Raw genomic sequence first — 111,066 nt, 5'->3', positions numbered from 1 at the left:
ACGAGCGAGCCGGTCTTGTCCCCGATCACGCGCAGGTAGTGGGCGTAGGCGTCCTCATCCTCCCGCGGGCCCACGGTCTCGTGCAGCTGCCCCATGACCAGGCGCTCGAAGGTCTGGGCCTGGATCTCCGAGGCCTCCACGCCGAGCTCCGACATCAGCCGTGAGGCCCGAGCGAGGATCAGGTCTCCGGTGAGGATCGCGACGGAGTTGCCCCACACCTGGTGGGCGGCGGGCGCCCCGCGGCGCACCGGCGCGGAGTCCATCACATCGTCGTGATACAGCGTGGCCAGGTGGGTCATCTCCATGACCGCGGCAGCCCGGCGCACCCGGTCATCGATTCCGTTGCCGAGCATCGAGGTCAGCACCGTGAGCAGCGGGCGGACCCGCTTGCCGCCGGCCTGGGCGAGGTAGCGTGCGGAGGCGTTGACCAGCTCGTCGGCGCTGGCCAGGGAGCCGAGGAGCTCCTCCTCCACCTGGGTCAGGGCCTCGGCGACCTCGGTGGCGAGCGCCACGTCGTCGGCCAGCACGTCGAACCCGGCCGGAAGCTTCGTGGTCAGGGGATCAGCTGCGGATTCAGTCATCGGTGTCTAGCCTATCCAGGGTCAGGAGGCGGGGAGGGCGCTGGGCTTGGTGGCGTGATGAATCGCGACGATTCCACCGCTGAGGTTCCGGTACCGCACCGAGTCGTATCCGGCCGCGGAGATCTCCGCGGCCAGGTGGTCCTGGTCGGGCCAGGCGCGGATGGACTCGGCCAGATACACGTAGGCCTCGGGGTTAGAAGACACCGCCCGGGCGGCCGGCGGCAGCGCGCGCATCAGGTACTCGTTGTAGACGGTGTTGAAGACCTTGTTCACCGGGTCGGAGAACTCCATCACGGCGAGCCGTCCACCGGGCGCGGTGACCCGGAGCATCTCGCGCAGCCCGGCCAGCGGGTCCACGATGTTACGCAGTCCGAAGGAGATCGTGACGGCCTCGAAGGTGTCGTCGGCGAAGGGCAGGTTCATCGCGTCCCCGGCGATGAACGTCATGTCCGGGCGGCGCCGCTTGCCCACCTGAAGCATGCCTGAGGAGAAGTCGCAGGCCACTGCCTCAGCACCGGCGTCGTGGAAGGGCTCGGTGGAGCTTCCGGTGCCCGCGGCGAGGTCCAGGACCCGCTCACCTGGGGCGACGTCGAGCGCGGTGACGAGCTGCTTGCGCCAGCGCCTGGTCTGGCCCAGCGAGAGCACGTCGTTGGTGAGGTCATAACGGTCGGCGACCTCGTCGAACATCGAGGCGACGTCCTCGGGCTTCTTCGCGAGGCTGGCGCGGCTTCCGGTGCTGGGGCGATTCACCTTGGCATTCTCCCACATGCGCGGATCACCCCCGCCGCCATGTCCTAGACTTGTCCAGCCATGACAGCGCTCCCCGGTTCCCTCGACGCCACCACGCTGGTGGTGGATCTTCCGGAGTCAACCACGCTGGCTGACCTGCTGCCGGACCTGGATCCCAGCGGCGTCTGGCTGCTGCGCGGCGAGGGACTGATCGGTCTGGGCACCGCCGCGCACGTCCGCACCCGGGGCGCTGAGCGCTTCGCCGAGCTGGCCGAGTGGCATGAGCAGCATCTGGCGCCGCTGGCCCGGGCCTCCCGGCTTCCCCAGGAGCTGCGCAGGATCCCCGGCGCCGGCCCGGTGGCGCTGACCTCGATCACCTACTCCTCGGCCTCGGCCGCGGACTCGCACCTGATCCTGCCCGAGCTGACCCTGGGTGCCTTCGAGGGCACCGCGTGGATCACCGCGGTGTTCCGGGCCTCGGCGCTGGATGAGACCTTCGAGGCTGACGACGACGACGCGACGCTGCGTCGGGTCCAGGGTCTCTTAGCGAAACATTCGCTGCAGCTTCAGGGCCGCCGACTGAGCCTGGTCCCCTCGCAGCGCGGGGCGGCAGCGGGTCGGTCCAGCGGCAGCGCGGCCACCTCGCTGATCCAGGGCACCCATTCGGAGCAGCACTATCTGCGCGCGGTCCGTGCCGGGGTCCACGCGATCGGGCACCGCCGGCTGGAGAAGCTGGTGCTGGCCCGCGACGTCGTCGTCGCCGCCGACGCCCCGCTGGCCCCTGGTCCGGTGCTGGCCGCGCTGGCCGCGGACTATGCCGACTGTTGGACCTACCTCGCCGGGGACGTGCTGGGGGCGACCCCGGAGATGCTGGTGAAGATCCGCGGCCGCCAGCTCTCCGCACGGGTGCTGGCCGGCACCGTGGACGGTCGAGCCGGATTGGAGCAGGCGCGGGAGATGCTGCTGGAGGACCCCAAGCAGCGCGACGAGCACCGGCTGGCGGCGCAGTCGCTGTTGGATCAGCTCGCCCCGGTGGCGCAGCATCTGCAGGCTCAGGACCCCCCGTCGGTGCTGCAGCTGCCCAACGTCTTCCACCTCTCCACCGATGTGACCGGCCAGCTCACCGCGCAGACCCCGGCGCTGCTGGTGGCTGAGCGAGCCCACCCCACCGCCGCGATCTGCGGCACCCCCACGGCCACTGCCGCCGAGCTGATCTCCACCCTGGAGGAGCTGGACCGCGGGGCGTTCTCGGGGCCGGTGGGCTGGATCGACGCGAACGGCGACGCCGACTTCGGCATCGCATTGCGCGGCGGGATCTTGGAGGAGCAGGGCACCGCGATCCGGCTCTTCGCGGGCTGCGGGATCGTGGCCGGGTCCGTTCCCGAGGAGGAGCTCGCCGAGACCTGGGCAAAGATGCGCCCGATGCTCGGCGCCCTCGGCGTTCGCCAGCCCTGAGCCGGCGTCGAGGCTGAGGGCTAGAGCTCAGCGGCGGCGGCGCGGAGTCTGGCGTGGAAGTCACGCAGCACGCTCCGATCGGTGCGCACCTCGATGATCCGGATGCCGACCCGGTCCTCGAGTCCGGAGAGCCCCTCCCCGAGCGAGTCGAGGTCCTCGGCGAAGTGGTAGTCGTGGCCATAGGCATCGGCGAGCGCCTCGATGTCCACGGTCTGTGGTGTGCCGAAGAACCGCTCCACCGCCTCGGCCTGGCCCTCCCGGCGACCGACCGCGCCGTGCTCGAGCTGGTCGAAGATCGCCCCGCCGGAGTCGTTGACCACCACAATGTCCAGGTCGGGCTCGCGCTCGGTGGACGGGATCAGCAGCGCGTTGATGTCATGCAGGAAGGTCAGGTCCCCCACCAGCGCGGTGACCCGGGTGCTGCGAGCCAGCGCGACCCCCGAGGCGGCCGAGAGGTTGCCGTCGATGCCGGCCAGGCCGCGCATCGCGTAGACCCGACGCGCGTCGTCGCGGGTGCCCAGGACGGTGCGGTTGAGCACTGCGGCGAGGTCCACGTCGCGGATCACCGAGGAGGAGCCCAGCAGCAGCGGGGTCTTGACCGTCTCCGCCACGTACTGCGCGACCCGCACCGAGGAGAGCTCGCCCTGGGCCAGGGCCTCCTGCTCGGTGAGCGCGGCATCGATGAGTCGCTGAGCCGCGAGCCCGCGCTCGGTCCAGGAGTCCTGCCAGCCCGGAGGCGCCATCGCGGCGAACTGCGCCAGGGCGAGGACATCGTGGATCTGCCGGCGGTCGAGTCGGTGGTCGAACCAGGCCTCTCCCCCGGGGGCGTACTGCACAGCCTCCACGTCCTGCCGGTGGATCAGCTGCTGGACCGGCCGGGTCAGCGTGGGCCGGCCGGCGACGACGACGCGCTCGACGCTGCCCGCCAGGACGCTGGCGGGGGAACCCTCCGGTGCCTGCAGGATCAGCCGGTATCCCTGGATGGTGCCCAGATCGCTCCAGCGCGCATCGCTGCTGGGCTCGGCGAGCAGCGGGTGCCCGAGCCGTCGAGCCAGCTCGCGGGCCTCGGCGGGGGCATCGGCGCCCATGACGAAGACGGTGCGTGCGGTGCCCAGCTCGGCCTCGAACCGTGCCGCCGCCTCTGCCGGAGACTCCGCCGCAGACTCCGCAGGGGATTCCGCCGAGGACTCCCCCGCCATCTTCGCCGAGGACTCGGTCGCAGCGCCCGATTCGGAGCTCGCCTCGGAATCGGCGGGAGAACCGGTGGGAGAACCGGCTGGGGACTCAGCGGGCGTCCCGGCGGAGGACCCCTGCGCGACAGAGGGGCCCTGCGCGGCGGGGCCGCCCAGGATCTCGCTGCCGATGATCTCGGCGCGCAGCTGCTCGGCGGAGTCGGTGACTCGGCGGCGCGGGACGAAGGGGGGTGCGGGCCCAGCGCTGGGCGCCGGCTCGCTGCCCCTCCCCCGGGGCGGCGGGGACCAGGGGGTCGCGGAAGCCGATGTTCAGGTGCACCGGACCGGGGGCGGGCCCGGTCGCGACGCGCAGCAGCAGCCCCACCTGAGTCTCGGCGGCAAGCATGTCATCGCGCGACTCCGGCTCCAGCCGTGCCTCGCCCTGTTCCAGATGGATCTCATCGCGCACCCGACCGGCGAACATTCCCTGCTGCCAGGTGGTCTGGTTCGCCCCGGTGCCGTGCATCTCCTCGGGCCGGTCCGCGGTGATCGCCACCAACGGGATCCCGGAGAGGTCCGCCTCCATCATCGCCGGAAGCAGGTTCCCCGCCGCGGTGCCGGAGGTGGTCACGACCCCGGCCGGGGACTTCGTGGCCATCGCGATCCCGAGCGCGGTGAACGCCGCGGAGCGCTCATCGATGCGCACGTGCACGGTGATCGCGCCGAGCTCCTCGGCCTCACGCAGGGCATAGGCCATCGGTGCCGAGCGCGAGCCCGGGGCCAGCACGATATGCCGCATGGTCATGGTCAGCCCGCGGATCACTCGCCGGGCCAGCCGCAGGGACTCCACGTCATAGGCGTCGTCGAACTCGCGGAACGGGCGCCTGGGTGTGGTCATGCCCTCAATCCTAGAAGCTCTGCGGCGAGCACCTGGTGGGCGGCGCGCAGTCGGGCGATCCACCACTGCTCACGCTCGGGACTGACCCGGTGCCGCCGCAGCATCTCCGGCGAGGGCTCCACCGCACCGGGGACCGCCAACAGCCCGGCGGACGGGATCAACGGATCCTCCAGCACGTCGTGTTCGAATAATGCGGCGGTGCCGAGTCCGCAGGCGTAGGGCAGGTGCGGCAGCCGTGCGGCCAGCGCGAGCCCGGCGGCCAGGCCCACCGAGGTGTCCAGCGCCGAGGAGACCACCGCATCGAGGCCTGCCTGCTCCACGATCTGCAGCGCACGCTCCACCCCGCCGAGCGGGGGGACCTTGACCACGATCAGGTCTGCTGCGCCGAGCCTGGCCACCCGGAGCGGATCCTCGGCCTTACGCACCGCCTCATCTGCGGCGATCCGCAGCGGCGACCCCGAGGAGCTGACGCCGGCGTCGGCGAGCGCCTCCCGGAGCTGCGCCAGCGGCTCGACCCCGGCGACCGGCTGTTCGGCGTACTCGAAGTTCCCGCCGGCGACCTCGGCCAGGCGCTCCAGCGCAGGCACCGCTTCGGCGAGGCTCCAGCCGCCGTTGGCGTCGGCGCGCAGCCCGGCATGAGGAACCAGCCTGCGGACTTCGCGGAACCGGGCGACGTCGTCCTCAAGGGTCTGCCCGGGCTCGGCCACCTTGATCTTGACCGCGGGGATGGAGTCCACGGCGCCGAAACGGGTCAGCACGGATTCCACCTGCTCGGGGGGCACCGCCGGCATGGTGGCGTTGATCGGGATGTGCCGGCGCAGCGGCTCGCCCCAACCCTGCCAGCCGGCCTCGATCCCGGCGCGCAGCCACTGTGCGGACTCGCCCGCCTGGTACTCCGGGAACGGCGAGAACTCTCCCCAGCCGAGAGGCCCGCGGAACAGCATCGCCTCCCGCCGGGTCTGTCCGCGGAAGCGGGTCCGCAGCGGCAGCGAGACCACGTGCGCCTGAACCAGGATCTCCTCCACCTCGGGGAGCTGCCAGCTGAGGTTGCGGCCTGCGCGGCCCGCGGGGTGATCGTCCATGACGTTCAGTCTAGGCAGGGGTGAACCTGCGATACTGATGCACATGTCAGCTGCCCGCGCACTTCGTCCCCCGGCCCGGCGCACAGGCCTGTGGATCATCGGAATCCTGCTCTGCTGCGCGGTCTTCATCGCGGTCTATGAATACTTCGTCCGCTCCAACTCCGGGCAGTGGGTGGAGTACGCGATGCTCGACGCCGCGGCGGAGCGGGTGACCTCGCTCTCCGAACGGGGCTTCGACCTCTGGTGGCTGAGTCCGGTGATCATCGCGCTGCCCGCGGTGATCTTCCTGGTGATCGTGCTGGCCCGGCAGCGCTTCCTGGCCGCGCTGATCGCGGCAGGCACCGTGGTGGGAGCGAACCTCTCCACCCAGGTGCTCAAGACGCTCTGGCTCGAGCGCCCCGACCTCGACAACGGCGTCCCCTACTGGACCGGGAACTCGCTGCCCTCCGGACACACCACCCTGGCGGCCTCGATGGCCGTGGCGGTCTTCCTGGTCAGCTCCCCGCGGCAGCGTCCCTTCGTCGCCGTGCTGGCCGCCTTCTACGCCGGACTGGTCGGGGCCTATACCTTCACCGAGACCTGGCACCGCCCGGCCGACGTGATCGCGGCCTACCTGGTGGTGGCGGTCTGGGCCCTGATCGGCGGCTGGCTGGTCATGCGCACCGGCCCCGAGTGGAACACCGCGGTGGTGGACTACGAGCCTGAGACCGCGCCGCTGGCCGGCCTCGCCTGGTTCCTCGGGGTGACCCTGACCGTGGTGGCGGTCCTGTGCTTCCTCTTCTCCGGCGGCTGGAGCGGGATCGCGCTGGCCGGAGAGGAGCCCAGCCTCTGGCACTGGTTCGCCGGGCTGTTCTTCTCCATCGGCCCGGGCTTCCTGATGGCCGCCGCAGGGATCAACCTCTTCGGCGCCGAGACCGGCCGGCGCCAGCGCGGCGCACCGGTCCCCTCCCCCAAGGGTGAGACGGTGCGCTACCCGATCCCGCCGGAGTTCAGCGAGCTCTACCGGGTCTGAGTCGTCCCGACCCGCATCCGGGACGCCCACAGCTGCATCTGAGCCGCCCCCAGCTGCGGCGGCTCACCCGCGCAGCTCAGCGGCCGCGCAGCCGGGTGATCAGCTCGCGGGACTCCCCGGGGCCATAGGGCACGATCGGGATCGCCTTGGTGGCGTCATTGACCGACTCCCGGATGGCCTGGGAGGAGACGTTGTAGCCCTGCTGCATCCGCCGGCGCATCGAGGCGATGAAGTCGGCGTCGACCTCGTGGCCGTGGCCGGGGACGAAGCGGCTGTAGCTTCCGGCCATGGACCACAGCCGACCGAGCGCGCGGACCCATTCCTTGGGGTAGGAGTCGTGGAACTCCGGGTCATCACCCTCCCGGACCAGGTCACCGCAGAACACGACCCCGGTGGAGCCCTCGGCACGGACCCCGACCACCAGGTCGCCCTGGGTGTGGCCGCGACCGAGGTGCTCCAGGACCACCTCGACGCCGCCGCCCAGGGGCAGCGTCACCGGTTCGGCGGCGACCAGATCGGTCGCGGTCTCCACGCCGGCGTCTGCATGGGCGAGGATCCGATGCACGCCCTGACGGCGCAGAAAGTCATTGGCCCCGACGTGGTCGGGGTGGCCGTGGGTGTTGACCACGATCAGTTCCGCGGAGCTGAGCTCACGCACCGCGGCCAGCAGAGCCGTATGGTCGCCCCCGGCCGGTCCCGGGTCGATGAGGACGGCGGCGTCCTCCCCCAGGATCAGCCCGACGTTGAGCGGCGGGGGGCCGCCCCGTTCGGCGAGGAAGACGTGGTCCTCCAGGCGGCGGAAGTGCGCGGATTCGGGAGCGTGGTCCATCATGATCACCTTCTGTGAAACCGGAGTTTCCCCCATTCTGCCTCACCATCCGCACACAGCCTGGGAGGATCTTTGGGGCGTCGTGACCGGCAGCGTCAATCGCCGCGGATTCCGGAATCGCAATGGCGACTCTAGACTGTCACGATCTGACGCCATCTGCCGTCGACATCGCAGACAAATTCAGGTACCCCACGCGGTAGAGAATCGATGCGGGCCGTATTCAGATTGACAACTACCTGGAGACGTAGTCACGGAGGCTGATTCCTAATTCGGCCGGGCCAAAGTTGTCACTCTTTCAGTAGCTGAAGAGGTGACCCGAGGCGCAGGTCAGACCAGCCGCGATGCCAGCCTTGGGGCCGCCGAACACCGTGCCTATCCCTGTGGCGGAGTAGCACTGCAGCTGCTTCCGTGCCTGCTGCTCGTCGATTTCGCGCACTTCACAGTTCATCGGCGGATTCGAGATTGACTGGCAACCTACGGAAGATGCCGGCAGGGCCACGCTCGCCGATGCGGGCGCGGCGCCGAGGAGACCTCCCGCTGCTGCAACACCCATGACGCCGATAGAAGCAACTGTTCTCTTTAATATAGACTTTTTATTCATATCTAATTCGTAGCACGCTTCGTTCATAGGGATCAAGGTGTTCACCTCAGATTTCGCTGATTCTCGCTCACATAGCTAATTGGGCACGAAAGTAATCATTCACGACTGAATTCCGCGCGGGTTGAAATGATGCCGGCTAGGTCGTTGCTGTCGAAACACAACCGGAGTCCAAGCTCCCCGTCGCTGAAGCCGTGCGGCAGAATGGCCGCATGCCCCAACACCAGAGAAACCCGGCCTTCCACCTCGAGCGGTGGGTGGCCGGGTTTCTGCTGTGTGTGGTGCTCTTCGGGGTGCTCTACCTCGGCGCGGTCCGCACCGGGCCGGGCCAGCTGCTGGACCAGATGATGCAGCGCACCGCCGCAGGCACCTGGAACCCACTGCCTGAGCTGAATACGCACAGGACCTGGGCCACCGTGTGGATCCTGCTGCCCCCGGCGCTGGCATGCCTGGCGCTGGGTCATCAGCGCGGATCCCACCAGCGGTGGCTGGTCCTGCTCTGCGGGGCCGCGGTGGCGCTGGGGTCCAACATCACTACGCAGCTGATCAAGCTGGTCTGGTCCTCGCGTCCTGCGCTGGTGAGTCTGAGCCAGGAATGGCCGATGAACTCCCTGCCCAGCGGTCATACGACCATGGCCGCAGGTGCCGCAGCGGCGGTGTTCCTGATCTGCCGGCCCCGAGACCGCGCCTTCTGGGGCGTCCTGGCCGGAGTCTGGGCGGCCGGGTGGGGCGGCTATATCTACATCGAGGGCTGGCACCTGCCCAGCGACATGTTGGCGGCCTATCTGGTGGTGGCGGCCTGGACGCTGCTCGGCGGCGCCGTGGTGCACCACGTGGAGGCCAGCGACCCGCAGCTCGCGCCGCTGCCGGCCGAGCCTGGAATCCCGGGAGGCCGACAGGCGGGCCTTTGCCTGACGCTCGGAGTGATCGGCACGGCGATCGGGCTCGCCGCGCTGCTGGGACCGGTGGCGCGCCATGGCCTGGCAGAGGCCACAGCCTCACCCAGCCCGTGGCTGTTCATGGCGGGGGCCGCATTGTCCTCCGCCCCGGCGTTCCTGCTCAGCGCGGTCCTGATCCCGCTGTTCTCCAGCGAGACCCGACACCTGACCCGCACCTCCCGCGCGCGCTGACCTCCGCGCTGACCCGCACGTCCCGCGCGCAGAACCGCCCGGTCCACAAGAAGTGGACCGGGCGGGAGATCGCGGGGCGCAGCGCCCCGTGATCACGGGTTCGGCGTGACCCGGAGCGGGTCAGCGGGCGCGGTACTGGTTCATGATCGGGCAGTCCATCGGATCGGCGTAGCCCAGACCCACACGGTTCAGGTAGGTCACGACCATGCCGTAGGACGTGATCAGCCCGGTGGCGGTGTAGCTGATGCCCTTCTCGGCGCAGAACTCCTCGACGATCGGCTTCACCTTGTGCAGGTTGGGGCTGGGCATCCGCGGGAAGAGGTGGTGCTCGATCTGCAGGTTCAGTCCGCCCATGGCGACGTCCATGGCCCGGCCGCCCTTGATGTTGCGTGAGGTCAGCACCTGGCGGCGCAGGAAGTCCATGTCGGAGTCCTTGGGGATGATCGGCATGCCCTTGTGGTTCGGGGCGAAGCTGCCACCCATGTAGACGCCGAAGACCAGCAGCTGGATGGCCAGGAAGCCCAGCGCCAGGCCGGGGCTCATGGCCAGGAAGATCAGCACCGGGAAGCCGATCAGGCGCACGGCCAGCATGGCCAGCTCGGTCTTGCGGCGCTTGAGCTTCTTGGCGGTGAAGATGGTCTTGAGCGCGTTGTAGTGCAGTGCGATCGCGAAGAGGGTCAGCAGCGGGAAGAACATCCAGCCCTGCCGGCGGGCGAGCCAACCCATGAAGCCGGTGCGCTGCGCAGCGTCCTCGGCGACGAAGACCAGGCGCCGGGGGCGATGTCGCCGTCCTTGCCGATGGTGTTGGGGTTGGCGTGGTGCTTGCCGTGCTTCTTGGTCCACCAGCCGTAGGACAGACCCACGATGAGGTTGCCGGTGACCCGGCCGAACCACTCGTTGCGCTTGCCGGTGCGGAACACCTGCTGGTGGGCGCCGTCGTGGGAGAGGAAGGCGACCTGGGTGAACAGGATCCCGAAGAGCGCGGCGAGGCCGAGCTGCCAGAGGCTGTCACCGAGGGTGAACATCGCCACGAAGGCGCCGGCGAAGGCCAGGGTCAGCACGATCACCCGGAGCACGTAGCTGGAGGCGCCGCGGTCCATCAGGCCCTCGTCCTTGACCCGCTGGGCGAGCTCGAAGAATTCGTTGACCTGTTTGTTACCGGCTGGGCGCACTCGCTCGGCGCGGCCCTGGGCGGCCTCCGACCGTGTCTCAGTGATTGTCATGGTTCCACGTTATCGAGCTGAGATCTGCGCCGCGTCACCCGGCGGAGCCAACCTGACCCCCTACCCGGGTAGGGGGTGGGCGGGGTTCACAGCGGGAAGGAGGCCCGGATGAAGTACCCGCCGTCCGGGGTCTCTCCGGTCTCCACGGTCCCCCCGACCGCGCTGACCCGCTCCCGGATGCCCTCCAGTCCCAGCCCGGCGCCCGGGGCGGGCACTGAGACCGGGTGCGGCGGAGCGGTGTTGCGCACCTGGATCAGCAGGTGCTCGGTGTCTGCTGAGCTCGAAGCCTCGGACCGTTCCCCGAGCAGCTCGGCGCTGACCTCGATCGTGGAGGAGGGCGCATGACGCAGCGCGTTGCTCAGTCCCTCCTGGACCATCCGGTAGGCGGCGAGGCCGACCGCGGAGGACGCCTCGACGACGTCAAGCCCGGTGACCCGGATCGGGGTGCCCGAAGCGCGGGTGGCTTCGACCAGGGAGTAGATCTCGGCGAGGCCCGGGGTCGGTCCGGTGGGGGGCTCCTCCTCGCTGCGCAGCGTGCCCAGCAGCATCCGCATCTCGCCCAGTGCTTGGCGGGAGGATCGGGCGATCTCTTCGAACTCCTGCTGCGCCTCGGGCGTGATGGAGCTGAGCCGGTAGCGGGCGGTCGCGGCCTGCACGCTGATCACCGACATCGAGTGGGCGACCACGTCGTGGAGCTCGCGGGCGATCCGGTTGCGCTCCTCCAGCTCCCGACGTCGTCGGCTCTGCTGCGCGCTGGTGCGTTCGGAGACCTCGAGCCGGTCGGCGTCGCGGATCCACTGCCGGGTCAGGCTTCCGAGCACTGCGACGCCGACCCCGACCGAGGAGAACACGATGCCGGTGCTCACCGCGCCGTCGGGCAGCTGCGGAGCCGCCATGACGATGGCCGCGAAGGTGAGCAGCGCACTGGCGGCCCAGCCGCTGGCCGCGCAGTACCAGGGCTCGCGCAGCGCCGCGACCAGGATGACCCCGCACTGGATGAGCATGGCGGTGACCGGCCAGGGCCAGATCCCGACCCCGGCCTCCGCGGTGGCGCCCATCAGCCCGGCTGAGACCAGCACCGAGGCGCCGATGCCGGCCCAGGGGAACTTCAGCGTGAGCACAAGGCTCAGGCAGTGCGCGAGGGTCAGCACCAGGCCCAGGGCCGGGTGGATCCCATAGACCGTGGTGGTCAGCGGCCAGGCCACCGCGAAGAGCACCACCGCGGCGAAGCAGATCCCGATCCAGGACCAGGCGGCGGAGCTGAAGGTGGCCGAGGAGTCCTCGACCTGGCCCCCCGGTCGTCCGCCGGCGACCCGAGAGAGCGTGCGCTCCAGCGGATGCGCCTGCGGGTGCTCCAGCGGGATCAGCCGACCCCGGCCGCCGGCGCCGAGCAGGCTCGTGGCCAGCAGCGCGTCCAGCGCGGCCAGACCGCGCATCACGGCAGGCAGGGTGACCAGGAAGACCACGCCGAGGAGGAAGAACACCCCGGAGTCCAGCACGTACTGCCAGAATCCGCTGGCCGGCACCAGCGCCGGCGCGATGAGCTCCAGGAGGCGGATCAGGCCACGTTCACCGGGGATGAATCGAGACCAGAAGAAGTAGGTGAGACCGACCGGGCCCATCAGGATCCACAGGGCCGCCACCACGAAGGTCACCAGCCGCACCGGCAGCGCGAGGATCATCTCAAAGATCAGGTCCAGCCAGCGGCGCGGGTCCGCCACCGGTCGGAGCCGACCGGCCAGACCTGGGTCCCGGGGACGGTAGCCGACCGGATCGAGCAGCGCGCCCCAGATTCGCAGCCGACGCCGGGAGAGCTCCGCGAACTCCGAGGCGGTGACCAGGGTCAGCGGCAGCACCAGGGCCCCCACCCACAGCGGCGCGGTCGCGATGGAGACCGCCAGCAGGCTCAGCAGCAGGCTGGCCCCGAAGAGCGCGATCGGCAGCCCTGGGAGCACGTAGGCGCTGTCGCGCACGAGCCGTCGGGTCAGGGATTCAGGGGCAGGGCTGTGCACGTGGAGGATCCTGGGCTGAAGGGCATGGTGACCTCATCACACCATAGGCATCGGCGAGCGCGGTACCGGGGTAGCGTTGAACCATGCCCGCCGCCGACTCCGCCGACCCCTCGGCCCCGCTCCCCCCTGCCTCGATCCGGGTGCTCATCGTCGATGACCAGTCGATGATCCGCGCCGGCTTCGCCGCCCTGCTCGACGCCCAGGTGGACATCACGGTGACCGGCACCGCCGCCGATGGAGAGGGCATCGAGGAGGTGGTGCGCAGCACCACCCCCGACGTCGTGCTGATGGACATCCGGATGCCCAAGGTCAACGGTCTGGAGGCCACCCGGCAGATCCTCGGCATGGACGGGACTCCGCCGCGGATCCTGATGCTGACCACCTTCGACGCCGACGAGTACGTCTTCGACGCGCTGCGCGCCGGGGCCAGCGGCTTCCTGCTCAAGGACGCCACCCCCGAGGAGCTGGTCCAGGCGGTCCGGGTCGTGGCCGAGGGTGACGCGCTGCTCTCGCCGAAGATCACCCGCACCCTGATCGCCGACTACGCGGCCCGTCCGACGGCGACCCCGGTGCCGTCGCGGCTGCTGGGGGAACTCACCGAGCGGGAGCAGGAGGTGATGACCGCCGTCGCCCGAGGACGATCGAACGCGGAGATCGCTGCCGACCTGTTCCTGGCCGAGCAGACCGTGAAGACCCACGTGTCACGGATCCTGACCAAGCTGGCACTGCGGGACCGGACCCAGATGGTGGTCTACGCCTATGAATGCGGGCTGGTGCGCGCCGGGGAGTGAGCCCGGGGCCCGCTGCGCGGCGTGAGCCGGGCACCGGCAGTCTGGTTGAATGGCCGCATGTCTGAATCCACCGCCCCGCAGGCCAAGAAGGTCCCCACCGAACGCACCCACCACGGGGACACCTTCGTGGATCACTACGAATGGCTGCGGGAGAAGGACTCCCCCGAGGTCCTGGCGCATCTGCACGCCGAGAACGCCTACGCCGAGGCGGTGACCGCGGCGCAGAAGCCGCTGCGCGAGAGCATCTTCAACGAGATCAGACACCGTACCGTGGAGACCGACCTCTCGGTGCCCTCCCGCCGGGGCGACTGGTGGTACTTCACCCGCACCATCGAGGGTGAGCAGCACCCGGTGTACTGCCGGGTCCCCGCCGCCCCCGCAGCAGATTCAAGTGCGATCGCGACCGAAGCCGAGCGCCACGACGGCGAGCCCGGGTCCTGGACCCCGCCGCAGGTCGAGGCCGGCGTCGCCCTGGAGGGCGAGCAGACCTTCTTCGACACCAACGCCGAGGCCGCGAAGCATCCGTTCTACCAGCTCGGCGGGATGTCGCTGAACGCCGAGGGGACCCTGCTTGCCTACTCCGAGGACACCTCCGGGGACGAGCACTACACCGTGCGCTTCCGCGACCTGAGGACCGGGGAGAACCATCCCGAGGAGATCAGCAACGTCCACGGCGGGCCCGTGCTGGAGCCCACCGGAACCCGGGCCTACTACATGGTGGCCGATGCGGCCTGGCGGCCCTACCGGCTCTACATGCACACCCTGGGCACCGCGGCCGAGCAGGACCGGCTGATCCTGGAGATCAGCGACGAGCAGCTCTGGACCGGCGTCGGGCTCTCCGCGGACAAGCGCGAACTGGTGATCATCTCCGGGAACTCCGAGTACGACGAGTCCCGGCTGCTGGATGTCACCGACCCGCAGGCCGAGCCGGTGCTCCTGATCGGCGCCGAGCGGAGGCTGCTGCACAGCATCGACCCGATCGAGGTCGACGGCGAGCGGCTGCTGCTGATCACGCACAACCAGTCCGGGCCGAACAACGCCCTGGCGGTGACCACCGCCGCGGCGCTGACCGCTCAGGACCCGCGCGGTGACCAGCCGCTGGACCTGGGCAAGCCGGTGCTGCCGCACGAGGAGACGGTCAAGCTTGAAGGCGTGAGCGTCACAGCCGCGCAGATCATCGTCGCCGCCCGCCGGGACACCATCGAGTCCATCCAGCTGCTTTCCCTGGATGCGCTGCGCGCGGCACTCGCCGGGGCCGAACCGGTGCCCACCTCTACGCTGCCCGGCCCGGCCTTCGACGAGGAGCTCTACACCTGCGCGGTGATCGCCGCGGAGTATGAGGCGCCGCTGTTCCGGGTGGCGTATGAGTCCTGGCTGACCCCGACCCGGATCTATGACATCGAGCATCGCACCGCGGAGCCGGTGCTGCGCCGGGAGACCCCGGTCAACGACGTGGACCTCGACGCCTACCGCGCCACCCGGATCTGGGCTCCCAGCGGGGACACCCGCGCGGACGGCTCGGCCATCGAGATCCCGGTCACGGTGCTGCACCACCGGGACGTCTCCGCCGACGGCACGAACCCCGCACTGGTCTATGGCTACGGCTCCTATGAGATGAGCATGGATCCCAGCTTCGGGATCCCGCGGCTCTCGCTGCTGGATCGCGGGATCGTCTTCGCGATCGCGCATGTCCGCGGCGGCGGCGAGCTGGGCCGCGGCTGGTACGAGGACGGCAAGAAGCTGAAGAAGGCCAACACCTTCACCGACTTCATCGCCGCCACCGATCACCTGATCAGCACCGGATGGGCGGATCCGGCGCGGGTCGCGGCGCTCGGCGGCTCCGCGGGCGGGCTGCTGATGGGCGCGGTGGCCAACCTCGCCCCGGAGAAGTACGTCGCGATCCTGGCCCAGGTGCCCTTCGTGGACAACCTGACCACCATCCTGGACCCGGAGCTGCCGCTCTCGGCGCTGGAGTGGGAGGAGTGGGGCAACCCGATCACCGACCCCGAGGTCTACCGCTATATGAAGTCCTACGCGCCGTACGAGAATGTGCGAGAGGTGGCTTACCCGGCGATCGCGGCGGTGACCAGCCTCAACGACACCCGGGTGCTCTACGTGGAGCCCGCGAAATGGGTGCAGGTGCTGCGCGAGGCCCAGCGCGGCGAAGCCCGGTGGTGATGAAGATCGAGATGGACGGCGGCCACGGCGGCGCCTCGGGTCGGTACGAGACCTGGAAGGAACGGGCCTGGGACTACGCGTTCATCGCGCATCACCTCGGTGCCGGTCAGGATCTCAGCGCCAGTCAGGATCTCAGCGCCAGCGAGCCGCGCCGATGAGTGCTGCCGATGCGCCGATCTCCAGCGATTCGGACAGCCCGGACAGCCCGGTCGGTCCCGGCCAGCGCTCAGTCCCCGAGGTCGATCCGGCCTTCGCCTGGGTGAGCGACCCGGAGCTGGTGGCGATCTATGACGTGGAGAACTCCGGCGGCTGGGACCACGAGTTCTACCTCGAGCTGGCCGAGGAGCTCGGCGCCGAGCATGTGGCCGACATCGGCTGCGGCACCGGGGTCTTCGGGATCCTGCTGGCCGAGCACGGCATCGAGGTCACCGGGGTGGACCCTTCGGCGGCGATGATCGACGTCGCCCGCTCCCGGAGCGGCGCCGGTACCGCGGCGACGCTGAACCCGCAGCCGCGCTGGATCCACGGCTTCGCCGATCAGCTGACCTCGCAGGCGGCGGACCTGGCCGTGATGGAGGGCCATGTGGCGCAGTACTTCCTGGCTCGCGCCGACTGGGAGGCCGTGCTGGGCCATGCCTTCCGGGCGCTGAAGCCCGGCGGCCACCTGGCCTTCGAGGTGCGCAATCCGGCGGCGCTGGAGCTCGACGCCTGGGATCCGGAGTCCACTCGGGAGACCCAGCCGCACCCCGACGGTGGCGAGTTCACCTCCTGGATGGAGATCGTGCGGGTCACCGAGGACCCCGCCGAGGGTGCGCTGATCACCGCCCGAGCGCATAATCTCCTGCCGGATTCCCGCGAGATCCTCGCCGAGGAGACGCTGCGCTACCGGCCGCTTCCAGTGCTGCGCGAGACGCTGAGCGCCGCCGGGTTCCGCGAGGTGCAGATCTGGGGCGACTGGGACCGCGAGGAGCTCACCGAGGACTCCCCCGAGATGATCTTCTTGGTCCAGAAGCCCAGCTGAGGTCCACGGCGAGACTCGTTGATCGACAGGACCTGTTCATCGGTTAGATCAGCTCAGCGGCAGGAGCTGGTCAGCGTCGCAGCGCCCGGGCGGACTGCCCATGCGGGGCGGTGCGGGCGAGCGGCTCGCCGTCGAGGCTGAGCACGAAACCTGATTCGGTGTCGGTCTCGTCCGGGAGCTGCTCCGCGATCCCCTCCACCACCTGCAGGCCTTCGTTGCTGACCCATCGGGCGCCCGCGGCCTCCACCTGGCGGCGGAACCGCAGCCGGTCGGCCCGGCTCAGGTAGGCCAGCACCGCGGTGTGGAAGACCACCGGGGTCATCGAGGCCGGCACCTGGGCCAGGACCTCGGCGAGTCGCTCGTTGAGGTCACCGGTGTGCAGCGCCGGCGGGTCTGCGGCCACCAGAGCCGCGCCGGCGGCGAGCCTCGGGATCCGGTGTTCCATGCCGGGCCAGATCAGCACCTCCAGCCAGCGCAGATCTTCCTGCGCCGTGACGTCCAGGGGGTTCAGATCGATCCCCGCGCGATGACCCACCCGTGAAAGCACCTCCGGGGCTTTCAGCCCCCTGAGCTCACAGGTCAGCTCCACGGTGCTGCGCAGCTGGCCCTCCGCCGGGCTGAGCAGCACCTCGGTGGCGTCCTCGCTGCGGTAGCGCACGGGCCAGGCGTCGGGGTATAGGCAGAGCCCCGCGGAAGCGCCGACCTCGATCAGCGCCAGCGGGGCCTTCTCCTGCGCCTGGATCTGCGCGAAGGCCAGATTCAGCGTGGCGATCCGTCCGGGTTCATTGGTCTGTGTGGCGCGTTCACAGATGGTGGCCTCGATCTGTGACCAGCGCGCGCCGATGAGTGAGTTCGCCTCCGGCCACGCTGCGGCTTCGACGCCATGCAGCCGGGCCGCGGCGAAGAGCAGGTTGGCCTGCCGCTTGGCGGCTGGGAGCTGGGCCAGCCGCGAGAGCAGCTCCTCATCCTGCGCCACCCCGAGGGCCCAGTCGGCGTAACGGGGTGAGACCCCGGCCGCCTCCACCTGGGCGAAATGCCGGTAGTAGGTCGCAAGCTCCTCGATGGCCGCCTCGTCCTGGGCGTCGAGCCCGGGCAGTTCACGCATCTTCGGGCCCCTCGGTCAAGAACTCGGCACCTCGGCGACTCATCGGCTCGTCAATTCCCCGGCTCGGCCGCTCAGCCGACCGGCCAGCGTTCCTGCCGGTATGCCGAGTCCCAGAACATCCATTCGTACTGACTCGCCCGGCGGTAGGCGGCGTGCATCGCGGCTCGGGTCTGCTCGCTGGCCGTCGCGGCCAGCTCATCGACGACCCGTTTCGCCGTCTCGGTGAGCTCGTGGAACTCCGGGTCTCCGTAGGCGCTGATCCAGTCCGCGTAGGGGTGCTCCTCGAGGGATTCGACCCTGGCCTTGAGCCGGGTGCCGACGTCGTCGTAGATCCAGAAGCAGGGCAGCACCGAGGCCGCGAGCACCGGCAGCGAACCTGCCGAGATCAGGGCCAGCTCGTAGGAGGTGTAGGCCACGGTGGTCGGTGAGGGATCCACCGCGGAGAAGTCGACCACGTGGGTCGAGTGCAGCGCGCGCTCCTCCTCGATCGCTCCGGCCGCGGCCCGGGACCAGAACATGATGTGTTCCGGGTCGGTGGACTGCGTGGCACAGGCGGCGAGCGCCCGGGCGTACTCGGTGAGGTACAGCGCGTCCTGGCCCATGTAGTTATCGAAGATCTCCCGTGGCAGCGACCCGGCCTCGAGCTGTTCCAGGAACGGCAGGGTCTCGATCCGCGCACGGATCTCCTCCGTGCTCGCCCAGGCTTCCTCGGTGAATCGTCTCGCGCTCATGCTCTGCCTCTCCAGCACCGCCTGATCAGCGGCTTTGACGGTTATCCAGATCTGCTCTGTCCCAAAAACATCCTAGAGGGTCGTGAACCTGGTCGAACCGAAGCCCGACGACGACCCCGGCTCCTCGGTAGACTCGGGCCTGTGACCGGATCAGATACCCCCAGCAGCCCGACCGTCCCCAGCCTGCCCACGAAGGTCTCCGACATCTTCGACCCCTGGCAGTGGCGCACCGTGGAAGGGTTCGACTTCACCGACGTCACCTACCACCGGCGTGTGCAGCGCGACGAGGCCGGCACGATCACCGCTGATCTGCCGGCGGTGCGCATCGCCTTCGACCGCCCCGAGGTGCGCAACGCGTTCCGGCCCGGCACCGTGGATGAGCTCTACCGCGCGCTGGACCACGCCCGGATGACCCCCGATGTGGGCGCCGTGCTGCTCACCGGCAACGGCCCCTCCGCCAAGGACGGCGGGCACAGCTTCTGCTCCGGCGGGGATCAGCGGATCCGCGGCCGCGACGGATACCGCTACGCCGAGGGCGACACCGCCGAGACCATCGACCCGGCGCGCGCCGGCCGGCTGCACATCCTGGAGGTGCAGCGGCTGATCCGCACCATGCCCAAGGTGGTGATCGCCGTGGTCAACGGCTGGGCGGCCGGCGGCGGGCACTCGCTGCACGTGGTGGCCGATCTGAGCATCGCCTCGCTGCAGCACGGAAAGTTCAAGCAGACCGACGCCACCGTGGGCTCCTTCGACGCCGGCTACGGCTCGGCCCTGCTGGCCCGCCAGGTGGGCCAGAAGAAGGCCCGGGAGATCTTCTTCCTGGCTCGGGAGCATTCCGCCGAAGAGATGGTCGCCGTGGGCGCGGTCAACGAGGCCGTGGACCACGAGCGTCTCGAAGAGGTCGCACTGGGCTACGCCACCGACATCGCCCGGCAGTCCCCGCAGGCCATCCGGATGCTGAAGTTCGCCTTCAACGCCCCCGACGACGGCCTCGCCGGCCAGCAGGTGTTCGCCGGAGAGGCCACTCGGATGGGCTACATGACCGATGAGGCGGTGGAGGGCCGCGACGCCTTCCTGGCCAAGCGCGAGCCCGACTGGTCCGAGTTCCCGTACTACTACTGATTCAGGTCATTTCTGCATACCGGTGCCTCCTGACGCTGCTGGGAGCACGCCGGGCGTCGAGGACCGGAGACGATCGAACCGGCAACGAATAGACTCCAGATCAGGCCTATGGACGAGGGAGTCATGGCCTTCAATGCGCTGCTGCGCGGACAGGAGACCGGCCTGAGATGAGCTCCAATCCCAGCCTCAACCCCGACGGAACAGATTCGCACCCCGGCTCGGTGCGGGTCGGAGCGGACCCCTCAGAGATGGCCACCCGGACGAGCGGCAGCGGCCAGCGTCACGAGGTCACCCTGCGATTCCTTGCCGCGCCCACGGACCGCGGCAAGGCCGGGACCGTCGACGCCGGTCGGGTCCTGGAATGGGTGGACAAGGCGGCCTTCGCTGCGGCCACCGGCTGGTCCGGCAGCTACTGCGTGACCGCCTACGTCGGCAACATCCACTTCCACGATCCGGTCCAGGTCGGCGAGATGGTGGAGGTCACCGGCACCGTGCTCTACACCGGCCGGACCTCGATGCATATCCAAACGACGGTCCGCTCGGGCGACCCCAAGACGGGCCACCTCGAGGAGCGCGCCCGTTGCCTCGTCATCTTCGTGGCGGTGGACGCGGACGGCTACGCCACGCCGGTGCCGGAACTCGTCCCCCACACCCCGGAGCAGAAGCGCGACCACGACTACGCCATGTCCAGGATCCCCATCCGCGACGCCATCACGGCGGCGTTGAAGAGCCAGCGCTACACGGACGCAGGCACCGCCGAACGCGTCACGCTGCGTTTCCTGGCAGAACCCACGGACGTGAACTGGGGCGGCAAGGTCCACGGAGGCGTGGTCATGGAGTGGATCGACACCGCCGCCTACCTCTGCTCCTCCCGCTATTGCGGCCGAGACACTGTGGCGGTGTTCTCCGGCGGGATCCGCTTCACACGTCCGGTGCACATCGGGGACCTCGTCGAGGTGGAGGCCCGACTGATCTACACCGGCAACAAGGGCATGCATATCGCCGTGGAGGTCCGCTCAGGAGACCCCAAGGGCGGGGAACTCACCCAGACCACGAATTGCATCACCATCATGGTCGCCCGCGACGAGAACGGGACCTCTGTCCCCGTTCCTCCGTGGGAGCCAGTCACGGAGGAGGACCGTGAGCTCTGGACGCATACCCGCACCCTGCTGGAGATCCGGAGCCGCGCCCCCGGCAGTCGTCTCCCTGACCACCTCCTGAACGATGCTCAATCGGAGAAGCCCGCGGGGCATCCCGACGAAGCTCCGCGACCGTAGACGATGACCGGGCTGGAGACACCGGATAGGTCGATGGGGATGCACCACGCGGAAGGAGCCCCAGAAGTTCGACCCTCAGGCGAGGATGGAGCCGCCCAGAGTGGTTCACATGCCGGTCAGAGCTCGAGATCTCGCGCTGCCTGAGGTCTGCGCGTCCGGCGGGAGTGGACCCGGGTGCTAGCGTGTGATCTGCATTACCCGAGATCAAGGAGTCGATCAGCCATGACCACAGCAGCGCCCGCCCGCTCTCGTCCCGTACAGAGAGTCACGGCTCAACCCGGCTTCAGTCGCTGGCTCGTCCCGCCTGCGGCGCTGGCTATCCACATGTGCATCGGGCAGGTCTACGCCAGCAGCGTGTACCGCGACGCGATCCAGGTGCATTTCGACGCCAGCCACACCGCGATCGGCATCATCTTCTCGTTGGCGATCGTGATGCTCGGCCTTTCAGCGGCCTTGTTCGGCACGTGGGTGGACCGCAACGGCCCTCGCCGCGCCATCCTGGCCTCCACCGTCTTCTGGGTCTCCGGCTTCGTGATCGGCTCGGTGGGCATCTTCACATCTCAGCTGTGGGTGGTCTACCTCGGCTATGGCGTCATCGGCGGCATCGGGCTCGGCATCGGCTACATCGCTCCGGTCTCGACGTTGATCAAATGGTTCCCGGACCGCCCCGGCATGGGCACCGGTATGGCAATCATGGGATTCGGCGTCGGCGCGATGGTCGCCTCCCCGCTCTCGACGTTCTTCATGAACCTCTACAACGGCGGAGCTCCGGAGAGCGGCGAAGTGCACTCCGGACAGTCCGTGGGCTTTCTCTTCCTCACATTGGCTGGCCTGTATCTGGTGATGATGCTCTTCGCCGCCTGGATCGTCCGCGTTCCCGAAGCGGGCTGGGCTCCGAGTGGCTTCGAGCCCTCGAATTCCAAGAAGTCCTCGATGATCTCTCAACGCAACGTGACGGCAAATATGGCGATCAGGACCCCGCAGTTCTGGCTGCTGTGGATTGTCTTGTTCGTGAACGTCACCGCGGGAATCGGCATCCTTGAGCAGGCCAACGCCTTTGTCCGAGACTTCTTCCGCGGTGATGATGGCAGCACCGTGATCGCAGCGGCCGCTGCCGCCGGATTCGTCGCCTTCTTGTCCCTGACCAACACCTTGGGACGGTTCATCTGGGCGTCGACCTCGGACAAGATCGGGCGCAAACAGATCTACATGGTCTACCTGGGTCTCGGAGCCCTGCTGTACTTCTCCCTGGCCGCCTGGGGGAACGTCTCCATGGCGCTGTTCGTCGTCCTGGCAGGTGTGATCCTGTCCTTCTACGGAGGCGGCTTCGCCACGATTCCCGCCTACCTTCGTGACCTGTTCGGCACTCTGCAGGTCGGGGCCATCCACGGCCGCCTGCTCACCGCCTGGGCCTGCGCCGGTATCGCCGGACCGCTGATCGTCAACAGCTTCCTCGACGCCGCCGGCGGCGAGCCCGGCACGTTGACCGCCTCGGACTACCGCCCCGCGCTGTACACGATGGTCGGGCTGCTCGCGGTCGGCTTCATCGCCAACCTGCTGGTTCGCCCCGTCAAGGAAAAATTCTCCGTGGAGCACTCACCCTCATCCGACAGCGTCGACACCCGGAAGCCGCAGGAGGATCCCGGTCGCGACACGACTGTGACACCTGCCGGACCGCCCCCGGTCCCCGTTGCTGTCGCCTGGGTCATCGTCGGAACCCCGATCGCCTATGGGTTCATCTACACGATCATCAACGGAGCTCAGCTGTTCACCAATTGAGTCCACACGCTTCCCGTCGCCTGGATCGGGCACACAAAGGCCGGGCTGCTCCTGCTGGAGCAGCCCGGCCTTTGTGATCCACGCCTTGTGGGGGGACCTCTCACCCGAGTGGAGAGCCGACCTCAGGCTGCGAGGTCGGCTCTCCAGGGATCAGACGGTGGCAGGCATGTTCTCCTGCTTGTTCTCCTCGCTGCTGCCCCCGGCGGGGCCGTCCCCGGCCGGCTCGAGTCGAATGATGACGCCCTTCGAGACCGGAGTGTTGCTGCCGACCACGGTGTCATCGAGCGGCACCAGAACGTTGCCCTCCGGGTAGTACACAGCGGCGGAGCCCCGGGCCGTGGGATAGGCCACCGCCCGGAACTTGCGCAGCACGCGGTCCTTGCCGTCGGCGTATTCTCCATGCACATCCACCAGGTCACCATCGCTGAAGCCCAGCTGCACCAGATCCTCAGGGTTCACGAAGAGCACGTGTCGGCCCTTCTTGATCCCGCGGTACCGGTCGTTGTAGCCGTAGATGGTGGTGTTGAACTGGTCATGTGAACGCATGGTCTGCAGAATCAGACGATTCGGCGGGCAGTCGATGAGGTCCAGCTCGTTCACCGTCATCACGGCCTTGCCGCTCGGGGTGTCGAACCTGCGGAAGTCCCGCGGCCCGTTCGCCAACAGGAAGCCGTCCTTCTCTCGGATGCGCTGATTGTAGTTCTCACACCCCGGCACGACATGGGAGATGTGGTCGCGGATGAGATCGTAGTTGTCCTCGAATCCTTCCCAGTCGGCTGCAATCCGGCTGCCCAGGGTCGCGTGGGCGATACGGCTGACGATGGCGACCTCGGAGAGCAGGTTCGGCGCTACCGGTTCGACCCGGCCTTCGGAGGAGTGCACGGCGCTGACGGTGTCCTCGACCGAGACGAACTGCGGCCCGGAGGCCTGAACATCGATCTCGGTGCGGCCCATAGTCGGCAGGATGAGCGCTTCCTGACCCACCACGGTGTGGGATCGATTCAGCTTGGTGGAGATCTGGACGTTCATCTCCAGATTCTGCATCGCCGCCTCGGTGGCTGCCGTGTCAGACATCGCGGCCGCGAAGTTGCCTCCCAGGCTGAGGAAGAACTTGATGTCTCCATCGCGCATGCCACGCACGGCGTCGACCGAATCGACACCGTGCTCGCGCGGAGGCTCGAAGGAGAACTCTTTGCCGAGCGCGTCCAGGAACGAGTCGGGCATCTGCTCCCAGATGCCCATCGTGCGGTCACCTTGGACGTTGGAGTGCCCGCGAATCGGCGAGGCGCCCGCTCCCGGTCGGCCGAAGTTTCCCCTCAGCAGGAGCAGGTTGATGATCTCCTTGATCGTGCCGACACCATTCTTCTGCTGCGTGACCCCCATCGCCCAGGTGATGATGACCGATTCAGCATTGATATACCGATCGGTGAGTTCGTCGATCTCCGCCGCACGCAGCCCGGTCGCCTCCAGCACGGTCTCTTCTTCCAGGTGCGAGAGGTGTTCGCGCAGCGCGTCCAGCCCCTCGCAGTGCTCGGCGATGAATTCATGGTCGAGCACGCTGCCGGGGCTCGCGTCCTCGGCTTCAAGCACCCGCTTGGACACAGCTTGAAGCAGGGCCATGTCGCCTCCGGCGCGGATCTGCAGGAACTGATCGGCGAGTTCGGTGCCTCGGCCGACGACCCCGTTGGGCTTCTGCGGGTTCTTGAACCGGCGCAGACCCGCCTCGGGCAGGGGATTGACCGCGACGATCTGGCCGCCGTTCTTCTTCTGCTGCTCCATGGCGCTGAGCATGCGCGGGTGGTTGGTTCCCGGATTCTGCCCGATGAGGATCATCAGGTCCGTGGTGAGGAAGTCGTCGTAGGCGACCGTGGCTTTGCCGACTCCGATGGTCTCGCTCATCGCCACACCGGAGGACTCATGGCACATGTTTGAACAGTCGGGCATGTTGTTGGTTCCGAAGCCACGGATGAACAACTGATAGGCGAACGCCGCCTCGTTGGAGGCGCGGCCGCTGGTGTAGAACGCAGCTTCATCGGGAGAGGAAAGACCCTTGAGCTTGTCAGAAACGATCTTGATCGCCGTGTCCCAGTCGACCGGCCGATAGTGGTCGTCACCGGCTGCCTTGTAGACGGGTTCTGTGAGTCGGCCCTGCATCCCCAGCCAGTACTCGGAGCGCTCACGCAGCTCGCTGATCGAATGTTCGGCCCAGAACTCGGAGGCCACCGTCACCGGGGTGGCCTCCCAGGTGACTGCCTTGGCCCCGTTCTCGCAGTACTCGAACTTGCTCCGGTGCCCGGATGGGTCCGGCCAGGCGCAGCTCATGCAGTCGAACCCTTGTTTCTGGTTCATCGCGAGCAGCGTGCGAGCGGTCCGCTCGGCACCCATGTGCTTGAGCGCCGGCTGCATCGAGTGGTAGACGCCCGGCATTCCGGCCGCCCAGTCTTTGGGCTTGTCAACTTCGAGATCGTTCTCGTCAGCTTCCTCCACGGGTGGATTGGAGCGAGTCATGAGCATCCCTTCTGAGCCTTGACTTGTCGTGCAGTGGTCCTACTTCCGCCATTGTGACTCACGATACAGATATGGGATACGTCATGCACTGCCCCCGGTGTGATTGCGTCTCTGGTCAGGCCGAGGTTTCAGGGAGTTCGGAGGTGCAACGTTACGGGTGGGGCCGCGGACTGCGCGTTGAACCACGAACCGTCACCACTGCGGAACGGGCATCCGACCCAGACGACGAATCGCATCACCGTCGTGGTCGCCCGGGACGAGAATGGGACCTCTGTCCCCGTTCGGAACCCCTCATGCCAGGCGAGGACCGCGGCCTCGCTCAGACTTCCGCCGCGCAGTGCGGGCACTGCCGAACAGCCTCATCGCCGACCACAGCGGAGGAGCCGTCCGCAGCGATGGCTGAGCCGGCCGCGTCCCTGATCTGATTCCGTCGATTCAACGTCAGGCGCAGGCTCAGGGCTGCGTAGTAGAGCATGTAGCCGCCGGACAAGACGATCAGCCACAGGCTCGGTGCGGGGTACTGCACAAGAATCAGCGCGTACAGGCCCAACCACAGCGTGGTCAGCGTCATGGTCAACCACCACGCGGTCTCGGTGCGGGAGGGGTAGACGTACTTGATCGGAACGAAGATGAGCACTGTCAGGGCAAGCAGCGTGGTGGTGGTCGCGGCAGTGCTCGCCCCGAGCACGATGAGGTAGAACGCCGCGATGTTCCAGTAGCTGGGGAATCCGACGAAGAAGTGGTCGTCGGTCTTCGCGTCGCTGCGGCAGAACTGATAGCAGGAGGCAAGCAGCGGGATGGAGGCCACCACGCCGCCGAGCCAGCCGCCCGGCAGATAGCCTGCGCTCCACAGGAGCACCATCGGCGCAAAGGCGTAGGTGATGTAGTCGATGATGTTGTCCAGCAGCGCACCGTCGAAGCCCGGCACCACCTCCTTGACGCGGAAGCGGCGTGCCAGAAAGCCGTCAGAGCCGTCGATGATCATTGCGGCGAGGAAGAGCCACAGCACGATCTCGACTTCACCGGCATAGGACATGTGCACCATCAGCAGCGCAAGGACCACACCCAGTGCGGTATAGGCATGGACCGACATCGCTCCCAGGCGATGCCAAGGACCGGATTGAGGCGGAGACATGGCCTCACCCTAGTCTGCTCGATGTGCCTGCGGCCAGATCGATCTGGCACACCATGTCACCCGAGGCTGCCCCCATCGCGAGCGTCGAGATGGATCTGCTGGGCCCACAGGACTCTGGGTTCTACTCCTCTATGTGGATGGACGCCGAGGGGCAGAAGTCCGCAGCTTCTCGGACGAGGTCGTGTTCTGCTTCGGGAGGACTCTCCCTGAGCAGCTCCACTTTGCCGTCGTCGGCACGCTGTGCGAACACGTTCGGTGCTGAGCGCACACATTGCCCGGCCGCAACACAGGTATCTTCGGTGGTCGCAATCTTCACGGCGACGGTCCCTTCTTCTCGGGGCGACAGAGTTCGTGACGGGCTTCAGGCAATGCGCCCACAGTGGGTGGTCTCAAGCTGCCTGCAACGGAACTGGTCCGTGGATTGAATGCTACGCGAGGTGCCTGCCAGCATCTAGACCAAGGGTCACAGCACACCGATGGAACCACGATTCATGCCCCTGCCCCAGACCGGACGGGGGCACGCCGAGGCGACGGTCCAGTTCGACTCCGCCCTCAGAGCGAACATCTGGGACGCGGCGTCAGGCCTCGGAAGGTGTCCACGGCACCGGACTCGATGCCATCGAGACCCTGTGTGAGGTGATGACTCAGACTTCAGGTGCGCAGGTTCAACAGCTCCGCCAGGTGCATCGCGGGGACATCGGCGAGGTCGTCAAGCTGGATCCGGCAGGACATACCGTCCGCCAGCACCACGGTGTCCCCGCCACGCTTCCGCTGGTCCCGCACGGCTGGCATGAGATAGGTCTCGGCCACCGCGACGGAGGTCTCATAGTGGCCCTTCTCCACGCCGAAGTTCCCGGCGAGCCCGCAGCATCCGGCGACCTTGGTGACCTCGGCGCCGGCCTTCTTCAGCAGCGCCTGGTCGGCCTCCCACCCGATGATGGCTGATTGGTGGCAGTGCGGCTGGGCCACGACGTCGACCCCGGTGAGGTCGGGCAGTCGCACCCGGTCCTCCTCCTCCAGACGGGTGAGCAGCTCAGCAAAGGTGAGCACTCCCGCGGCCACGATCCTGGCCTCTTCGCTGTCGGAGAGCTCAAGCGCGTCGCTGCGCAGCGTGGCCAGACAGCTGGGCTCCAGACCGATCACCGGCACGCCCGAGCTGATATAGGGCGCGAGCACCTCCACGGCCTGGGTGATCCTCCGCCGAGCCTGGTCAAGCTGACCCGTCGAGATCCACGGCAGCCCGCAGCAGCCCTCCTTCTGGATCAACCGAACCTCGAGCCCCTGGGCCTGCAGGTATTCGATCGCGGCCAGACCGGACTGGGGGAAGAAGTGGTTGGTGAAGGAATCCGCCCAGACCCACACATCGGGCTGCCCGCTGTTCCCAGTGGCCGCTTCGACCGCGCTGGAGGAGCTGGCGGTGTTCAGCCTCCCCGCAGCTCGGCGCAGCGTCCGGGATGCGAACTTCGGCACCGACCGGCGCTGATCGATCCCGGCCACCCATTTCGCCGCCGCAGCGAGCGGGGTCAGGGTCATCATCAGGTTTGCCAGCGGCGCCACCGGGGCGGCGAGCTTCGCCCAGACCGGGAGCCGTCCCAGGACGTAGTGGCTGCGCGGACGGAGCCGGCGCCGTGGACGACCCTCGGAGTCCCGGTCGTACTTCTGGTGCAGCGCCTCCGCCTTATAGGCGGCCATGTCCACCCCGACCGGGCAGTCGGAGGCGCAGCCCTTGCAGGACAGGCACAGGTCCAGGGCCTCGTGCACCGCGGGGTCGCTGAGGCCGTGCACCAACGTCCCGTCCATGGCTTCCTGAAGCACCCGAGCCCTCCCCCGTGTGGAGTCCTTCTCCTGGGTGGTCGCCAGATAGGAGGGACACATGACCCCGGTGGTCTTGGGCGCCACACAACGCCCGACGCCGGAGCAACGGTGCACCGCGGCACCGTAGTCGCCGTCGTCGTGCGGCATCAGCAGCCCGGGCCAGGGCAGCGTCTGCTTCGGTCGGGTGGGGCGGATGTCCTCGGTGTTGACCTGCGCTCCGGTGCCTCCAGGGTGACCGGCTCGGGCGCCCTGGAGCTCCGGGCCGGTGATGATCCCAGGGTTCAGCAGGTTCTCGGGGTCACAGATCCGCTTGGCCTGGGCGAAGAGATCCAGGGAAGTCTCGTCGTACATGAACGGCAGCAGCTCTGAGCGCACTCGGCCGTCGCCGTGCTCGCCGGAGAGCGATCCGCCGTAGACCGCGAGTCGTTCGGCGCCGGCCAGCATGAACTCCCGGAACACCCCGGTGCTGGAAGGATCTCCATGGTGAAACGGGAAGTCGATGCGGCAATGGATACACCCGTCGCCGAAATGGCCATAGGGGTAGCCCTGCAGTCCGAATTCCTTCAGCAGCGCCTCGAAGTCGCGCATCCAGGCCCCTAGGTGCTTCGGCGGCACGGCAGAGTCCTCCCACCCCGAATGCGCCGGGGTGGACAGACTGATCCCGGCCAGTCCGGCGCCGTCCTCCCGGATCTTCCACAGCGCGGCCGCCTCGGCGGGACTTTCGATGAAACGGGTATCGAGCGCGGCGGAGGCGGACTTGACCGTCTCGATGACCGCATTCGCCGCATCTCCTGCGGCTTCGACAAAGAGCCAGCTCTGGCCTCGGGGAAGCTGCGGCACCGGCTTGCCTGCCGAGCGGACCAGCGCCACCAGCCGGGAGTCCATCCCTTCGCAGGCGATCAGGCTGTTCGGGCCGAACTCGCCGTGGACCGCGTCGAGGATGTGCGGGACCGCGTCGGCGGCCTCGCTGACCGTGCCATATCCGAGCACCAGCAGGAGCCGGTGCGGGTCGTCACGGACCAGCCGCACCTCAGCCTCGAGCACCGAGGCCAGGGTGCCCTCGCTGCCGACCAGGAACCGTTCGATCCGCCCGCGGTTCTCCGGCAGCAGATGCTCGAGGCTGTAGCCGGAGACCTGGCGGCTGAACTGCCCGAATCGCGTGCGGACATGTCCGAGATTGCGCCCAGCGAGCCCGAGCAGGTGCTCCGCCGTCGCCCCCCGGGCCGATCCGCTGCGCGAATCGAAGCTGCCCAGCTCGCCGTTGCCGAAGAGCACGGTGGCCGCCTCGACGTTGTCCGCGGTGCGCCCGTACCCCAGCGCGCGTGACCCGCAGGCATTATTGCCGATCATTCCGCCGATGGTGCACCGGGAATGAGTCGAAGGGTCGGGGCCGAAGCGCAGACCATGCCTCGCCGCCGCTCGCTGCAGATCCGCGTGCACCACCCCCGGCTGGACCCTGGCGGTCCGGGCGTCCGGGTCGATGGAGATGATCCGTTTCAGGTCCCGGGTGTCGACGACGATCCCCTCGCCCACGGCGTTGCCGGCGATCGAGGTGCCGGCTCCGCGCATGGTGACCGGCACTCCCGCTGAGCGTGAGACCTCGTGGATGGCGTGGAGCTCCTCGACGTGCTGAGGCCGGACGACCACCTCCGGCACCACCCGGTACAGGCTCGCGTCGGAGGAGTACATGCTCCGGGCCAGCACGGAGGCGTCCACCTGCGAGACTCCCGCACGGGTCAGCTCATGGACCAGCTCGTGGGCGATGTCGGGCCTGCTCGTCAGCGTCACTGGGCCACTTCCTTGCCTCGCACCATCCGGCGCGTCCTAGAGCGTCTGGCGTCTCGATCGGGTACCTGCATTGTGTCCGACCAGCAGGCCCCCGTCACCCCCTGAGGAGTACTTCCTCTGAAATCTGCCGCACCCCGCGCGTCATGATCCGCAGCTGGCCCCCTCCGTACCTGATCCCCTCCGCACCTGACCCCTCCGTACCTGATCCCCTCCGCACGGATCCGTCGCATGCACATGCCATGTCCCATCGCTATTTCCGTCCAAAGCCGTGGGACCTGGCATCGGCATGCGACAAATCGCTGCGCGACAAACAGCTGCGCGAGACGCGCCTACGCGGTGACGGGCATCCCGTTGACCCTCACCGGAATGATCGGTGGCTTCGTGGTATTCCTCAAACCGTGGCGGTCGTGCCCGGAGATTGACGACAGCTCGGCAGGCTGCCCGGGGACATCGGGGGAGGCGACTCTGCTCGCACTCGCATTCTCTATCTTTGCCGCTGGAATAGTATTTCTGGTGACTTCACTGCTCACACAGACTACGCAATCCGGCGTCGCCCATGGACCCAATCGACCCAATAGAATCACTATGGGTAGCGGCAGTCTTTTGCAATCAATAGACTCCCCCGATGGGAGAGACCAGCAAGAAGTTCTGGACAGCCATCGTGCTCCTGCTCGGAATGAGCGGATTCACCCTGAGCGTGCTGGGCGCGGAGGACCAGACGGTGGGCGGCTTCGCCACGGTCGCCACCGTCCTCGGCGTGGTGGTCGCCCTGCGCAGTAAGTTCAACAAGCCCGCAGGTCAACCAGGAGGCGAGGAAGACCCGGCCCAGCCCCAGGGGCACCGGAGCGAGGTCGCCGCCGGGGACCCGTACGGCCGCTGGTGGCGGCAGGCTCGAGGCTAGCTCCCGAGCCCCGTGCACGCCTGAGAGCTCCCAGCTCTGCCAAGCTGAGGAGCACAGTTGCTAATCTTGGCCCATGTTGCCTTGGTTCGCGTGGATCGCCATAATCGCCATCGTCGTCTTCGGCGTCACCCAGATCGTGAGCATGGCCACCGGACGACCCCTGCCCTGGGGCTCGGACGCGGAGGAAGAGATCGAGGCGCTGCGCAAAAGGCTGAAGAAGCTGGAGAAGGAGAACAAGGGCGAACTCGAGGCACCGAAGATCCCCACCAAGTCCGAGGACAATATGTCTGCAGAGGACCGCTGGCGCCTGGACATGCTCGAGGCTCGCCTGGAAGAGCTGGAGCAGCGCAGACGAGATGACCGAGACAAGCAGGACGACGGCGGCAGCGCAGGTGCCTGAGACCGCCCCGCCGAACGACTCATGGGTCACTGCAGCACTGAGCGCGCTGGACGCCGCCCTGGGTTCGCCCGCGAACATCGGAACCAACCTGCACAAAGACGCACAGCCCGCCGACCTTTCCACCGGCGCTGAGCCCGCCGCTCCCCCGCTGGAGTTTCAACCCGCCGCCGCGACCGGCATTCCCAGCTGGACCTCACGTCACGATGTCCCGCCCGAGCTCGCGGCGGTGATTGTGCGCACCTCCGGATCCACCGGCACCCCGAAGCAGACGCTGCTTCCCGCTGCCGCCCTTCACTCCTCGGTCGCAGCCACCGCGGAGGCGCTCGGCGGGCAAGGGCAGTGGCTGCTCACGCTGCAGCCCAGCTATGTGGCCGGGCTCGCCGTGCTCGCCCGCAGCCTCGCCGCCGGCACCGCCCCGGAGCCGCTGCTGCAGCACACCACCGACCCGACGGCCTTCACCGATGCCGCGAGTCGACTCACGGCAGAGCGCCGGTACGTCTCCCTGGTCCCCACCCAGCTGCAGCGCCTGCTGGACCACGTCCCTCAGGATGCGGCGCTCACCACGGCGTTGGTTCGCTTCGACGCCATCCTGCTGGGCGGCGGCGCCGCCGCCCCGGAGCTGCTCGAACGCGCAGCCACACACGGGTTGACCGTGGTGCGCACCTACGGGATGAGCGAGACCTGTGGCGGCTGCGTCTATGACGGCCGGCCGTTGCCCGGTGTGCGGCTTGAGACGCAAGGCTCGGAGCACCCAGGCCCAGGACGGGTTCAGATCTCCGGGCCCATGGTCGCCGCAGGCTACCTCGAGGACGCGGACCTGACCGCGGCGCACTTCGACATCAGCCCCGAGTCCGGGCAGCCTCGCTTCCTCACCGATGATCTCGGCGAGGTCCGCACCGACGCCTCGGGTCAGATGCTGCGCATCGCGGGCCGCGCCGACGACGTGATCAACACCGGTGGGATCAAGGTCTCCGCCGAACGCGTCCGCTCGGTCCTGCTGGAGCATCCGCAGGTCCGTGAGGCCTTCGTCGGCCCCGTCCCGGACCCCGACTGGGGACAGACGATCAGCGCCGCCGTCGTGCTCACGGGAAGGCCCGGTGCCGAGGTGATCCAGCAAGAGCTGCAGCAGCTGGTCCGGGGCTCCCTGGGCCGGGCGGCGACGCCCAAGCGAGTGCTGATCCTCCCTGAGCTGCCGCTGCTGGTCAGCGGCAAACCGGACCGCAGACGCTGCTGCGGCTGCTCGGTGCGCCGCCGTCCTGAGTCGATCTGCCGCGGCGTCCGCCGAAGACCGGGATGGCGCTCGAAGACCCGGGGGACGCCGTCGGGAGCCCGTGCAGCGGCCCGACACGGGACTATCGAGGAATCAAATACCGACAGAACCGCGCTTCAACGCGTAAGAAGACAGCAACGAGAGGACACGATGTGGCAACTGTGAAGGAATGGGTCGCGGGAGCGCGGCCGCGGACCCTGCCGCTGGCGGTGGCTCCGGTGATCATCGGCTCCGCCGCCGCGCACGCCATCGAGAGCTTCGATCTGCTGATCGCCGCGCTCGCTCTGGTGGTGGCGCTGGCGCTGCAGGTCGGCGTCAACTACGCCAATGACTACTCCGACGGCATCCGCGGCACCGATGATGTGCGCGTGGGCCCGATGCGCCTGACCGGATCCAAGGCGGCCGAGCCCCGGCAGGTCAAGGACGCCGCCTTCCTCAGCTTCGGGCTGGCCACGCTCGCCGGGCTGATCATCGTGATCCTGAGCGCACAGTGGTGGATGCTCGCCGTGGGAGCCGCCTGCGTGCTGGCCGCCTGGTGGTACACCGGCGGATCTCGGCCCTACGGCTACCGCGGACTCGGCGAGATCATGGTCTTCGTCTTCTTCGGACTGGTGGCCACCCTGGGCACCACCTGGGCGATGGCGAGCGAGCTGAGCGTGGGCGCCGGGATCGGCGCCGTCGGATCGGGACTGGTCGCCGCGGCGCTGCTCATGGCCAACAACGTTCGGGACATCCCCACGGATCGGGAGGCCGGGAAGGTGACGCTGGCCGTCCGGCTCGGGGAACGCCGTGCCCGGTTCGGCTATGTCGCCATGGTGGGCGTCGCCCTGCTGCTGCCGCTGGCACTCCTGGTGCACAGCTGGTGGTTCCTGCTGGTGCTGCTGGCCTGGCCGCTGGCGCTGGGGCCGGCGCGGATCATACTCTCACCCGAGAAGAAGGGGCCCGCGCTGATCAAGGTGCTGCAACTGACCAGCCTGATCGGCATGGCCTTCGCGCTGACCTACTCGGCGGCGCTCATCCTCAGCTGAGGTCGCCCCCACTGGCTTCCGGCCGGATGACCTTCCGGCGCAGCACTCCGGCGCAAGACCTCAGCCCTGAACTGCGGCTCTGAAGCTCGGCTCTGAACCTCAGCCCTGAACCTCGGCGCAGCAGCTCAACGCAGCAGCTCGACTCTGGGCTTCAGCTCCGCGATGCCGGCCGAGGGCCGGCGTCGTCGCCGTCGTCATCTGAGGACTTCTTCCGGCTCTCACCAGTCTCCCCAGTCGTGGGGCGACCATTGCTGGGGCGACCGTTGCTCGCGTCGCCGTCCTGGGAGCCGGGCTTCGGCGTGGTCCCGGAGGAGCCCTCGCCGGCCGCGGCCGCATCGGCTGCGTCGCCGAGCTCCTTCTCCCGCTCATCCTTGCTGCGGTCGTTGAGCTCTCGCTCCTTGCGGCGGGCCTCCGCCTCGCGCTGGCGCTGTTCCTCCGCGCGCTGACGCTGGCGCCGCTGGATCTCCACCTGGCGCAGGAAATCGGGGTCGTCATCGGGTGAACGGGGCCGGCGCGGGGCCTGCCCGCCCCGCTTCGGGGAGCGCACACGTCCGAAGCCCAGCCAGAGGCTGGCGCCGATGATCGGCAGCAGCACGATCACCGCGATCCATGCCACCTTCGGCATGACCCGGATCCGATGCCGTGGGGTCTGCAGGCATTCGACCAGGCTGTAGATCAACAGCCCCAGCCCCACGATTCCCAAGCCGATAATTAACCTGATCATCTCTCCAGCGTAGTTGATCCGTGAGCTCGGATTCACCAGCGAGCAGACCTAGACTGGGGTCATGTCTGTGCTGAAATATTCCCTGCTCCGCCTCGGTGCCTTCTTCATCGTCTTCGCCGCCTGCCTGCTGCTGGATCTGGGCCAATATACGATCTTCTTCGCCCTGGTCATCGGGCTGGTCGTGTCCTGGGCGCTGGGCTATCTGTTCTTCAACCGGCTTCGTCTTGAGGCAGGCCAGGAGCTGGCGCGGCGCTTCGGCGGAGACCGGAAACTGGGCAGCACGGAGCTCGACGACAACCAGGCGGAAGACGCCCTGGCGGAGGACTTCCACCTCACCCAGGAGCAGCTCCGCGCGCAGCAGCGCAGCGCCGAGGACCCCGGCCCGGCCACCGAGTCTCCCCGGTAGTCAGACCGGGCGGGCTACTCCGGCAGACCGGCGTAGGAGTGCAGCCCGGGGAAGTAGATGTTGACCACGGCGTAGTTGAAGATGATGCAGCCGTAGCCGATGATCGAGAGCCAGGCGGCGCGGTTGCCGGTCCAGCCGCGGGTGGCGCGAGCGTGGAGGTAGCCGGCGTAGACCACCCAGATCACGAAGGTCCAGACCTCTTTGACGTCCCAGCCCCAGTACCGGCCCCAGGCCTCTTCGGCCCAGATCGCGCCGGTGATCAGCGGGCCCAGGGTCCAGAACACGAAGCCCACGGCGTTCATCCGGTAGGCCCAGTTCTCCAGCGAGGTCGCGGAGGGCACCAGCCGCAGGAACTGCCAGCCGCTGCCCCGGGTGGTCTCCCCGGCGGCCTGGGCCAGTTCGCGGCGGTGCTGGATGAGCTGCAGCACGTTCATCGCGAAGGTCAGGGTGAACAACGAGATCGCCAGCACCGCGAGCGAGACATGGATCGCGATCCAGGGGCTCTGCAGTGCGGGCTGGACGTGGGCCACCGGGGTGGGGAACCCGATCGTGGCCGCGGCCATCATGGTGACCACCAGACCCAGCGCGAAGGTCCCCAGGAAGCGGACGTCCTTGCGGGTGAGCACCAGCAGGTACACCGCGGCGACCACCAGGCCGCCGGTGGCCAGGAACTCGTACATGTTCGCCCAGGGAACCCGGTTCGCGGCGATGCCGCGGGCGGCCACGGCGAAGGCGTGGGCGGCGACGCCCAACACGGTCAGGGCGACCGCGACATTGGCGAACGGACGGGAGGTGCCCAGGTAGGCCATCTCCTCGTCGACCAGCTCATCGGCGGGGGCTGCCATCGGCTGGTCCGGGCCGGGCCCGGCTGCCGCGTCGGCGCCCTCGGCGGCGACCGCGCCGGAGGCAGACCCTGCCCCCACCAGCTCACGCTCGGCGGCGTTCTCCGCGGCGAGCTCGGCCTCCACCCGGCGGATGGTCGCGGAGCTGCGGATCATGTCGACGGCGAAGAGCATGAACGCGCCGGTGTAGATGAACGCGGCGATCAGCATGAACAGCTCGCTGTACTGAGCCAGTTCCATATTGATGGATTGCATCAGGATTCCTTCTCTGGGGCGCGCACCGGCCACTTCTTCTCGAACTGGGCACGTAGGGCAATGTTCTCATCTCGCAGCCGGAAGTCCTCACCGCGGGAGAGCAGGCCGTAGCGCACCAGGGTGCGTCCGGCCGGCGTGGTCTCCACGGTCACCCAGGCGCGACGACGGCGCAGGAACAGCGAGAGCACCAGACCGCCCAGGGCGGTCAGCGCGAAGATCAGCACTCCCTGCTGCGCTGGGTTGTAGTGGATGTCGATGGCGATGTAGTCCTGGACCCCGTCGAAGCTGATCGAGCCCATGTCTTCGGGGAGATCGTAGGTCTCGCCTGGGGAGAGCACGATGCCGCCGGCGTCGAGCTCTCGGGAGTTCAACGTCTCGAGGGACTCGGTGTCCAGCACGTAGACGTTCTGGGCGAGCCCGTCATCGAGACCGAGGTCGCCGTAGTAGGAGTTCAGCTGCAGCTCGGGGTTGCCCAGCTCGGGGTCCACCGAGACGGCCAGCCCGTCCCCGGCGTCCTGGGAGGTGGGCAGGAACAGCCCGACGAAGCCGAGCTGCTCGGGTGCGGCGTCGGGGGCCTTGATCACGGCCATGGAGGTGTAGACCTCGTCCTCCGGACGGGTGACCACGGGTCCGGAGAAGGCCACCTCGCCGTCGCCGTCGCGCACCGTGACCTCCGGGGCGTAGCCGTTGCCGACCAGGAAGACCCGGGCACCGTCCATGGTCAGCGGCTGGTTGACCTTGAGCTCCTCGGTCTGCGGCTCACCGTCGGCGCCGAGCCGGGTGGTGACGTCGGCGGTGAAGTCCAGCGCCTGACCGAAGTGCGTGGTCGACTCCCGATCGAAGACCCGCTCGAAGGCGTCGAGCCGAACCGAGAAGGGCTGCATCTGGTCTTCGCTGAAGTATGCCCCGGGGTAGAAGTTGTCATAGGCGACCAGGGCGTTGACGAAGCTCTCGTCCTCCACCAGGACCTTCTGCCCCCGGTAGCTGAACATCGAGCCCAGTGCCACGCAGATCAGCACGCCGACCAGCGCCACGTGGAAGAGCAGGTTGCCGGTCTCCTTGAGGTAGCCCTTCTCGGCGCCCACCGAGGTCTCGCGGACCTCGACCCGGTAGCGGCGGGATTTGAGGATCGCCGCGGCGTCCTGCAGGGCCGCCTCCGCGGCAGGACCGTCCTGGGCGTCCCCGGCGGCTTCAGACTGCAGCTCCAGCGCTCCGGATTCGGGGAGCCGCTCGAGCCGGCGTGGAGTCCGCGGCGGGGCGGAGGTGGCCTGTTGCCAGTGCTTCTTCGCGCGCGGCAGGATGCAGCCGATGAGCGAGATGAACAGCAGCAGGTAGATCGCGGAGAACCAGATGGAGGAGTAGACGTCGAAGAACTGCAGGAAGTCCAGCACCTCACCGACCCCGGGGTTGTCCTCGATCCAGGTGGCCACCGCGAAGGAGTCCTGTACCCGCTGCGGGAAGATCGAGCCGGGCACGGCGGCCACGGCGAGCAGCAGAAGCAGCATCAGGGCGGTGCGCATCGAGGTCAGCTGGGTCCATGCCCAACGGATCATGCCCTTGACCCCCAGCGCCGGGGGGCTCACCTGAGCCTTGTCGCCGCCAGGGCTGCGCGGGTCGTTCTCGGCGGCCTCGGGCGCGTCACGGTGCCCAGCCGGCATGTAGGTGTTCTCACGTTTTTCGGCCATCAGATGGGCAGCCTCACTTCATTGGCGAACCAGTCCTGCAGAGCAAAGACCCAGGTGTTCCAGATCCCGGAGAGCATCAGCAGCCCGACCAGGATCAGCACGGCGCCGCCGAAGCGCATCACGGCGACCTTATGCCTGGTGAAGAACGCCAGAGTGGTCATCCCGCGCTTGAGCCCCAGGCTGATCAGGATGAACGGGATGCCCAGTCCCAGACAGTAGATGAACATCAAGAAGACGCCGCGGCCGGGGTCTCCGCCCATCGGGGTGGCCAGGGCGAGCACGGCGGCCAGGGTCGGGCCGATGCACGGCGCCCAGCCGATGCCGAAGGTGGCACCGAGCAGCGGCGCTCCGAGCAGGCCGTCGGGCGGGCGACGTTCGATCTTGCGCTCGCGCTGGAAGAAGGTGAAGGCCCCCATGAAGACCAGCCCCATGATGACGACGACGCCGCCCAGCACCTGGGTCAGCCAGCCTCCCTCCACCCGGAGCCAGACCATGGCCTGGGTGAAGACCACGCCGATGAGCACGAAGACCACGGAGAAGCCCAGCACGAAGAGCGAGGCGCCGAGCACCATCCGGGAGCGACGCCGCTCATGCAGCTCCACTCCGGAGAGTCCGGTGACATAGCCCAGGTAGCCGGGCACCAGCGGCAGCACGCAGGGTGAGAGGAAGGAGACCAGCCCGGCGAGCAGCGCCACCGGGGCAGAGATCAGCAGCGAGCCGTCGAAGACGATCTCGGCGAAGCGGTTGTCGGCGGTGCCGGCCAGCGGCGCCGCGAGGGCCAGTGTGTCCGTCACCGTCGCGCTGGCTCCATGGTGGGAGCGTCGAGGCTGGCGGCCGCTGCGGAGGCCCGGGCAGCGTCGCCGGAGGCCGAGGCGTTGGAGTCCTCGGCGTTGGAGGCGGAGTCGGACTCCTCGTCCAGGGCGGTGTCGATCAGGGCGCGCAGCGTGCCGGGCTCGGCGATCCCCAGGATCCGTGCGGAGACACGACCCTGCTTATCCAGGACCAGTGTGGTGGGCACGGCGGAGGGCGGGACGTAGTCGGTCATGGCGAGCATGACCTCGCCGGTGCGGTCCTCCATAGAGGGGTACTCGATGCCGAAGGTGCGCTCGAAGGCCTCAGCCGTGGGCTGCGTGTCTCGAGTGTTGACCCCGTAGAACTGCACACCTTCCTCCCTGAACTCCTCGTGCAGGTCGGCCAGATCGGGCGCTTCCACGCGGCAGGGGGCGCAGGCGGCATACCAGAAGTTGATCACGGTGACCTCCCCCTCCCAGCGCTCTGGACCCACGGCTGTGCCGTCGAAGAGCGTGGATTCGAACTGCACCGGCTCGCCGCGGTCTTGCGGGGCCAGCTCCTGGACCGATCCGTCACCGGCGACGTAGTTGGTCCCGTCATTCTGCGCTCGCTGACTCAGCTCGTCATTGGCGGAGCTGCATCCGGCCAGCGCCAGGGCAGAGGCCAGTCCCACCGCGGCGAGCGCGCGTCGGAGGGATGTACGGGAGATTGGCTTGTCGTGGAGGGTCATGCGCTGCGGTGTCCAGATCTGAAGAGGGAGTCAGGGTCAGCCGAGCACCAATTCTACAGTCCGTAGAAGTACCCCCGGGCCAGAAGTCACACAACGGGATCGATGGACCGATCCGACGCCACGTCGGACTCCGGGACGACGCCGAGGTCCGGCGCTGAGCTCAGTCGCTGAGGTCGGCGGGCGTCATGCGCCGGGGAGGTTGGCGGCGTCTTTGAGGAGCTCATGGTTGGGCTCGGCATAGCTCACCGATTCCACACCGTCGGCTCCGATGTGCAGGGAGGTCACCGAGGTCAGCGAGCATTCCCGGTCACGCGGGTCGTGGAAGAGCGGGCGGCCTTCGGCCCAGAGCCGGGTCACCCAGATCGGCAGCTGGTGGGACACGACGACGACCTCGGCGCCCTCACCGTGGGTGGCGACGGCCTCCTCGGAGAGGTCCTTCACGGCGGCGAGCACCCGGGCGACCTGGGCCTTATACGGCTCACCCCAGGAGGGACGCAGCGGATTGACCAGCAGCGGCCACCAGCGCGGGTTCTTCAGCTGCTGCTTGACCTGGGCCAGGCCCTCGAAGGCATTCTCGGCCTCCAGCACCCGATCTTCCACTGTGACGCTCAGTCCCAGTCGTGCGGAGATCGGTGCCACCGTCTCCTGGGCCCGCTGCAGCGGTGAGGCGGCCAGCATATGGACCTCCCGGCCCGCCTCGGCACGCTCCTGGAAGTAGTCGGCGATCCCGTCCGCCATCTGCCGCCCCAGCTCAGAGAGTCCGAATCCGGGCAGCCGTCCATAGAGCACCTTGTCTGGATTGTGAACCTCACCGTGTCGGACCAGGTGCACCGTGGAGCCGATACGAGGTGCTGTGGACGAATCCGTCATATCCCGAGGTGTCATGGGGCACAGTCTTGCAGAGATCTGCGCGGAGGCCGCACTTCTGAGAGCTCCCAGGGTGGGGCGCGAACCCGGCCGCCGATACAGTAGTGCTGAGATCGGACCGTGGCAGCGTCGCGCGTCCTGCGGGCGCCGTGAGCGCGCTGCCCAGGACCGGACGCAGAGGAGGCACAGCATGAGCAGCACACCCGAAGAGAGTCGCCCGCCGGAGCAGCCCCGTTGGGGTCAGCGCCGACCCGAGGGCTCGGTCCCGAACCCGCAGCCAGACCCGGGGTCTTCTCCCGACCTGGGATCTCCCCCAGGCCAGGCGCCACATCAGGGCCAGGTTCCGTCCTCGGGCTACGGCCGGTCTGCCGGGTATGGCGAGTCTGCCGGGTATGGCCAGCCCCCGAGCTACGGCCAATCGGGCTCCGGCCAGCCTGGCGCGGGACCGTACGGCTATGGACAGCCGCAGAGCCAGCCTCAGCCCGGCTACGGCCAACCCGGCCCCGGGCGCCAGAGCGACCTCGGCCCGGCAGCCGCTCCCACCAGGAAGCCGAAGCGACCGCTGACGCTGATCCTGGCCATGGTGCTGATGCTTTTGGCCGGCGCCGCGGCACTCACCCTGAGCGTTCTGAGCTTCCTCGACTTCACCTCCATGGATCCCCAGGACGTGGATCCCTTCTGGTCCCAGGTGGTGGAAGAGTCTCAGACCCAGCAGGGGCCCGGCGCCGAAGAGCTCAGCGTCGAGGACCTGATGCTCGGGTTCGGGGTCATGGCGATCCTGGGCGGGATCATCCTGGCTGCGCTCTACACGGTCTTCGCCTTCGTGGGCACCATGACCGGCAACGTCGGACGGATCCTCGCGACGATCTTCCTGGCCGGCAGCGTGTTCCTGATCCTCTTCGGCGGCGGGTTCCTGATCGTGACCGGACTGAGCCTCGCCGCGCTGGTAGCACTCTGGCTGCCCCCCAGCAACACCTATGTGCGCGATCGCAAGGCCTTCAAGGACCACTCCCGACCGGGAAGCCCCTATGGAGGGCCCGGTCAGCCTGGGCCACCGAGTACTCAGGGCTGGGCGCAGCAGCAGTCGGGCCCCTATCAGGCCAACCCCTACCAGCAGGCTCCGCCTCAGCAGGGCCCGCCCCCGCAGAGCCCGCAGGACAACCCCTATGGCGGATCTACCCCACGGTGATCCTGCCGGAGGCGATCGCTCGCAGCGTGTCCACCAGCAGCCGTCGCTCCTCGGCCTTGATCCGTTCATGCAGCGAGTCCTGGTCATCGTCCTCCCGGACCCGCACGGCCTCCTGCGCCAGGATCGGCCCGGTGTCGACGCCGGCGTCGACCTGATGCACGGTGCAGCCGGTGATCCTGACCCCGTGGGCCAGGGCATCGCGCACCGCGTGTGCGCCGGGGAAGCTGGGCAGCAGCGCCGGATGGGTGTTGATGATCGCGGCCCCCACGCCGTCGAGGAACTCCCCACCCAGGATCCGCATGAAACCGCTGGAGACCACCAGATCTGGAGTGTGGGACCGGACGGCTTCGGCCAGGTCGATGTTCCACGCGGAGCGGTCTCCGCCCTTGACCAGCGGCACCGCGAAGGTCGGGATCTGCGCGGCCTGGGCGCGGACCAGCCCGCCGCAGTCTGGGACGTCGGAGCCCACGGCGGCGATCTCGAGGTCCAGCTCACCGCCCTGCACCGCATCGATGACAGCTTGGAGATTCGTCCCCGAACCGGAGACCAGGACCACTATTCGCATGACCGCCAGCCTACTGCGGGTTCTGCGGCTCAGCAGTCCCGCCCCGGGCGGGGACCCGGATAGGGTGGTGGACCATGAGCACCCCATCACCAGGCCGGAGCCGCGCCACTGACCTTGATGAGTCGACGTTCCGCTTCTACGGCCGGTTCACCGGATGGCTCGTGCTGGCGCTGCTGCTGAGTTATCTGGGTCTGCAGCTGCCGCTGCCGTGGAGACTGCTCGCCGTGGTCGCCGGCCTGGTCGGCTTCGCCGGCGGGATCATCCTGCTCGTCCAATGCTTCCGCAAGCGGCTGCCGCTGATGATGCACATCAGTGCGATCGCGGCGCTGCTGTGCTGTGGAGTCTTCACCTTCACCGCCGGCTCGCAGGCCATCTTCTGGCAGGCCACGGCGGAGTTCGACGACTGCCAGGCCAGCGCACTGACCGAACGCTCGATGGAGCGCTGCCTGCTCGAGTACGAGGATGGAATGATGAGCTCGATCCCGGGCTTCGGACGCTGAGATCCGCTCGACGCGAGTCCCGCTCAGCCGGTGAAGCGGCGGCGGAGCCGCTGCCCCAGCAGCGAGACGCTGTAGCCCAGGATCACCCCGAGCGCGACCCAGACTCCGAGCATCCCGGCGCTGAGCAGCGCATTGGGGCCGATATCGGTCATTCGTCCCACTCCCAGGGAGATGTGTGAGAGCCACAGCGGCCCCACGGCGAGCAGCGCGGTGACCAGCCCAGTGAGGATCCCGAGCGCGAGGGTGGAGAGGACCCCGGCCAGCGGGCGCCAGGAGATCCGCAGCGTGAACCAGTCGTCCAGGTGGTTCTCCCCCTCGCGCAGCAGCCACCAGCCGGCGACCACACCCGCGAGCACCGGCAGACCCAGCACGAAGATCCCGTAGGCGTGGGCCTCCACCGGCAGCGCGGCCAGCACCGGCACTGCTGGCACCGCGCCCAGATCGGTGCCCAGCGGGGAGACCACCGAGCCAGAGCCGAGCGCGAAGCCGGACCCGGTGGAGTAGGCCAGGGCCCACAGGATCAGGTTCGGCGCCAGGCCCAGGTGCAGAATGGTCAGCCCCAGCACCCCGACGATCCCCGGGTTCAGCTGTTCATAGACATTGGCGATCTGCATCCACTGCACGCCCAGCTGCCCGGCCAGCAGCAGCGCCGCCAGCCCGCAGGCGGCGACGAAGCCGACCAGTCCAGCCCGGGTCACAGCCCAGGCGTAGGAGCCGGCCCAGCGCAGCCGCTGCGAGAGCTCGTCGATCCGGGCCTCGAGGTCTGTGCCGATCATCCGTGCGGCGCTGCGCGCCTCGGCGTAGCATCCGGCGAGCGCCGCCAGACTCATCAGCACTGCCGCGCAGAGCGCTGCCAGCCAGGGCATCACCTGGAAGGCCTCCGCCTGCGCCACCCAGGCGATGCCGGCCGCCCCGGCCGCATAGCCCAGGACCAGCGGAAGCAGACCCTGCCAGAGCTGATCGGAGTAGGAGCCGCGGGCGATCCGTCCGCCGGCCCGCCATCCCAGCCAGAGCGGGATCAGGGTCAAGCCCAGCGGCACCAGGTGGAACCAGCCTCCGCCCGGGACGTCGAGGGCCCCGCCCAGGGCGCCGGGGTCGAGGGTGACCACCAGCTCGACCGGTGTCCCGTGCAGCACCAGCCAGAGCTGCGCCGCCAGGGAGACCACGAAGTCCAGGTTGAAACCGGAGAATCCGCCCGCGAGGCTCATCACCAGCACCGGCAGGCCCACCAGCAGGACCGTGATCAGTAGGATCTGCGCAGCTTCGACCAGCCCGATGAGCCACAGCGGAGGGGTGGGCAGGCTGAATCGGCGCCGGGCGCGCAACGGGGACTTCGCAGCGGGATTCGCGGCGGTGCTGGATTCGGTGTCGGTGGTGGCCATCGGTCCTATCGTGCCAGCAGGTCCTGGTCTTCGGCTGGAGCAACAGGCCTCAGCCGATCATCAGTCGCAGACCTGTGATCAGTGCCATGATCGAGCCGATGAACGCCAGGATCAGCACAAGCCGACGGACCAGCGCCTCGTCGATGCGGCGCTGCAGCCACTCCCCGATCACGATCCCCAGCACGATCGCCACCACCGATCCGGCCCAGGCCCACCAGGGCAGACCGGGCAGCGCGCCGTCGTCGAAGGACCACTTGATCCCGAAGGAGCCCAGCGAGAGCATGATCCAGATCGGCTGCAGCGTGGCGATCATCGACATGATCGGCCAGCGCGAGAGGACCGCGTAGATCGTCACCGCGGGGCCGCCGACCCCGGCGATGACGGTGCCGGCTCCGGATCCGATCCCCGCGATCACCCTGGTGGCGGCGCCGTCGGCCTCGAAGGTGATCCGGCTCAGCAGCATCGAGGTGATCAGACCGATGATCACCAGGGCCGCGACCACCACGTAGAGCGGACCGGCCGAGGAGTTCACCGAGATCCAGGCGGCGGCGGGCATCACCGCGAGCGCGGGCAGGCCCAGCCAGAGCACCTTGCGCCATTCGATGTCGCTCCAGATCCGCGGCAGCACCAGCATCGGCGCGAAGATGCTCAGGAAGTTCACCAGCATCACGCCCTCGTGGGCTCCGATGAGCACGACGAGGAAGGGGGCCATGACCATCCCGAAGCCGAGCCCCACCAGACGCTGGATGACGGCGGCGAGCAGGACCAGGCCGACGACGGCGAGCGGTATCAGGACTTCCACCTGGTCACCTTATCCGCTGGGCAGGAAAACGTTTGAGCAGCGTTCACGGTGCGGTCACGAGGACGACGACCCACGCTGGCCCGGCCTGCCTAGCCTGAGGGCGTGAGAGTTGTCGTGGTGACTGAATCATTCCTGCCCCACATGAACGGCGTGACGAACTCCGTGCTTCATGTACTCGCCCACCTACGTCGCCGCGGCGATGACGTCACCGTCATCGCCCCCTCCGACACCATGTTCGACGCAGTGGCTCGCACCGAGCCCGGCAGCCCGGTCAGGGAGCTCTGTGAAGGCTTCCCGGTGATCCGGGTGCCCTCGCTGCCGCTGCCGGACTACCCGAAGGTTCGGGTCGCGGCGGGCTTCGTGACCCGGATCCGCCATCTGCTCGAACAGATCCGTCCCGATGTGGTCCATGTGGCCTCGCCCTTCGTGCTGGGCTGGCGAGCGATCCAGGCGGCGGGCGCGCTGGGGGTGCCCACCGTGTCGATCTATCAGACCGAGGTCCCGACCTACGCGGCGCGCTATGGGCTTCCCTGGGCGGCGGAGCTGCTCTGGCAGCACGTGGATCGGATGCATTCGGCGTCCACGCTGACCCTGGTGCCGTCCTCCTTCTGCCGCGAGCAGCTCACCCGGCGCGGCATCAAGCGGCTGAAGACCTGGCGCCGGGGCGTGGACACCCGACGATTCTCCCCGGAACGGCGCAGTCAGGCGCTGCGGGCCCAGATCAGCGGCTGGGCGGCCGCGCCCGGCGGGAGCGGTTCAGCCCCCGACGAGAAGCTGATCGGATTCGTCGGGCGGCTGGCCTCGGAGAAGCAGGTGCAGGATCTGGCGGTGCTCGATGCGCTGCCGGGCACCCGCCTGGTGATCATCGGCTCGGGGCCGCAGGAGGACGCGCTGCGCCGGGCGCTGCCTCGCGCGCATTTCGCCGGCTTCCAGTCCGGCGAGGAGCTGGGCGCCCATGTGGCGAGCCTGGATGTCTTCGTCCACCCCGGGGAGGCCGAGACCTTCTGCCAGACCATCCAGGAGGCCATGGCCGCCGGGGTGCCGGTGGTCGCGGTAGGTCGGGGCGGTCCGCTGGACCTGGTCGACGTCGGACGCACCGGCTGGCTCTACCGGCCTGGTGACCTGACCGGTCTGCGCTCGGCGGTGGAACACCTGATCGGCGACGATGCGGCTCGCCGGGACTTCGGGCGGCGCGCACACGAGAGCGTGCAGGACCGCACCTGGGAGGCGCTGTCCAACGAGCTGATCGGGCATTATGCCCGCGCCGTGGAGGTCAACCGGCGGGTCCGCACGATGCACCCCCGGCCGCGACGCTTCGCGTCCTCGGCCGGGGCCGCTGCCGAAGCCAGCTCGACCAGCTGAGGCCCTGCAGCTGAGGCTCTGCAGTTGAATCTGCGAGGCGGCCGAGCAGGCTCACCTGTGGAACCGTCTCAACTGTGGAACCGCCTCAGCTGCGGAGCAGACCGTGCTGGGAGAGCTTCGCCGCGATGTCCTTGCCGTCGGGACCATAGATCCAGGGGATCCGCCGATCACCGGCGAGCTGGACCGCGTCGGCCGGTTCGGTCGGGTCGCCGTAGTTGAGCAGATCGTTGCCCACCGGGTCCTCGGCGCGGCCACCGGCCAGCATCGCCTCGGAGTAGGTCAGTTCACGGATGATCACCGCAGTGACATGTTCCGGGTGGCGGCGGACGAAGTCGGCGTAGATGCTGGGATCGTGCTGACCGTCGTCACCGATCAGCACCCAGGACATCTCGGGGAAGTCCTGGGCCAGCCGTTCCAGCTGCTCCGCCTTATGCTGCTGCCCGGAGCGGAACCAGCGGTCCGCCGTCGGGCCCCAGTCGGTGAGCAGCAGCGGCCCCCGCGGGTAGAGATTCCGGGTCAGGAACCGGGTCAGCGTCTGCGCCACGTTCCAGGCGCCGGTGGAGATGTAGATGACCGGGGAGCCGGGGAAGCTGCCCATCAGCCGCTCCATCATCACCGCCATGCCGGGGGTCGGGGTGCGGGCGTGCTCATCGAGCACGAAGGAGTTCCACGCCGCGAGCAGCGGTCGGGGCAGCGTGGTGACCACCACGGTGTCATCGATGTCGCAGACCACCCCGGTCACGGTGGAGTCATCAATGATGTGCACCTCGGCGGTGGTGGACTCGCTGCCCGGGGCGTGCAGCGTGACCTGCTGCCAGCCGGGCTCCAGGTCCACTTCGATCACCGCGTCCACGATCCCGCCGCGGTCAGCGACCACCTCGAACTCACGACCGGCGATCTCCACCGTGATCTCCGCGAAGGGCACCGGGGCCGAGACGAAGTTGCGCCAGCCACGGACCCCATCGGCGATGACCTTGGCCACACGGAGTCCGTTCTCGAAATCGGAGTCCGGGGCCATCACCACCCGGGAGAACACGCGGACCCAGCGTCGGCAGCCGTAGCCGGTCATCGCGAGCATCGTGACGTTGAGTCCACGCCTGCGTGCCAGGCCGAGACGGAACTGGTGCCAGCCGTCCTCGGCCTTCATCACCCGGTTCCGGGTGCGATCGCGATAGTGGGACCGCACGGCGGCATTGTCCTGAATAACCTCAGTGGGCTCTGAGTTCGTCATCGGCTCGATCATACCGGCTGGTGTGCTGGGCCACTGCCGCAGCCCACGGGTGGGTAGGGTGAACCCGTGCCGCACACCATCGCCTCCCACCCTGACCCGCGCCAGCTCCGCGGGATCGCCCTTCAGGCCGCACAGGCGGCCGGGGCGCCCCTGGTGCAGGCCTTCCGCGCCGACCCCCGGCAGCCGGGGATGGCGGTCACCACCAAGACCAGCACCCATGATCTGGTCACGGTCCATGACGGGGCCACCGAAGATGCCCTGGCCGCCGCGCTGACCGCAGCGGTCCCGGACTCTTGGATCACCGGCGAGGAATCCGGTGCCCGCGGGCGCGGCGCGCTGGAATGGATCGTCGACCCCATCGACGGGACCAGCAACTTCGCGCACGGCTTCGCGATGTTCTCGATCTCCATCGCCGCGGTGTTCGCCGGGGAGGTCATCGCCGGGGTGGTCCACGACCCGGTCAACCAGCTCAGCTTCTCCGCCGACGACGACGGCGCCTATCTCAGCTCGGCCCAGCGCCACGAGACCCGGCTGGGGTCCACCAGCGGCAGCGCCACACGTTCCGGCGCCCAGCTGAACCTGATGACCAGCTACCCCTCCGCGGAGGTCCTGGCCCGAGAGGGAGCCCCTGCGCTGGAGGCCTTCGGCGAGATGGTCACGGGTTTCTCCACGGTGCGCCGGGTGGTCTCCGGGGCGCTGGAGCTCTGCCATGCGGCCGCCGGATGGAACGATGTGGTGCTCGGCGTGGACACCAAGCCCTGGGACATCGCAGCCGGGATGCTCATCCTCCGCCGCGCCGGCGGCACCTATCTGGCCTTCGGCCGTGATGCTGAGCCCGCCGGGCGCACCCCCGACCATCTGGCACCGGACTATCTGGGGCTGGGCCCCGGAGTGGACTCCGCCCTCGCCCGTCGACTGATCGGTGAGGCCAGCGCGCGGCGTCGTCGGTTTAGCCATTCCTGAACTTCGTCACAGGCGGTCGCGAGGTCCGCGGCGACCGAAGATCGGGAAGACTGAGCTCAATGAGCTCCCCCGATCCCGCAGACCACTCGGCTGACCCGAGTGCGTCACACACGCAGAACCCCGCCCCGACCCCGCGGCAGATCCGCCGGTGGCGTAGATACCTCGCCGATGAGCAGGCCGAGGGGCGGCTCTATACCGCTCTCGCGGAGCGCAAGCGCGGTGAGGAGCGCCAGATCCTGCTTGGCCTGGCCGCTGCGGAGAAGCGCCATGAGCTGCATTGGCGGGAGCTCTTGGGACCCGACGCCGAACGGCTGCCCGCCCCCTCGGCCCACCGGGTGCTGCTGGGCTGGATGGCGCGGATCTTCGGGTCGGTGTTCATCCTGGCGCTGGCCCAGCGCGCCGAGGGCGGCTCACCCTATGACGACGACGACGACGCGACCGCCCGGATGGCCGCCGATGAGGCCATTCATGAGGAGGTCGTCCGGGCCCTGGCCACCCGCGGCCGGGAGAAGCTCTCCGGGGGGTTCCGCGCGGCGGTCTTCGGCGCCAACGACGGCCTGGTCTCGAACCTGGCCCTGATCGTGGGCATGGGCGGGACCGGCGTCGGGACCGGCGTCATCCTGCTCACCGGTATCGCGGGGCTGCTGGCCGGGGCGCTCTCGATGGCCGCCGGTGAGTACGTCTCGGTGCGCAGCCAGCGCGAGCTGCTCGACGCCACCCGACCCACTCAGGTCACCCTGCGCGCCGCTCCGGACCTCGATTTCGACCACAACGAGCTGATCCTGGTCTATCGGGCCCGCGGCATGAGCGAGGCCGACGCCGAGCACCGTGCGCTCGAGCGGCTCGACGTCTTCGCCTGTGACTGCAAGCCCGAGCTCTCCCACGATCCGGGGGAGCCCGCCGATGCCCACGCCGCCGTCGGTTCGGCCTGGCACGCCGCAGGGTCCAGCTTCGTCTTCTTCGCGGTCGGGGCGACCATTCCGGTGCTGCCGTATCTCCTGGGAGCCGAAGGGGCCTCCGCGATCATCATCGCCAGTGCGCTGGTCGGGGTCGCGCTGCTGGGCACCGGCGCCATCGTGGGGCTGCTCTCCGGGGCCTCACCGGTCAAGCGCGGGCTGCGCCAGCTGGGCATCGGCCTCGGGGCAGCCGCAGTGACGTATCTCCTGGGTTCGCTCCTCGGGGTCACCGTGGTCTGATCAATGGGCTCCTCAGCGCTGGATCCATGGCCTGATCCGGTCCCGGCCGACTCTGCTGCGCGCTGTGGACACGGTCTAGACTCGGTGGTGCACAGTGAGGTGCATCACCGGCTGGAAGGCGGCGACGATGTTTGAACACCCTGAGGGCGAACCGGTCCTGGTACTGAGCGAGGACCAGTGCTGGAGTCTGTTGGAACGCGTTGCGCATGGCCGCCTGGTGACCGTGGTGGGCGGGCGGGCCGATATCTTCCCGGTCAACTGCGCGGTCCAGGACCGCTCGATCGTGCTGCGCACCGCGCCGGGCTCGAAGCTCGCCGAGATGGCGGTCAATGAGAGCGTGGTCTTCGAGGCCGATGGGATCCTCTCCGATCAGGCCTGGTCCGTGGTGCTGCGCGGCACGGCCACCCGCCTGGAGACCTCCGCCGAACGGGAGGCGGCCGAGGAGCTGAACCTGAAGCCCTGGGTCCCGACCATCAAGGACTTCTTCGTGCGGATCCGTCCCGAGGAGATCAGCGGCCGGCATTTCCAGTTCGGCGAGCATCCCGAGCGGGAGCTGGGCGAGGGCTCCGAGGGCGGCTGAGGCCGGGGTCGACACCTGGCCCGCTCCGGCAGGGCGCACAGACGAGGACGGGGCCGCCCCTGATGATCAGGAACGGCCCCGCACTGCGGTGTGGATCAGGCCTCAGCCCTTGAAGACCTCGCGAAGCAGCGCAGCGGTCTCGGACGGCGTCTTGCCGACCTTCACCCCTGCGGCCTCCAGTGCCTCCTTCTTGCCTTCAGCCGTGCCCGAGCCGCCGGAGACGATGGCGCCGGCGTGGCCCATGGTCTTGCCCTCGGGTGCGGTGAAGCCAGCCACGTAGCCCACGACGGGTTTGGTGACATGAGCCTTGATGTAGTCGGCTGCGCGCTCTTCAGCGTCGCCGCCGATCTCGCCGATCATCACGATGGCCTTGGTCTCCGGATCGTTCTCAAAGGCCTCCAGCGCATCGATGTGGGTGGTGCCGATGACTGGGTCACCGCCGATGCCGATGGAGGTGGAGAAGCCGATGTCGCGAAGCTCGTACATCATCTGGTAGGTCAGCGTCCCGGACTTCGAGACCAGACCGATGGGCCCGGCTTCGGTGATGTTGGACGGGGTGATGCCTGCCAGCGCCTGACCCGGGGTGATGATGCCGGGGCAGTTCGGGCCGATGATCCGGGTGACGGGCTTGCCGTCGGCACCGGTCTTGGTCAGCGAGAGGTTGAAGAACTCCGCGGAGTCCTGCACCGGGATGCCCTCGGTGATGACCACGAGCAGGCCGATGCCGGCTTCGATGGCCTCCACGGCGGCGTCCTTGGCGAACTTCGGCGGCACGAAGGCCACCGAGACGTCGGCGCCGGTCTTCTCCATGGCCTCGGCCACGGAGGCGAACACGGGCAGCTCGACATCATTGCCGGCCTTGTCCTTGTGGGACACGGCGGTGCCGGCCTTGCGAGCATTCACTCCACCGACGATGTTGGTGCCTGCTTTGAGCATCAGGGCGGTGTGCTTGGTGCCCTCGCCGCCGGTGATGCCCTGGACGATGACCTTGGAGTCCTTGTTCAGGTAGATAGACATTGTGTGAGCAGGTCCTTACTTGTCAGTCCGCGCGGAGTGCGCAAGTTCGGCGGCCTTGTCGGCGCCGGCGTCCATGGTGTCAGCGGTGGTGACCAGCGGGTGGTTCGCCGCTTCGAGAATGCGGCGTCCCTCCTCCACGTTGTTGCCGTCGAGGCGGACCACGAGCGGCTTGGTGGCGGAGTCCCCGAGGATCTCCAGGGCCTTCACGATGCCGTTGGCCACAGCGTCGCAGGAGGTGATGCCGCCGAAGACGTTGACGAACACGGACTCGACCTGCTCGTCACCGAGGATGACGTCAAGGCCGTTGGCCATGACCTCGGCCGAGGCGCCGCCGCCGATGTCGAGGAAGTTCGCGGGCTTCACGCCGCCGTGGGCCTCGCCTGCGTAGGCCACGACGTCCAGGGTGGACATGACCAGACCGGCGCCGTTGCCGATGATGCCGACCTGACCGTCAAGCTTGACGTAGTTCAGATCGTTGGCCTTGGCCTTGGCCTCCAGCGGGTCCTCGGTCTGCTCGTCGACGAGCTCCGCGTGTGCCGGCTGACGGAACTCGGCGTTCTCGTCGATGGTGACCTTGCCGTCGAGCGCGATGATCTGCCCGTCGCCGGTCTTCACCAGCGGGTTCACCTCGACCAGGGTGGCGTCCTCCTTGGAGAAGACGTTCCACAGCTGGATGAACGCGTGGCTCAGCTGCTCGTGCTGGTCTTCAGGGAATCCGGCCTGCTCAGCGATCTCCTTGGCCTTGGCCGCATCGATGCCGGTGTTCGGATCGACGCTCACCCGGGCCAGCGCCTCGGGGCGCTCGACGGCGAGCTGCTCGATCTCCACGCCGCCCTCCTTGGAGCACATGACGAGGTAGTCGCGGTTGGCGCGGTCCAGCAGGATCGAGAAGTAGTACTCATCTGCAATGTCTGCACCCTGGGCGATCATCACGCGGTGCACGGTGTGCCCCTTGATGTCCATGCCCAGAATGGCTTCAGCATGCTGCTGCGCTTCATCGGCGCTCTTGGCAAGTTTGACGCCGCCGGCTTTGCCGCGGCCTCCGACCTTTACCTGAGCCTTGACGACGACGACGCCACCGATCTTCTCGGCGGCCGCCTTCGCTTCTTCCGGGGTCTGCGCCACGATTCCGGCCAGCACGGGAACACCGTGTGCCTCGAAGAGATCGCGCGCCTGGTACTCATACAGGTCCACGTGTGTGTCCTTCTACGTCGAAGTCATCTCTACATGTGAAGGCCGACGGCGCGGCGCGCTTCACGCGCAGCGCTCAGCTGACCTTCTCCAGTGGAGCATATCGCAGGAGGAGTCGCTTCTCGGACCCGGCGAAGCTCACCTTGGCCACGGTCTTGGCGCCGGTTCCTTCGACCGCGAGCACCTCACCGACCCCGAAGCGCTTGTGGCTGACCCGGTCTCCGGGGCTCAGACTGGGGATCTCACGATCCGGATCCACCTGGCTCGGCGCCGCGCCACGGGTGGCCCCGGGCAGCGAGGAGGAGGTCTTCGAGCTGTCGGCCGCGCCGTAGATGGTCGCGCCGGACCGCGGTGCACCGGCGCCGTAGGAATTCGACCCCGAGCCCCAGCCGCCGCTGAGGCTGCCCGCGCCACCCTGGATGGAACCGCCGAACCCTGGGGAGCCGAATCGGGGGCCGCGCGAGGAGGTGGAGGACCCGGTGCTGACCTCGATGAGCTCCTCGGGGATCTCTCCGAGGAACTGGCTCGGCGGGTTGAACTGGTGCTGGCCCCACAGGTGCCGGGACTCGGCTCGTGAGAGGTAGAGCCGCTGCCGGGCGCGGGTCAGACCCACGTAGGCCAGCCGGCGCTCCTCGGCGAGCTCCTCGGGATCTGACATCGACCGCGAATGCGGGAAGATCCCGTGTTCCATGCCGGTGAGGAAGACCACCGGGAACTCGAGGCCCTTCGCGGTGTGCAGGGTCATCAGGGTGACCTGTCCCTGCTCCACAGCTAGCCGCTGGGACTCCTCGTCACCGGCCGAGGGGATCGCGTCGCGTCGGCGACCAGGGAGACCTGCTCCAGGAAGTTCGCCAGTGCGCCGGGGCCCTCCTGCGGCTCTGCCCCGGCGAGACCTGCCTCGCCCTGCGCCGTGGACCCGGCCTCGGTCTCGAGGAAGTCATCACCCTGGACGACTCCCCCGGCGGTGTCCCCGGCGGTGTCTCTGGCCGAGTCAGCCGCGGCGGCCTCGGTCTCATACTCCTTGACCACCGCCACCAGCTCGCCGAGGTTGTCCGCCCGGGACTCGTCCTGGAGGTCCTTGGACTGGCGCAGCGCCTCGAGCATGCCGGACTGTTCCAACACGGCTTCGAGCACCACCGAGGGCCGGCCGTCCTGGTTGAGCTGGATCAGGTCATCGATCATCCGCACGAAGGAGGCGATCGCCTTCAGCGAGCGGGTCGCGATCCCGGGGGCCTCCTCGGCTCGGCGCAGGGCCTCCAGGAAGGTGGTGCGGTCCCGGGTGGCCAGCGTGGCCACGGCACCCTCGGCGCGCTCCCCGATCCCGCGTTTGGGCTCGTTGAGGATCCGGCGCAGGTTGACGTCGTCGTCGGGGTTGTTGACCACCCGCAGGTAGGCCAGCGCGTCCTTGATCTCTTTGCGGTCGTAGAACCGGGTGCCGCCGATGACCCGATACGGGATGCCGCGGTTGATCAGCCGCTCCTCCAGCGAGCGCGACTGCGCGTTGGTCCGGTAGAACACGGCGACGTCGGAGGGCCTGATCCCGTGCTCGTCACCGAGCGAGTCGATGGTGCGCGCGATCCACTCGGCCTCATCGTTCTCCGAGGGGGCCACGTGAAGCACGACCGGAGAGCCCTCGCCGAGCGCGGTCCAGAGCTTCTTCTCGGTCCGGTTCGGGTTCTGCGAGATCACCGCGTTCGCGGCGTTGAGGATGGTCTGCGTGGAGCGGTAGTTCTGCTCCAGCTTGATCGTGGTGGCGTCGGGGTAGTCACGCGCGAACTCCGCGATGTTGCGGATATCGGCGCCGCGGAAGGCGTAGATGGACTGGTCCGAGTCACCCACCACGGTCAGCTCCGCCCCGGGCGTGGGCACCTGGGCCATGGCGTCCGCGGTGGTCTCGGTGGAGCCGGCAGGACTGGTGGGGCCGGTGAGCTGGCGGACCAGTCGATACTGGGCGTGGTTGGTGTCCTGGTACTCATCGACCAGCACGTGGCGGAATCGCCGGCGGTAGCTGTCCAGGATCCGCGGGAAGGCGTCAAACATGTAGACGGTCTCGGCGAGCAGGTCGTCGAAATCGTAGGCGTTGGCCGCGCGAAGCCGTTCGCTGTACTCCCGGTAGACGGTGGCGACCGCCTCGGAGAACGGCTCGTGGGCCGCGGTGGACTGGAACTGGTCGGCGTCGATGAGTTCGTTCTTCAGCGCGGAGATCTTGTTCTTCAGCGCCCGCGGGGCGAACCGCTTCGGGTCCAGGTCGTGGGACTTCGCGATGGTGGTGATCAGCCGCAGCGAATCGGCGCTGTCATAGATCGTGAATGTGGTGCGGCGCCCCAGATGGGCGGCCTCCGCGCGCAGGATCCGTACACAGGAGGAGTGGAAGGTGGAGATCCACATGCGCTCAGCAGGCGGCCCGATCATCTCCGCGATGCGGTCCTTCATCTCTCGGGCGGCCTTATTGGTGAAGGTGATCGCCAGGATCTCGTGCGGGCGGGCGGACCCGCTGCGCAGCAGGTGCACCACCCGGCGGGTCAGCACCCGGGTCTTGCCGGAGCCGGCTCCGGCGACGATCAGCAGCGGGGAGCCCGAGTGCAGCACGGCCGCCTGCTGCTCCGGGTTCAGCTCGGCCACCGCATCGGCGGGGGCGGCGCGGCAGGCGCCTGGTCCTGCTGCAGCACAGCGGGGCCGCCGTCGTCCTGGGCGGCGGAGCTGGCTGCAGCGCTGGGGCCGGTGGGCCGGCGCGGACGATCGGCGGACGTGGCTTTCGGCGGGGTGAAGAGGAAATCCATGGTGGCCCCCAGTCCTAAGCGTCGGAGCTGACACCGACTCGGCGCGAGGGCGGGCGAACCTCTGCCAGACTGGAGGTGAAGCGGATCTATCCAGGAGGGTCATGTCCAAGCGGCGCAAGAAGGTGCGGGGCAACCCTGCACGTGAGGTCACGGAGCAGGAATCCTCAGGAGCCCCTGGAGCTCCGGGCGGGCTTCGGGCATTTCGTCAGGCACGCCGCGAGGGTCGAGACCTCTCCGTGACGCCGAAGCGTCGCGACGACGTCCAGGACGGGTACCTCAGTGCGGCCAGTCAGCGCGCCGGTGAGGGCACCGACTCCAACCCGCCACCTGCTGCTCTACGCGCTCCTGGGGGCTGACGGTCTTCCTCTTCGCCTATCTGCACCCTCTATGGCGCTGCCACAGATGAACTATTTCGCCGGCGGCTTCTCGATGCCGGACAGCCGCCTGTTCGGCTATTCGGTGGATGACATCGAGCGGCTGCGCAACGTCATGGACTCCGACGCCACCGGTCAGCTCAGCTTCTTGCACCGCACCGCAGGCATCCTGTTCCCACTGTCCTTCCTGCTCTGCAGCTGGGCCGTGGTCGGGCTGGTCATGCGCCGCGGAGTCTTCCGCTGGTTCGTGCTCACCGGCGCGGTGCTCTTCGCGGCGCTGGACATCATCGAGAACTTCCTGATCGACCGGATCCTCACCATGCAGCCGCTGGATGAGGGCCTCGTGGCGGTCGCCTCGGGATTCACCATGGCCAGCTGGGCGCTGTTGATCATTCTGGGGGCCGTGGTGATCAGTGCCGTAGTGATGAGCCTGTTCCGCCGGGGCTTGGAACGACCCTAGGCCCAGGCCAGCCGCAGAGACCCGGCGCCGCAGGTAGGATGGTGCGGTGCCGCGCTGGACTCACGGCATCCGCCGGTGATCCTCACCGCGCAGCCCTCCGTAGCTCAGGGGATAGAGCACCGCTCTCCTAAAGCGGGTGTCGCAGGTTCGAATCCTGCCGGGGGGACCAGAAGAACCACTGATCAGCGCCTTGTGTCACCGAGTTGACCGCTCTTCGCCTCTGATTCAGGTGGCCGGCTCCACCCTGGACGTCAAAGACGACGGCACAGCTTGTCGGTCAAGGGTTCGCCTGGCCAGGATTCCTCACCGGTGGCACGCAGACCATCCGGAGACCTCCGAGCGGGTGCAGTGTCGCAGAACACATCTACAGTAGACCTAGCCGGCCCGCTCAGGACCGGGGCTACCTAGAGGAGAGCGACATGTCCGAGACCAATTTCCAGGATGAGGTCCTGCACAAGCTTCGGTCGCTGGAAGAGTCGATCAAGAGACTCGAAGGCGAACTACGTCTGGTCAAGAACTACCAGCAGGGCTTGGGAGACGAACACACGGACTACACGACTCGAGGCTGAGTCACGCAACAGCGTGGGTGCTGGTGTGCTGCTGTAGATCTGGTGAGAGGGCCGGCCCTGATGACCGGCCCTCTCGCATGTCCTGACGGCACCAGAGATGCACCTTTCCTCGAATCACGTGTCACAGGGTCGATCCCTCCCGGGGCGTCCCAGATCAGAGGCCGAGATGGCGCTGCAGCGCCTCTGCCCGCTCGGCTCGCCCCATCAGCCGGTAGGCCAGGAGCCATTCCTCCGGGCGTGCCATCTTCAGGCCCCTCCACGCATGGCCCGGTCTGGCCGGAATGGTCACGACGCCACCGTTCGACTCCAGGGCAAAGCCGGTCAGCACGTCGATGCTGTGATCACCGGCCTCGATCCCGGCATCGCTCAGCGCCGCCTGCAGCCTGGCCACCGCCTGTTAGCGGCGGGATCGATAGGGCCGCCGGGGGGGGGCAGGGATCCATGGGCCCAGGATATCGCCGTCGAATGTGACCTTGCCCCGGATCAGGAATCGAAGCCCTCCGCTCGCGGTTGCTCTGGGAAGAACAGATCGGGCGGCTCTGGAACGAGCCGCGCCGAGAACCTCGCAGACAAGGACCTTCTTCATGACTTCTTCCGCCCAGGCCAGCCAGGTGCAGGATCAGCTCTTCTCGCCGCTCTCCCTCGGTGCCATCGAGCTGCGCAACCGGCTTGTGATGGCTCCGCTGACCCGCATCCGCGCCGGCGAGGACGGGGTGCCCAACCAGATGATGGTCCAGTACTACACCCAGCGCGCGTCGCTCGGCCTGATCGTCACCGAGGGCACCTTCCCGGTGATGGAGGGCCGCACCTGGATCGGGCAGCCCGGCCTGGAGACCGCCGAGCAGGTCGCCGGCTGGCGTAAGGTCACCGAGTCGGTGCACGCCGCCGGGGGCAAGATCATCGCCCAGATCATGCATGGCGGGCGGATCGGTCATGAGCTGATCTCGGGCACCGGCCGCGTCGTTGCGCCCAGCGCTCTCGCCGCCCCTGGCGAGATCCGCACGCCTGAGGGCAAGGCGCCGCACCCGGTGCCGCATGCGCTGAGCGCCGAGGAGGTCGCACAGACCATCGCCGACTTCACCCAGGCCTCGCGCAACGCCATCGAGGCGGGCTTCGACGGGGTGCAGCTCCACGGTGCCAACGGCTACCTGCTCCACGAGTTCACCGCCCCGGGCTCCAACACCCGCACCGATGGCTACGGCGGATCCCCGGAGAACCGGGCCCGGCTCTCGGTGGAGGTCGCGGCCTCGGTGTCTGAGGCGATCGGCGCGGACCGCACCGGCATCCGACTCTCCCCGCAGCACAACATCCAGGGGGCGATGGAAGAGGACCACCAGGACGCGCTGGCCACCTACCGTTCGATGGCCGAAGGCTTCGCCCCACTCGGGCTCAACCACATCGATGTGCTCAACGCGGACCCCGCGAGCGAGATCGTGCAGCTGATCCGCACGGTCTCCGGCGCCCCGCTGATCGCCAACTCCGGCTTCGGCGTGCAGACCACGCGGGACGAGGCCGTCCGGCTGGTGGAGCAGGATCTGGCCGAGGCGGTGGGCGTGGGCCGCTCCGCCATCGCCAACCCGGACCTGGCCCGGCGCTGGGAGCTGGGGCTGGAGGAGAACCAGCCCGATCCCACCACGTTCTACGTGGGCGGCGAGCGCGGCTACACCGATTACCCGGCGCTGGAAGACGCGACCCTGAAGAACTGACCCGCGCAGACCTGGGCGCAGGTGATTCAGGCGAGTGGCAGGCGCAGACCCAGGTGCGCCGCACCCGGCGCGTGGATCGTCAGCGGGGCGATGGCGCCGTCGAGTTCGACCTCGTAGTCGCCGAGGAACCCTTCGAACTGCAGGCGCCCTGCCTCGTCCGTGCGCAGCGGCGTCTCGGGCATCCACCACTCCCCCTTGATCAGCTGGTGCAGCCTGTCATAGGCCGGTTTGGGGGTGCCGTCCCGGCGGAGCAGACCGCCGGGCGCATTGAGCCACATGTCCTTGTCCGGCAGACCCCAGTAGGTCAGTGACTCCACAGACGGATGCCCCAGCAGACGGCGGTAGTGGGCCTCGACCTCTTCGGCCTGGCGCGCCTCGCCCTCCTCGGTGGAGGGCCACGCTTCGGGCGAGACCAGCCAGTCGTTGAGGTCAGAGATGTCGGCGGGCACGGGGGTGCCGGAGAGGATCGTGGTCTCGGTGAAGTGGATCGGGATGTTGTAGCGGGAGAAGCGCTCCAGCACGCGCAGCGTCTGCTCCTCCCCCCAGGTGCCCTGGTGCATATGAGACTGCAGACCTAGCCGGTCGATCTGGATCCCTGCCTCCAGGGCCGCCTCGATGAGGCACTCGTAGGCGGTGGACATGTCGAAGTCATTGAGCAGCAGCGTGATGTTCGGGTTGGCCGCCCGCGCCTCCTCGAAGGCCAGCCGCATCATCGCCACTCGCCCCTTCTGGCGGGCCAGTGTGGTCACCCCGTTCGGCTCCACGGGGAACACCGGCATGATGACGGCCTCGTTGATCGCGTCCCAGGTGTCGATCACCCCGGCGAAGTCCCGGACCTCGCGGCGGATCCGATCACGCAGCGCCTGGTCGATCTCCTCGACCTCCAGCTCCATCAGCCACGGCGGGCTCAGCGTGTGCCAGAGCAGCGGATGGCCCTTGACTCCGATGCCGCGGTCCTTGAACCATCGCGCGGCCGCCAGCAGCTCGGCGGTCTTCGGTTCGCCGCGGACCGCTTCGAACCGGCCCCAGTAGAAGGGCAGCGTGGCCCTGTTGAACAGCGCCAGCCAGCGCTGGGCGACCGCGGCGTCCGCGGCGGCATCCTGGGAGCGTCCATTGATCCAGTCGATCAGCTCGAACCCGATGCAGCCGAACCCGAAGGCGTGGTCACGCTGGCGCACCAACACGTCCCGGTCGGCGAGCGGGGCCCCGGTGGCGTCGCTGAGGGTGAGCGTGGTCTGGGACCGGCGGTGCGCCAGACTCGGGTCATAGCTGCGGGAAGGTGCCGGGGCGGTGAACAGCGAGGTCATGGCTCAAGTCTGCCATGCCCCTGTGATCTAGTGCACAGAAGCGCATCGGAGACGCCGGCCTGCTCGCCGTCGACCGCGCAGACCCCGGGCATGCAAGAAGACCGGCCCCCTGATCTCGCTGATGCGAGTTCAGGGGGCCGGTCTCTGTGAGGTTCTGTTCATCGAACCCGAGATGCTCAGCTTCAGAAGGCTATGCAGCCATCCTCAGCGAACTTAGTGAAGCTCAGAGGGGGTTGACGTTCTCAGCCTGAAGACCCTTGGGGCCGCGGGCGGTCTCGAACTCAACCTTCTGGTTCTCCTCGAGGGAACGGAAGCCGGAAGTGGTGATCGCGCTGAAGTGCACGAAGACATCGTCTGAACCGTCTTCGGGGGCAATGAAACCATAGCCCTTTTCAGCGTTGAACCATTTAACTGTGCCTGTAGCCATGATGTTTCCTTAATATACTTGCTCTTGCTACGCATCGATCTCACGATGCATGTTCCGCAGTCAACCTGGCCGGTCGATTGCGGTGACCACTTGGGCGACCGCATAGGTGTAGAAGCCCTTGTAGTACTCCGTCAGCCTACGCTAATAATCGGCTGGGGTCACTACCGGTCTCGATGAGGGCTCGTGATCCGGCCTGCGCGCCGTGGTCATGGCTGCTCGTCCGGCATCTCGACGCGTTGGAAGTGGGTGTAGAGGTTGATGGACCCGCCGCGGGAGAACCCGGCCAAGGTCAGCCCGGAGCGGTCGGCGAGGTCCACCGCCAACGAGGACGGCGCCCCCACCGCGCTGAGCATCTCGATCCCGGCCAGGGCCGCCTTCTGCACGAGCTCGAAGGAAGCCCGCCCGGAGACCTGCAGCACGGTGCCGCTCAGCGGGAGCCGGCCCTGAGTCAGGGCCCATCCGACCACCTTATCCACGGCGTTGTGCCGCCCGACATCCTCCCGCAGGCACAGCAGCGTGCCCGCAGCGTCGAACAGCCCGGCGGCATGGACTCCCCCGGTCTTGCCGAACAGCGCCTGGCTCTCGCGCATCAGCTCTGGCAGCGCGAGCAGCGTCTCCTGGTTGAGCTGCAGCATCTCGGGCATGCGTGGCGGCAGGGTCTTCTCCACCGCGTCGATGGAGGTGGTTCCGCAGATCCCGCAGGCGGAGGTGGTCAGGACATTGCGGGTGCGCAGCAGCGAGGTCGGGGCCAGAGCGGGATCGAGCTCGGCGTCGATGACGTTATAGGTCTGATTCCCCTGCTCGTCGGTGCCGGCGCAGTAGCGCAGGCTGCGCAGGTGGTCCTGGGAGCTGATGATCCCCTCGGCGACCAGGAACCCGGCGACCAGTTCGAAGTCATGCCCGGGGGTGCGCATGGTCACGGTGAAGGACTCCCCGGCCAGGCGCAGCTCCAGCGGCTCTTCCACAGCGAGCAGGTCGACCTTGCTGCGGGTGCCGCCCGCACGCAGGGTGATCACGCGCCGGCGATCGGTCAGTCGTCCCATTCGAAATCTTCTCCTCGTTGTCCAGGCACCAAGAGGCAGTCCACCGGATCCCCGGGTGCCAGTCCGCCTTCGGGCACGATCGCCAGTGCCTCTGACTGGGCCAGGCCGCGCATCATGTGAGAGCGACTGTGGCCGGCGGGCAGCACGCCCTTGGGGCCGCGCCGCACGGGCAACAGCCGGACGCCGCGCCGCGCCGCCGGGAGCCGGGCTCCCGCGGTGAGGCGCACGGTGGGCGTGCGCTCCGCGGCGGGGATTCCGCGCAGTGCACGCAGCAGCGGCACTCCCAGCGCGGTCAGCGCGGAGAATCCGGCCAACGGGTTCCCGGGCAGACCGAGCAGGTACAGGGGCTCCTTGCGGCGGGACAGTCGAGCCAGAAGGACCGGGTGACCTGGACGCATATCCACGGAGTCCACGGTGAGCTCGGCGCCGAGGGCGTGCAGGGCCGGTCGCAGCGCATCCGCGCGGGAGTGCGCGGTGCCGCCGCTGGTGACGATCAGGTCGACGCTCCCGACCTCGGAGATCTGCCGGAGTGTGGCGGCAAGTGTCTCGGGATCGTCGCCGAGCCGCTGGGTTGTCACCGCGGCGGCTCCCATCTCGTGGAGCATCTGTGGCAGCGCCAGACCGAAGACGTCACGCACCTCACCGGGTGCCGGCATCCCGCTGGTGGTGACCTCCGCGCCGGTGAGCACCAGGTGCACGCGTGGGCGGCGGATGACCGTGACGTGGTCATGTCCGGCGACGGCGGCGACGGCGGCTCGCGCCGGGGTGAGCACCGCCCCAGCTGGCACCAACTGGTCTTCGGCGCGGCATTCCGCACCGGCGGGGCGGACATTACGCTGCGGGGCGGTGTCGGGGCTGGTGCTCAGGGCGCGGAGCCGAGGCCCGTCGGTGATCCCGTGCTCGGTGCGCAGCACCGCATGGGTTCCCGTTGGGACCACGGAGCCGGTGAGCACCTCGGTGGCTTCTCCTGGCAGCAGCGGGGCCGGTCGGTCTGCGGGGCTCTGTGCCTGCTCGGGGCGCAGCGCCCACTCGGGCCCCCCGGTCGAGCTTCGCAGCGGGTCTGCGGCCAGTGCCCATCCGTCCATGGCGGAGGTTGAGGCATGCGGGATGTCCTGCAGCGCCCGGACCGGGTCCAGCAGCACGCCGCCTATGGCCTCCTGGAGGCTCAGCCGGTCAGCGGCCAGCGGACCAGCGGCGGCCGCTCGCTCCCGAGCCTGCGTCAAAGTGATCATCGCGGTGCGGGGCTGTGTCAACCCACAGCTCCGGATCGGCGTTCGAGCAGCTGTGCCGCGACCCGGGAGGCGGCGCGGGAGGCGGTCTGGAAATCTGCCTGCCCGGTGGCCTCGGCCAACCCGGCGACGTAGCCGATGAGGTAGGTGGTCACCGGCGCCGCAGGGCGGACCACGGTGTGCGCCGCCTGGCCGGCCAGGGCCAGGACGGCGTCGATGTCGATCTCGATGCCGTCGACCTCGAGGTGATGCGCGAGCTCCTTGATCCAGAGCTCGATGGACTCATGCGATTGCGCTGCTTCTGCCGACATGGCGACTCCTTGATTGACACTGCTCCCAGAGTCTCACAACCGAGCACCTCAGGGCAGGCGCATTCCGAGCCGCTGGGCGTCATGAAGCGTGTCCACGTCCTCGCTGACTTCGGGCGGGGCCACCGGCCGGCGCAGCGTCGCGGCCTCCTCCAGGCCTTGCAGCAACCATCGGAGCGGACGGTCCTCGGCCTCGGAGGGTGAGAGCGCTGCGACCCGGCCGAGAAGCCAGTCGGTGGGCACGGCGCTGCTGAGGTATTGCTGCCGACCCGAAGCATCACGGGGCAGCACCGCGATGGGCGCGTCGACGTCGAGCTTCTCGGAATGGGTCTTCTCGACGTCGGGCTTCTCGAGCTCGCCGAGGAGCCAGTCCAGAAGAGCGGCAGGCTCGGTCAGGTCGACCGCCAGCAGCAGGGTCCATCGGGTAGGGACAGCGCCTGCACCTTCACTCTTGGCAGACCCGGCGCTGCCAACGGACTCCGGGTCTGGCCCGAGGCGTTGCAGCGCGGCGGCTCCGGCGAGGACTCCCGCGGCCGGCCCCGCGAAGCCGGGGGCCTCGCGCACCAGCGGGACCGAGCCAGGGATCAGCGGTTCCAGTGCCGGTGGGCCCACCACCACGGTGGCGATGTCTCGACCCTGGAGCTCCTGGATCCAACGTTCGATCTGAGTCTGAGCTCCGCGACGGAGCAGAGCCTTGTCCACCCCGCCCAGTCTGCTCCCGCGTCCTCCGGCGAGCAGGATCGCGGAGATCGCAGACCCCGCGGCCGCGGCTGCGCCGGGGCGAAGCTCAGTGCGAGGAGGCATGGCTCAGGAATGGCATCCAAGCGTCCCGGGGTGCGTCGAGCTCCACCGGCATCCAGACGTGATGAGGGGGTGCCTGGGGCGTGATGCCCAGGGTCCAGCCGAGCTCATCCAGGGTCTTGCTGCCCTTGCGCGCGTTGCAGGTCCCACAGCAGGCGACCAGGTTCTCCCAGCTGGAGTCTCCGCCGCGGGCCCGCGGAATCACATGGTCCACCGTGGCGGCGGGCCGGGCGCAGTAGGTGCACTGACGACCGTCGCGGCGCAGGATGCTTCTTCGTGACGGCGCCGCAGGTCGCCGGCGGGAGACTCTGACGTAATGGTGCAACAGGATCACCGCCGGACGTGGGACCAGCGAGGAGGGGGTGGTGATCGGAGCGTGGTCCTCGGCAAGCACGCTGGCCTTGCCGTGCATGACCAGCACGGCGGCGCGGCGTGAGGTGACCACGCTCAGCGGCTCGTAGCCTGCGTTGAGCACCAGTGTTCGCATATCGGGGCTCCCGTGCGTTCACCCCTGCTCGTCGTGCTGCCGGTCGGTGCGCCTCAGCGCGCTTCTCGGCGCGGTCCTCACAGGGTTCCACAGCGTTCTGCTCTGCCTGTACAGGCTCAATATAGACCGTGGCGAGCATGATGCCCACTTGATGACGTGGCGTCCGGGGACACGAACGCCGCAGGGCGCGATCCCGATGAGGATCGCGCCCTGCGGCCGAGGTGTGTTGCACCGCCTAGGCGGCAGAAGCGTCAGTTGGCGCTGAGGTACATCGTGTTGGACCAGTACGGGGAGTCCAGCGGGTACTGGATGGTGCCCACGCGAGGGTTGTTCGCGCCGATGAGCTGGCCGTTGCCGACGTAGATCGCAGCGTGGCTGCCGCCGTTCTGGATGACGATGTCGCCCGGGGAGGGCGAGGAGACCTGGCGCATGGAACCCATCATGGCGTAGGTGCTGCGGGGAACCGAGACGCCAGCCTGGTTGTAGGCCCAGTTGATGAAGCCGGAGCAGTCCCAACCCGAAGTAGGTGAGGTGCCACCGAAGGAGTAGGGGTTGCCGAGGCCGGCGTAGGCTGCGCCCACGATCGAGCCGTTGCCGCCGCTGGAGGATGCCGGGGCGTCGTTCTGTGCGGAAGACGTGGAGGCGACCTGGGTGTTGCCCTGGGACTGCTGACCGGTGTTGGACTGCGCCTGCTGGGTCTCGGGCTCGGGTGCCGGTGCAGGCTCAGGTGCCGGTGCGGGCTCAGGAGCCGGTGCAGGCTCAGGTGCCGGAGCGGGAGCCGGTGCAGGCTCAGGTGCCGGAGTGGAGGTCACGACGGGACGGTCGAAGGAAAGCTTGGCGTCCTGGGCTGCGAACACCGTGACGGCGGAGGTGGTGCTGGCGCGCTCCACGCTGAGGCCGGAGGCGTTCACGTCCAGGGTGGTGACCTCGGGGGTCTGGATGTCGGTGCCGGCGTTCGCGGCGACTCCCGAGGAGATCACCAGGCCGGATGCTGCGACGGCAGCTGCCGCGCCGCGCCCGAAGGTGCCGGCGTTGGATGCCACGGCCTTGGCCAGTGAAGGCTTGGCCTGGCGGCGCCGGTCACGGCGTGAGACGAAAGTCATGTCTGTCACTTTTCTGGAAACCTCTCCCTGTAGTTGCGGGGCCGCCTCAGTGAAGTGCAAGCCGGGAAGCTCACGTTCTTCAGGTCTCGATCGACCGCGATGCCCCGCACCCTGCCTTGCGGTAGTTTTCGTGCTCCGGTCAGCGGCAGGAGAAGATCTGACGGAGGCGCTGCGACTTCGGACATCGGCCGCGAACACGAGTACGACGTTATAACAGATCGATAAAATTGTCACGCTCAGGTCACGGTCGGTGCAGAAAACTACTGAGGACCCGGCATGAGACACAGGTCGCCACACCTGAGGGATGCCTCGAAATTCTTTATAATCCCTTGTCAGAGACGAATATCGGGATCCTCGACAGGACACGACGAGTCCAAGCGGCGTATGTCATTTCGTGACAATGTGCGTCATCTCACCGTGACATTGCCGTGTTGGAAGGCCCCGGGAGGGCGTTCAGGAGGTCGATGACACTTCCACGAACAGGTGCTGGGCGACTTCCAGCGGCAGCTCGACCTCCAGCTGCTCGTCGGGCGCGATCACGACCTCCAGCATGACGTAGGCCTGATTCACCCCTCGCAGCCGCAGGGCCCCGCCGGGGCGCAGTCCCGCCTCGAGCAGCTGCTCCAGGACCTCGGGCTCCATCTGGATCGACTCCGCCAGGCGCTTGACGATCCACAGCGAATCGTCTCGCCCTTCCGGATCTGCCTCGGCCGCGTGGCGCATAGTGATCTTCGTCGGCACCGGGGGCTGCTCCGAGAGCACCACCCCGAGCTGGTCGAGGCCAGGGATGGGATTGCCGTAGGGCGATTCCACCGGTGACTGCAGGATCTCCACCAGTCGACGTTCCACTCGCTCGCTCATCACGTGCTCCCAGCGGCAGGCCTCTTCGTGGATGTACTGCCATTCCAGTCCGATCACGTCGGAGAGCAGGCGTTCGGCCAGTCGATGCTTGCGCATCACCTGCACCGCGAGGTCTCGGCCGGACTCGGTGAACTGCAGTCGACGGTCCGTGGTGAGCACCAGCAGCCCGTCACGCTCCATGCGCGCCACCGTCTGGGACACCGTGGGCCCGGAGTGCTCGAGCCGCTCGGCGATCCGGGCACGCAGCGGCACGATCCCCTCTTCCTCGAGATCAAGGATCGTGCGCAGATACATCTCGGTGGTGTCGATCAGATCGGTCACGTGTGACTCACTCTCCTGCGCCGAGCCTTGATAACGTGAGCCTCGGCGCTGTTCGTCCTGGTGGAAGCAGCTGCTGTACAGCATAGTTCCGCACCGGAACCCCTCGGCAACGACGCTGACCGATGCGACCGCCCAGGCCAGCTCCTGGGCCCACCGCCGCTCACCGATCTAGGAGTCTCCCATGTCCCAGCGCGTCACCATTCCGCACGAGATGCTTCCGCAGGACGGCCGCTTCGGCGCCGGGCCCTCCAAGGTGCGTTCCGCGCAGGTCGAGGCGCTCTCAGCGGCCGGCCGGGAGCTGCTGGGCACCTCCCACCGGCAGGCCCCGGTCAAGAAGCTGGTCGGTGAGGTGCGTGAGGGGCTGCACACCTTCTTCGGCGCCCCGGCGGGCTATGAGCTGATCCTCGGCGTGGGCGGCTCCACAGCCTTCTGGGACATCGCATCCTTCTGCCTGGTGGAGAAGCGGGCTCAGCACCTGTCTTTCGGCGAGTTCGGCTCCAAGTTCGCCAAGGCCACGGACACCGCCCCCTTCCTCGACGCCTCCAGCATCCTCACCTCCGCGGCGGGGACCCTGCCCGCGCCGGTGGCGGAGCCGGGCGTGGATGCCTACGCCTGGCCGCATAATGAGACCTCCACCGGAGTCGCGGCCCCGGTCAAACGGGTCCAGGGGGCCGACGACGGCGCACTGGTGCTCATCGACGGGACCTCCGCCGCCGGCGGGCTGGCGGTAGACGTCACCGAGACCGATGCGTATTACTTCGGTCCGCAGAAGAACTTCGCCTCCGACGGCGGGCTGTGGCTGGCCATGATGTCTCCAGCGGCCCTGGAGCGCGCCGAGAAGCTTGCGGCCGCCCGCTGGGTTCCGGAATTCCTGCAGCTGAGCACGGCGATCGAGAACTCACGCAAGAACCAGACCTATAACACCCCGGCCCTGGCGACGCTGGTCACGCTCAATGAGCAGGTCCGCTGGCTCAACGAGCTCGGCGGAATGGACTTCGCCGCCGCCCGCACGGCAGATTCCGCGGGGCGGGTCTACGCCTGGGCCGAAGCCCATGAGCTGGCCCAGCCCTTCGTCGCAGATCCGGCGGAGCGCTCGAATGTGATCACCACGGTGGACTTCGCCGAAGAGGTGGATGCCGCCGAAGTGGCCAAGACGCTGCGCGCCCACGGGATCGTCGACGTCGAGCCGTACCGCAAGCTCGGTCGCAATCAGCTGCGCATCGCGACGTTCACCGCCATCGAGCCCGAGGACGTGACTCGGCTGCTTCACTGCATCGACCACGTGCTGGGTCACTGACCCGATTCATCGAAGCGGGGCAGGCTCAGGCCTCGTCGGCTTCGGCCTGCTCCGCCTTGTGAGCCTGCCGCTCCTCGTCGTTCATACGCTCCAGCCAGGGCACCCATTCGGGAGCGATGAGCGCGTCCTCGCCCGGAAGCAGACCGATCTCGCAGACGGTGACCAGCTTGGCACGGGGTGCGCGGGCCACGGTGACGAACCACTCCCAGCCTCGGTATCCAGATTTCTCCGCGGCGAAGCGGTGCGTGAGCAGCCGGTCCCCCTCGGCGGTGACCCCGAGGTGAGCTCCCACCTGCTCGGGGTCGGCGATCTCGTAGAGCGCGTCGTGGGCGAGGTCGACGGCCTCAGCCAGGAGCGCATCCAGCTTCGGCTTGCCGGGACGGCGCGTCCGGGCCGCCGGCTCGGGCCTGGTCTTCACCGCGCTGGACTGCTTGGCGGCGGTGTGATCTGCACTGGACTGCTCGGGACCGGACTGCTCGCCGGTGGCCGGCTCGGGGGTCTGTTCAGTCATGATCAGGCGTCAAACTCATCGGCCACGCGGCGCAGCATCGCAGCGATCTTCTTCGACTGCGCGGTCTGCGGGTAGTGCCCGTTGCGCAGCGCTCCAGTTGAGTTCTCCAAGACGTTGACCAGATCCTGGACCAGCTCGGCCATCTCGTCGGCAGGCTTGCGGGTGGCGCGGGCCACGGAGGGAGCCTCCTCGAGCAGCCGCACCGACAGCGCCTGCTTGCCGCGCCTGCCGTCGGCGATGCCGTACTCCATGCGTGCGCCCGCTTTGACGCTGGGCACTCCCGCCGGCAGGGCAGAAGAGTGCAGGAAGACCTCTTGGCCGTCATCTGAAGTCAGGAACCCGAAGCCCTTCTCGGCGTCGAACCACTTCACTTTCCCGGTTGGCACGGTGCGCTTACCTCATGAATCGCTGGAGACGGATACTGATGATCAAGGCCTCTAGAGTACCGCCGTCCGTGCTGGAGCCCGAACTTGGGCGCCGGACTCCCGGAGCTGCGCGGTAGAATCGCCGCATGTCCTCCACGACGAGCGCCGCTCATGGCGCGCACCGGCGCAGCGGCTCCCGTCCGGCCCAGGCGCTGCTCTGGTCCGGGGTGCTCATCACCGCACTGTCCGGGATCGCCCTGCTGGTCATCCTGAGCCTGTACTTCATGGAGACCGATCCGCACCCGGCGTTCTATGTCGCAGCTCTCTGGGGCTTTCCGCTGGGGTTCGCGCTGCTGATCGCGTTTCTGCTGCTCTCGGTGAACCGGCGCCGCCGCGGCACCGGCATCGGCTGAAGTGTCCCTGCTCAGCCTGGAAGCCCTGCTTGCGCGCCTTGAGACCTGGGACGAAGACCGCCTGGCGAGGCTGCTGCGGCTTCGCCCTGACCTGCTGGCGCCCAGCCCGCAGGATCTGACCACGCTGGCCGTGCGGGTGGGGTCTGAGGCCAGCATCCGCACCCATCTGCAGCGCCTGGATGCCGCGACGCTCGGCGCCGCCGTGACCCTCGCCCGCGCCGCGGCGCAGGCTCCAGACCTGGCGCAGGCAGACCCGGGGCAGGAACCAGACCCTGCCGCCGTGGAGGCTCTGCACGCCGCGGGACTCTTCTTCAGCGAGATCGGTTCGGCGCAGAGCCTGGCGACACCGGCTCGGCTTCCGCACATCATCGATTCGCTCACCGCGCATCTTCCGGAGCTCGCCGGCACCCTCGCGGCTGACTCCGCGCCGAGGCCCAGTCCGGCCAGCGCCTCGGCCGCCGTGATCGAGAACGCGTCGCTGGCCGCCATCACCGAGCTGCTCGACGACGTCGCGGAGCTGCTTGCGCTGCTCGCCGCCTCCCCCGCCACCACACTGCGCACCGGTGGGGTCGGCATGCGCGAACTGCGCCGAATCGCCGCAGCCTCCGCGCGCTGGGGACCTCCCGTCTCCTCGAGCTCCGCCCGAGGCCGCACAAGCGCGGGCACCCTCGGGGCTCTGACCGGCACCGATGCCAGCGTCGGAGAGATCGGTTGGCTCTTGGAGCTGACGGCCGCCTGCGGACTCATCGAGCTCGCCGACGGGCAGTCCTGGTCCCCGGGGCGGTTCGCGCAGCAATGGGGAGCCGCGGCGCGCCAGCATCAGCACCAGCTGCTGGTCTCCGGATGGCTGTTGGCACCCCGCGCGCCGATGCTCCTGCGCGGACCCCACCCCAGCAGTCGGATCGCCCCGACGCTGGGCCTGGACCGCCAGCGCGGGGACGCCGAGCAGCTGCGGCGCGCGCTGCTGGAGACCGCAAGAGGGCTCATCGAGGAGCCCTCCGGACCTGAGGGACAGCTCTACGCGCTGAACCTGCCCGAGGATGACCTGCCGGGCCCCGACGCGTTGACCGGCGCGCTGCCACGCCGACTCGCCGCGCGGCGGCCGCTGCTGAGCGCGCGCGCATGCACCTTCTGCCCTGGCTGATGCGCGAGGCCGAACGGCTGGGCCTCTTCGCCGTGGGGACGCTGAGCACCGCAGGGGATGCGCTGCTCGAGGGTTCGCTGCCGCGGGAGGCTGTGCGCCAAGACCCCGCGCCGAGCGCCGGCGCGCGCTGGCGACCGGGTCTGAGCTCGCCTCGGCGAGCGGCTGGCATCCACCATGCCTGCCCAGGTGGACACCATCCTGGTCCAGTCGGACCTGACCGCGATCGCCACCGGCGCGCTCTCCCCCGACAGCGCCGCGGCGCTGGCCGATTTCGCCCAGCGCGAGGGACACGGGGCCGTGCCGACCTTCCGGTTCAGCCCCGAATCGCTGCACCGCGGCCTCACCCGGGGATGGACCGGGGCAGGGATGCTGACCTGGCTCGAGTCGCACAGCCTCACCGAGGTGCCAGCCGCGCTGCGGACCCAGGTCGAAGATGCTGCGCGCACCTGGCGCGGCGTGCAGATCGGAGAGGCCGGCGCCTGGCTGCGGGTCACCGACGCGGACCAGCGTGCGGCGATGCTGGCACATCCGGTGCTCGACGGACTCGGACTGCAGGTCCTGGCCGAGGACATCCTGATCTGCCGAGCCCCCGTTAAGGCGATGGAACAGGCGCTGACCGAGGCCGGCTTCAACACCGCGCGCCACACCGAGGCGGAACCCGAGAGTCACCGCCGCGAGCCCGCGGGCACATCGGCCGAGCACACCGCGTCCTGGGCGCTGGAGACCTCCCCCTGGGAGCAGTCTCCGGTGCGGATCACCAGCGCGGAGCCGGGCGAGCAGGATGAGAACCTGCTACGCGCCACTGCTGCCGCGCTGCGGCAGGCCGGGCGGGCTGCGCCGTCGTCGTCCTCGGACTCCGCCGCGACCCAGGACGTGATCGGCACGCTGCGCTCGGCACTGGCCGGCCGGCGCGAGCTGACGCTGATCCGGGTCTCCCCGCAGGGCAGCACGCACCGGCTCACCGGAGTGCCCACCGGGATGAACGCCGGGCGGGTCAGGATCCGGGTGCGAGACGATCAGGGCGATGCCACGGTGATGCTGCACCGCATCGCCGCCGTCGAGGAGACCACGTCGCAAGAGACCCCACCGCAAGGGGGCTCCATGCAGGCATCTGCAGAGCACCCAGGCAACCTAGAGGAGAGCAATGGCTGATGGACCGCTGATCGTGCAGTCGGACAAGACCGTGCTGCTGGAGGTCGATCACCCCGCGGCCGATGCCGCCCGGCGAGCCGTTGCGGCCTTCGCGGATCTCGAGCGCGCACCGGAGCACATCCACACCTACCGGATCACCCCGCTGGGGCTCTGGAATGCTCGCGCCGCCGGGTTCGACGCCGAATACGTGGTCGACACCCTGCTCAACCACTCCCGATTCCCAGTGCCGCACGCGCTGCTGGTGGACATCGCCGAGACGATGAGCCGCTACGGGCGGCTGCGCCTGGAGAAGGACCCGGTCCATGGACTGGTGCTGCGCAGCCAGGAACCCGGCATCCTGAGCGAGGTGCGCCACGCCAAGACGCTGACCTCGCTGCTCGGGCCCGAGATCGATGAGAACACCGTGGCGGTGCACGGACAGGCCCGCGGCGAGCTCAAGCAGCAGCTGCTGCGGCTCGGCTGGCCCGCCGAGGACCTGGCCGGGTTCGTCGACGGCACCGCCCACCCGATAGCGCTGCGCCAGGAGGGCTGGGCGCTGCGCGGATATCAGCAGGAGGCGGTGGACAACTTCTGGCAGGCCGGCTCCGGCGTCGTCGTGCTGCCCTGCGGTGCCGGCAAGACGCTGGTCGGGGCCGCCGCGATGGCCACCTCCGGAACGATCACGCTGATCCTGGTGAACTCCACCGTCTCCGCCCGGCAGTGGAAGGCGGAGCTGCTCAAGCGCACCTCGCTCACCGAGGAGGAGATCGGCGAATACTCTGGTGCCAAGAAAGAGGTCCGTCCGGTCACCATCGCCACCTACCAGGTGCTCGCGGCCCGGCGCAACGAGCTCTTCACCCACCTGGAGCTGCTCAACGGCCACGACTGGGGACTGATCATCTACGACGAGGTCCACCTGCTGCCGGCCCCGATCTTCCGGATGACCGCGGACCTCCAGGCCCGCCGCCGGCTCGGCCTGACAGCGACGCTGGTCCGCGAGGACGGCCGGGAGCGCGAGGTGTTCTCGCTGATCGGACCCAAACGCTATGACACGCCTTGGAAGCAGATGGAGGCCCAGGGCTGGATCGCCCCTGCGACCTGCATCGAGGTGCGCACCGACATGCCGCGCAGCCTGCGGATGGAATATGCCTCCGCCGCAGACAAGGAAAGGCACCGGCTGGCTGCCGGGGCCGAGGTCAAGGACGCCGTGGTCGCCCGGCTGGTGGCCCGCCACAGGTATCTGGGCGAGCAGGTCCTGGTGATCGGCCAGTTCGTGGAGCAGCTTCAACGCCTCGGCGAGCAGCTGGGGGCTCCGGTGCTCACCGGATCGGCCTCCGTGGCCGCCCGGCAGAAGCAGTTCGACGCCTTCCGCGCCGGCGAGCTGGAGGTCCTGGTGGTCTCGAAGATCGCGAACTTCTCCATCGACCTGCCCCAGGCCTCCGTGGCGATCCAGGTCTCCGGCACCTTCGGGTCCCGCCAGGAGGAGGCGCAGCGCCTTGGACGGCTGCTGCGTCCCGGCAATGCCGTCGAGGGCGAGGATCCCAAGCGGGCGCACTTCTACTCGGTGGTCACCCGCGACACCGTGGACATGGAGTATGCGGCCCGCCGCCAGCGGTTCCTCTCCGAGCAGGGTTACGGGTACTCGATCCTCGACGCCGAAGACATCGTCTGAACCCACCGAGCCCTCAGCCTGCGATACAGAACCGAAGCACCACTCAACAAACAGGAAGTGTCCAGCGATCTCCCAGATACCGGGAGCAGACTGACCAGGTGACTGATAAGACTCCTGAAGCCAAGCTCCTCGTCGTCGATGACGAGCCCAATATCCGAGAACTGCTGGCCACCTCGCTGCGGTTCGCCGGATTCGAGGTCGCCGCGGCCGGAAACGGTCGTGAGGCGCTGGAGACCGCAGAGACCTTCCAGCCCGACCTTGCGGTCCTGGACGTGATGCTGCCCGATATGGACGGCTTCACCGTCACCCGACGGCTGCGCGCCGCCGGCAAGCACTTCCCTGTGCTCTTCCTCACCGCACGCGATGACACCGATGACAAGATCACCGGCCTCACCGTGGGCGGCGACGACTACGTCACGAAACCCTTCTCGCTCGATGAGGTCGTCGCGAGGATCCGGGCCGTGCTGCGCCGCACCGCGCCGTTCGAGGACGAGGACGCCGTGATCGTGGTGGACAACCTCGAGCTCGACGACGACGCCCACGAGGTCCGCCGCGGAGGCGAGATGGTGGAGCTCTCCCCCACCGAGTTCAAGCTGCTGCGCTACCTGATGATGAACCCCAATCGAGTGCTCTCCAAGCAGCAGATCCTCGATCACGTCTGGGAGTACAACTTCAACGGCGACGCCTCCATCGTGGAGTCCTACATCTCCTACCTGCGCCGGAAGATCGAGTCCGGCTCCGAGGGCGCCCCGATGATCCAGACCAAGCGCGGGGTCGGCTATGTGCTCCAGACCTGGGAGCGCCGCCAGCGCTCGCAGGGCCTGTAACAGACTGAGTGACGCTGTGCGGGTGTCCACCCTGACCCCCTGCGGCACGTAAGGTCTGGGTATGCGCCCGTTCAGCTCCGTGACCCAGACCTGGCGCAAGGCTTCACTGCGGACCCAGCTGGTGCTGATCATGTCCGGACTGCTGGTGCTGACCCTGTTCGTGACCACCTTCGTCTCCGCCTCGCTGTTCCGCCAGGAGCTGCTGCGCAACCTCGACGAGGACATCTACTCCAACGCGAACAACGTCTCGATGTTCCTCACCCGGCGCAGCGCCCCCGAGATCGGTGAAACCCAGTCCATCCTGCGCTTCTACGGGATCCTGATGGACTCAGAGGGGGAGCTGCTGCAGGCCACCTCCACCCAACCGGCCGGCTCCGGCGGCGACATCCCACAGATCCCCAGCATGACCTTCGACGAGGTCTTCGAGCTCTGGCAGGACGGCGAGGTCCTCGATGTGGCCGGCACCCAGGAGGGTTCCCGCGGCTGGCGCGTGCACGTGATGCCGCTGGAGAACGGAGAGGACAGCCTGGCGGTCGCCCTGCCGCTGGAACAGGTGGAGACCTCGGTGGAACGTGCGACGTTCCTGGTGGCCACCATCGGGCTGATGGCCACCCTGGGCGCCTCCACCATCGCCTACGCACTGGTCACCCGGGCCTTCCGCTCACTCTTCCACGTGGAGAAGACCGCCGCAGAGATCGCCGCCGGCGACTTCTCCAAGCGCGTCGAGACCACCGCTCCACCGGAGACCGAGATCGGCCGGCTCTCGCGCTCGCTCAACGTCATGCTGGAGCAGATCGAGACCGCCTTCCAGGCCAAGAGCACCTCGGAGGAGAATATGCGTCGGTTCATCCAGGATGCCTCCCACGAGCTGCGCACCCCGCTGGTGACCATCCGTGGATTCTCCGAGCTCTACCGCCAGGGCGGGGTCAGCGACAACCCTGAGGCCGTGGGCATGGCCATGGGCCGGATCGAGTCCGAGGCCAAACGGATGGGCCAGCTGGTCGAGGACATGCTGACCCTTGCCCGCCTGGATGAGCAGCGGCCGCTGCAGAAGGCACCGCTGGACCTGAACCTGATCGCCCACGACTCGATCATGGATCTGGCCGTCAACGCCCCCGATCGCGAGACCCGGGTCGTCGGCCTCGACGGCGGCTCCCCGGCAGCGGCCCCTGCTGTGGGCGACGAGGGCAAGATCCGCCAGATCGTGATGAACCTGGTGACCAATGCGCTGCGCTACACGCCGCAGGGGACTCCGCTGGAGATCGCGGTGGGCACCCAGGAGGGTGCCGACGGTGAGACCGACGCCGTGTTGGAGGTCCGCGACCACGGCGAAGGGATCGCTGCCGAGGACGCCGCGAAGATCTTCGAGCGGTTCTACCGGGCGGACAACTCCCGGCAGCGCGAGACCGGTGGCACCGGCCTTGGACTGGCCATCTGCGCCGCCATCGCCGCGCAGCACCAGGGCACCGTGCGCCACAGCAGCACCGAGGGCGGCGGAGCCACCATGACGCTGCGGCTGCCCATGGTGGCCCTCGATGATCAGAGCGATCATGAGACCGACATCGACGAAGACGAGCTGGACCAGCTGCGCGCGGCGGCTCGGGAGCATCACACCCCCGAGTGAGCCTCGGAGCCGGCACCGAGAGCACCCCCGAGGTCTTCCCCAGTTCGGCCGGGCACCCGGGAAGGGCTCGGGCGTTCCACAGCTTCTCTCCGGCGGCGCTGCGCCGCCGCGGCCCTGGGTACGGTGGCTCGGACCAGGGCAGGGCACCGGGCCCCGCCCGCACCCGATCTGCACCGACGGTGCCGGTCACCCGAGGAGAGAACCATGGCGATACTTCAGATCGACACCGCGGAGCTGCTGGCCAAGAGCCAGACCGTGGAAGCCACATTGGGCCGCATCCAGACCGATGTCAGTTCGATGGAATCTCAGCTGCGCCAGCTCCAGGAGTCCTGGAAGGGCGCAGCCTCCACTGCGTTCCAGGATGTGCTGACCCAATGGCGGGGCACTCAGGCCCAGGTGGAGCAGTCGCTGGCCAGCGTGCGTCAGGCGATGGCGGCAGCCTCCACCCAGTATGAGGAGACCGAGTCGGCGAACACCCGGATGTTCGGGCACTGAGTCTGCCTCCACTGAGCCTGCGTCCACGGAGCCTGCGTCCACGACCTCGCCGTGCCCATCGCAAGCGTCCAGCGCGAGCGTCCATGATGGAGGCTCCGCTGAACAGAGAACCCCGCCGCAGACCAGTCTGCGACGGGGTTCTCCCCTAGCGGCGGGGCGCGAGGAATCAGCGGGTCAGCTGATCACATCATGCCGCCCATGCCGCCCATCGGGTCCATGCCCTCGGCGCCGGCGCCGGCGGAGTGCTTCTCCGGCTTGTCGGCGACGACGGCCTCGGTGGTGAGGAACAGCGAGGCGATGGAGGCGGCGTTCTGCAGTGCAGAGCGGGTCACCTTCACCGGATCGTTGACGCCTGCTTCGAGCAGGTTCTCGTAGACACCGGTGGCGGCGTTGAGGCCATGGCCATCGGGGAGTCCGCGGACCTTCTCGGCCACCACTCCGGCCTCCATGCCGGCGTTGATGGCGATCTGCTTCAGCGGGGCCTCCACGGCGAACTTCACGATGTTCGCGCCGGTGGCCTCGTCTCCGCTGAGCTGCAGGGTCGCGAAGGCGCGGGCGCCGGCCTGGATCAGGGCCACGCCGCCGCCGGCGACGATTCCCTCATCCACAGCGGCCTTGGCGTTGCGCACGGCATCTTCGATGCGGTGCTTGCGCTCCTTGAGCTCGACCTCGGTGGCGGCGCCGGCCTTGATGACTGCCACGCCTCCGGCGAGCTTGGCCAGACGCTCCTGAAGCTTCTCGCGATCGTAGTCCGAGTCGGAGTTCTCGATCTCGGCCTTGATCTGGGACACGCGGCCGGCGATCTCGTCGGCCTCGCCGGCACCTTCGACGATGGTGGTCTCGTCCTTGGTCACCACGACCTTGCGGGCGGTGCCGAGCAGCTCCAGAGTGGTGTTCTCCAGCTTCAGGCCGACCTCTTCGGCGATGACCTGGCCACCGGTGAGGATGGCGATGTCGGCGAGCATGGCCTTGCGGCGGTCACCGAAGCCGGGGGCCTTGACGGCCACGGACTTGAAGGTGCCCTTGAGCTTGTTGACCACCAGTGCGGCCAGGGCCTCACCCTCGACGTCCTCTGCGATGACCAGCAGCGGCTTGCCCGACTGCATGACCTGCTCCAGGACGCCGATGACGTCCTTGACCGAGGAGATCTTGGAGTTCGCGATCAGGATGTAGGGATCTTCCAGGACTGCTTCCTGGCGCTCGGCGTCGGTGACGAAGTAGCCGGAGAGGTAGCCCTTGTCGAAGCGCATGCCCTCGGTGAGCTCGAGCTCCAGACCGAAGGTGTTGGACTCCTCGACGGTGATGACGCCTTCCTTGCCGACCTTGTCCAGCGCCTGAGCGATCAGTGCGCCGATCTGCGGGTCACCGGCGGAGATGGAGGCGGTGGCAGCGATCTGCTCCGTGGTCTCGATCTCCTTGGCGGACTTGAACAGCTCCGCGGTGACCGACTCCACGGCGATGTCGATGCCGCGCTTGAGCGCCATCGGATCGGCGCCGGCGGCGACGTTGCGCAGGCCTTCTTTGACCAGGGCCTGTGCGAGGACGGTGGCGGTGGTGGTGCCGTCGCCAGCGACGTCGTCGGTCTTCTTGGCGACCTCCTTGACCAGCTCAGCGCCGATCTTCTCGTAGGGGTCCTCAAGCGTGATCTCTTTGGCGATGGAGACGCCGTCGTTGGTGATCGTGGGGGCACCCCAGGACTTCTCCAGCACGACGTTGCGGCCGCGGGGACCCAAGGTGACCTTGACGGCATCGGCGAGGACGTTCAGTCCGCGCTCGAGGCCGCGGCGTGCCTCTTCATCGAATGCAATAGTCTTTGCCATAGTGGCGCGTGTCCTTCCTGGACTCGGCTGATCTCAAGCCGTGGTGTGTGACTTTCAGACGTGTTCGCGTCTGCTGGGTCGAACCATTCCAGGTGCCCGCGACGGACGGCCGTTCCCGCGTCACCGGGAACTTCTGTATGGCCTCACCTGCTCAGGTTCCTCTAGCAGTCTCGACACGAGAGTGCTAAACCAATTTTTAGCACTCTCCCCTACCGAGTGCAAACCTCTGCGCCGAGGGCAGATTGTGCCGCCGCCCTTGCGCAGCGGCGCCGCGTATGGGTGACGGAGCACAACCGGGCCTGAACCTGATCTCCCAGCGGCGCAGGAACCAGACGGTACCCTTGAGGCGTGATGGAGCATAGAGATTCAGGCGTCGCCGCCGTGTACCAGGTCCGCCCGATCAGCCCCGAGGAGCACACCCGCTTCCTCGCTGATCATCAGACCGCGTCGTTCCTGCAGAACCCGCGCTGGCCCGCGGTGAAGCAGGAGTGGCAGGCCCAGAGCCTCGGAGTCTTCGACGCCGACGCCGGGCCGGACTCCGCGCCGGTGGCCGCGACGCTGGTGCTCTTCCGTCGACTCCCGGTCCCCGCCGCTGTGCCGCTGCTCGGGAACAAGCGGCTCGCCTATCTCGCTGAGGGCCCGGTCATGGACCCGGTCGTCGTCGACCTTGAGCTGCTGCTCCCGCCGCTGATCGCCTACCTGAAGACCTCCGGAGCCTTCCTGATCCGCATGGGCCTGCCCTCGGTGCTGCGTCGCTGGGAGGCCAAGGAGGTCCGTCGCGCCCTGGCCGCCGGGGAGAACACCAGCATCGAGGAGCTTGACCCGCTCGAGATTGATCCGGCCGGTGCCGCTCAGGCCGAGAAGTGGCAGCGAGAGCTGCGCGCGCTGGGCTTCAAGGCACCCGCGCCGAGCACCGACTTCGAGGCCGGACAGCCGCAGTTCCAGGCCCGCATCCCGCTCACCGACGACGCCGGCGCCGTCTTGCCCATCGAGGACGTGCTGGCCCGGATGGATCAGTCCTCGCGCCGCCAGACCAAGAAGTCCACCCGCTCCGAGCTCGAGGTGAGCGTCGGCGGCGAGTCCGACCTCGCCGCCTGGCACGCGCTCTACTCCGAGACCGCCGACCGTGATGACTTCACCGGCCGGCCGCTCTCCTACTTCCAAGACATGTACCGCGAGCTCAACGCCTCACCGCTGAGCGAATGCACGCTCTACCTGGCGCATTTCCAGGATCAGCTCCTGGCTGCGGCCATCTATGTCCGGCAGGGCCAGTTCGCCTGGTACGTCTATGGCGCGTCATCCTCCGAGGAGCGCAAGCGCTATGCGCCCCGCGCGCTGCAGCTGCGCCAGATCGAAGACTCGCTCGCCGCAGGCTGCCGGTGGTATGACCTCGGCGGACTCAGCCCCTCATTGGACCCGGAGTACCCGCTGGCCGGGCTGACCCGGTTCAAGACGACCATGGGCGCCGATGTGGTCCAGACCCTCGGCGAATGGGACTACCCGGTCAATCCGCTGCTGGCCAAGGCGTTCAACCTGTACATGTCGCGGCGCTGAGCCGGTCCCGTCAGCTCATTCAGGCGCCGCTGCGCTCTTCCTCCAGAACCCGACGGCCGATGCTGAATGCGGTGTTCGCGGCGGGGACCGAGCAGTAGATCGCGCACTGCAGGAAGACCTCTTTGATCTGGTCCTCGGTGAGCCCGTTGCGCAGCGCCGCGCGGATGTGCATCTCCAGCTCTTCCCAGTAGCCGCCGGCGATCAGCGCGGTGAGCGTGATCACCGAGCGTGTGGGCCGGTCCAGACCGGGACGGGTCCAGATCGATCCCCAGGCGTAGTTGGTGATCAGTTCCTGGAAGTCCTCGGTGAAGCTGTCCTTCTTCGCCTCGGCGCGGTCCACATGGGCATCGGAGAGCACCTCACGGCGCACCTTCATGCCCTCCTGGTAGCTGGGATCAGTCATTGAGGAACTCCTTGAGCAGTCGTGCGGTGGCCTCAGGGGCTTCGGCCGGCGCCTGGTGAGCGACGCCGTCCAGCACTGCGGTCCTTGTATGTGGGGCGGCGGCGAGGTCCTGGACCGCCGAGGGTGGGCACACCGGGTCCTGCGCCCCGCTGATCACCAGAAGCGGTCGGACGACGCCGGCAAGCTCGGCAGTCAGGTCATAGCGCCCCAGTGCCCGGCAGGCCTGGGCATAGGAGTGTCGATCGGTGTGCTGCAGCGAGCGCAGCAGCCCGGTGACCACGGCAGGCTGACGGGCCATGAACCCCGGGGCGAACCAGCGCTGGGCCGATCCTTCGACCATGGTGGGCGTCCCCGCCTGGGCGACCAGTTCGGCGCGCTCGCTCCACATCTGCGGGTCACCGATCTTCGCGGCCGTGCACAGCGCGACCAGCCGGGTGAACCGGGTCTGCGGGCGCAGCGCCAGGGTCAGGCTGACGGTGCCCGCGATCGAGACCCCGGCGGCGTAGACCGGGAGATCCTCCGGCATCCCGTGGGTCTTCGTGAGCTGCGCGAGAAGCTCCTCCACCGCGTCGGCGAGGTCGGCGATCTCGAAGGGCGCGGTGTAGGGCGCGGCGGCCCCGTGCCCCGGCAGGTCCCAGCCGATGACGGTGAAGCTCTGCTGCAGATGCTCCAGGGCGCCCTCCCACAGGACCGCGACGCTGGTCCCCAGGGAGGGCCCCAGCACCAGGACCGGGCGGGTTCCGCTGCGCAGGTCCTCCACCGACCCGCAGAGCAGCTGCGGGACGAGCCTCAGGGCGGACCCGGGCTCGGTGGGCTCAGGCTCGGGGGGCTCAGGCAGGGTGGGCTCAGGCAGGGTGGGCTCAGGCATGATCGATGGGTCCTTCCGACGGCGCGGCGGTCCGGGTGGTGTCGGGGTGAGTGGTGTCGGGGTGAGCGGTGTCCGGGTGGGTGGTGTCGTGCTGAGTACCGTCGTGCCGATGGAAGTCGCTGACTGCGGCATCGATGAACTCCTGCGCCCGGCCCAGGTACTGGTGCGGGTCGAGCAGCTGATCGAGCTCCGCCGCGGTGATCGCGGTACCGAGGCTCTCCTGCAGCAGACCTCGCAGCGGCACAGCTTCGACGGCGCTGCGTCGCACCAGATCCTGCAGCGCCGGCCTGCCGCCGGGGAAGGAGCCGCCCAGCCGGGCCATCACACGCTCGCTGAGCACGGCGTCGCCGCTGAGCCGCAGATTCGCCGCCATAGCATCGGGGCGCACCACGAGACCTTCGAACAGCTCGGCGGCCCGGGCGGCGGCGCCGCCGCTGAGCCGGGTCAGCTCGATCAGGCTCGGCCATTCGGCGTGCCAGGACCCCGCTGGGCGTTCATCCTCCGCCGCCGCGGCCGCGAGGTAGAGCGTGCTCAGCTGGGCGGGACCGGCCAGGGAGGCGGAACGGATCAGGGTCGAGAGCACCGGGTTCTGCTTCTGCGGCATCGCAGAAGATCCTCCCCGGCCGGGCGCTGCCGGCTCCCGCAGCTCAGCGATCTCGGGGCGCTGCAGGGTGAGCACGTCTCCAGCAAGCTTCCCCAGCGCGGCGAGCAGGCCGGCGAGGGCCGAGCCGAGGTCAAGGATCACCTGGCGCTGGGTGTGCCAGGGGCGCGGCATCGGGCACAGCCCCAGGCGGGCGGCGAGATCGGTGCTCAGCGCGGCGGTCTGCTGTGCGCCGAGCGCGTCGCTCTGTGCGGCCTGTGTGCCGACGGCGCCGCCCCACTGCAGCGGCAGCGCCGCCGCCGCGAGCTCCAGTCGTCGAATCGAATGGGTCAGCCCGTCGAGCCAGCCGGCGCAGCGCAGCCCGAAGCTGGTCGGCAGCGCGTGCTGGGTCAGCGAGCGGGCCACGCAGAGCGTGCCGCGATGGTCCTGGCTGAGCCGGCTCAGCGCTGCGCCCGCCCGGCGCGCATCGGTCAGAAGCACCGCTGCGGCCTCCCGGCACAGCAGCATCAGGGCGGTGTCGAGGATGTCCTGGCTGGTGGCTCCCCGGTGCAGCGCGGCGTCGGAGTCACCGGTCGCTGCCAGCGCACCGCGCACGGCACCCAGCATCGGGATCACCGGGTTCCCGCCGCCGGGGCTCTGGGACGCGATGTCTTCGACGTTGATCCCGGCCCGCTCCGGGTCCTGGCTGATCGCCGCGATGGCGGCGGCGCTCTCCGCCTGCGCCTCACCAGCATCGGCGAGCGCCTGGGCCCAGGCGGCCTCCACGCGCAGCATGGCCCGCAGGATGGACTCCTCGGACATCAGCCGCGCCGTCGGGGTGCCGGCCCAGACCGGGCTGAGGATTCCATAGGGTCCAGTCATGGCGGGGGGTTCGCTCCTGTCGGTCAATCCACGGGGCCGGTGAATTGCGGGGTGTTGGGATAGGTCAGGAACACGGTCTCATCCTCGCCCTGGAAATGGATGTCGAAGCGCAGGCTGCCGTCGGGCTCGCGGGTGGCCAGCATCGTGTGCCGGCGCTCCGCGGGCACCGAGCTCAGCAGCGGGTCCCGCTCCAGCGTGGCCGGGTCGGCGGGCAGGTAGGCCCGGGTGAAGAGGCGGTCCATGAGTCCGCGGGCGAAGATGGTGACCAGGACGTAGGGCGCGACCTCGGAACCGGTGCTGCCGGGTTCCAGCGTGGTGAAGCTGTAGTGACCCACGCCGTCGACGGCGGCGCGGCCCCACCCGGTGAAGGTGTAGCCGTCGCGGTGCAGGGATCCTGGCTGCTGGGAGATTGCTCCGAGCTCATCCGGCTGCCAGATCTCCAGCAGCGCATCGGGCACGGGCCCGCCGTCGCCGTCGTAGACCGTGCCGTGCAGCCGCACGGCACCCGGGTGCGAGCGGTCCACCAGAGCCTCGCCGCCGGGGTAGGGCAGGGCGTAGCCGAAGAAGGGGCCCACGGTCTGGCCGGGGGTCGGGGTGAGTTTCATGATCAGTGCTCCTCCTCCTGCTCGGCCCAGGTGCGGTTGCTTCCGGAGAGGACGATGTCCCAACGGTAACCGGTGTTCCATTCATGCTGGGAGACCGAGTGGTCATAGGTCGCGACCAGGCGATCGCGGGCCGCCTGGTCGGTGATGGACTGGTAGATGGGGTCCAGAGCAAAGATCGGGTCCCCGGGGAAGTACATCTGGGTCACGATCCGCTGGGTGAAGTCGGTGCCGAAGAGCGAGAAGTGGATGTGCGCCGAGCGCCAGGCGTTGTTGTGGTTCTTCCACGGATAAGGTGCCGGTTTGATGGTGGTGAAGCTGTACTCGCCGTTGGGCCCGGTCAGGGTGCGTCCCACCCCGGTGAAGTTGGGATCCAGCGGAGCGGGGTGCTGGTCACGCTTGTGCATGTAGCGTCCTGCGGCGTTGGCCTGCCACATCTCCACGAGCTGGCCGGCGACGGCGCGGCCCTCGCCGTCGAGGACCCGGCCGGTCACGATGATCCGTTCCCCGATGGGCTCGCCGTTGTGCTGGATCGTCAGATCGGACTCCAGCGCGGAGACGTCGCGGTGGCCGAAGGCGGGGCTGTGCAGCTCGATGTCCTCGGGGTCCGCGTGGTGCAGGGACTTCGTGGGGTGCCGCAGCAGCGAGCTGCGGTAGGGGGCGAAGTTGAGCCGGGCATTGGTCTCCACCGGACCGCCGGCGTCGCGCTGAGCTCGATACTCCGCGTGGATGGCGGCGATCTCCGCGTCGATCTCCGCCTGAGACAGGACGGCGGCGTCCGGGTCGGTGTTCTTCTCGGCCATGGGGCTCTCGCTCCTCGAGGGGGATCCGCGGCGGACATCGCCGAGGTGTGACGTGGTTCTCGTTCAGTCTGCGGGCTGGACGACTCGACCCGCCACACGATTGCCATTCAATGGCTCAGCCCGTCCAGGGCGCGGCTGATTCCGCGCCCGGCGGTCTGCAGCGCCATCAGGAACTGCGGGATCTCGCGGGAGCCGCGCGGCACCACCACGGTCAGCGCGGCCACCGCGTGGCCATCGGCACCCAGCACCGGCACCGAGACCCCGGTGGTCTCGGCGTTGATCATCCCGCTCAGCTGGGCATGGCCACGGGTCCGCGCCTCGGCGAGCTCCCGGCGCAGCTGCGGACGGGACTCGGCGATCAGCTGCTGCCTCGGAGCCCACCAGTGATCCACCACATGGGCCGGAGAATGAGCGAGCAGCACGTGCCCCATCGAGGTCAGGTGGGCCGGCATGGTCGTGGCGACCTCCGCCGGGTTGACCACCGCCCCGTGGCGCGAGATCCGCTCCACGATCAGCACCCCGTGCTCATCGAGCACCGCGAGCTGGGTGGTCTGCCGGACCACCGCGTTGACGTCATGCATGAAGGGGAGCGCCGAGGTGCGCAGCGTCCGGCTGATCGGGGCGCGCTGCGCGATCTCCCAGAGCCGCTGGCCCAGGACCAGCTCCCCGGAGGCCGCGGTGGCGAGCAGTCCGTGGGCGCGCATGGTGCGCAGCAGTCGATATCCGGTGGTCCGGGGCAGCCCGGCCGCGTCGATGAGCTCCCCGGCAGGAAGGCTGGGCCGGGTCTCGAGTGCTGCGAGGATGCGCATCGCGCGATCCAGGACCGCATCACCGCTGGGCGAGTTTGCCATGGCCCAAGCCTAGCCGCGACCCGGAAGGGCAAGGCTGATCTCATTCAATGAGCCACCAGGGGCCAACTTCAGGCTGGGATTGTGCCCTGGGTCACGAGGGGCTGGCGTCCAACCCGACGAGGGCATCATGGGCGGGATCATGCTGATGATCGGCGGCACCATCGGCGCGGTCCTCTACGGCGTGTTCGCCTCCCGCTGGGACGTGCGTCGAGTCCAGGCGGTCTTCGCCGTGGGCTCCGGGGTGATGTTCATCGTCTTCATCAACGCCACCGCCTGGCTGCCGGCGGCGCTGGTCGCCGGGGTGCTGCTGGGCATGATCATCAATGGCTGCATCTCGGGCATCTACACGATCGCCCCGATGACCTACGCGCCGCGGCTGCGCTACACCGCTGCCGGGCTCATCGTCGCGCTGGCCGCCGTCGTCGTGCTGCGGATCTCGCTGCACCAGCGCACGGCGAGCGAGCTGCGCGCCGAGGCGCTCGCGGTCCGGGATTGAGCGGGACCGCACCGGGGTCGAGCCCGGACGTGGAAGCTAGCATGTGATCCATGGCGAACTCCCCCACCGGTGATTCGGTCCTGGCCCGGCTGGACCGGGTGCTTTCGACCTTCTCGGCGGCCGACAGCCTGCTCAGCGCTGCGGAGATCGCCCGGCGCACCGGCCTGCCGCCGGCGACCGCGCACCGGCTCTGCCGCGACATGGCCGAGCTGGGCTGGCTGGAGTCGCTGCCGGCCGATACATGGTCGGCACCCGGCTCTGGGAGATGACCAACCGCTCGGCGCCGACCATGAAGCTCGCCGTGCGCGCTCGGCCCTATCTCTCCGATGTGCACACCGTGATGGGCCAGCATGTGCAGCTCGGCGTGATCGAAGGCCATGAGGTGCTCTTCGTGGATCGGCTCTCGGCCCGGGAGGCCCCGCGCATCCACGGCGGGGTGGCTGGCCGGCTGCCGCTGCATGTCTCCGCCACCGGCCTGGTGCTGCTGGCCCATGCCTCGCCCGAGTTCCGCACCTTCTACCGCACCCACCATCAGGAGGCCGCGCCTTCGCAGATCATCTCCGAGGACCGGCTGGAGCAGGTGCGCCAGCAGGGCTACTGCGCGCAGACCGGGGTGATCGAGCGGGAGGTCACCGGAGTCGCGGTGCCGATCCGGCAGCGCGGCCGCTCGGTGGTGGCCGCCCTGGGCGTGGTCACCGATGACGACGACGTCGCCCGCCGCCCCGCACCCTGGGTGCAGATGCTGCAGATCGCCGCGCGGGGCATCCAGCGTGAGATCAGCGGCAGGACATGACCCAGGATCCCTTCACTCATCGCATTCAATGGGATTCCTGTGGCGCCGAGCACATCGGCTGAGCAGACTGGTCTGCATCGGGCCGAACCGTCGGGACCGGAAGACGCCTGGACCGCGGCGGCCCATCGAGAGGGAGACCCATGACCGAACATAGAACTCGAGTCGACGTCGGCATCGTGGGCGGCGGCCCGGCGGGGCTGATGACCGCGCTGCTGCTGAAGCGTCGGGGCATCTCGGCCGCGGTGATCGAGACCCGCACGAAGGACACGATCCACCACACCCAGCGTGCGGGGATCCTCGAGGCCGCCACGGTGAATATGCTGGTGGACGCCGAGGTCGGGTCCCGCGTGCTGACGGCGGGCCATGAGCATGAAGGCACGGTGCTCAGCTTCGACGGCGAAGCGCACCGCATCGACTTCCAGGCCCTGGTCGGACGCTCGGTCTGGCTCTACCCGCAGAACGAGGTCTTCTTCGACCTGGCCAACGCCTGGGAGCGCGAGGGCGGGGAGATCCACTGGGCCGTCACCGACACCCAGGTCCATGACGTGGAGACTGCGGCTCCGCGGATCAGCTTCACCGATGCGGCGGGCCAGGAGCGCGGCATCGAGGCCGATCTGATCGTCGGCACCGATGGGTCCCGCTCCATGTGTCGGAAGCTGATCCCCGAGCAGGTCCGCACCGATCACTTCATCTCCTACCCCTTTGCCTGGTTCGGGATCCTGTGCGAGGCCCCGCCGACCGCCCCGGAGCTGATCTACGCGAACTCCGAACTCGGCTTCGCGCTGATCTCCCAGCGCAATGAGACGGTCCAGCGGATGTACTTCCAGTGCGACCCGGACACCGATCCGCAGAGCTGGTCCGAGGACGCGATCTTCGACCACATCCAGGCGGTGCTGGGCCATGAGGGCGGGGTCCAGCTCAAGCGCGGACCGATCATCGAGAAGACCGTGCTGCCCTTCCGGTCCTATGTCTGTGACCCGCTCAGCCATGGTCGACTGGCGCTGGCCGGGGATGCCGGCCACACGGTGCCGCCGACCGGGGCGAAGGGACTGAATCTGGCCTTCGCTGATGTGCGGGCGCTGGTTCCGTGTGTGGAGGAGTTCATCGCCGAGCTGCGCGCCGGCCGGGCGGAGACCGGGTCCGGCGCGCCCGGGTCCGGCGCGCCTGGGTCCGGCGAATCCGTCTCAGTCATCGAGACCCCGGCGGCGCTGCGCCGCTACTCGCGCACCGCGCTGGACCGGGTCTGGAAGGCGCAGAACTTCTCCTACTGGGCGACGAACCTGCTGCACCGCCACCCCGAGGAGAACCCTTTCACCCACCGACGACGCCGCGGCGAGTTCGACGCGATCACCGGCTCGGTGCACGGGCAGGCCTACTTCGCGGACTCCTACACCGGATGGAGCGACTGAGCCTCCGAAGGGCGGGCGCATTCGGGCGGCTCGAGGCCTGTCCGGACCGCGAGCGCCTGGGCTATCTCGGCTCCAGCCGGATCGCGCCGTCGAGCCGGATGGTCTCGCCGTTGAGCATCGGGTTGGCCACGATCTGCATGACCAGCCGGGCATAGTCCTCGGGCGCACCGAGTCGAGCCGGATGCAGCGTCTTGGCACGCAGCGACTCCTTGGCCTCCTCGGGAAGACCCGCCATCATCGGGGTCTCGAAGAGACCTGGCGCGATGGTCATCACCCGGATCGCGTGGCGGGAGAGCTCCCGGGCCGCGGGAAGCGTCAGCGAGGCCACGGCGCCCTTGGAGGCCGCGTAGGCGATCTGTCCGATCTGGCCCTCGAAGGCCGCCACCGAGGCGGTGTTGATCAGCACCCCGCGCTCACCGGCCGAGGGCTCGTTGTCCTGCATCGCGGCGGCCGCCTGGCTCATCAGGTTCACCGTGCCCCCGACGTTGATGGCCAGGACCCCCATGAACTGCGACTGAGACAGCGGGCCGTCCCGGCCGAGCAGCTTGCCCGGGGTGGCCACCCCGGCGCAGCTCACCGCGATCCGCAGCGGCCCCTGTTCCACCGCCGCCGCCACAGCCTGGCGGGAGGTGGTGGGATCGGTGATGTCTCCGGGCCAGAAGCTGGCGCGCTCGCCGAGCGAGGCCACCGCATCCGCACGCGCCGTGCTGGACCCGGCGTCGGGCAGGTCCACGACGACCACGTGTGCGCCGGCGGCGATCAGGGCCTGGGCGGTGGCATGGCCAAGGCCCGAGGCGCCTCCGCTGACGACTGCACTGGCTCCAGACAGCTCCATTCCCATCTCCCTCTTCCTCGAGTTGCTCCAGCCGCACCGGCCCAGATACCGGTCGCACGAGCGATAGTTGCACATCCAATAAGTTGAGCTTAGGCTAACACGGTGAGAGCTGAATCACATGCGCCACCAGGTCGATCAGCACCTGGGCAGGCAGCCCCGAGGCTGATCCCGACGCGAAGGAGCACCTCCATGACGGATCTGACCCACTTTATCCATGGCAGACACGTGGCCGGCACCTCGGGGCGCAGCCGCGAGGTCTTCAACCCGGTCCGCGGCGAGGTCACCTCCCACGTGCCCCTGGCAAGCGCCGCGGAGGTCTCCCAGGCCATCGACTCGGCCCAGGCCGCCTTCGGCGAGTGGTCGGCGATGAACCCCCAGCGGCGCGGCCGCATCCTGCTCAAATGGGTGGAGCTGATCAGCGCCCACCGTGATGAGCTTGCCGAGACGCTCTCGGACGAACACGGAAAGACCTTCGAGGACGCCAAGGGCGACATCCAGCGCGGCGTGGAGGTCGTGGAGTTCGGCGCCGGAGCACCCCATCTGCTCAAGGGCGAGTTCTCCCACGATGCGGGCACCGGCATGGACGTCCACAGTCTGCGTCAGCCCCTCGGGGTCGTCGCCGGGATCACCCCGTTCAACTTCCCCGCCATGATTCCGCTCTGGAAGGCCGGTACCGCTCTGGCGGCGGGCAACACCTTCGTGCTGAAGCCCTCAGAGCGCAACCCCTCGGTGCCGCTGCGCCTGGCTGAGCTGGCGTTGGAGGCCGGCATGCCGCCGGGCACGCTGAACGTGATCAACGGGGACAAGGAATCGGTGGACGCGCTCATCGAGGACCCCCGGGTGAAGGCGATCGGATTCGTCGGGTCCAGCCCGATCGCCCAGTCGATCTATACCGCGGCCGCCGCGCAGGGAAAGCGCGCCCAGTGCTTCGGCGGCGCGAAGAACCACATGGTGATCATGCCCGACGCCGACCTTGATCAGGCCGCCGACGCGTTGATCGGTGCCGGCTACGGCTCCGCCGGTGAGCGATGCATGGCCATCTCCGTCGCGGTACCTGTCGGGGAGGCCACGGCTGAGGCGCTGCGCGCCAAGCTCCTGGAGCGCATCGAGAAGCTCGTCGTCGGGCCCTCGCTGGACCCCTCCAGCGACTTCGGACCGGTCGTCGGCGCGGACGCGAAACAGCGGATCGAGAGCTATATCGGGCTCGGCGTCGAGCAGGGTGCCGAGCTGGTGGTGGACGGGCGCGGCGTCGTCGTCGAGGGCCACCCGGACGGGTACTGGATCGGCGCCACGCTCTTCGACCACGTTACGCCAGCGATGCGCATCTATCAGGAGGAGATCTTCGGTCCGGTGCTGTGCATCGCCCGGGCTCGCGACTACGAGGAGGCCCTCCGGCTGCCCACGGAGCACCAGTTCGGCAATGGGGTGGCGATCTTCACCCGCGACGGCGACACCGCCCGAGACTTCACCTCCCGGGTGGAGGTGGGGATGGTCGGGGTGAACGTGCCGATCCCGGTGCCCATCGCCTACTACACCTTCGGCGGCTGGAAGGCCTCCGGGTTCGGTGACCTGAATCAGCACGGCGAGGATGGGCTGAAGTTCTACACCAAGACCAAGACGGTCAGCACGCGGTGGCCCTCGGGCACCAAAGAGGGCGCCAGCTTCACCATGCCTGAGGGGAGCTGAGCCATGGCAATCGACCCAGGAGGCATTTCCATGGGCGGCACCACCAGCGGAACCCCAGCGCACCCCAGCGTGGCGTTCATCGGACTCGGGAACATGGGCGGCCCGATGGCGGCGAATCTGGTCCAGGCGGGCGTGGCGGTCTCCGGCTTCGACCTCAGCGCCGAAGCCGTGGCGATCGCCCGCTCCAAAGGCATCGAGACCGTCACCGACCCCCTCGAGGCCGTGGCGACCTCGGACGTGGTGCTCACGATGCTCCCCTCCGGGCAGCACGTGCTCTCGGCCTACCAGGACTCCCCTGGTCTGCTCTCCGCGGCCCGGCCGGGGACGATCTTCTTGGACTGCTCCACGATCAACATCTCCGAGGCGCAGCAGGCCGCGGAGCTGGCTGAGCGCGCCGGATTCCGGGCCGCCGACGCGCCGGTCTCCGGGGGTGTGGTGGGCGCGGAGGCCGGAAGCCTGGCCTTCATGGCCGGGGGCCGGCCGGAGGTCTTCGAAGAGATCCGCCCGCTGCTGGAGATCATGGGCGGTCGAGTGGTCCACTGCGGCGGCAGCGGCCTGGGCCAGGCGGCGAAGCTCTGCAACAACATGATCCTGGGCGTCAGCCAGATCGCCGTGGCGGAGGCCTTCGTCCTGGGCGAGCGGCTGGGGCTGGACCACCAGGCGCTCTACGATGTGGTCTCCAACGCATCGGGCCAGTGCTGGGCGCTGACCACCAACTGCCCGGTCCCCGGGCCGGTGCCGAGCTCCCCGGCGAACCGGGACTTCACGCCGGGCTTCGCCGGCGCCCTGATGGCCAAGGATCTCACCCTCGCGACCAACGCGCTTCAGGACCAAGGCGTCGACGCGCAGCTGGGACGACTCGCCGCGGCCATCTTCTCCGAGTTCGCCCAGGGCCCCGGGGCGCGGCAGGACTTCTCCGGCATCATCGAGACCATCCGAGACAACTCCCACCACCCAGGAGCCTGAGGCATGACCGAATATTCCACGATCCTGGTCTCCACCGACGCGCGGGTCGGCAAGATCACGCTGAACCGGCCGGAATCCCTGAACGCTCTGAACACCACGATGATGGAGGAGGTGGTCCGCGCCGCCACCGAGCTCGACGCCAGCCCCGAGATCGGAGCGATCCTGATCACCGGCTCGGACAAGGCGTTCGCGGCCGGCGCCGACATCACAGAGATGGCGGAGCAGGACCATCAGGGGATGTATGCGGCGGACTGGTTCCGCCGCTGGGACGACCTGACCCGGCTGCGCACCCCGATCGTGGCCGCGGTGAACGGCTACGCGCTGGGCGGGGGGTGTGAGCTGGCGATGATGGCCGATGTCATCGTGGCCGGGGAGGGCGCGAGATTCGGTCAGCCCGAGATCAACCTGGGGGTGATCCCCGGGATGGGCGCCTCACAGCGACTCACCCGATCGGTGGGCAAGGCCAAGGCGATGGATATGATTCTCACCGGCCGGCGCATCCATGCCGAGGAGGCCGAGCGCATCGGTCTGGTCTCCCGAGTCGTGGCCGATGAAGACACGCTCGCGCAGGCCACGAAGGTCGCGGAGCTGATCGCCTCGAAGTCCAAGCCTGCCGCGCAGATGGCGAAGGAGGCCGTGGGTGCAGCCTTCGACTCCACGCTGCATCAGGGCCTGACGCTCGAGCGGCGGATGTTCCATGCGATGTTCTCCCTGGAGGACCAGTCCGAAGGCATGCGCGCGTTCCGCGAGAAGCGGGAACCGCAGTGGCGGCATCGCTGACCCAGCGGCTCAGGAGGGGAAGTCGCCTGCTCGCTGGCGGAAGTTCGCCAGGATGGTGTTCAACTGATCGATCTCCTGCGCCTCGAACCCGGTGTGCTCGAAGAGCTGCTCATTGAGCGCCCTGGTCGCCTGCTCGGCCACCTGCTTGCCCTCCGGGGTGAGGACCAGGAGCATGGCGCGTCGGTCGGAGTCGTGCGGCTCCCGGCGCACCAGACCCGCGGACTCCAACCGGTCCACGGCATTGGTGATCGACGTCGGATGGACCTGCAGCAACTGGCTCGCCTTGTTCATCGGCAGCCGCTCCTCGCGGGAGAACCCCAGCAGTGCGAGCACCTCGTAGCGGGCGAAGGTCAGCTTGAACGGTTTCAGGATGTCCCGCGCTCGCCCCAGGAGGATCTGCTGGGTCCGCATGATGGCGGTCACCGCCGCCGCCGGAGCGGCCGCAGCCGTCCATCCCTGGAGCTCCCAGTTCTTCTGGATCTCGGCGATCGGGTCCTTCGCAAGCGGGGGGTGCATGAAGGGCGTCTCCTCTTTCGTGCTCGGTCCGAGCATTCTCTGGATGCACCGGAGTTTATCCGGGAATCACCAACGGTCGGACGTGCTACAAGCCTGCGGACCGCACCATGACCCCGGTGCCCCGCCCAGCAGGCCACCTCATGGACGCTTCAGTCCCAGATCGGCCTCGCGGTATTCCACCCCGAATCCCTCCCGTGCCGCCCCGGCCTCGGCGCGCTGCTCCTCGGTCTGGCGCAGCTGCACTCGCCGGATCTTGCCCGAGATCGTCTTGGGAAGTTCAGAGAACTCGATGCGTCGGATCCGCTGATAGGGCGCAAGTCTGGTCAGCGCGAACTGCAGGATCTCCGCCGCAGTGGCCTCGTTCGGCTCCCACCCGGAGGCCAGCGTCACATACGCCTTGGGCACCGCCAGCCTCAGCTCATCCGGTGCCGGCACGATCGCGGCCTCCACCACGGCCGGGTGTTCGATGAGCACCGACTCCAGCTCGAACGGTGAGACCTTATAGTCGCTGGACTTGAAGACGTCATCGGCGCGCCCCACGTAGGTGATCACCCCGTTGCTGTCCCGGGAGGCGATATCACCGGTGTGGTAGTACCCGCCTCGGAAGACCTCCGCGTTCTTCGCCTCGTCGCCGTAGTATCCCTTCATCAGACCGACCGGCCGTGGGTCCAGGGCGAGGCAGATCTCTCCCTCATCCGCTTCAGCTCCCGAGACCGGATCGATCAGGGCGACGTCGAATCCCGGCAGTGGGACGCCCATGGCGCCGAACTTCACCCGGCGACCCGGAGTGTTGGCGATCTGCAGCGAGGACTCGGTCTGGCCGAAGCCATCGCGGATCGTGCGCCCCCACGCCCGCTGCACCTGCTCGATGACCTCGGGGTTCAGCGGCTCTCCGGCTGAGACCGTGACCCGCGGTGGCCGACTCAGCTGCGCCAGATCCGCCTTGATCAGCATCCGCCAGACCGTGGGAGGCGCACAGAAGCTGGTCACGCCGGCGGACTCCATGGACCGCATCAGGGCGGCAGGATCGAACCTGCTGAAGTTGTACAGGAAGATGGTGGCCTCCGCGATCCACGGTGCGAAGAAGTTCGACCATGCGTGCTTGGCCCAGCCCGGTGAGGAGACGTTGAGATGGACGTCCCCGGGTTCCAGCCCGATCCAGTACAGCGTGGAGAGGTGCCCCACCGGGTAGGAGGTATGCGTGTGCTCGACCAGCTTCGGCCTGGACGTCGTGCCGGAGGTGAAGTACAGCAGCATCGTCTCATCGGCGGCGGTCGGCACGAGCTGCTCGAGCTCGGGTGAGGCCGCGTAGGCCTCCTGATAGGAATGCACGGTGCGCCCCGGAACCTCCGGCCGCTGCGCCTGCTGCCGATCGGCGTACACGCCGGGCACGTGCAGGAGCGCGTAGTCACCCTGGACCTCGGTGAACTTGCGCAGCGTCTCGGAGTCCCCTACGACCCAGCTCGCTTCGGCCCGGCTGACCCGGTCCTGCAGGTCATGCGGACCCATCTGGGTCGTGGTGGGGATCAGCACGGCGCCGAGCTTGATCGCGGCGAGCATCGTCTCCCACAGCTCGACCTGATTCCCCAGGATCAGCAGGATCCGGTCTCCTCGTCGCACCCCGATACCGGTCAGCCAGTTGGCCACCCGGTTGGAGTCCTCACTCAGCTGCGCGAAGCTGCGGGTGAGCCGTGATCCGTCTTCTTCCAAGATCACCAGCGCATCCTGCCCCGATCGCTCGGGGCTCCTTGCCACCTGATCGAACCAGTCGAAGCCGAAGTTGAAGTGGGTGAACCGGGGCCAGACGAAATCCCGTCGAGCGCGCTCCCAGTCCTGCTGAGCACCCACGAGCTGGTCCCGCGCCGCACGGAACTCTTCGGTGACTGTCATGGTGGTCCTCCTCGAGGTGTACGTGATGCCGGTCACTCTAGAATATACTTGGAAGTCATATAGTCGGTAAAGATGCAGTTGTACATGCAGTGAGATATGCCTCGGACCTCCCAGACCGGATCCGCCGCACGACAAGGAGACCTCGATGACCATGCAGGAAGCCAAGGGCGCCGCAGACCTCATCTCTGAAGACCCGGACCTGATGCAGCTGGCCCGCCACCTGAGCCCGGCAGAGCGGGACCGGCTGAGCGTGATCGACGAGTACGCGCAGCGCAACATTCGACGCCAGTCTCTCGAACCCTGGAACGAGGGTCGCCTTCCGCTCGAGATGCTTGCCGGACTGGGCAGCATCGGGCTGGGCGAACTGCACCTCGACGGCTCCTCGCCGCTGCTCCGAGGGCTTGCCCACGCCTCACTGGCCCGCGCCGACGTCTCGATCTCTGCGGTCATCGGCATCCACAATGAGCTCATCCTCGGCATGATCCACGCCCTGGGCTCGCAGCGTCAGCGCGAGGAATGGCTTCCGGCGCTGCGCGAGCTGCGGTCCTTCGGCGCCTTCTGCCTCACCGAGCCCGACCACGGCTCGGACGTGGCCGGCGGACTGGCCACCTCGGCGACCCTGCGCGGCGGGCAGTGGCGCATCCAGGGATCCAAGCGTTGGATCGGCATGGGCACGGCGGCCGACGTCGCTCTGGTCTGGGCTCGGGACACCGCGGACCGGCAGGTCAAGGGCTTCCTGGTGCCCACGTCGAGTGCGGGGTACCGGGCCCAGAAGATCGAACACAAGACCGGTCTGCGCATCATGCCCAACGCAGACATCGAACTCGATGTCATCGTGCCGCAGGATGCGCTGCTGCCGGGGGCGACCTCGTTCGCCGCTGCGAACAACGGGCTGCGCAGCTCACGAGCCTGGGTGGGCTGGCAGGCGGTCGGGGCCCAGCAGGCCCTGCTGGACATCGCGCGGGACTATGCGCTGCAGCGCGACCAGTTCGGCGTGCCGCTGGCTTCGTTCCAGCTCATTCAGGCCGCCCTGGGTCAGGTGGCAGGAAACCTGGCGGTCTCGACCTCGTTCATGGCAGAGCTCACCCGGTTGCAGACCGACCGCGGGCTGAGCATGATGCATGCCTCGCTGGGCAAGGCCACGCTGACCCGGCTGGCACGAGAGTCTGCTTCCGCGGCGCGGGAGATCTTCGGCGGAAACGGGATCCTCAGTGACCACGAGGCGGCCAAGATCGCGGGCGACATCGAGGCGATCTACACCTATGAAGGCTCCCACAGCATCAACCTGCTGATCGCCGGACGTGAACTCACCGGGGTCTCCGCCTTCGCACCGCACCGCAGGACCTGAGACGGGGCACGCCCGTCTCAGCGATCCATCGCCTGCCGGACCGCCCCGGGGCGCTCAGCCCTCGTATTCGTCGCCGATGATCAGGGTGACGAAGCTGGCCTGGTCGTGGGATTCGACGTTCTCGACCCCGAAGCTCTCGGCGAGCTCCGCGGCGATCGCCTGCTCGGCCTCTCCGGAGTCCTCGGGGTAGACCACGGCGGGGGTCTCGGCGCGCTCCTCGAAGTTCCAGTCGCCGTTCCAGACCACGTTGTAGTCCAGCTCCTCGAGCTCCGCGCTCATCGACGCCTCGCCGCCCTCGACGCCCTGGTAGTTGGCCACCTGGACCGGGGTCTCGGTGTCGCTGGCCGGCTGCGGGGCTGCCGGCTCCTCCTCCGAGTCTGCGTCACCCTCGGCAACATCCTCGCCCTCGGCCTCGCCCTCGGCCTGGTCTTCGGATTCGGTCACCGCGTCCTGGTCCTCGGCGGTGGTGTCCACATCCGAGTCCGAGAACCTCGGCACGATGAAGTAGGCGAAGGCCCCGACCAGAAGCACGAACACCGCCAGAAGTCCGATCCAGCGCAGACCGCTGCCACCGGTCCCGCCCGCTCCGGCTGCGCCTGGAGCCCGGTGCTTGCCGGCCTCCCCCGTCTGATACGGCGGGACGTCGTCGAACTCGTCGTGCGGGTGCTGGCTCATAGGTCCTGTCCTCAAGGTGCGGGAGCGATGCTCGGTGCTGCGATGCTCGACGGCGTTCAGCGGCGGGTCGCACGGGCGCGATGCCGGGCGTCGCGCTGCCGGCGCAGACGCTTGACCAGCATCGGGTCGTGGACCAGCGCCGCCTCCGTGTCGATCAGCCGATTCAGCGCCTGGTAGTAGGCCACGGCTGACATCTGGAGCGTCTCGGTGATGGCCTCGTCCTTCGCGCCGGCGTATTTCCACCACTGGCGCTCCAGGTCGAGCATCTTCTTCTCCTGTTCAGTGATCATCTCACCGTCATCCTACGGCTGGGCGGCGCGCATTGCCGGAATATCGACGCGCACGGACCCGACGGTGTCTTGAACCGGCTGAGCGCCCTATCGTGGAGGCGATGACATCTGAGACTGAACTGATCGCCCCCCTGGAAGCAGGGTGGCAGCGCGCCCTGGCTGGGCAGTCCGCGCACTTCGAGACCGTCCGCGAGGAGCTGACCCGCCGCCGCGAGGCCGGGGAGCAGGTGCTTCCGGCCCCGGAGCTGGTGCTGCGCGGGTTCCGGCAGCCCTTCGACGCGGTGAAGGTGCTGATCCTGGGCCAAGACCCCTACCCGACCCCGGGCCACGCCATCGGCATGTCCTTCGCGGTGGACCCCGAGGTCCGTCCGCTGCCCCGCAGCCTGGGCAACATCTTCACCGAGCTCGAGTCGGACCTGGGAATCCCACGCAGCCCCCATGGGGATCTCACGGCCTGGGCGCGGCAGGGGGTGCTGATGCTCAACCGGGTGCTCACGGTCAGCGCGGGCGCACCGGCCTCGCATCGCGGCATCGGCTGGGAGCCGATCACCGAGGCGGCGCTGGAGGCTCTGGTGGGGCGCGGCACCGCGCTGGTCTCGATCCTCTGGGGCGCCGACGCCCGCAAGCTGGCCCCGCTGCTGGATCGCGGGGCGCACACGGCGGTGATCACCAGCCCGCACCCCTCACCGCTCTCCGCCCGGCGAGGGTTCTTCGGCTCGCAACCGTTCTCGCAGGCGAACGAGGCGCTGCGCCGACTCGGCGCAGAACCGGTGGACTGGCGACTGGACCCGGCGGCCTGATCGGCTCCCCGCCGCGCAGGCCGCCGGGTGGCAGGGCCGCGCAGGCCGGGGTCTGCAGGGCAGCCGGGTGCACCGGTACGAGATCGGTCAGCGGCGTCGGGTCCGGGAACGCTCGTGAGACTGCAGACCGGCGGTGAACGGTCGCATCAGGACATCCCCGAGCACGATTCCGGCAGCGATCGCCATGACGATGATCATGGCGTTGAACAGCTCCGTGAGGCCGTCCATCATGCGAACCGTGGTGGACTCGATGGCGATCTGATACATCCCGCGGAAGACCATCAACCCGGGCAGCATGAACATCATCGCCGGCACGGCGACCACCAGCTGGGGCGATCCCATCCGCAGGGCGAGGACCCGGCCGAGCGCACCGACGACCACGGCGCCGAAGACCGGGGTGACCCGTTCGCCCAGCCCGATGATCTCTGCGGCGTAGTACGCGCAGAACCCCAGGGCTGAGACCGCACCGATGGGCAGCAGCATCCGCCAGCTCGCCTGTTCGACGACGGCCGCGGCCACCGCCGCGAGGAACACCAGCGCCACCAGGACCGCGGGGTGATAGATCCGCGTCAGACCCACCGCCGGGTCGATCTCTGGGGCGCCGAGCATGTTGGCGATGGTCACGGCGGCCATGATCCCGGAGGTCATTCCTGCGAAGGCGATCATCGTGGACATCAGGCGACCGGCCGCAGTGATCGGGAAGCCGTTGATCCCGTCCTGGATCGCCGAGACGATCCGCGCGGAGGGCAGCAGGATCATCAGCCCGCCGGCCACCACCATGGAGGGGCGGATCGGCATCTCCATCGCGAAGGCCGCCATGGCGAAGGAGGTCGCGACGAATCCACCCGCGGCCAGGCAGAAGAACTCCGGGACTCGCCGGGTGGCGAGCAGCCGGACGGTCCACAGCACCAGGATCGTCGCGGCGAAGCCGAGCGAGGCGTCCAGTATCGGGGCACCGAGGAATGCGGCGAAGAAGCTCGCGAAGATCGCTCCGCAGATCGTCACCATCCAGCGCGGATAGGGCTTGGGCTCCCGGATGATCTCGCGGAGCCGGGCCTCGGCGTCGCTGCGCGTGAGCCGTCCAGAGATGATGTCGGTGACCAGCTGATGCACCGAGGCGAGCGCCCGAAAGTTGTTCGACCAGGACCGCACCACGCGCACCCGGGAGTAGGGGATCTTCCCGTCAGGCGCCCAGTTCAGGCTGATCGACTGGTTGGTGATGTCGGCGTCGGTGTTCTTCATGCCGAAGGCCGCTGTGACCGCGATGATGGAGGTCTCGACCTCCAGGGCGCCGGCTCCGTAGCGGAACAGCGCCTCACCGAGGTCAAGCACGAAGGCGATCGTGGCCAGCTCGTCGGTCTCCACGTGCGCCTCGGCCTGATACGGGTTCTCGAACGGGGTGCCGGCGAGCCGATCGATGATCGGCACCGTCCCGGTCGCCGCACGCTCAGCCTGCATGATGCGGCGCAGCACCTGGGGCGAGCGTGGCCTGCGGTCGAAGACCGCCGGGTCGAAGTCGGGGTCACGTCGGCCCGAGCCGCCCAGCCGGGACTTCAGCCAGGAGGGGCGCAGCACGGCGTGGCGCCGCGGGGAGTGGCTCAGCGGGGACTGCCGCAGCGGCGCGCCAGGCGCGCTGTGCGGCAGGCTGATCAGTCCCGAGCTCTCCGGCTCCTGCCGCGCGCCGGTCCGCTGGGCATGCGAGGTCGTGGTCTCCTGCGGGCCGGTCGGGATCTGCGGACCCAGCGCATCGGTCTGGTGCCAGTCACCGGTGGTCGGGAAGGCGTAATGGTCCGTGGGCTCGGTCGCGCTGTGCGGGGTGGTGTAGGACTGCTCGAAGCTGGGGTCGGCGACATACTCGTGCCGGGCCGCTTCGTTCTCGTCCTGCTCCGCCGCGCGCGCCACCGCCTCGGCGTCGTATTCCTCCCATTCCAGCGCCGCCTCGGCTTCGGCAGAGGCGTGCCAGGAGGAGGCGAAGGAGCTGCGCAGCGTCTGCACGAATCCGGTGGGGGTCTCGTCCAGGATCTCCTGGGTGGAGTGGACCACCGGGATATGAGTGACATCGGCATTGGGCTCTGAGCGCACCGGGTCGATCGCCTCGGCGACGTAGCCCCCCGTGGGGTGCCGTTCCGTGTGTTCGGATGCCACGAACCCTCCTCGCAGGCGACAGAACCACAAAAGGACCCTGGCAGATGCCGGGGCCTAGCGGGGTGTGTGAGTGATGTTGCCTGGAGTGCAGGCGAAGAAAGTGGATCTGAATGGACTCGAACCATCGACCTCTCGCGTGTGAGGCGAGCGCTCTAACCAACTGAGCTACAGATCCTGAGGCACCTGCACGCGGTATTCCGCGTTCACGTGCCTCAGAAGATTACCACCTGTTCAGACTCAGGACGAAACCGAAGCCAGAGCCTCCGGGATCGCGGTCTCGCCGTCGAGGAAGTTCACCGTGGCGCGCACGGCGGAGCCGCTGCGCAGGGTCTCGGTGATGACCTCTGCGACGTTCTCCCGGGAGGTGTCCTTGGAGGCGTCCTCGTTAGACATGACCTCGCCGGCGGTGGCCGGGTCGAGCACCGTGATCTTCTGGCTGGCCGGCTCCAGGGTCAGCGCGCCCGGACCCAGGATGGTGTAGTCCAGGCTGGTGCCGCGCAGGTGCCTGTCCGCCTGGTGCTTGGCCAGCGCGTAGGGGTAGAACGAGCTCGTCGGGTCCACGGTGTTGATGTCGGTCTCGCTGCGGGCATAGGAGACCATCACGTAGCGCGAGACTCCGGCGTCGAGCGCGGCATCCATGCTGCGGACCGCGGCCTCGTGGTCCACGGCCTTGGTCCGGGCGGGGTCGCCGCCGCCGGCACCGGCGGAGAAGACGACGGCGTGCGCGCCGGTGAAGGCCTCGACCAGCTCTGCGGAGTCGGCGGACTCGATGTCGAGGACCCGTGGGGCAGCGCCGGCCTCCGTGACGTCCTGGGCCTGGTCCGGGTCCCGGATCAGGGACTCGACGCTGAAGCCGGCCGCGACCAGCTTCGGTGCTGCCAGCAGTGCGATCTTGCCGTGGCCGCCGATGATGACGACGCGCTGGGATTCAGCCATGGTGTTCTCCTTCGCGATCAGGGGTTGCCTGTTCAAATCGGGGTCCGCCGGATCTTGGTGCTTCCGGCGGCTCTCCTCTCACAACGTCTGCGCGACTGCACTATTCCTTAGACTGTGTGGCGTGCCCGCCCCGCCCCCGCCGATGATCCCTGCTGCGCCCGTGCCGCTGCGCCGCTCCCCTGCCCTGCGGACCGGGCTGTCCATCGCCACCGCGATCTCGCTCTACGGGGTATCCTTCGGGGCACTCTCCACCGCGGCTGGCATGACGCTGTGGCAGACGGTGGCGCTCTCGGCGCTGCTCTTCAGCGGCGCCTCACAGTTCGCCTTCATCGGCATCCTGGCCTCGGGCGGCACCGGGGCGGCGGCACTGGGGGCGGCCACGCTGCTCAGCGGGCGCAACACCATCTACGCGGTGCAGATGAAGGCGCTGCTGAACCCGCGGGGGTTCAAGCGGCTCGCCGCCGCGCAGCTGACCATCGATGAGTCCGCGGCAGTGGCGATGTCGGCCCCAGATCCGCTGGAGCGGCGCCGGGGCTTCTGGGGCGCCGGCATCGCCTGTTACCTCTTCTGGAACCTCGCCACGGTGCTGGGCGCGCTGCTCGGTGATGTGATCGCCGAGCCCGAGGCGCTGGGGCTCGACGGCGCCGTCGTCGCCGCGTTCCTGGGGCTGCTGTGGCCGCGGCTGAAGTCGCTGGACGCCTGGGCGCTGGCGGTCCTGGCCGCGCTGGTCACCACGGTCACGATGCCGCTGCTGGCGCCCGGGATCCCGGTGCTGGCCGCCGCCGTCGTGGCCGTGGTGTGGGGACTCGCGTCCAAGGGGGCCCGCTCATGAGCCTGTGGTTCTGGGTGCTGGCGGCCTGTGCCGCGGTCTACGCCACCAAGCTGCTGGGCTACCTGGTGCCGCAGAGCTGGTTGGTCCATCCCGCCGTGGGGCGGGTCTCGGCGATGCTCACCATCGGCCTGCTCGCCGCCCTGGTCGCGATGAACACCTTCTCCGCCGAAGCGTCGGTGATCATAGACGCCCGGCTCGGCGCGCTGCTGGCAGCGGCGCTCGCGCTGCTGCTGCGCGCCCCGTTCATCGTGGTGGTGCTGGTCGGGGCCGGCGCCGCCGCTGGAATCCGCGCCCTGGGGTGACTCAGACGGGTCACCGGTGGAGCTGCATCAAACGCCACCCTTGTGGAGCCAGACGCGGCGAGCCCCGGTGGGCCTGCAGCTGCAGGCCGACCGGGGCTCGCCGGGGCTGAGGCGCTCAGCGCCCAGTGCTCAGGACGGGGTGCTCGAACCCGCCTGCGCGCGGTCCTCGATATCGGTGTCTGCAGCCTCCGGGACGACGGCCTCGGAGCTGGCCTGCGCGCCCCGCTCGATGTCGGTGTCTGCAACCGTCGGGGCGGCTCCGCGGGAGACCGAGGCAGTGACCTCAGGGTCGGCAGCGGGGTCGGCAGCGGGGGTGGCTCGCAGGGTCGTGGCCAGGATCAGCGTGCCGATGCTCAACGCCGCGGCCAGCCGGAACGCGACCCGGAAGCCTTCGACGGCGGCATCCTCGGGGTTCATCCCCGAGTTCACTGCGGCGGCGGTGCCCAGGCCGACGGCGGCGACCAGCGCGGCCGTGCCGATGGCCGCGGCGAGCTGCTGCAGGGTGTTCAGCGCGGCGGTGCCGTGGGAGTACAGCGCCTTGGGCAACGGGTTCAGCGCCGTGGTGAAGGCCGGGGTGAACAGCAGCGCAAGCCCGGAGGAGAGCAGCAGGTGCAGACTCAGCACCATCGCCACAGGGGTGGTCGGCGAGAGCAGGCTCATGCAGAACAGCGCGATGATCAGGATCGAGGCGCCCGGGATCACCAGCGGCTTCGGCCCCACCCGGTCGTAGAGGCGCCCCACGAAGGGAGCCATCAGTGCCATCAGCAGTCCGCCGGGAAGCATGATCAGGCCGGTCTGCAGCGTGTCCAGACCGCGGATGGTCTGCAGGAACAGCGGCAGCAGGATCAGGGCACCGAAGAGCGCGATCATCATCAGCAGCATCATCCCCAGTGCCCGGGTGTACATGGTGAAGGCGAAGGGCTTCAGATTCAGCAGCGCAGAGTCGGTCTTCTGCAGCTTCACCTGCAGCAGCCCGAAGCCGATCAGGCAGAACACACCGATGATCAGCACGGCGATGGCCACCGGGTCCACGCCGGGCGCTGCGTCTGCAGAGACCTCCTGGGTGCCGTGTCCGCCGCCGATCTGGCTGATGCCGTAGACCACGCCGCCGAATCCGGGAACCGCCAGCAGCAGCGAGGGGATGGAGAGCCGCTTGCCGACCGTGCCGGGATCCTTGTTCAACCGCGGCCGGCCCAGGAACAGGGCGATCACCGCGATGGGCAGGATCACCAGGAACAGCCAGCGCCAGTCGGCCAGATGCAGGATCAGCCCCGAGAGCGCCGGTCCGGTGGCCGGAGCCACCGAGATCACGATCGAGATGTTGCCCATGACCACACCACGGCGGTGCAGCGGCACCAGGGTGAGCACGGTGGTCATCATCAGCGGCAGCATGATCGCGGTGCCGCTGGCCTGGACCACCCGGCCGGCCAGCAGGACCTCGAAGCCCGGGGCGGCCGCGGCGAGCGCGGTGCCGAGGATGAAGAGGCCCATCGCGGCGGTGAAGACCGCGCGCAGGCTGTAGCGCTGCATCAGGAAGCCGGTGATCGGGATCACGGTGGCGAGGGTGAGCATGAAGGCCGTGGTGAGCCACTGGATGGTCGGCTCCGTGACCTGGAACTCGACCATCAGGGGCTGCAGCGCCACGTTCATCAGGGTCTCGTTGAGGATCATCACGAAGGTGGAGACCAGCAGCGCGCCGATGGTGAGCTTGTCGGCCGAAGGCAGCTTGCCGTCCTCGCGCGCCGGCCCGGCACTCTGGGCCTTCACCTGCGGTGAGACGGTATTGGGTGAAGCGGGCACGGATCCTCCATAGAACACTAAAGAACCCCAGAGCGGTTCACCACTGGGGTGATACCACTCTGGGGTTTTCAGAGCCCCCTGCCGGGTTCGAACCGACGACCTGCTGTTTACAAGACAGCTGCTCTACCAGCTGAGCTAAGGAGGCACGGCACCCCGCAGGGCGGGGCGCCAGTCACTGATGGTATCAGTTCCTCAACGTCAGCTCTCGGACTGGTATTCCTCGATGTGCTCCTCGACCAGTTCGCGGAACGGACGCTCGGAGTCGGCCCAGGAGACCTCGTCCACGTAGACGCTCGGCGTCCCCTGGATGCCGGCGGCCTGAGCGTGCCGGGTGGTGTAGCTGGCGAAGGCGCGGTAGGTGCCGTCCTCGATGCACTCACCGAGGTCGGCGTCGAAGCTCTCGCTGGCCAGCTGGGTGAGCTGGTCGTTGGACATCTCGTCGTTGTTGACCCGGTTCGCAGTGACCTGCCCGACGTAGCCGCTGTAGCTCTCCGGGGACTCCTCGGCCATGCAGGCGAAGGCATTGGCCGCCCGGGCCGGGTAGTTCGTGGAGGAGCTCAGGTAGGAGACCGAGCGGTATTCCACCGTGACCAGGCCCTCGTCGAGCCATTCGTTCATCTGCGCGGAGTGCTCGGCCTCGAAGTTCGCGCAGTGGATGCAGAAGGCGTCGGTGTAGATGATGATGTGCGGCACCTCACCTGCTTCACGCTCAGCGACGCCGGGGGGCAGCTCGGACTCGGGGTCCTCCACATTGGAGGCATCGATCTGGCCGAGCTCGTCGCCCTCCGCGAGCTCCGTGGAAGAGGTCAGCACGAACCCGCCCTGCTCATTGGCCGCAGCCGGGGCCGGGCCCTCGCTGGGCGCCGCGCCGGAGTCGTCGCGGTTGAGCACGAAGAGGGTCAGCCCCACGACGACGGCGAGGGCCACTACGACGACGCCCACGCGCAGCAGCACCGAGGTGAGCTTCTGCTTGCGCTCCTGCTCCTGCTGGATCTTGCGGGCCTGTTCGCGCGCGGTGGCGCTGCGGGGGGAATCTGAGCTGCGAGCCATGGTGTTCTCCGGTGACTGATCTGGATCACGCCTGGTGGGATTCGCAGACCGTGATCGCGGTGTGGCTGTGGTCGTGATGGTGCCGTGATCGAGAGCGGCAGTGCTCAAGATACAGGGTCAGGCTTGGGCGCGATGCCAGGGTATAGGCTCATGACGACGGCATCGCTGTCGCCAGGGGGTGTCTGCAGCTACGCATGAAAGGTGTGTCACGTGCCAGAGAATACCGAGAACGGCAACGGCTATGACTTTGTGGTGGTGGCCAACCGTCTGGCGGTCAACCACGTCACGAACGAGGACGGGACCACCGGCTGGGAACGCTCCCCCGGCGGCCTCGTCACAGCACTCGCCCCCCTGATGGAGAGCTCCGAGGGCGCCTGGGTCGGTTGGCACGGCGCCGCCGATGACGTCTTGGAGCCCTTCGACCACGGCGACATGCACCTGGTCCCGGTGCCATTGAGCAGCGATGACATCGAGGATTATTACGAGGGGTTCTCCAACGGCACGCTCTGGCCGCTCTACCATGACGTGATCGCCCGTCCGGACTTCCACCGGCACTGGTTCGAGGCCTACCGGCGCGTCAACCAGCGCTTCGCCGAGCACACCGCAGAAGTCGCCGCCCATCAGGCCACCGTCTGGGTCCAGGACTACCAGCTGCAGCTGGTGCCTGCGATGCTGCGGGACCTGCGTCCAGATCTGACCATCGGGTTCTTCAACCACATCCCTTTCCCTCCTCCCGGCCTGTTCGCGCAGCTGCCCTGGCGCCATTCGGTGCTGCGCGGGCTGCTCGGCGCGGACCTGATCGGCTTCCAGCGCGCCTCCGACGCCTCGAACTTCCGCCGGGCGGTGCACAATCGGATGGGCTACTACGTGGAGGACGCGATGATCCACGTGCCGCTGCAGACCCAGGCCCCGGATCACGGCTCCCCGCTGGTCGGCTTCAACGCCGATGCCGACCGCGGCACCGCGGTGCGGGTCAAGAGCGCCCCGCCGAGCGGAGCCGCCCGCCTGGTGGAGGCCAAGGAGTTCCCGATCTCCATCGACACTGCCACGATCACCGCGCTGGCCAAGCGCGAGGACATCATCGCCCGTTCCCAGAAGATCCGGGAGGAGCTGGGCAACCCGGAGACCGTGCTGCTCGGAGTGGACCGGCTGGACTACACCAAGGGCATCCGGCACCGGATGAAGGCCTATGAGGAGCTGCTCCAGAACGGCTCGCTGACCGTGGGCCAGGTCTGCATGGTCCAGGTGGCGAGCCCCTCCCGCGAAGGCGTGGAGAGCTACCGGCTGCTCAAGGAGGAGATCGAACGCACCGTGGGCCGGATCAGCGGGGAGTTCGACACGCTCTCACACCCGGCCATCCGCTACCTCCACCACTCCTATCCGATCGAGGAGATGGTCGCGCTCTACATGGCGGCCGATGTGATGCTGGTGACCGCTCTGCGCGACGGCATGAACCTGGTGGCCAAGGAATACGTGGCGGCACGGCGCGGCGACGACGGCGTGCTGGTGCTCTCGGAGTTCACCGGCGCCGCCGATCAGCTGCGTCAGGCGCTGCTGATCAACCCGCATGACGTGGACGAGCTCAAGGCCGCCATCCTGCGCGCGACCACCATGGACAGTGACGACGCCAGCGCCCGGATGGAGAATCTGCGCCGTCAGGTGGTCCACCACGATGTCCGCCGTTGGGCCACCGACTTCCTGGACCGGCTGGGCGAGCTCACCGGCTCCCCGAGCGTGAAGGGCTGAGCATGGAGCCGTCACTGGACATGGATGAGGCCCTGCGTCGCGCACTGGAGCGCTTTGCCGATCACCGGCAAATTCTGATCGCCCTGGACTTCGACGGCTGTGTGGCCGAACTGGTCTCGAATGCCGCCGACGCGCGGCCGGTCCCGGAGAACGCCGCGGCCATCGCCGCCCTGGCAGGCCTCGACGGAGTCGACGTGGCCTACGTCTCCGGGCGCTCCCTGGAATCGCTGCGTGAGCTGGCGCAGCCGCCGCAGGGCGCGCTGCTCATCGGCTCCCACGGTGCGGAGAAGGACCTCGGCGAGGACGCCCCCGGCCTGGAGCTGAGCACCACCGAGACCATGGCTCGCGGACAGATCATCTCCACCCTGGAAGAGGTGGCCGCCGACGCCCCAGGCGCCTGGGTGGAGCACAAGCCCGCCGGCGCCGCGCTGCATGTGCGCAACGTCGAGGGAGATGAGCTGGGTGAACGGGTCCTCGAACATGGCCGGGCAGCGTTGTCGCTGATCGACGGCGCCTATCTGAAGAACGGCAAGAAGGTGCTGGAGTCCGTCGTCGTCCTGGCCACCAAGGGCGAGGGGATCACCGATCTGCGCGCGCACACCTCCCCGGATGCGGTGCTCTTCGCCGGTGATGACGTCACCGATGAACACGGCTTCGCGGTCCTTCACGGTGAAGATCTCGGGATCAAGGTGGGCGAGGGCGAGACCGCCGCCGGCCACCGGATCGCTGAGCCCAAGGATCTCGCCGGTGTGCTGCACCTCATCGCGCAGCAGCGCAGCGCCGCCCGCTCGGAAACCCGCCCGACCTCCTAAGGACTGCTCATGACGACGCTCCCCGGTCTCGGACTCACCGCCTCAGGAACCATCCCTCAGGAGCTCCTGGATCTGCCCTGGCACCTCCCGCTGGAGGAATGGCCCGAGGATGTCATCGCCGCCCTGCCGCGCGGAATCTCCCGCCACATCGTGCGGTTCGCCTACCTGGGCGGGTCTGTGATCGCAGTCAAGGAGACCTCCGAGCGGGCGGCCCGGCATGAGTACCGGATGCTGCGCCAGCTGGGCAAGCTCGGCGCCCCCTGCGTGAAGCCCGTGGCAGAGGTCACCGGGCGCACCACTCCGGAGGGCGAGGAGCTCTCCCCGGCCCTGGTCACCCGGCACCTGCGCTTCTCCCTGCCCTACCGTGCGGTGTTCAACCAGATGATGCGCAAGGAGACGCTGCTGCGGCTGATCCACGCCCAGGCGCTGCTCATGGTGGAGCTGCACCTGATCGGCTTCTACTGGGGCGATGTCTCGCTGTCCAACACGCTCTTCCGGCGTGACGCCGGCGCCTTCGCCGCCTACCTCGTGGACGCCGAGACCGGTGAGATCCACCCGAAGCTCTCCACCGGTCAGCGCGAGTACGACCTGGACGTGGCCCAGGTGAACATCGCCGGAGAGCTGATGGACCTCATGGAGGGCGGCATGGTGGATGAGGACGTGGACCCGATCGCGACCTCGCACCAGTTCATCGACGCCTACCGGGGGCTGTGGCAGGAGCTCACCGGGGACACCGCCTTCAATCCGGACCAGCAGTGGCTCATCGAGGAGCGGATACGACGGCTCAACGAGCTTGGCTTCGACGTCGAGGAGTACGACATCCGCACCGTGCGTGAGGACTCCAAGCTGCTGCTGCGCCCCAAGGTGGTCGACCCCGGTCACCACCAGCGGCGTCTGATGAACCTCACCGGACTCGACGTGCAGGAGAACCAGGCGCGGCGGCTGCTCGGCGCGATCGACGCCTACCGAGCCCAGACCGATCCGCACGGGGACGAGGCGGTGGCGGCCCATATGTGGACCCAGCAGGTCTTTCAGCCGCTGATCTCCCAGATTCCCAAGGAGCTGCGCAATAAGCTCGAACCCGCGGAGATCATGCACCAGCTCATCGATCACCGCTGGCGGCTCTCCGAGCGGGAGCACCGCGACATCGGTCTGGAGCAGGCTCTTCCCTCCTTCATCGATGAGGAGCTCAAGGGCCTGCGCGATGAGGCGACGCTGATGATCGATCCCCCCGGGGACGTCATCGACCAGCTGGACCGGCTCAACCGCGGCGAGGGCTGAGCCGGCTCATCCGGCGCCCGATCTCCACCGCGGTGCGGCGCATCAGCGGCACCGCGTGCCGGACGAAGCCGTCATGCATCCGCCCCGTCGGCCCAGACACCGAGAGGCCCATGGGCGAGGGTCCGTGTGGGACGACGACCGCCAGACAGCGCACCCCCATCTCCTGCTCCTCGTCGTCGAGGGCGTAGCCCTGCGCGGCAATCCGTGGCAGCTGCTCCAGCAGCGCCTCCGGGCGGGTCAGGGTCTTCTCGGTCAGCGAGGGCATCCCTGTGGCGGTGAGGATCTCCCGAACCCGCGCCGGGTCCATTCCGGCCAGCAGCGCCTTGCCGACGCCGGTGGAGTGCAGGTGCGCCCGGCGCCCGACCTCGGTGAACATCCGCATCGTATGCGGCGAGGGGACCTGGCCGATGTAGACGATCATCTCCGACTCCATGGCCGCCAGGTTCACGCTCTCGCCCAGCTCGGCCACCAGCGCCTGCATCTGCGGCACGGCGGGTCCGCCCAGCTGCCGGGTGGCGGACTCCCCCAGCGGCACCAGGTTCACCCCCAGGGCGTATCGCCGGTCGCTGAGCTGGTGCACCACCCCGAGGCCCGTGAGGGTGTGCAGCAGCCGGTGCACCGTAGGTCCGGCCAGGCCGGTCGCGGCCTTGAGCTCCCCGGCCGTGGCGCACCCGCCGAGGCCGGCCAGCACGTTGAGCAGGTTGAAGGCGCGTTCCACCACCTGCACCCGCTGAGAGTCCGCATCGCGGACAGTGGCTTCCATGATGCGAACTCTATGCCAAGAATGGTGTGAGCGAGAGCACCAAGGCATAGTCTTCAGCCTCACAGGGTTCTCCAGCGTCCACGTTCGTCATCCCTGCAAAGGAGCAGCGCATGAGCATCAGCATCCACGCCCCCTACGAGGTCCCGGGCACCGAGGCGATCCTCACCGAGGAGGCTCTGGCCTTCCTGGAAGAGCTCCACACCCGGTTCGCCGGCACCCGGAACGAGCTGCTGGAGGATCGGCGCACCGCCCAGGCGGCCGCCGCGAGTTCCGGCACCGTGGACTTCCCCGCCGAGACCGCGCAGGTGCGGGACTCCGACTGGTCGGTCGCGGAGCACCCCGCCGCGCTGCAGGATCGCCGGGTGGAGATCACCGGCCCGGCGGCCCCGGCCAAGATGGCCATCAACGCGTTGAACTCCGGCGCCAAGGTCTGGTTGGCCTGCCTGGAGGACGCGTTGGCCCCGAACTGGTTCAACGTGATCGATGCACAGCGCAACCTCGCCGGCGCCGCCTCGGGGACCCTGGAGTTCACCTCCCCCGAGGGCAAGCAGTATCGGCTGCGCGAGGATGTCGAGACCCCGACAGTGGTGGTGCGCCCACGCGGCTGGCACCTGCCGGAGAAGCATCTCCAGCTCGACGGGACTCCCACCATCGGCGCCCTGGTCGACTTCGGGCTGCACTTCTTCCACAACGCGAAGACGCTCACAGAACAGGGCCGCGGACCGTTCTACTACCTGCCCAAGCTGGAGCACTATAAGGAAGCTCGGCTCTGGGACGAGGTCTTCAGCTTCGCCGAGGAGAAGCTCGGGATCCCCCACGGCACGGTCCGCGCCACGGTCCTGATCGAGACGCTGCCCGCCGCATTCCACATGGAAGAGATCCTCTATGAGCTGCGCGACCACGCCTCCGGGCTCAACGCCGGACGCTGGGACTACCTGTTCTCGCTGATCAAGTATTTCCGGGCCTCGGGTGAGCAGTTCGTGCTGCCAGACCGCGCGCAGGTGTCCATGACCCAGCCCTTCATGCGCTCCTACACCGAGTTGCTGGTCAAGACCTGCCACAAGCGCGGCGCCTTCGCCATGGGCGGGATGGCGGCGTTCATCCCCAACCGCCGTGAACCCGAGGTCACCGCGCAGGCCATCGAGAAGGTCCGCGATGACAAGTCGAGGGAAGCTGCCGACGGGTTCGACGGATCATGGGTTGCCCACCCGGACCTGGTCGAGCTCTGCCGTGAGGAGTTCGACGCGGTGCTCAAGAACAAGCCGAACCAGCTCGGCCGGCAGCGCGAGGACGTGGACGTCTCCTCCGCGGATCTGCTCGACGTCGCCGCCGCCGAGGGCGATGTGACCGAGGCGGGGGTGCGGATGAACCTCTACGTCGCGGTCTACTACACCGCCATCTGGCTCTCCGGCAATGGTGCCGTGGCGATCCATAACCTGATGGAGGATGCCGCGACCGCCGAGATCTCACGCTCTCAGGTCTGGCAGCAGATCCACAACGGCACCGTCACCGCCGATACCGGTGTCAAAGTGACAGCAGAGCTGGTCTCACGGCTGCTCGATGAAGAGATCGAGCGGCTGCGCGGAGAGATCGAGGATGCCGAGACCTTCTCGAAGTTCTTCGAGCCTGCGGCCGGGATCGTGCGCGCGCTGGTCCTGGATGAGGAGTACATCGACTTCCTCACCCTGCCGGCCTATGAACTCATGCCCTGATCAGCAGTTTCTGCAGGCCACGGCGGTAGATCTGTTCTGCCGCCGTGGCCTGCCGCGCGTCCGGCGCCTGAGTGGGCATCGCCGCCGGGCCTTGCAGCAGGGCCTGATTCTGCTCGGTCGCCACAGCACCCAGGGCGAAGCGCATCACCACCGCAGAGGTCTCCTCGGCCGAGCTCTGCGGCCAACCCTCAGCCATCAGACGCTCAGGCAGCAGTCGCGCCGGTGGGAGATTCTCGTCCAAGGCGTAGGCCAGCAGGAGCAGATCGCCCACATCGCGCAGCGGCAGCACCAGCTCTCGGAAGCGCAGCATCAGCTCCAGCGCATCACCGGGCTCGTGCTGCAGCGGCGAGAGGATCTCGTGAGCCACGCTGCGCAGCAGCTCCTGCTTGCTGGCCACGTGGTAGTACAGGGCCCCCGGGCCGACGTCGAGCTCCTTGGCCAACCGACGCATGGAGACGTCCTGGAGACCGTACTGGACCAGCAGCGACCGTGCAGTCGCGGTGATCAGCTCCAAGGAGAGTGCCAAGGGTGTCAGGTCCTCACGGGATCAGGGGAGAATCGGGGCGACGGTGCTGGGGCGTCTGGGACGGGGGGTCAGGGCTGGGCAGTCGCACGCGCCACGACCGGTGAGCCGGGCCGAGCCGAGGCTACAGGCCGTTGTCCCGGAAGAGCTTCTCATCCGGATCTGTCGTGGACTCCTCGATCAGCCACCGATTGGTCTGCAGCGCCTGCAGGTTCTTAGAGACCAGAGTGTCACGGGTCTTGGCAACCCCCTCGGCCAACAGGCCGATCTGGGCCTTGAACTCCGCCGCATGGCGTGGCTTCTCGCTGTCAGGCAGACCCAGGAACAGCTCCAGGGTGCGCGGGAGGTGCCGGTGGATGGTCCGGTTCACCGCATCCTGGTGTTCGGGATAGCGGGACAGGGAGTCCCAGTGGTCCACGATCTCTTCAAGTCCGACCACCATCATCCGCAGCTGCCCCTGGGTCGAGGGCGGCAGCTGTGCGGACCGGTTCCGCACAGTGGCACTGATCTCCGCCAGTTCTGTGTTCAGCCGCTCCCGATCGTCATCGAGACGCTCGGACAGACGCAGACGGCTCTGCGCACGCCCGACCACGGCCCCATAGGTGCCCGCGGCGGCGGCACCCCCGACCATCGTGCCGGCAAGAAGCGCCCAGAGGTTGGGCAACATGATGAGCAGCATCAGGCCGAACCCCAGCAGGAACGCGAGCAGGGGCAGTGCGAGGTGCATGCGGCGCTGGGCATCGGTGCCCTGGTGCTCACCGCGTGAGAGTTCAGAGCCGATGACGACCTCCTGCTCATGCTGCTGGGTATCACTCAAGGATATATCGCGGGGATGGGCAGACTCTGGACGAGGGGTCAGGTAGGGGTTGAACGCACGGACGCCGAGTGGAGCCCGCATGCTCCGGGCAGAGACCGGGGAACCCCGCCGCCTGGAACACAAGACGCGGACTGCACTTGAGGGGAGACGACTCAGGGCCGCTGACCCTACATTGCTGTAGTGTCAACGGCCCTGATTTCTCTTTGGTCGGGGTGACAGGATTTGAACCTGCGACCTCGTCGTCCCGAACGACGCGCGCTACCAAGCTGCGCCACACCCCGTGGTCCTGCGTTGCGGAGGCCGTTGACCTCCACCGCGCAGAAGTTCATCCTATCCAGGAACTGCGCCCTCGAGCAAAAGAGGCGAAATTGCTCTGGATACAGGTCAAGCCCGGTC

General features: G+C 68.4%; 110 protein-coding genes and 4 tRNA genes (1 of these 114 only partly in view). 50 read left to right on the top strand and 64 right to left on the bottom strand.

Going from position 1 to position 111,066, the window contains the following annotated elements; translation table 11 throughout:
• Positions 1-581, bottom strand: partial view of a polyprenyl synthetase family protein gene (locus BG28_RS00530; RefSeq protein WP_036473188.1) — the 5' portion only. It extends 472 nt beyond the left edge of the window; the window shows 581 of its 1,053 coding nt (coding positions 1-581); it begins with the start codon at positions 579-581; its stop codon lies off the left edge, out of view.
• A gap of 21 nt (positions 582-602) precedes the next feature.
• The gene (locus tag BG28_RS00525) at positions 603-1,331 is read right to left on the bottom strand and encodes a demethylmenaquinone methyltransferase (protein WP_255342455.1); all 729 of its coding nucleotides are present in this window, start codon (positions 1,329-1,331) and stop codon (positions 603-605) included.
• Positions 1,332-1,391: 60 nt separating this feature from the next.
• Here BG28_RS00525 and BG28_RS00520 point away from each other — a divergent pair, with 60 nt between their 5' ends.
• Entirely contained in the window at positions 1,392-2,765 is a 1,374-nt protein-coding gene (locus tag BG28_RS00520; protein WP_051500765.1) for an isochorismate synthase MenF, read from the top strand.
• 20 nt (positions 2,766-2,785) lie between these two features.
• Here the strand turns inward: BG28_RS00520 and BG28_RS00515 are convergent, their stop codons facing one another.
• From BG28_RS00515 to BG28_RS00505, 3 genes are all read right to left on the bottom strand, one after another.
• Positions 2,786-3,964 (bottom strand): thiamine pyrophosphate-dependent enzyme, encoded by a 1,179-nt coding sequence (locus tag BG28_RS00515; protein ID WP_051500764.1) that lies wholly within the window; start codon positions 3,962-3,964, stop codon positions 2,786-2,788.
• 85 nt (positions 3,965-4,049) lie between these two features.
• Positions 4,050-4,835, bottom strand: a complete 786-nt coding sequence (locus tag BG28_RS00510; RefSeq protein WP_051500763.1) for a thiamine pyrophosphate-binding protein — start codon at positions 4,833-4,835, stop codon at positions 4,050-4,052.
• Positions 4,832-5,917, bottom strand: coding sequence for an o-succinylbenzoate synthase (locus tag BG28_RS00505; RefSeq protein ID WP_051500762.1), 1,086 nt, complete (start codon positions 5,915-5,917; stop codon positions 4,832-4,834). Before BG28_RS00505 ends, BG28_RS00510 begins: the two co-directional genes overlap by 4 nt.
• Before the next feature lie 43 nt (positions 5,918-5,960).
• Here BG28_RS00505 and BG28_RS00500 point away from each other — a divergent pair, with 43 nt between their 5' ends.
• Positions 5,961-6,929, top strand: a complete 969-nt coding sequence (locus BG28_RS00500; protein ID WP_051500761.1) for a phosphatase PAP2 family protein — start codon at positions 5,961-5,963, stop codon at positions 6,927-6,929.
• Between the two features lie 76 nt (positions 6,930-7,005).
• On the opposite strand, the gene BG28_RS13995 is transcribed toward BG28_RS00500, so the two are convergent.
• Both BG28_RS13995 and BG28_RS15230 read right to left on the bottom strand, forming a co-directional pair.
• Positions 7,006-7,761 (bottom strand): MBL fold metallo-hydrolase, encoded by a 756-nt coding sequence (locus BG28_RS13995; RefSeq protein ID WP_161634775.1) that lies wholly within the window; start codon positions 7,759-7,761, stop codon positions 7,006-7,008.
• A gap of 292 nt (positions 7,762-8,053) precedes the next feature.
• The gene (locus BG28_RS15230) at positions 8,054-8,404 is read right to left on the bottom strand and encodes a hypothetical protein (RefSeq protein ID WP_133726299.1); all 351 of its coding nucleotides are present in this window, start codon (positions 8,402-8,404) and stop codon (positions 8,054-8,056) included.
• A gap of 164 nt (positions 8,405-8,568) precedes the next feature.
• Between BG28_RS15230 and BG28_RS00490 the strand changes: the two genes are divergently transcribed.
• Positions 8,569-9,486, top strand: coding sequence for a phosphatase PAP2 family protein (locus tag BG28_RS00490; RefSeq protein ID WP_084479279.1), 918 nt, complete (start codon positions 8,569-8,571; stop codon positions 9,484-9,486).
• A 120-nt stretch (positions 9,487-9,606) separates the two neighbouring features.
• Here the strand turns inward: BG28_RS00490 and BG28_RS16595 are convergent, their stop codons facing one another.
• The 3 genes from BG28_RS16595 to BG28_RS14680 all read right to left on the bottom strand — a co-directional run bounded on the left by BG28_RS16595 (position 9,607) and on the right by BG28_RS14680 (position 12,721).
• Positions 9,607-10,254 carry a fatty acid desaturase gene (locus BG28_RS16595; protein ID WP_369797168.1) on the bottom strand — a complete coding sequence of 216 codons (648 nt, stop codon included), beginning with the start codon at positions 10,252-10,254 and terminating at the stop codon, positions 9,607-9,609.
• Positions 10,164-10,709, bottom strand: a complete 546-nt coding sequence (locus BG28_RS16590) for a fatty acid desaturase (RefSeq protein ID WP_369797164.1) — start codon at positions 10,707-10,709, stop codon at positions 10,164-10,166. The genes BG28_RS16595 and BG28_RS16590 overlap by 91 nt, the downstream gene beginning before the upstream one ends.
• A gap of 86 nt (positions 10,710-10,795) precedes the next feature.
• Positions 10,796-12,721, bottom strand: coding sequence for a sensor histidine kinase (locus BG28_RS14680; protein WP_084479278.1), 1,926 nt, complete (start codon positions 12,719-12,721; stop codon positions 10,796-10,798).
• 83 nt (positions 12,722-12,804) lie between these two features.
• On the opposite strand from BG28_RS14680, the gene BG28_RS00475 reads away from it, so the two are divergent.
• From BG28_RS00475 to BG28_RS00465, 4 genes are read left to right on the top strand one after another with little or no spacing between them, the layout of a single operon-like run.
• Positions 12,805-13,512: a response regulator transcription factor gene (locus tag BG28_RS00475; RefSeq protein ID WP_051500759.1), complete on the top strand. Its 708-nt coding sequence runs from the start codon at positions 12,805-12,807 to the stop codon at positions 13,510-13,512.
• Positions 13,513-13,569: 57 nt separating this feature from the next.
• Complete coding sequence (locus BG28_RS00470; RefSeq protein ID WP_369797163.1) at positions 13,570-15,690, top strand: S9 family peptidase; 2,121 nt, start codon at positions 13,570-13,572, stop codon at positions 15,688-15,690.
• Complete coding sequence (locus BG28_RS16585) at positions 15,687-15,848, top strand: hypothetical protein (RefSeq protein ID WP_369797162.1); 162 nt, start codon at positions 15,687-15,689, stop codon at positions 15,846-15,848. Before BG28_RS00470 ends, BG28_RS16585 begins: the two co-directional genes overlap by 4 nt.
• Complete coding sequence (locus tag BG28_RS00465) at positions 15,845-16,711, top strand: class I SAM-dependent methyltransferase (RefSeq protein ID WP_051500758.1); 867 nt, start codon at positions 15,845-15,847, stop codon at positions 16,709-16,711. The genes BG28_RS16585 and BG28_RS00465 overlap by 4 nt, the downstream gene beginning before the upstream one ends.
• A gap of 70 nt (positions 16,712-16,781) precedes the next feature.
• Here BG28_RS00465 and BG28_RS00460 read toward each other — a convergent pair whose 3' ends face one another.
• Together BG28_RS00460 and BG28_RS00455 are read right to left on the bottom strand one after the other, a co-directional pair.
• Complete coding sequence (locus BG28_RS00460; RefSeq protein WP_051500757.1) at positions 16,782-17,816, bottom strand: DUF2332 domain-containing protein; 1,035 nt, start codon at positions 17,814-17,816, stop codon at positions 16,782-16,784.
• 71 nt (positions 17,817-17,887) lie between these two features.
• On the bottom strand, positions 17,888-18,547 hold the full coding sequence (locus BG28_RS00455; protein WP_036473182.1) for a TenA family protein: 660 nt from the start codon (positions 18,545-18,547) through the stop codon (positions 17,888-17,890).
• A 141-nt stretch (positions 18,548-18,688) separates the two neighbouring features.
• Between BG28_RS00455 and BG28_RS00450 the strand changes: the two genes are divergently transcribed.
• The 3 genes from BG28_RS00450 (at position 18,689) to BG28_RS00440 (ending at position 22,725) form a co-directional block, all read left to right on the top strand.
• Complete coding sequence (locus tag BG28_RS00450; RefSeq protein WP_235180896.1) at positions 18,689-19,669, top strand: 1,4-dihydroxy-2-naphthoyl-CoA synthase; 981 nt, start codon at positions 18,689-18,691, stop codon at positions 19,667-19,669.
• Positions 19,670-19,917: 248 nt separating this feature from the next.
• Positions 19,918-20,946: an acyl-CoA thioesterase gene (locus BG28_RS00445; RefSeq protein WP_036473476.1), complete on the top strand. Its 1,029-nt coding sequence runs from the start codon at positions 19,918-19,920 to the stop codon at positions 20,944-20,946.
• A 222-nt stretch (positions 20,947-21,168) separates the two neighbouring features.
• Positions 21,169-22,725 carry an OFA family MFS transporter gene (locus tag BG28_RS00440; RefSeq protein ID WP_036473180.1) on the top strand — a complete coding sequence of 519 codons (1,557 nt, stop codon included), beginning with the start codon at positions 21,169-21,171 and terminating at the stop codon, positions 22,723-22,725.
• Positions 22,726-22,875: 150 nt separating this feature from the next.
• Here the strand turns inward: BG28_RS00440 and BG28_RS00435 are convergent, their stop codons facing one another.
• The 4 genes from BG28_RS00435 to BG28_RS00425 form a co-directional block, all read right to left on the bottom strand.
• On the bottom strand, positions 22,876-25,233 hold the full coding sequence (locus BG28_RS00435; protein ID WP_036473475.1) for an FdhF/YdeP family oxidoreductase: 2,358 nt from the start codon (positions 25,231-25,233) through the stop codon (positions 22,876-22,878).
• 319 nt (positions 25,234-25,552) lie between these two features.
• Complete coding sequence (locus BG28_RS00430; RefSeq protein ID WP_152539166.1) at positions 25,553-26,368, bottom strand: phosphatidylcholine/phosphatidylserine synthase; 816 nt, start codon at positions 26,366-26,368, stop codon at positions 25,553-25,555.
• Between the two features lie 121 nt (positions 26,369-26,489).
• Positions 26,490-26,684: a ferredoxin gene (locus BG28_RS14675; protein ID WP_084479277.1), complete on the bottom strand. Its 195-nt coding sequence runs from the start codon at positions 26,682-26,684 to the stop codon at positions 26,490-26,492.
• Positions 26,685-27,019: 335 nt separating this feature from the next.
• Positions 27,020-29,971: an FAD-binding and (Fe-S)-binding domain-containing protein gene (locus BG28_RS00425; RefSeq protein ID WP_036473178.1), complete on the bottom strand. Its 2,952-nt coding sequence runs from the start codon at positions 29,969-29,971 to the stop codon at positions 27,020-27,022.
• 625 nt (positions 29,972-30,596) lie between these two features.
• On the opposite strand from BG28_RS00425, the gene BG28_RS00420 reads away from it, so the two are divergent.
• The 4 genes from BG28_RS00420 to BG28_RS00405 all read left to right on the top strand — a co-directional run bounded on the left by BG28_RS00420 (position 30,597) and on the right by BG28_RS00405 (position 33,570).
• On the top strand, positions 30,597-30,872 hold the full coding sequence (locus tag BG28_RS00420) for a hypothetical protein (RefSeq protein WP_036473176.1): 276 nt from the start codon (positions 30,597-30,599) through the stop codon (positions 30,870-30,872).
• Between the two features lie 73 nt (positions 30,873-30,945).
• Positions 30,946-31,272 (top strand): hypothetical protein, encoded by a 327-nt coding sequence (locus BG28_RS00415; RefSeq protein WP_036473174.1) that lies wholly within the window; start codon positions 30,946-30,948, stop codon positions 31,270-31,272.
• Positions 31,229-32,707: an AMP-binding protein gene (locus BG28_RS00410; RefSeq protein ID WP_084479276.1), complete on the top strand. Its 1,479-nt coding sequence runs from the start codon at positions 31,229-31,231 to the stop codon at positions 32,705-32,707. Before BG28_RS00415 ends, BG28_RS00410 begins: the two co-directional genes overlap by 44 nt.
• Positions 32,695-33,570: a 1,4-dihydroxy-2-naphthoate polyprenyltransferase gene (locus tag BG28_RS00405; protein ID WP_036473172.1), complete on the top strand. Its 876-nt coding sequence runs from the start codon at positions 32,695-32,697 to the stop codon at positions 33,568-33,570. Before BG28_RS00410 ends, BG28_RS00405 begins: the two co-directional genes overlap by 13 nt.
• Before the next feature lie 151 nt (positions 33,571-33,721).
• Here the strand turns inward: BG28_RS00405 and BG28_RS14670 are convergent, their stop codons facing one another.
• A complete protein-coding gene (locus BG28_RS14670; RefSeq protein ID WP_235180895.1) occupies positions 33,722-34,294 on the bottom strand; it encodes a PLD nuclease N-terminal domain-containing protein in 573 nt (190 codons plus the stop codon).
• A gap of 61 nt (positions 34,295-34,355) precedes the next feature.
• Between BG28_RS14670 and BG28_RS13990 the strand changes: the two genes are divergently transcribed.
• Positions 34,356-34,700, top strand: a complete 345-nt coding sequence (locus tag BG28_RS13990; protein ID WP_051500755.1) for a DUF4229 domain-containing protein — start codon at positions 34,356-34,358, stop codon at positions 34,698-34,700.
• 14 nt (positions 34,701-34,714) lie between these two features.
• On the opposite strand, the gene ccsB is transcribed toward BG28_RS13990, so the two are convergent.
• The 5 genes from ccsB to BG28_RS00370 all read right to left on the bottom strand — a co-directional run bounded on the left by ccsB (position 34,715) and on the right by BG28_RS00370 (position 39,889).
• Positions 34,715-35,797: a c-type cytochrome biogenesis protein CcsB gene (gene ccsB / locus BG28_RS00390; protein WP_036473171.1), complete on the bottom strand. Its 1,083-nt coding sequence runs from the start codon at positions 35,795-35,797 to the stop codon at positions 34,715-34,717.
• Positions 35,797-37,482, bottom strand: coding sequence for a cytochrome c biogenesis protein ResB (locus BG28_RS00385; RefSeq protein WP_051500754.1), 1,686 nt, complete (start codon positions 37,480-37,482; stop codon positions 35,797-35,799). Before BG28_RS00385 ends, ccsB begins: the two co-directional genes overlap by 1 nt.
• Entirely contained in the window at positions 37,482-38,276 is a 795-nt protein-coding gene (locus tag BG28_RS00380; RefSeq protein ID WP_235180894.1) for a cytochrome c biogenesis CcdA family protein, read from the bottom strand. The genes BG28_RS00385 and BG28_RS00380 overlap by 1 nt, the downstream gene beginning before the upstream one ends.
• A complete protein-coding gene (locus tag BG28_RS00375) occupies positions 38,273-39,004 on the bottom strand; it encodes a TlpA disulfide reductase family protein (protein WP_084479274.1) in 732 nt (243 codons plus the stop codon). The genes BG28_RS00380 and BG28_RS00375 overlap by 4 nt, the downstream gene beginning before the upstream one ends.
• Positions 39,005-39,187: 183 nt before the next feature.
• On the bottom strand, positions 39,188-39,889 hold the full coding sequence (locus BG28_RS00370; RefSeq protein ID WP_235180893.1) for a histidine phosphatase family protein: 702 nt from the start codon (positions 39,887-39,889) through the stop codon (positions 39,188-39,190).
• A 172-nt stretch (positions 39,890-40,061) separates the two neighbouring features.
• On the opposite strand from BG28_RS00370, the gene BG28_RS15225 reads away from it, so the two are divergent.
• A complete protein-coding gene (locus tag BG28_RS15225; RefSeq protein ID WP_152539165.1) occupies positions 40,062-41,060 on the top strand; it encodes a hypothetical protein in 999 nt (332 codons plus the stop codon).
• Here BG28_RS15225 and purN read toward each other — a convergent pair.
• Positions 41,047-41,625 (bottom strand): phosphoribosylglycinamide formyltransferase, encoded by a 579-nt coding sequence (gene purN, locus BG28_RS00360; protein WP_036473165.1) that lies wholly within the window; start codon positions 41,623-41,625, stop codon positions 41,047-41,049. The genes BG28_RS15225 and purN overlap by 14 nt on opposite strands.
• A gap of 74 nt (positions 41,626-41,699) precedes the next feature.
• Here purN and BG28_RS00355 point away from each other — a divergent pair, with 74 nt between their 5' ends.
• Positions 41,700-42,125, top strand: a complete 426-nt coding sequence (locus BG28_RS00355; RefSeq protein ID WP_036473163.1) for a hypothetical protein — start codon at positions 41,700-41,702, stop codon at positions 42,123-42,125.
• 23 nt (positions 42,126-42,148) lie between these two features.
• Here BG28_RS00355 and BG28_RS00350 read toward each other — a convergent pair whose 3' ends face one another.
• Positions 42,149-43,507: a DUF6350 family protein gene (locus tag BG28_RS00350; RefSeq protein WP_084479273.1), complete on the bottom strand. Its 1,359-nt coding sequence runs from the start codon at positions 43,505-43,507 to the stop codon at positions 42,149-42,151.
• 49 nt (positions 43,508-43,556) lie between these two features.
• Positions 43,557-44,309: a sulfite exporter TauE/SafE family protein gene (locus BG28_RS00345; RefSeq protein ID WP_036473161.1), complete on the bottom strand. Its 753-nt coding sequence runs from the start codon at positions 44,307-44,309 to the stop codon at positions 43,557-43,559.
• Positions 44,310-44,411: 102 nt separating this feature from the next.
• On the opposite strand from BG28_RS00345, the gene BG28_RS00340 reads away from it, so the two are divergent.
• The gene (locus BG28_RS00340) at positions 44,412-45,671 is read left to right on the top strand and encodes a glycosyltransferase family 1 protein (RefSeq protein ID WP_051500753.1); all 1,260 of its coding nucleotides are present in this window, start codon (positions 44,412-44,414) and stop codon (positions 45,669-45,671) included.
• A gap of 85 nt (positions 45,672-45,756) precedes the next feature.
• On the opposite strand, the gene BG28_RS00335 is transcribed toward BG28_RS00340, so the two are convergent.
• Entirely contained in the window at positions 45,757-46,902 is a 1,146-nt protein-coding gene (locus BG28_RS00335) for an App1 family protein (protein WP_036473157.1), read from the bottom strand.
• 66 nt (positions 46,903-46,968) lie between these two features.
• Between BG28_RS00335 and BG28_RS00330 the strand changes: the two genes are divergently transcribed.
• The 3 genes from BG28_RS00330 (at position 46,969) to BG28_RS00320 (ending at position 49,641) form a co-directional block, all read left to right on the top strand.
• Positions 46,969-47,865, top strand: a complete 897-nt coding sequence (locus BG28_RS00330) for an inositol monophosphatase family protein (RefSeq protein WP_235180892.1) — start codon at positions 46,969-46,971, stop codon at positions 47,863-47,865.
• 59 nt (positions 47,866-47,924) lie between these two features.
• Positions 47,925-49,061 (top strand): VIT1/CCC1 family protein, encoded by a 1,137-nt coding sequence (locus tag BG28_RS00325; protein ID WP_036473156.1) that lies wholly within the window; start codon positions 47,925-47,927, stop codon positions 49,059-49,061.
• A 127-nt stretch (positions 49,062-49,188) separates the two neighbouring features.
• On the top strand, positions 49,189-49,641 hold the full coding sequence (locus tag BG28_RS00320; RefSeq protein ID WP_036473154.1) for a pyridoxamine 5'-phosphate oxidase family protein: 453 nt from the start codon (positions 49,189-49,191) through the stop codon (positions 49,639-49,641).
• Positions 49,642-49,743: 102 nt separating this feature from the next.
• Here BG28_RS00320 and sucD read toward each other — a convergent pair whose 3' ends face one another.
• The 4 genes from sucD to BG28_RS00305 form a co-directional block, all read right to left on the bottom strand.
• The gene (gene sucD / locus BG28_RS00315; protein WP_036473150.1) at positions 49,744-50,658 is read right to left on the bottom strand and encodes a succinate--CoA ligase subunit alpha; all 915 of its coding nucleotides are present in this window, start codon (positions 50,656-50,658) and stop codon (positions 49,744-49,746) included.
• A gap of 15 nt (positions 50,659-50,673) precedes the next feature.
• A complete protein-coding gene (gene sucC / locus BG28_RS00310; protein ID WP_036473148.1) occupies positions 50,674-51,852 on the bottom strand; it encodes an ADP-forming succinate--CoA ligase subunit beta in 1,179 nt (392 codons plus the stop codon).
• 73 nt (positions 51,853-51,925) lie between these two features.
• Positions 51,926-52,594, bottom strand: a complete 669-nt coding sequence (locus tag BG28_RS16580; protein ID WP_152539164.1) for a 3'-5' exonuclease — start codon at positions 52,592-52,594, stop codon at positions 51,926-51,928.
• A 26-nt stretch (positions 52,595-52,620) separates the two neighbouring features.
• Entirely contained in the window at positions 52,621-54,732 is a 2,112-nt protein-coding gene (locus tag BG28_RS00305) for a UvrD-helicase domain-containing protein (RefSeq protein WP_152539163.1), read from the bottom strand.
• On the opposite strand from BG28_RS00305, the gene BG28_RS15215 reads away from it, so the two are divergent.
• From BG28_RS15215 to BG28_RS15580, 4 genes are all read left to right on the top strand, one after another.
• Positions 54,731-54,985, top strand: coding sequence for a hypothetical protein (locus BG28_RS15215; RefSeq protein ID WP_152539162.1), 255 nt, complete (start codon positions 54,731-54,733; stop codon positions 54,983-54,985). The genes BG28_RS00305 and BG28_RS15215 overlap by 2 nt on opposite strands.
• 46 nt (positions 54,986-55,031) lie before the next feature.
• Entirely contained in the window at positions 55,032-55,463 is a 432-nt protein-coding gene (locus BG28_RS00300) for a hypothetical protein (RefSeq protein WP_161634774.1), read from the top strand.
• Positions 55,464-55,556: 93 nt separating this feature from the next.
• A tRNA-Arg gene (locus tag BG28_RS00295) sits at positions 55,557-55,632 on the top strand.
• 250 nt (positions 55,633-55,882) lie between these two features.
• Positions 55,883-56,032: a hypothetical protein gene (locus BG28_RS15580; protein WP_161634773.1), complete on the top strand. Its 150-nt coding sequence runs from the start codon at positions 55,883-55,885 to the stop codon at positions 56,030-56,032.
• Positions 56,033-56,186: 154 nt separating this feature from the next.
• On the opposite strand, the gene BG28_RS00290 is transcribed toward BG28_RS15580, so the two are convergent.
• Positions 56,187-56,423 carry a hypothetical protein gene (locus BG28_RS00290; RefSeq protein ID WP_036473145.1) on the bottom strand — a complete coding sequence of 79 codons (237 nt, stop codon included), beginning with the start codon at positions 56,421-56,423 and terminating at the stop codon, positions 56,187-56,189.
• Between the two features lie 193 nt (positions 56,424-56,616).
• On the opposite strand from BG28_RS00290, the gene BG28_RS00285 reads away from it, so the two are divergent.
• The gene (locus BG28_RS00285) at positions 56,617-57,738 is read left to right on the top strand and encodes an alkene reductase (RefSeq protein WP_051500751.1); all 1,122 of its coding nucleotides are present in this window, start codon (positions 56,617-56,619) and stop codon (positions 57,736-57,738) included.
• Between the two features lie 26 nt (positions 57,739-57,764).
• On the opposite strand, the gene BG28_RS00280 is transcribed toward BG28_RS00285, so the two are convergent.
• The 9 genes from BG28_RS00280 to BG28_RS00240 form a co-directional block, all read right to left on the bottom strand.
• Positions 57,765-59,045 (bottom strand): endo-1,4-beta-xylanase, encoded by a 1,281-nt coding sequence (locus BG28_RS00280; RefSeq protein ID WP_051500750.1) that lies wholly within the window; start codon positions 59,043-59,045, stop codon positions 57,765-57,767.
• A 223-nt stretch (positions 59,046-59,268) separates the two neighbouring features.
• Positions 59,269-59,472: a cold-shock protein gene (locus tag BG28_RS00275; protein WP_036473143.1), complete on the bottom strand. Its 204-nt coding sequence runs from the start codon at positions 59,470-59,472 to the stop codon at positions 59,269-59,271.
• Between the two features lie 206 nt (positions 59,473-59,678).
• Entirely contained in the window at positions 59,679-60,515 is an 837-nt protein-coding gene (fdhD, locus tag BG28_RS00270) for a formate dehydrogenase accessory sulfurtransferase FdhD (protein WP_036473140.1), read from the bottom strand.
• Entirely contained in the window at positions 60,503-61,768 is a 1,266-nt protein-coding gene (locus BG28_RS00265; RefSeq protein WP_161634772.1) for a molybdopterin molybdotransferase MoeA, read from the bottom strand. The genes fdhD and BG28_RS00265 overlap by 13 nt, the downstream gene beginning before the upstream one ends.
• Positions 61,765-62,055, bottom strand: a complete 291-nt coding sequence (locus BG28_RS00260) for a DUF6457 domain-containing protein (RefSeq protein ID WP_036473138.1) — start codon at positions 62,053-62,055, stop codon at positions 61,765-61,767. The genes BG28_RS00265 and BG28_RS00260 overlap by 4 nt, the downstream gene beginning before the upstream one ends.
• A 48-nt stretch (positions 62,056-62,103) precedes the next feature.
• Positions 62,104-62,856 (bottom strand): NTP transferase domain-containing protein, encoded by a 753-nt coding sequence (locus tag BG28_RS13985; protein WP_051500748.1) that lies wholly within the window; start codon positions 62,854-62,856, stop codon positions 62,104-62,106.
• Positions 62,840-63,340, bottom strand: coding sequence for an HNH endonuclease (locus BG28_RS00250; protein WP_036473135.1), 501 nt, complete (start codon positions 63,338-63,340; stop codon positions 62,840-62,842). Before BG28_RS00250 ends, BG28_RS13985 begins: the two co-directional genes overlap by 17 nt.
• 251 nt (positions 63,341-63,591) lie before the next feature.
• Complete coding sequence (locus BG28_RS00245; RefSeq protein ID WP_051500747.1) at positions 63,592-64,443, bottom strand: C40 family peptidase; 852 nt, start codon at positions 64,441-64,443, stop codon at positions 63,592-63,594.
• Between the two features lie 453 nt (positions 64,444-64,896).
• A complete protein-coding gene (locus BG28_RS00240; RefSeq protein ID WP_036473132.1) occupies positions 64,897-65,625 on the bottom strand; it encodes a metal-dependent transcriptional regulator in 729 nt (242 codons plus the stop codon).
• 181 nt (positions 65,626-65,806) lie between these two features.
• On the opposite strand from BG28_RS00240, the gene serC reads away from it, so the two are divergent.
• Positions 65,807-66,922, top strand: a complete 1,116-nt coding sequence (gene serC / locus BG28_RS00235; protein WP_036473130.1) for a phosphoserine transaminase — start codon at positions 65,807-65,809, stop codon at positions 66,920-66,922.
• 25 nt (positions 66,923-66,947) lie between these two features.
• Here serC and BG28_RS00230 read toward each other — a convergent pair whose 3' ends face one another.
• Together BG28_RS00230 and BG28_RS00225 are read right to left on the bottom strand one after the other, a co-directional pair.
• Positions 66,948-67,433 carry a DUF3027 domain-containing protein gene (locus tag BG28_RS00230; protein ID WP_051500746.1) on the bottom strand — a complete coding sequence of 162 codons (486 nt, stop codon included), beginning with the start codon at positions 67,431-67,433 and terminating at the stop codon, positions 66,948-66,950.
• A 2-nt stretch (positions 67,434-67,435) separates the two neighbouring features.
• A complete protein-coding gene (locus BG28_RS00225) occupies positions 67,436-67,819 on the bottom strand; it encodes a cold-shock protein (RefSeq protein WP_036473128.1) in 384 nt (127 codons plus the stop codon).
• A gap of 125 nt (positions 67,820-67,944) precedes the next feature.
• Here BG28_RS00225 and BG28_RS00220 point away from each other — a divergent pair, with 125 nt between their 5' ends.
• The 7 genes from BG28_RS00220 (at position 67,945) to BG28_RS00190 (ending at position 75,104) form a co-directional block, all read left to right on the top strand.
• Entirely contained in the window at positions 67,945-68,211 is a 267-nt protein-coding gene (locus BG28_RS00220; protein WP_051500745.1) for a hypothetical protein, read from the top strand.
• Position 68,212: 1 nt separating this feature from the next.
• On the top strand, positions 68,213-69,355 hold the full coding sequence (locus BG28_RS00215) for a hypothetical protein (protein ID WP_036473125.1): 1,143 nt from the start codon (positions 68,213-68,215) through the stop codon (positions 69,353-69,355).
• Between the two features lie 174 nt (positions 69,356-69,529).
• The gene (locus tag BG28_RS00210; RefSeq protein ID WP_036473123.1) at positions 69,530-70,507 is read left to right on the top strand and encodes a helicase-associated domain-containing protein; all 978 of its coding nucleotides are present in this window, start codon (positions 69,530-69,532) and stop codon (positions 70,505-70,507) included.
• Complete coding sequence (locus BG28_RS00205; RefSeq protein ID WP_036473120.1) at positions 70,500-72,158, top strand: DNA repair helicase XPB; 1,659 nt, start codon at positions 70,500-70,502, stop codon at positions 72,156-72,158. The genes BG28_RS00210 and BG28_RS00205 overlap by 8 nt, the downstream gene beginning before the upstream one ends.
• 98 nt (positions 72,159-72,256) lie before the next feature.
• Positions 72,257-72,985, top strand: a complete 729-nt coding sequence (locus BG28_RS00200; protein ID WP_036473118.1) for a response regulator transcription factor — start codon at positions 72,257-72,259, stop codon at positions 72,983-72,985.
• A gap of 61 nt (positions 72,986-73,046) precedes the next feature.
• Positions 73,047-74,609: a HAMP domain-containing sensor histidine kinase gene (locus BG28_RS00195; RefSeq protein WP_051500744.1), complete on the top strand. Its 1,563-nt coding sequence runs from the start codon at positions 73,047-73,049 to the stop codon at positions 74,607-74,609.
• A gap of 204 nt (positions 74,610-74,813) precedes the next feature.
• Positions 74,814-75,104, top strand: a complete 291-nt coding sequence (locus BG28_RS00190; protein ID WP_036473115.1) for a WXG100 family type VII secretion target — start codon at positions 74,814-74,816, stop codon at positions 75,102-75,104.
• A gap of 182 nt (positions 75,105-75,286) precedes the next feature.
• Here BG28_RS00190 and groL read toward each other — a convergent pair whose 3' ends face one another.
• A complete protein-coding gene (gene groL, locus BG28_RS00185) occupies positions 75,287-76,924 on the bottom strand; it encodes a chaperonin GroEL (protein WP_036473112.1) in 1,638 nt (545 codons plus the stop codon).
• Between the two features lie 351 nt (positions 76,925-77,275).
• Between groL and BG28_RS00180 the strand changes: the two genes are divergently transcribed.
• Positions 77,276-78,478: a peptidoglycan bridge formation glycyltransferase FemA/FemB family protein gene (locus BG28_RS00180; RefSeq protein ID WP_051500743.1), complete on the top strand. Its 1,203-nt coding sequence runs from the start codon at positions 77,276-77,278 to the stop codon at positions 78,476-78,478.
• Between the two features lie 19 nt (positions 78,479-78,497).
• Here the strand turns inward: BG28_RS00180 and pcaC are convergent, their stop codons facing one another.
• From pcaC to BG28_RS00150, 6 genes are all read right to left on the bottom strand, one after another.
• Positions 78,498-78,881 (bottom strand): 4-carboxymuconolactone decarboxylase, encoded by a 384-nt coding sequence (pcaC, locus tag BG28_RS00175; protein ID WP_036473108.1) that lies wholly within the window; start codon positions 78,879-78,881, stop codon positions 78,498-78,500.
• Complete coding sequence (locus tag BG28_RS00170) at positions 78,874-79,749, bottom strand: alpha/beta fold hydrolase (RefSeq protein ID WP_084479272.1); 876 nt, start codon at positions 79,747-79,749, stop codon at positions 78,874-78,876. The genes pcaC and BG28_RS00170 overlap by 8 nt, the downstream gene beginning before the upstream one ends.
• Complete coding sequence (locus tag BG28_RS00165) at positions 79,742-81,211, bottom strand: lyase family protein (protein WP_084479271.1); 1,470 nt, start codon at positions 81,209-81,211, stop codon at positions 79,742-79,744. The genes BG28_RS00170 and BG28_RS00165 overlap by 8 nt, the downstream gene beginning before the upstream one ends.
• Positions 81,212-81,234: 23 nt before the next feature.
• Positions 81,235-81,816 carry a protocatechuate 3,4-dioxygenase subunit alpha gene (gene pcaG / locus BG28_RS00160; protein ID WP_036473106.1) on the bottom strand — a complete coding sequence of 194 codons (582 nt, stop codon included), beginning with the start codon at positions 81,814-81,816 and terminating at the stop codon, positions 81,235-81,237.
• A gap of 2 nt (positions 81,817-81,818) precedes the next feature.
• Positions 81,819-82,616 carry a protocatechuate 3,4-dioxygenase subunit beta gene (gene pcaH, locus BG28_RS00155; protein ID WP_036473103.1) on the bottom strand — a complete coding sequence of 266 codons (798 nt, stop codon included), beginning with the start codon at positions 82,614-82,616 and terminating at the stop codon, positions 81,819-81,821.
• A gap of 107 nt (positions 82,617-82,723) precedes the next feature.
• Positions 82,724-83,467 carry an IclR family transcriptional regulator gene (locus BG28_RS00150; protein WP_036473100.1) on the bottom strand — a complete coding sequence of 248 codons (744 nt, stop codon included), beginning with the start codon at positions 83,465-83,467 and terminating at the stop codon, positions 82,724-82,726.
• 127 nt (positions 83,468-83,594) lie between these two features.
• Between BG28_RS00150 and BG28_RS00145 the strand changes: the two genes are divergently transcribed.
• The 4 genes from BG28_RS00145 to BG28_RS00135 all read left to right on the top strand — a co-directional run bounded on the left by BG28_RS00145 (position 83,595) and on the right by BG28_RS00135 (position 86,165).
• A complete protein-coding gene (locus tag BG28_RS00145; RefSeq protein ID WP_036473097.1) occupies positions 83,595-83,963 on the top strand; it encodes a hypothetical protein in 369 nt (122 codons plus the stop codon).
• A gap of 50 nt (positions 83,964-84,013) precedes the next feature.
• A complete protein-coding gene (locus tag BG28_RS14665; protein WP_084479270.1) occupies positions 84,014-84,232 on the top strand; it encodes a helix-turn-helix domain-containing protein in 219 nt (72 codons plus the stop codon).
• Positions 84,229-84,756: an IclR family transcriptional regulator gene (locus BG28_RS00140; RefSeq protein ID WP_161634771.1), complete on the top strand. Its 528-nt coding sequence runs from the start codon at positions 84,229-84,231 to the stop codon at positions 84,754-84,756. The genes BG28_RS14665 and BG28_RS00140 overlap by 4 nt, the downstream gene beginning before the upstream one ends.
• Positions 84,757-84,896: 140 nt before the next feature.
• The gene (locus BG28_RS00135; RefSeq protein ID WP_036473095.1) at positions 84,897-86,165 is read left to right on the top strand and encodes a 4-hydroxybenzoate 3-monooxygenase; all 1,269 of its coding nucleotides are present in this window, start codon (positions 84,897-84,899) and stop codon (positions 86,163-86,165) included.
• A 61-nt stretch (positions 86,166-86,226) separates the two neighbouring features.
• Here the strand turns inward: BG28_RS00135 and BG28_RS00130 are convergent, their stop codons facing one another.
• Positions 86,227-87,000, bottom strand: a complete 774-nt coding sequence (locus BG28_RS00130) for an SDR family NAD(P)-dependent oxidoreductase (protein WP_036473417.1) — start codon at positions 86,998-87,000, stop codon at positions 86,227-86,229.
• A 189-nt stretch (positions 87,001-87,189) separates the two neighbouring features.
• On the opposite strand from BG28_RS00130, the gene BG28_RS00125 reads away from it, so the two are divergent.
• Genes BG28_RS00125 through BG28_RS00115 form a run of 3 tightly spaced genes read left to right on the top strand, consistent with a single transcriptional unit; the run spans position 87,190 to position 90,432 of the window.
• Complete coding sequence (locus BG28_RS00125) at positions 87,190-88,686, top strand: CoA-acylating methylmalonate-semialdehyde dehydrogenase (RefSeq protein WP_036473093.1); 1,497 nt, start codon at positions 87,190-87,192, stop codon at positions 88,684-88,686.
• A gap of 30 nt (positions 88,687-88,716) precedes the next feature.
• Positions 88,717-89,652, top strand: a complete 936-nt coding sequence (mmsB, locus tag BG28_RS00120) for a 3-hydroxyisobutyrate dehydrogenase (protein WP_051500742.1) — start codon at positions 88,717-88,719, stop codon at positions 89,650-89,652.
• 3 nt (positions 89,653-89,655) lie between these two features.
• A complete protein-coding gene (locus BG28_RS00115; protein WP_036473092.1) occupies positions 89,656-90,432 on the top strand; it encodes an enoyl-CoA hydratase-related protein in 777 nt (258 codons plus the stop codon).
• 9 nt (positions 90,433-90,441) lie between these two features.
• Here BG28_RS00115 and BG28_RS00110 read toward each other — a convergent pair whose 3' ends face one another.
• Both BG28_RS00110 and BG28_RS00105 read right to left on the bottom strand, forming a co-directional pair.
• A complete protein-coding gene (locus BG28_RS00110) occupies positions 90,442-90,948 on the bottom strand; it encodes a MarR family winged helix-turn-helix transcriptional regulator (RefSeq protein ID WP_036473091.1) in 507 nt (168 codons plus the stop codon).
• A gap of 138 nt (positions 90,949-91,086) precedes the next feature.
• Positions 91,087-92,838, bottom strand: a complete 1,752-nt coding sequence (locus BG28_RS00105) for an AMP-binding protein (protein WP_036473088.1) — start codon at positions 92,836-92,838, stop codon at positions 91,087-91,089.
• Between the two features lie 145 nt (positions 92,839-92,983).
• Between BG28_RS00105 and BG28_RS00100 the strand changes: the two genes are divergently transcribed.
• Complete coding sequence (locus tag BG28_RS00100) at positions 92,984-94,186, top strand: acyl-CoA dehydrogenase family protein (RefSeq protein WP_036473086.1); 1,203 nt, start codon at positions 92,984-92,986, stop codon at positions 94,184-94,186.
• 54 nt (positions 94,187-94,240) lie between these two features.
• Here the strand turns inward: BG28_RS00100 and BG28_RS00095 are convergent, their stop codons facing one another.
• Both BG28_RS00095 and BG28_RS00090 read right to left on the bottom strand, forming a co-directional pair.
• Complete coding sequence (locus BG28_RS00095; RefSeq protein WP_036473079.1) at positions 94,241-94,861, bottom strand: LytR C-terminal domain-containing protein; 621 nt, start codon at positions 94,859-94,861, stop codon at positions 94,241-94,243.
• Positions 94,862-94,917: 56 nt separating this feature from the next.
• Complete coding sequence (locus tag BG28_RS00090; protein ID WP_051500741.1) at positions 94,918-95,151, bottom strand: DUF3263 domain-containing protein; 234 nt, start codon at positions 95,149-95,151, stop codon at positions 94,918-94,920.
• Between the two features lie 101 nt (positions 95,152-95,252).
• Between BG28_RS00090 and BG28_RS00085 the strand changes: the two genes are divergently transcribed.
• Complete coding sequence (locus BG28_RS00085) at positions 95,253-95,951, top strand: uracil-DNA glycosylase (protein WP_036473077.1); 699 nt, start codon at positions 95,253-95,255, stop codon at positions 95,949-95,951.
• An 87-nt stretch (positions 95,952-96,038) separates the two neighbouring features.
• On the opposite strand, the gene BG28_RS00080 is transcribed toward BG28_RS00085, so the two are convergent.
• The 3 genes from BG28_RS00080 to BG28_RS00070 all read right to left on the bottom strand — a co-directional run bounded on the left by BG28_RS00080 (position 96,039) and on the right by BG28_RS00070 (position 99,032).
• On the bottom strand, positions 96,039-98,096 hold the full coding sequence (locus BG28_RS00080) for a threonine/serine exporter ThrE family protein (protein WP_051500740.1): 2,058 nt from the start codon (positions 98,094-98,096) through the stop codon (positions 96,039-96,041).
• Between the two features lie 101 nt (positions 98,097-98,197).
• A tRNA-Val gene (locus tag BG28_RS00075) sits at positions 98,198-98,271 on the bottom strand.
• Between the two features lie 62 nt (positions 98,272-98,333).
• Positions 98,334-99,032, bottom strand: coding sequence for an SDR family oxidoreductase (locus tag BG28_RS00070; protein ID WP_036473073.1), 699 nt, complete (start codon positions 99,030-99,032; stop codon positions 98,334-98,336).
• Between the two features lie 121 nt (positions 99,033-99,153).
• Here BG28_RS00070 and BG28_RS00065 point away from each other — a divergent pair, with 121 nt between their 5' ends.
• The gene (locus BG28_RS00065; RefSeq protein WP_235180890.1) at positions 99,154-99,864 is read left to right on the top strand and encodes an AzlC family ABC transporter permease; all 711 of its coding nucleotides are present in this window, start codon (positions 99,154-99,156) and stop codon (positions 99,862-99,864) included.
• A complete protein-coding gene (locus tag BG28_RS00060; RefSeq protein ID WP_036473068.1) occupies positions 99,861-100,166 on the top strand; it encodes an AzlD domain-containing protein in 306 nt (101 codons plus the stop codon). Before BG28_RS00065 ends, BG28_RS00060 begins: the two co-directional genes overlap by 4 nt.
• 129 nt (positions 100,167-100,295) lie before the next feature.
• Here BG28_RS00060 and BG28_RS00055 read toward each other — a convergent pair whose 3' ends face one another.
• From BG28_RS00055 to BG28_RS00045, 3 genes are all read right to left on the bottom strand, one after another.
• Positions 100,296-101,966 carry an MDR family MFS transporter gene (locus BG28_RS00055; protein ID WP_084479268.1) on the bottom strand — a complete coding sequence of 557 codons (1,671 nt, stop codon included), beginning with the start codon at positions 101,964-101,966 and terminating at the stop codon, positions 100,296-100,298.
• 72 nt (positions 101,967-102,038) lie between these two features.
• Positions 102,039-102,111: transfer RNA gene (locus BG28_RS00050), tRNA-Thr, on the bottom strand.
• 53 nt (positions 102,112-102,164) lie between these two features.
• Positions 102,165-103,016: a thioredoxin domain-containing protein gene (locus BG28_RS00045; RefSeq protein ID WP_051500739.1), complete on the bottom strand. Its 852-nt coding sequence runs from the start codon at positions 103,014-103,016 to the stop codon at positions 102,165-102,167.
• Between the two features lie 210 nt (positions 103,017-103,226).
• Here BG28_RS00045 and BG28_RS00040 point away from each other — a divergent pair, with 210 nt between their 5' ends.
• From BG28_RS00040 to BG28_RS00030, 3 genes are read left to right on the top strand one after another with little or no spacing between them, the layout of a single operon-like run.
• Complete coding sequence (locus BG28_RS00040; protein WP_036473066.1) at positions 103,227-104,762, top strand: trehalose-6-phosphate synthase; 1,536 nt, start codon at positions 103,227-103,229, stop codon at positions 104,760-104,762.
• Between the two features lie 2 nt (positions 104,763-104,764).
• Positions 104,765-105,574 carry a trehalose-phosphatase gene (otsB, locus tag BG28_RS00035; protein WP_036473064.1) on the top strand — a complete coding sequence of 270 codons (810 nt, stop codon included), beginning with the start codon at positions 104,765-104,767 and terminating at the stop codon, positions 105,572-105,574.
• Between the two features lie 9 nt (positions 105,575-105,583).
• Positions 105,584-106,855, top strand: a complete 1,272-nt coding sequence (locus tag BG28_RS00030) for a DUF4032 domain-containing protein (protein ID WP_051500738.1) — start codon at positions 105,584-105,586, stop codon at positions 106,853-106,855.
• Here the strand turns inward: BG28_RS00030 and BG28_RS00025 are convergent.
• On the bottom strand, positions 106,836-107,618 hold the full coding sequence (locus BG28_RS00025; protein WP_051500737.1) for an IclR family transcriptional regulator: 783 nt from the start codon (positions 107,616-107,618) through the stop codon (positions 106,836-106,838). The two genes, BG28_RS00030 and BG28_RS00025, sit on opposite strands and share 20 nt — an antisense overlap.
• A gap of 110 nt (positions 107,619-107,728) precedes the next feature.
• Between BG28_RS00025 and aceB the strand changes: the two genes are divergently transcribed.
• Positions 107,729-109,330: a malate synthase A gene (gene aceB, locus BG28_RS00020; RefSeq protein WP_036473062.1), complete on the top strand. Its 1,602-nt coding sequence runs from the start codon at positions 107,729-107,731 to the stop codon at positions 109,328-109,330.
• Here the strand turns inward: aceB and BG28_RS00015 are convergent.
• From BG28_RS00015 to BG28_RS00005, 3 genes are all read right to left on the bottom strand, one after another.
• The gene (locus tag BG28_RS00015; protein WP_051500736.1) at positions 109,320-109,856 is read right to left on the bottom strand and encodes a TetR/AcrR family transcriptional regulator; all 537 of its coding nucleotides are present in this window, start codon (positions 109,854-109,856) and stop codon (positions 109,320-109,322) included. The two genes, aceB and BG28_RS00015, sit on opposite strands and share 11 nt — an antisense overlap.
• A gap of 121 nt (positions 109,857-109,977) precedes the next feature.
• Positions 109,978-110,670: a hypothetical protein gene (locus tag BG28_RS00010; RefSeq protein ID WP_036473059.1), complete on the bottom strand. Its 693-nt coding sequence runs from the start codon at positions 110,668-110,670 to the stop codon at positions 109,978-109,980.
• 204 nt (positions 110,671-110,874) lie between these two features.
• A tRNA-Pro gene (locus BG28_RS00005) sits at positions 110,875-110,951 on the bottom strand.
• Positions 110,952-111,066 lie beyond the last annotated feature (115 nt).

It is taken from the genome of Nesterenkonia sp. AN1, assembly GCF_000582475.1.
In the GTDB taxonomy this organism is placed as follows: domain Bacteria; phylum Actinomycetota; class Actinomycetes; order Actinomycetales; family Micrococcaceae; genus Nesterenkonia; species Nesterenkonia aurantiaca.
The sequence above is the reverse complement of the archived record's forward strand: the minus strand, read 5'-3'. Positions and strand labels throughout refer to the sequence as shown.

Coding starts and splice junctions, on each gene's coding strand:
- BG28_RS00150 (WP_036473100.1), bottom strand. CDS start 83,467: ATGGCAAACTCGCCCAGCGGTGATGCGGTCCTGGATCGCGCGATGCGC.
- BG28_RS00100 (WP_036473086.1), top strand. CDS start 92,984: ATGACCATGCAGGAAGCCAAGGGCGCCGCAGACCTCATCTCTGAAGAC.
- BG28_RS00025 (WP_051500737.1), bottom strand. CDS start 107,618: ATGGAAGCCACTGTCCGCGATGCGGACTCTCAGCGGGTGCAGGTGGTG.
- BG28_RS14670 (WP_235180895.1), bottom strand. CDS start 34,294: ATGATCAGGTTAATTATCGGCTTGGGAATCGTGGGGCTGGGGCTGTTG.
- BG28_RS00145 (WP_036473097.1), top strand. CDS start 83,595: ATGGGCGGGATCATGCTGATGATCGGCGGCACCATCGGCGCGGTCCTC.
- BG28_RS00140 (WP_161634771.1), top strand. CDS start 84,229: ATGACCAACCGCTCGGCGCCGACCATGAAGCTCGCCGTGCGCGCTCGG.
- BG28_RS00125 (WP_036473093.1), top strand. CDS start 87,190: ATGACGGATCTGACCCACTTTATCCATGGCAGACACGTGGCCGGCACC.
- BG28_RS00090 (WP_051500741.1), bottom strand. CDS start 95,151: ATGATCACTGAACAGGAGAAGAAGATGCTCGACCTGGAGCGCCAGTGG.
- BG28_RS00115 (WP_036473092.1), top strand. CDS start 89,656: ATGACCGAATATTCCACGATCCTGGTCTCCACCGACGCGCGGGTCGGC.
- BG28_RS00370 (WP_235180893.1), bottom strand. CDS start 39,889: ATGACACCTCGGGATATGACGGATTCGTCCACAGCACCTCGTATCGGC.
- BG28_RS00250 (WP_036473135.1), bottom strand. CDS start 63,340: ATGCGAACACTGGTGCTCAACGCAGGCTACGAGCCGCTGAGCGTGGTC.
- BG28_RS14665 (WP_084479270.1), top strand. CDS start 84,014: ATGGCGAACTCCCCCACCGGTGATTCGGTCCTGGCCCGGCTGGACCGG.
- BG28_RS00505 (WP_051500762.1), bottom strand. CDS start 5,917: ATGGACGATCACCCCGCGGGCCGCGCAGGCCGCAACCTCAGCTGGCAG.
- BG28_RS00435 (WP_036473475.1), bottom strand. CDS start 25,233: ATGACTCGCTCCAATCCACCCGTGGAGGAAGCTGACGAGAACGATCTC.
- BG28_RS00335 (WP_036473157.1), bottom strand. CDS start 46,902: ATGACGAACTCAGAGCCCACTGAGGTTATTCAGGACAATGCCGCCGTG.
- BG28_RS16580 (WP_152539164.1), bottom strand. CDS start 52,594: ATGACCCTGCACACCGCGAAGGGCCTCGAGTTCCCGGTGGTCTTCCTC.
- ccsB (WP_036473171.1), bottom strand. CDS start 35,797: ATGCAATCCATCAATATGGAACTGGCTCAGTACAGCGAGCTGTTCATG.
- BG28_RS00170 (WP_084479272.1), bottom strand. CDS start 79,749: ATGCCTGAGCCCACCCTGCCTGAGCCCACCCTGCCTGAGCCCCCCGAG.
- BG28_RS00110 (WP_036473091.1), bottom strand. CDS start 90,948: ATGCACCCCCCGCTTGCGAAGGACCCGATCGCCGAGATCCAGAAGAAC.
- BG28_RS00045 (WP_051500739.1), bottom strand. CDS start 103,016: ATGGCTCGCAGCTCAGATTCCCCCCGCAGCGCCACCGCGCGCGAACAG.
- mmsB (WP_051500742.1), top strand. CDS start 88,717: ATGGGCGGCACCACCAGCGGAACCCCAGCGCACCCCAGCGTGGCGTTC.
- BG28_RS00210 (WP_036473123.1), top strand. CDS start 69,530: ATGCCTGCCCAGGTGGACACCATCCTGGTCCAGTCGGACCTGACCGCG.
- BG28_RS13995 (WP_161634775.1), bottom strand. CDS start 7,761: ATGATGGACCACGCTCCCGAATCCGCGCACTTCCGCCGCCTGGAGGAC.
- BG28_RS00060 (WP_036473068.1), top strand. CDS start 99,861: ATGAGCCTGTGGTTCTGGGTGCTGGCGGCCTGTGCCGCGGTCTACGCC.
- serC (WP_036473130.1), top strand. CDS start 65,807: ATGTCCCAGCGCGTCACCATTCCGCACGAGATGCTTCCGCAGGACGGC.
- BG28_RS00280 (WP_051500750.1), bottom strand. CDS start 59,045: ATGACCTCGCTGTTCACCGCCCCGGCACCTTCCCGCAGCTATGACCCG.
- pcaH (WP_036473103.1), bottom strand. CDS start 82,616: ATGGCCGAGAAGAACACCGACCCGGACGCCGCCGTCCTGTCTCAGGCG.
- BG28_RS13990 (WP_051500755.1), top strand. CDS start 34,356: ATGTCTGTGCTGAAATATTCCCTGCTCCGCCTCGGTGCCTTCTTCATC.
- BG28_RS00205 (WP_036473120.1), top strand. CDS start 70,500: ATGGCTGATGGACCGCTGATCGTGCAGTCGGACAAGACCGTGCTGCTG.
- sucD (WP_036473150.1), bottom strand. CDS start 50,658: ATGTCTATCTACCTGAACAAGGACTCCAAGGTCATCGTCCAGGGCATC.
- BG28_RS00520 (WP_051500765.1), top strand. CDS start 1,392: ATGACAGCGCTCCCCGGTTCCCTCGACGCCACCACGCTGGTGGTGGAT.
- BG28_RS00105 (WP_036473088.1), bottom strand. CDS start 92,838: ATGACAGTCACCGAAGAGTTCCGTGCGGCGCGGGACCAGCTCGTGGGT.
- purN (WP_036473165.1), bottom strand. CDS start 41,625: ATGCGAATAGTGGTCCTGGTCTCCGGTTCGGGGACGAATCTCCAAGCT.
- BG28_RS00245 (WP_051500747.1), bottom strand. CDS start 64,443: ATGACTTTCGTCTCACGCCGTGACCGGCGCCGCCAGGCCAAGCCTTCA.
- fdhD (WP_036473140.1), bottom strand. CDS start 60,515: ATGGGACGACTGACCGATCGCCGGCGCGTGATCACCCTGCGTGCGGGC.
- BG28_RS13985 (WP_051500748.1), bottom strand. CDS start 62,856: ATGCCTCCTCGCACTGAGCTTCGCCCCGGCGCAGCCGCGGCCGCGGGG.
- otsB (WP_036473064.1), top strand. CDS start 104,765: ATGGAGCCGTCACTGGACATGGATGAGGCCCTGCGTCGCGCACTGGAG.
- BG28_RS00475 (WP_051500759.1), top strand. CDS start 12,805: ATGCCCGCCGCCGACTCCGCCGACCCCTCGGCCCCGCTCCCCCCTGCC.
- BG28_RS15580 (WP_161634773.1), top strand. CDS start 55,883: ATGTCCGAGACCAATTTCCAGGATGAGGTCCTGCACAAGCTTCGGTCG.
- BG28_RS00440 (WP_036473180.1), top strand. CDS start 21,169: ATGACCACAGCAGCGCCCGCCCGCTCTCGTCCCGTACAGAGAGTCACG.
- BG28_RS16590 (WP_369797164.1), bottom strand. CDS start 10,709: ATGACAATCACTGAGACACGGTCGGAGGCCGCCCAGGGCCGCGCCGAG.
- BG28_RS00385 (WP_051500754.1), bottom strand. CDS start 37,482: ATGGCCGAAAAACGTGAGAACACCTACATGCCGGCTGGGCACCGTGAC.
- BG28_RS00455 (WP_036473182.1), bottom strand. CDS start 18,547: ATGAGCGCGAGACGATTCACCGAGGAAGCCTGGGCGAGCACGGAGGAG.
- BG28_RS00220 (WP_051500745.1), top strand. CDS start 67,945: ATGTCCTCCACGACGAGCGCCGCTCATGGCGCGCACCGGCGCAGCGGC.
- BG28_RS00085 (WP_036473077.1), top strand. CDS start 95,253: ATGACATCTGAGACTGAACTGATCGCCCCCCTGGAAGCAGGGTGGCAG.
- BG28_RS00095 (WP_036473079.1), bottom strand. CDS start 94,861: ATGAGCCAGCACCCGCACGACGAGTTCGACGACGTCCCGCCGTATCAG.
- BG28_RS00070 (WP_036473073.1), bottom strand. CDS start 99,032: ATGGCTGAATCCCAGCGCGTCGTCATCATCGGCGGCCACGGCAAGATC.
- BG28_RS00375 (WP_084479274.1), bottom strand. CDS start 39,004: ATGACCCTCCACGACAAGCCAATCTCCCGTACATCCCTCCGACGCGCG.
- BG28_RS00195 (WP_051500744.1), top strand. CDS start 73,047: ATGCGCCCGTTCAGCTCCGTGACCCAGACCTGGCGCAAGGCTTCACTG.
- BG28_RS00465 (WP_051500758.1), top strand. CDS start 15,845: ATGAGTGCTGCCGATGCGCCGATCTCCAGCGATTCGGACAGCCCGGAC.
- BG28_RS00285 (WP_051500751.1), top strand. CDS start 56,617: ATGACTTCTTCCGCCCAGGCCAGCCAGGTGCAGGATCAGCTCTTCTCG.
- BG28_RS00260 (WP_036473138.1), bottom strand. CDS start 62,055: ATGTCGGCAGAAGCAGCGCAATCGCATGAGTCCATCGAGCTCTGGATC.
- pcaC (WP_036473108.1), bottom strand. CDS start 78,881: ATGACTGATCCCAGCTACCAGGAGGGCATGAAGGTGCGCCGTGAGGTG.
- BG28_RS15215 (WP_152539162.1), top strand. CDS start 54,731: ATGTCCAAGCGGCGCAAGAAGGTGCGGGGCAACCCTGCACGTGAGGTC.
- BG28_RS00165 (WP_084479271.1), bottom strand. CDS start 81,211: ATGACTGGACCCTATGGAATCCTCAGCCCGGTCTGGGCCGGCACCCCG.
- BG28_RS00410 (WP_084479276.1), top strand. CDS start 31,229: ATGACCGAGACAAGCAGGACGACGGCGGCAGCGCAGGTGCCTGAGACC.
- groL (WP_036473112.1), bottom strand. CDS start 76,924: ATGGCAAAGACTATTGCATTCGATGAAGAGGCACGCCGCGGCCTCGAG.
- BG28_RS00490 (WP_084479279.1), top strand. CDS start 8,569: ATGCCCCAACACCAGAGAAACCCGGCCTTCCACCTCGAGCGGTGGGTG.
- BG28_RS00305 (WP_152539163.1), bottom strand. CDS start 54,732: ATGACCCTCCTGGATAGATCCGCTTCACCTCCAGTCTGGCAGAGGTTC.
- BG28_RS00135 (WP_036473095.1), top strand. CDS start 84,897: ATGACCGAACATAGAACTCGAGTCGACGTCGGCATCGTGGGCGGCGGC.
- aceB (WP_036473062.1), top strand. CDS start 107,729: ATGAGCATCAGCATCCACGCCCCCTACGAGGTCCCGGGCACCGAGGCG.
- BG28_RS00320 (WP_036473154.1), top strand. CDS start 49,189: ATGTTTGAACACCCTGAGGGCGAACCGGTCCTGGTACTGAGCGAGGAC.
- BG28_RS00460 (WP_051500757.1), bottom strand. CDS start 17,816: ATGCGTGAACTGCCCGGGCTCGACGCCCAGGACGAGGCGGCCATCGAG.
- BG28_RS00180 (WP_051500743.1), top strand. CDS start 77,276: ATGGAGCATAGAGATTCAGGCGTCGCCGCCGTGTACCAGGTCCGCCCG.
- BG28_RS00415 (WP_036473174.1), top strand. CDS start 30,946: ATGTTGCCTTGGTTCGCGTGGATCGCCATAATCGCCATCGTCGTCTTC.
- BG28_RS00430 (WP_152539166.1), bottom strand. CDS start 26,368: ATGTCTCCGCCTCAATCCGGTCCTTGGCATCGCCTGGGAGCGATGTCG.
- BG28_RS00355 (WP_036473163.1), top strand. CDS start 41,700: ATGAGCACCCCATCACCAGGCCGGAGCCGCGCCACTGACCTTGATGAG.
- BG28_RS00300 (WP_161634774.1), top strand. CDS start 55,032: ATGAACTATTTCGCCGGCGGCTTCTCGATGCCGGACAGCCGCCTGTTC.
- BG28_RS00445 (WP_036473476.1), top strand. CDS start 19,918: ATGGCCACCCGGACGAGCGGCAGCGGCCAGCGTCACGAGGTCACCCTG.
- pcaG (WP_036473106.1), bottom strand. CDS start 81,816: ATGAAACTCACCCCGACCCCCGGCCAGACCGTGGGCCCCTTCTTCGGC.
- BG28_RS00190 (WP_036473115.1), top strand. CDS start 74,814: ATGGCGATACTTCAGATCGACACCGCGGAGCTGCTGGCCAAGAGCCAG.
- BG28_RS00130 (WP_036473417.1), bottom strand. CDS start 87,000: ATGGAGCTGTCTGGAGCCAGTGCAGTCGTCAGCGGAGGCGCCTCGGGC.
- BG28_RS00275 (WP_036473143.1), bottom strand. CDS start 59,472: ATGGCTACAGGCACAGTTAAATGGTTCAACGCTGAAAAGGGCTATGGT.
- BG28_RS00230 (WP_051500746.1), bottom strand. CDS start 67,433: ATGACTGAACAGACCCCCGAGCCGGCCACCGGCGAGCAGTCCGGTCCC.
- BG28_RS00420 (WP_036473176.1), top strand. CDS start 30,597: ATGGGAGAGACCAGCAAGAAGTTCTGGACAGCCATCGTGCTCCTGCTC.
- BG28_RS00325 (WP_036473156.1), top strand. CDS start 47,925: ATGAGCTCCCCCGATCCCGCAGACCACTCGGCTGACCCGAGTGCGTCA.
- BG28_RS00500 (WP_051500761.1), top strand. CDS start 5,961: ATGTCAGCTGCCCGCGCACTTCGTCCCCCGGCCCGGCGCACAGGCCTG.
- BG28_RS15225 (WP_152539165.1), top strand. CDS start 40,062: ATGAGCAGCACACCCGAAGAGAGTCGCCCGCCGGAGCAGCCCCGTTGG.
- BG28_RS00470 (WP_369797163.1), top strand. CDS start 13,570: ATGTCTGAATCCACCGCCCCGCAGGCCAAGAAGGTCCCCACCGAACGC.
- BG28_RS00030 (WP_051500738.1), top strand. CDS start 105,584: ATGACGACGCTCCCCGGTCTCGGACTCACCGCCTCAGGAACCATCCCT.
- BG28_RS00515 (WP_051500764.1), bottom strand. CDS start 3,964: ATGGCGGGGGAGTCCTCGGCGGAATCCCCTGCGGAGTCTGCGGCGGAG.
- BG28_RS00510 (WP_051500763.1), bottom strand. CDS start 4,835: ATGACCACACCCAGGCGCCCGTTCCGCGAGTTCGACGACGCCTATGAC.
- BG28_RS00350 (WP_084479273.1), bottom strand. CDS start 43,507: ATGGCCACCACCGACACCGAATCCAGCACCGCCGCGAATCCCGCTGCG.